This window comes from Enterobacter sp. MGH 37 (assembly GCF_000534515.1).
GTDB lineage: Bacteria > Pseudomonadota > Gammaproteobacteria > Enterobacterales > Enterobacteriaceae > Enterobacter > Enterobacter kobei.
In genome coordinates, this window is sequence record NZ_KI973205.1 from 1,881,316 (window position 1) to 1,990,939 (window position 109,624).

Sequence of the window (109,624 nt, forward strand, 5' to 3'; positions counted from 1 at the left end):
CAGTAAGACTCCTTACAGTCGTGCTCAGTAAATTTGTATCACCCCAGACTCTAAATACTGCATGCTTTGTGTTGCCGTAGATCCCCGTTATACGGAATTTATCGAAAACACCAATATCATTACCGGTTATTTTAACTGCGCACAATGCTGAGTCGCAGTACAATCCCGATACATCAACATTTGAGAAGTCGCCAGGTTCGGAAATATCATAATTTGCATAATCTCCGATAGTAAAAGCTAGCATATCATCGCCAGTTTTACCTTTAAGATTTCGTATATAGGCATTTTTGATTGGTGGCTGACAGTGCAGACCGTCAGAAAAGGTATCAAACTTAAGTCCATCAACGGTAAGATTACCTATTTTAGCGACCAGCCATGCGTATTTATTCGCATTTAAGACTTTTAACCCCCCACCAATATATAGGTTCTCTATATTTTTTAAAATATTGCACATGTGTGTAAGGTTAGATGTTTTTTGGTTTTTACCATTGAAATCAATTTCACCAGAACCAGCAATTTCGATTGTTTGGTCTGGCTTTTCTGAATTCTCATGGTATGCGTAATTCTGAAAAATATTGCAATTTGAGTTATCTGCAAGTTTTAATGTGACTCCATTCCCAATCCAAATTCTAGTAGAGGATGGTATTACCAATGTTCTGTCAGTCAGATAAACTCCAGGCTTGATAAAGCGAATATCTCCACCTGAAGAGATCAGCTTTGCCATTTGTTCGCCATAAACCTTTTCACCAGGCTCAATGCCGTATAACTGCGGGGTTAGGAATCCTTCCTCTTTTAACGATGATGAATCTTTCTTTACCTTCTTGTTGCTAGCGACCGCCGATCCACCAAGCAGTAGTGTAGCGGGCAATAGACCAAGAAGTTTACGGCGTGAAGTTTTCATTAACATTCCTTAACTGTCAAATATCCAGATGATACCTCAAATTTGAATCAGTCTCATCTGATATGTCACGCTTACTAGCTTGGCCTTCCATGGCCCTTTAGATTAGATTGTGCTCGTATATGTAGCCCCAGAGAAAAGGTTTTTCCATACCTTGGTTTGCACCAATATCCTTCCAGCCCCACAGGAAAGAGAGGCGTTTAGATTATGTACGCTTGCACCATCCACAGACGTAAGAAGATCAACGTTACATGGGATATTGTGAACGCCTGGCGTGGTTTTAATTACACCGCCAGAGTTTGCTCCTATTGTGTTATAACCGGTTTCAATACTACCAGAAAGGGTTATAGTTCCGCCGCTTGCGAAGAACGCAGTCTGAGCGCCGCTATCATTAATGCGACGACAGTTAGACATCCTAATGGTAAGTGTTGATCCAGTTATCTGGGCGATACGTCCATCACCATCGCAGGTATAGTTAACTAGGTTAAGTTCTGTTCTGCCAGTCATTGCCGATGTAATGTGGTTCCACCCGCGCTGACCACGCAGTTGATATACATTGACCCAGTTAGACCGCGTCACAGTACAACCTGCTATCAATCTAGCGACCTGTCCATAGTTTGTGCTTACAAAATTGCACACTACATCTTCAATGTTCAAGTTCGTAATTGTTCCACGATTTACAACAACCGCCGCATTTGCATTATCAGGGAAAATAATATTTCCATTTTTTACGGTCAAATTGTCAACAGCAGTAGTTGTGTTATTAACACCAAACGCAATAATTGCACTCCTCGGCAACCCATCAAGAATCGCATTATGTATCACAGAACCGAAGCTACCAGCAAATCTGACAGTTTCAAGAGTTATATTTGTAGAATAAACATTCTTAATATGAATTTCGTCAATCTCAATACTGTAACCTGATGCACCAAAACCTCTGTCATCAATTTCTACAGTGCTGTACGCTGCCCCTGGGATTGCATATATGTCCTCTATAGTAAGATTTTTAACAATCGTTTTCGTCAGATTAGTATCACCCCATATGCGGAAAACAGAGTGCAGGGTGTCACCATAGATTCCTGAAACACGGAAGCGGACAAAGTTACCCGTGCCATCACCGGTCATTTTCACAGCGCATAACGAGCTTTCGCAGAATAACCCGGCAACATCAATATTTGAAAAATCTCCTGGTTCGCTAATGTTATAGTTAGCATAATCACCGATAGTAAATGCCAGCATATCATCGCCAGTTTTCCCCTTAAGATTACGAATGTAGGCATGGCGGATTGGTGGCTGGCAGTGCAGGCCGTCGCTGATAGTGTCAAAATTAAGACCATCTACCGTGAGATAGGTGATGTTACATATCAGCCAGGCATATTTGTTGGCATTAATAACTTTAATACCACCGCCAATTTTAAGGCTGCTTATTCCTTTAAGGATTGACGCCATAGATCCAAGACCGACAACAGTCTGGTTTGCGCCATTATAGTCGATTGTGCCTGGCCCCCAAATTTCTATGAAGGAGTCATTTGTTCCCGAGTTGGCATAGGCGTAATTCTTAAATACCGGTACGTTTGAAGCGTTAGCAAGCTTGATTGTTACTCCTTGACCAACCCACAAGCGGGTTCCGCTTCTAAGTACCCATGTTCTATCAGTGATGTATGTCCCTGGCTTCTCGAAACGAATATCCCCTCCGGCGGCAAACATAGCATCCAGACCGGAGCCAATGATGTTTGTGGTGCTTGGTTCAATACCATACATCTGAGGAGTGCGGTATTGAATGGCAGAACCGACTGTACCAGCAGGATAGACAGATCCTACCGACAATCCAACCAACCCAGCCCCGCCTGTAGCCGCCAGCGCAGCACGCAGAGAAGAATCCCCTACCCCAATCCACGCCCCAGGCGCAATACCACCAGTGCTGGCTGGGGTTGAGTTAGCTGGAACCACTTTCGGGCCGGAGGCAAAGGAACCAGTCCATTTGTAATACTCACCGTCGGCGGTGTTCAGCAGCACCTCATTCGGGTTGTTGATTGTCGCGCCGGTGGTGAAGGTCTTCCCGGTAAGGATAACGTAACCGAAGGCGCTCATGGCCTGCTGCGCGAGGTAATTGATGCCCTCGATGGTGTAGTGCTTCTGATCAAAGCGATCAGTGTAGGTCCATCCCATCGAAGTGACGAACTCGTCAATTTTCCCTGCGTTAAATTTGAAATCGAACGGAGATTCGCTTGGTACTGGCAGATTGGTTGGTTGCGTGGCCATATTTATTCCATAAAAAAGCCCGGCGCGGTGGCCGGGTCTGGTTGGTCGGGACGGTTCTTATTGATAGATGGCGTCGCTGTATTCCGCGACTGTAAGAGATACCGTGTTATCGGTGTTCGGCTTGATGCTGTTGACTGTCCATAGCTGACTGTCCAGTTCCTCCACTGTCGCAATGAGATAGCGTGACGGGAGCTGCACAGTTTCTCCGTTCCATATGTTGAGCTGAATGTTGGGTATTGCCGCGGTGAATCCGTATTTCGTGTCGCTGCGGGCTGTCGCCGGATAGCGCAACGTGGGATTACCCAGACTGTCGGTCACCAGCACATACATCGAACCAGTAAACGTGATCGGCTCGCTGGTATCGAAGTTATTCCCGGCACGACCGGTGATGTATCCCTGTTGCTGGTTACTGTCGTAGATGTCAGGCATCTGAATGACGCTTCCAACCTGAATGATTCCATCCTCAAACACTTTGGCGTTCATCTTCACCCTGGAGTAGATCAGGCGTTTAGTTTCGCGCAGCGCGCGCTCCCGTGCCTGGTACTCGTTACGAAAACCGACGATCTCCAGTTTGTTCGGGTTCTCAGCTTCCTGCTCGACGATAGAGCCGTTCAGGACCTGGTAGTTAATGTACGTCTTGTTGTTCGTGGTTGGGTGAACGTAGGACACCTGCACGCCGTCGTAGCCGCCAGGAAGAGTAGCCTCGTACGTCATTTTGTACTCGTCCGTCTTCATGTTGGCCCGGTTGAATACGGCCGCCGGGTAATCAACTTTCTGATCCCTGGTGAACGTCAGCACGCCGTCATCCCAGTACGCTACCACTGAAGCCGCATTGCAGATCGCCTGGACACGGTCACCGAGAGAGTCATTCTCATCGTCAAACGTGTAGTCGAAGTAACCCAGCCGTTCATCAGGCAGGCTTTCGGCGATTGAGTACAGCCCGTACAGGTCAATGCTGCTAACGGGCTGCTCACCCATAATCAGCCATGTGTGAGCTACCGCATCAGCAAACGATCGCGACGGCCGCAGCGTGTAATCCACCGCCTGTGTGTCAAGGTCGTACGTGATGGTGTGGCGCGTCACCAGCGCGTTATATTTGCGCTCGCGGCTGCCAAGAGCGTTCTCGGTCGCCCTCACCTTCACCCGTACCAGCGTGTCGGTCGGGTGAACGACATTCGTACGGATGTTGATGCTGTGGATCTCTTCGACCTTCAGCAGTGATGCGTCGCCGGAGTTGTCCGTGCGCTGGAAGCTGACCGCGTACTTCCCGAAGCCACCGGTCGGCGTGATTTTGTCGGTGCGGTAGAACACTTCGCTGGTCGACTGGTGCGGCGTCGTCTGCCTGTACGTGAAGGTCTGCTGCGTGCCCGGAACCTGGTTGTAGTCGTCGTCGATTTTCCAGATGACAACTTTCCAGTTCGTCTCTTTCTTCCCGCCCAGGCTGGATTGCGTATGCAACCACAGCTGCGTCGACTCGACCGGGGAGAAGAACGGGCCGACCACCAGTGCCTCATTGTCGTTGAGGATGAACTTCGTGGTGTTGATCGTGGCATTCGCCGGGATATCCTGCGGCCCCTCCAGCTGGTTCATCGTAAACGTGTACCAGCGCACCGGATTCACCACTGCACCGTCGTTAGTTTCAACGGCGGAGATCAGCGTGCCTGAGAATGTCGCGTCAGTGGTAACGCTGCCGGATGCAGTGCTGTATGTCACGTTGATGGTGAAAGTCACAGCGTGCGGCAGAATCAGGCCCATGAAGTAATCGAACTCGGCCTGCTTTTTGATTTTCATCGCAATCTGGCCGCCGGAATACGTGCCGCTGACTACAGTGGTTGCCGTTGCTGTTTCGACAGGGAAATCGCTGGCTTCGTTTTGCCCGGGAACCTCCTGACCGTCAACGTCATCGAACCCGTAGCCCTCTACGATCTGAGGGATTACCTCGCCAGGCTGGAAGAACTGGAATTCAGCACCGGCCAAAGAGCCAAGACTCGATTCTGAGTAGCGAACAGACTCGTAATCGTATTTGCCGATCCCGACGCACATCCACTCGGTGACGTACTTCAGGCCGCCATCCGTAGACGTCTGGTGAACGTATTCGAAAACCGATTCCTGGATCAGGTCCGGAAACGAACGAATCTGGCCGTAGATGTCCGGCTTTGCCTTGTAAACACGCGCAGTGTTTGTCTGACCGGTCAGGCTATTGTTCGGCGAGTCGACGGTATTACCGCCGTTGTTGGCGATGGCTGGCTTCGGCGCCAGGAACGAAAATACCTGCCCCACCACTTTAAAGATCGGGCTCAGGATGTCCCCGACGATACCCTTTGGCTGGTCGAAAATCTGGACGTTGTCCAGTTCGCTCAGTTCAAACGCCAGTTCGTCGTCATCACCCAACTTTACGCCGTTGCGGACGATCAGTAGATCGCGGTGAAAGGTAGCGTCATTGGCCGCAAGCCAGTCATAAAAAAGGGTGCCATTTGGCACCCTGTAGCGTTCTTTTGGCGTTCCCGGGAAACGCTGGAGTTCAATCAACGCCATACGAAAAATACTCCACCTTTGTAAATGCCCGCTGAATGACCAGCAACGAGTCCATGCGTACGCTTCCGTTCTCGCCACGCGAGTGCAGTGCCTGCCTGTTCAGCACCAGACCAACATGTGCCGGTTGCGCGCCGCGATACCCGACGAATATCCCGCCCTCGACCGGCTTATCGACCGGGCGCCAGAAAACAACATCACCCTGATAGCAGGTGAAGAAGTCCTCACCGGCTTCGTAGTCCGGCGTCTGGTGCAGCTCAATTCCGAGAACGTGCCGGTAATACAGCACGCACAAGCCCCAGCAATCCACCTTCTCGAACGAGCAGGCCCGGTTAGCCCACGGCACGCCGATAAACCGCCGGATAAATTCATCTTTAGTCATGCGCGTGCCTTATAGGTACTGGAGTCCAGTGTATTCGCGGGGATCGTATAATTTTCCAATATTATTATTGAGCGGGTTGGTCACAGACAGAGTGACCGATGCGGCGTCGGCGTCGATGTCGACCGTTTTGACGTAGAGCTGCCAGGACTTAATCGGTACCGACACGTCGCCGCTGTCGAAGATCTGCCTGGTGGCCGTGATGGCCGTCAGACGGGCCGTTCCCTTCCACTGCTTCATCAGCGCTTTGATATCCGACGACAGCCGCCCAAGCTTCACCGTCGCGTCTATCACCGGCGTTCCGCTCTGCTGACTCTCTTCGATTTCAAAGCGCGCTGGCGTGTACGTCTGGCCGCCAAGGGTCTTCGGGAAGAACTGCTTATCGACCAGGCGCACATAGCCAAAGGATGGATGGTAGAACGTGATGGTGTCGTACAGACCGCGCGTCGGGCGCTGCTGTTTATACTCCCTGAAGCTCGGCATTACGGCATCCTCGGTAGTGATTCCGGATCGCGCCCATCCGGATAACCAGTGACAACGATATCCAGCCACGAATCCCACGGCGGCGGCAGCTCAACAATGATGTCGTCGAATTCGTCGTCGGCGTTGTAGAGGTGGTTCGCAATAACGGTCCCCGTCCAGGTCACCACCCCGCCGTCGATACTGGTTTGCACCGGCATCTGCGTAAAATGAAGCTCCTGCAATTGCAGGCCACTACCACCCAGGTTGATATTCATCCGGAACCAGTTCAGGCCACGGTTGAGATAGTTCGGGCTGCGCAACCATTGCTGGAATGCGCGCTCCTGCGCCAGCGTGAATATCCACGTAAGTGACCAGGTCACCTTCAGGTCGTCGGTTTGATTCTCGAAGATAGCCGGGCCGACCGCTGGCTGATCGGTCTGGAACCCGGTATCGAGCGTCATGTTTTTGCTGGCCTTCTGCGCCAGCGGCAGCCAGTCGGGATAGTCGATAATTGGCATCAGCCCTGCCCCCTTGGCGTGCGTTTGACGTTGAAGTTGGTGGTTATCCCCTGGCTCATTGGCCCACCATTATTCAGATCGGCTATGACCATATCGATGGTAAGACCTCCACTGCCATCAGAGCTTGCCTGCGCATCCACTGATGAACCGTTATAGTTCTGAACGTTTAAAACAACGTTTATTCCTCCGCTGCCTTGCATATCCTTATTGCTGATCACCTTGCCGTTGTCGCCCGGAATCATGTACTGCTTTCCGGTGCTGGCCTGGTAAATCTCAGGCATGCCGCCTTCGCCGACCTGATACATCCCGCCAGCCGATACAGGGCCGCCATTCTTACGCTTGCCGAGCAAGTTAGCGCCAATAACGCCCGCTACCGCGCCGAGACCGATCGCCGCCGCCGTACCCATTGAGGCTATTGAGGAAAGGATCGCCGCCGGGGTCCATGCCGCCGCCACTGTCCCAGCTGCAGCAACACTCGTCGCCGTCTGAACACCAGTCGCTGCAGTCTGAACTGCCGTTACGGTTCCAATGGCCGATGTCTGTGCCGCCGATCCCATAATTGCTGACTTGACCCACTCCACGCCCATTTGCACGAAGGTATTAACCAGGCTGTTGAGAACCGTGCTACCAAGAGAGCGCATTGCATCACTGGCCGTCATGCTACCGGTGATAATTCCCGTTAACGCGTTGGAAGCATTTCCTGCCAGCGCGTCGATTGAAGCAGCCAGCGCTTCCGTCCCGGCATTTTGGTTTCTGAATATCTCCCATTGAGCTGCAATCCTCTCCTGCTCATACTTCCTGTTGGCCGCATTCGTCAGTTCAAGGCCTCGCTGGGTTAGCTGCCCCTTCTGGCTTTCAAACTGCTGGATTAACGCCAACTCTTGAGCGTGCTGGTTAGCAAGCCTCTGAACCGGATCTACCTCACCCTTAGCGGACTGCTGCGGGGTTACAACCTGTTGAGCTCGTATCTTCGCCAAATTCGCCTGATGATTGGCCTCAAGCCGCTCAGCAGTTTTGTCGTACTGCTCCTGGCTAATCTTCTTGGCCGCCAAAGCGGTTTTCAGGTCATCAACATCCTGCTTATAGCTGGCGTTTTCGCGCGCTTCTGGTAGAAGCTTCTGCGCGGCTGCCTCGGCCTTGATGGCATTGGCCGTATCCCATTTCTCTGCAGCATACTGACGGGGTTGTGCGATCTGGGCCTGAGTTGCGCCTTTCCCAAGAGATTGTTCGGCATTAAGCATGGCCTGCTCTCTGCTGAGTTCTTGAGTTGACCCCGCCGCCAGTTCGGCTTGCTGCTTCAGGTTCGCCAGCTTCTGAGCAACAGATTCAGCAGAAGACGCTGATTTTTTCCCCTGTTGCTCACTCTCTTGTTGAGCTTTTTTTCTGGCTTCTTCGGCCTTTTGCAGGTCGTAGTTTTCTCCAGCAAGCTTTCCAGCTGATGATATCTGATTCTTGTTATCAGTTACCTTGGCGGCTTGCATTTGAGCTTTAACAACGGCTCTTTGTCGCTCATCCTGAATTTTAAGAAGTTCGTTTTGCTCCTCAAGATTGAGGATGAGCTTATCGCCCTCTTTCGTGGCCGGAGAAATTTGCAGTGCTTTCGGATCAAAATTCTTCCCTGCCTGATTGGCCCGGTTTATTTCATCAGCTGTATCACCAAAGGCTTTCGCTACCGCACCCTGAACTTGCTCGAGAGACCAGGATTTTTCGATGAGTTGATCATGAACGCCCATCGCCGTAAGCATGTTGTTCGTGAGTGTGCGTGTCGCCTCTGACGCAGTTTCTTCTGTCCGGGATAATTTATCCTTTGCGGCCTCAAGATCTCGCGTCTTACGCGCCAGTTCATCAGACACCTCCGCCTGTTGACGGGCGAAATCAGCACCTTGCCCCATAGATTCAGCAACTTCCTGCGCTGCCGGGGTAAAGTTCTGATATCTGTCTCTCAGCGAGTCAACTTCACTCTGCAGATCTGCTACATCCTCTTTCTGAGCTCGAATAGAATTATTGGCATCTGCAATAGCCCCACGCAGCTGCGTGTTCGACATTGCATTCATGGCGGCGTTGAGCTTATCCAGACCATCGGCGAAGGCGATAGCCTCCTCTTTTGCCTGTTGAGCTTTCTGCCAGAAATAGAAGATAGCTCCGGCAGCAAGCATAGCCGCCCCCGCTGGACCACCTATGAGGGCAAGAGCATTACGAGCAAGACCAATACCAACAGATGCTGCACGTGCCGCTGCCGCCGCTCTTGCTGATGCGGCAGCCTGGACTGTTTCAGCCTCAGCAAGAGCGAGAGATACGGTGGTCGCCCGAGTTTTTGCAGCTATTAGGGCATCAAGCGCTAACATTTCAGCAGCGCTACCTTTTGCCACGTTATACTCAGCCTGGGCCAGCGCGAGAGACGAAAGAGCGGCCTCTTTATCAGCCAGAGCCTTACGCTGAGCAGAATTAGCGGCTACCAGAGCAGCCTGTGCCGTCTGATTGTCTGCTGCAACCTGCTGACGGGATGCTGCGATATCAGCGATTTTCGCTGAGGTAGCCATAGTCAGCGCACCGACATACCGCGAACCCATTACGCCGGCAACAATCGTGAGTGTAGTGCTTAGAACGCCCAGGTTTTCACTTAGAGAAATGACTGAGTCACTGAATATTTTGACGCCAGTTTTTACAGTGGCATTCTCGCCAAAGAATTTCGTGATATTGTTGTTGGCAATTTCAAGAGACTGGCTGATCGTGGCGGTAGTTTTAGCGAACTCCTGCCCAATTTTATCGCCCTGAGAGAGCAATCCATTCACGATCACATCAGTGGTTAACTTGCCCTCGGCAGCCATGTTTCTGAGTGCCCCAATGCTGACATTCATGGAGTCAGCAAGAGCAATCATGAGCCGGTTACCCTGCTCGTTCACAGAGTTAAATTCATCACCTCTTAAAGCGCCGGACGCCAGACCCTGAGCAAGCTGAATGATTGCGTTACTTGCCTCCTCGGCTGTTGCCCCTGAGACCACGAAACCCTGGTTAATAATGGTTGTCAGCCTGGTAATGTCATCAACACTGACACCATAACTCCGTGTTGATCGCTCGAGACGTGCATAGAGAGTGGCCGTGGCATCGAGACCTGAGCGAGTTTTTTGAGAGATGTCAAAAACTCGCTCTGTAACATCAGCCAGTGTTTCAAACGGCGGTACGGAATCCCTGACGGCGTTCGCAAGCTTATTGCTGAGGTCCTGCCATGCCTGGGCATATGCGCCAACTTGTTGGACAGAAAGAGCAGCAATAAGCGCTTTCGCGACGCCGGTTAAGCTGGACATAGTGCCTTCAATCGAAGACAGGGATCGCTCAGTGCGGTTCAATCCCGCTTCAAGTCGGCCCATGCTACCGTTGAGCCCATTCAACGCGGCATCAATATCCCGGCGTCCCTGAAGGATCCCAGCGGTGTCCATGTCAACTTCATAAACAATCGTTCCAGCGCTGACAGTACCAGCCATAATCTAATCTCCGGGCAATAAAAAACCCCGCCTGAGCGAGGTTACTGTAATGAACAGCTCATGCCGCCTGCTGAGCCATCGACACTCTTCTTGCTTTTTTGGCTAAATAATCCTCTGCTATTGAGTCATATTCTTCCCTGGTAAACCCTTTCTGGTCCGGGTATTTGGCAGCAATTAAATACTGAAACTCAGTCATAGTAAGCTGCTCCGCCTCATCCCGACTCACACCAAAATGATTTCTGGCTGCGCTGATATACTCGAATGCATTAAATTCAGATGTCGTGCTGGTATTCTCATGGCGCTGTAGCTTTCTTATCCTGGCTTTCCCAATAACGCCGTGCGTTATTAGTGCTTGCGCAATCACAACCATATCAAACTCATCCATTGCCCCATGCCGGAGTTTGAATGGCTTTCCTTTGGTTTTGGCTATGCGTAGCTCACCAATCAATGGGGTAACGTCTGTGTCGCAACAGGATGAAAGCACCGTCATTGCAGCCATAATTGCTTTTTTCCCATAACTGGTTGTTCTTATATGCTGAATGAGCCACTCAGGCACCAATCCATAGGCATTGATGGCCGACCTTATAAGATCTGATACTTCATCATGATGAAGATCATAGAAAGCAGTAACGATATCTTTTGGCTCGCCTATTCGAGTCATATTGATAAACGATGGACGGAAAAAGTATTCCTTTTCGCCAGCAGCAATAAGGAATTCGCCAATTTCTTTTAATGGGATCATGGGTCAATTCCGTTTAGCGGTCATTATCAAGGGCAGCACGCCGCCCTTTGGAATGTCCGTTACGTAACGGTAACCGTATGCACGGCCACAAAGTTGCCGTCTTCGGTGTTGATGATGATCTGCGCGCTACCGGTGGCGACACGCGTCACGGTAACGGTGTTGCCGGATGCGGTGGCCGTTGCTTTGGTCGCGTCGGTAGTCGCTACAGTGAAGTCTTTGTTGGTTGCACCGGTTGGTGCGATGTTCACCGTGAAGGTGCTGGTACCGCCCGCCGTGCCGGTGCTGGTTGTCGGGGTTACCGTCACGCCAGTCACAGCAACTGCAGTGATTTCGTTCACTTCAATAGTGCTCGCGTCACCGACTTTGAACTCGGTTGAGAACGTGACGATGTCGTTACTACCCCCGTCTGAGCTGAGTGCGCTGATATTCATATAACCAACGAACTCAACCGGGCCATAATCCATCCTTACCCACAGACCTGGTTGGCGTTTCGCTTTCAACTCGGTAGCGAAGTAGGTAATGAATTTACCAATGCCATACTGATCGAGCTTATCCTTCTTACGAACCTCTCCCTCGAAGCTGATCGTGAAGTCACTGTTGGTGATGATGGTCTCGACATAGCCGCCGCCGTCATCCGCATCAGAGGTAACCGAGTTCGGGTTGAAGTCGAAGCCTTTCGACGTACCAGCAGCCAGCGCCTTCCACTCAGATTCAAGTGGCTTGACGTCCGGGCAGCCATCGGCGACTTCCAGCACGACCGCACCGCCGAACAGGCGCTCGTTCGAGTTCTGGCAATTAGCCATGTGAAACTCCTCTTTGACGTATAAAAGAAAACCCGCCGGAGCGGGTTATTTGGTTGGGAATGGCTAGTCGCCAAACGTGCATGCAAATTGCAATCGGAAGACTATTCGCCCTTCTTCTGTGAGCACCGGCGCGGGAATTGCGCCCATGTTCTGGATGTAGCCGACACACTCGTCAGCCATGGGGTTGGCCTGGACGTAATCGACGATGCGCTGTACGGCATTGAGTGCGTCTTTGCGCTTATCTTTTGCGCCTACTACGTCGACCAGGACGTGATACTCAGAGCCGAGGTCTGTACGGATATTCGAGCCGCCGTTTGGCCTGAACACCATGATCGCCTTCGACATGTCACCTGGGTCATCAAACATCAGCTGTTGCACCGTGAAACCGGTCGTTAGACCGGCGTCGCCGAACATATTTCGCACCCGTTCGTGCATCATGGGTGTCATAGTGAAAGCTCCTTACGCACAACATCATCGATGGCAGATCGCTCCTCTTCAAACCCAAGAGTGAGGAATTCCTTTTTAGCAGTTGAGCGACGGAACCTCTGCGGGTTGGCCGGGTCATGAACATAAACGGCATAGTTGGTCGAGTAACCCACCCTGCCTGTGATTACTGCTCCGTCAGTTACGATTTCGCGAAACTGGCTATTTAAAAGTGCTGAGGTGTCGATCGGTGTGTAGAGCGCCGCTCTTGCCGCCCCCAGAATCATCGCCGACTGGAGCGCTCGAATGATTTTTCGACCCTGAATATCATTCAGAATTCGGTCAATATTGCGCTCAACACGTGCCGCGCCGCGAACTTTGATCCCCATTGCTACACTCCCGTAATTATCGCCCAGTCATCTTCCAGGCCGTCTAGAGTATCGTTCCAGCGCGTCACGTGACGAACCTCATCGGCACCGGCCACGACAGGGTCTGGTTCAGTGCTCACACCAATGAGGATGTAATCACCCTCATCGGCCAGAGCGTAAGCCGTGAAGAAGGTGTTTTTTACGACAACCTCTTTACCGATGGAGCCGAGCTTTGCAGACAGGCCGCCGATGTAGTCGCACATGATGGTTTCAGGCGGTTCGTATGGGTCGACAGGATCGCCCCACTCGTCATTACCGCCAGCACCCTTACGCCATATCGTGCATGGCTTGTTGTATGACCATGAAGCAGTAGACGACATCAGCCCTCCTTCCAGCTCAGCACCTTGGCGCCGGTCGCCCGGATGCGCTCACAGTTGATATGCCACTCGCCGTCCGACTTAACGTAGCCGGTAGTCTCCCGCCCGGTGTCGGTCATCACCCAGACGCGGGTGAAAGAACGCGGCAGGCCGTGCTTAACTGATTTGTACGTCATCACTTACCCCCGCACATACAGCCGCCCTTCCCGATCCAGATACCAGCAAATGCCGGGGCGGCGGTAGGGTCAGCAGGAATAAGGGCAGTGGCGCAGCCGTACTTATCCAGCCCGCGCAGCAGGTTCACTGATGCTTTCCAGCGATCGGTAAACGATTGATACCGGAACGAGCGAGACGCCCCGCTTGGAGCTGTCTGGCTGGAGATGTACTTATCCCCCTGCCCGAGCCCCATAAGCGCCAGTAGATAGAGCTGAATCAGCAGCGCGGTCGATGCAGGATAATGCGCATCGAGACACTCCTGAATGCTGTTGGCCTGGTCGACGAGAGCCTGAAGAACAAAATCGGGAATGGTAATTCCCTGGCTCTCCAGATATTCCTTCGCCTGTTCGAGAGTTACCATTATCGACTCCGTGAAATACCCCGCCGGAGCGGGGCATAAAAAAACCGCCTTAGCGGCGGCTGTTATTCAGCAGGGAAAAGCTTTTCGAGTTCGCCATCCGGCAACAGCTCACTGAGCCTTTCAGCGCCCAGGTTGCCTTTGAACTCAATGCCCAGTTCAGTAAGGCGGCCCTGAATAATCTCTTTGCGAGATTTCTCACCGGTACCGGCATCAGGCGTCGACGGGGTAAGTTCTCCGCCTGCCTCACCATTCATGGGCCGGACGTTAGACTTCAGCGCCGGGTGAAGCTCTTTCAACTCCACCACCTGCCCTACCTTCACGCCGAACCATGGGCGCACAACTTCGTATTTAGCCATGCTGTTTCCTTACGCCAGGTTAGCGCCGTAGACAACGCCAGACAGGCCCTGATCGTCTGCGGTGATTTGCAGACCTTCAGCAGACATAATCTGGAAGTTGTAGTTAACGTTAGGCAGTGGGCGCGGCAGTGGCACAACACCGACGGCCATACCCACCAGTGGAGAGATCACGTCACGGCGACGAACGTACGCGATAAACTCGTTACCACTCAGTGCGAAGCTCATGCGGATTTCTTTTACCGGCGCGAACGGCAGCACCGCCTGCAGTACAGTTCCGCTTACAACGCCGTTAACCACGTACGGCTGCGCCAGGTTTGCCCAGATTTCCGGGGAAACCCACATCACATCGTATGCAGCGACTTTGTTAGTGCGTGCAGTGGTGCCGAATGCGCCTTTACCGAAGAACGCGAAGATCGCTGTCATGTCAGCGGTAGTCAGGTCGATATTCGCACCACCAGCACCAGATCCAAGGTTAATCTTCTTGGTGTGACGGTGGTTCTTGATGCCCTGCGCCGGATATGACTGAACATGAATTTTTGAATCGCCGTTCAGGTAGTAGTTGACGCGCTTCTGGTTGAACTTACGCATCTTAGCCATCTGCGAGTCCAGCACAAGATCAATGCCTACAGAGTTCAGGCCAGCAGCATGACGCCAGTTAACACCGTAACCAGCAGTGAACACCGGAATCGGATCGCCGTCGCTCGCGTAGTCAGTGTGGTCGAAGGAGAACGGCGCCTGACCATCGATGCTTACTGACACGTCGTCAGCGATGTCGCCAACCACGTTATAAAGCTTGGCGGTTTTACCGACCGGCAGCACGGTCTGAACGCCGATCAGGTCGTTCACGATTTCCATGCCAACTTCCTGATCGCGCAGTTGCAGCACCTGGTTGTCAATCTCAGCCCAGAAGTCACGGGAGAAACCGCCAACAGCGTTACAAGCCAGCATGTCAGGCGTCATGATTGCGCGGTTAGCCGCAATGATGGAATCGTTCTGCAGGTTCCACATGTTGCGGTTTGCCCACAGTTCGCTCCAGTGCCCTCCGAGGCGGGAGTTAGTCGCCAGCGTCTCTTTAGAGAAATACATATGTGTTTGTCCTTTTGTTACGCGCCAGCTGCGGCGACAGTGCCAACGCGCATGCGCACGCGAATGAAGTCGGTGGTGCTGGCCGCGATGGTGTATTCATCCTGGCTGTAGCCGATCACTGAATCAGTGTCGGAGGTGGCAAGGGTGAACTGACCGGCAGTTCCCAGCTTGATCGGGCTGTCTTTCTTATAGGCACCGGGCAGGCAACGCAGCGCCAGCTCGCGGCCTTCTTCGACGTAGTTGCCGACAGCCGAATCACCGGCAGGGATTGATTCAGTGATAGTCAGGCCCTGGTGATAACCGACATCGATGATGTACAGGCGACCGGTTAGCGCGGTGGCCTGAGCGAATTTATCGGATGAGTTGATAGTTGCCGCAGTACCGGGAAGCAGCGCGGCGGCCGTAGTGCGGGTTTCGGTCTTGTACAGAGACTGACCGTCGATATTAACGCGACGATAACGTGGCATTATTCCGGCTCCTTACTTGAAGTGTTCGTCTGCGGCTGGTGCGCCGGTTTCTTTGTGTTGCTGTGCGTTGTTGGTGCCCAGCGGAGCAGCTTCACCCAGCGACTTGAACATCGCGTCCAGCGCATCGCCAGACAGCGCGTTAGCCACGATATCGCCATGTACTTTCGCAACCGCTTCGCGCTTTGTTTTCTCTTCGGCACGGGAGTTGGCGGTCAGGGTTTCCGCGAGTTGCTTCTGATTGGCCTGCAGCGCATCAACCTTTTCCGCGAGAGGCTTAATTGCCGCTTCTGTATTGGTCGCAACAGCCTGGCCAATCATGCTGCCGATTTGTTCCAGTTCTTCTTTGGTTAAAGGCATGTCGCCCTCCGTTTTGTGGTTTGGTGCAGGCTGTTCCTGCGGTGTGAATAGAGCTTTGAATTTGTTAGCGACGACCGCCACCCACGACTCCTGGCGCGCTACTGCGGTTCCGGTATCGTCGATTGTGATCTTCCCGCCATCAGCGGAATAACCGTAAACCTGCGCATCTCCGCCATTTCGCACGATAACCACCTGCGAGTCGGTAAAGTCAGCAACCCAGGCGTATTCATCCGCTCCCGCCGCAAACTTCGCTTTCGCTGCGCGATCGAGACGCTGTTCGCGCTCCCGGTAGGATTCACCCACCAGCGCGCCGGAGTTCGCCTTAAGCGGCTGAGCCAGATCGGCGTTAACCATCAGGCCAACGCCCTGCTCTGGTGTCGCTGCGCCTACTTCGTGCAGCAGGATTGCGTCGTGGTCCATGCCGTGGATATCAGCTACCCACTCAGCACCGGTGGCGCGTTGCTGTTCGTTCGGTTCAAGCTGGTCGAGGAAAGCGGCCACGCTGGTATGAATCGGCGGAACGTCTTCGCCGCGCTCAATGGCAGCGACACGCTCAAGAAGCTCCCTTCCACCTTCCGACTCATTAGCGCGAGCCACATCAACCCACTTTTCGAGGTAGATGCGATTACCGGACTTCTTGACGTTGCGGTTCCAAGCGCCGATATGGCCTGCGTTAATCCCCTCTGGGGAGAAAGCAGACACGAACTGACCGTTAACCTGAGGGTGGCCCAGCGGCGCCAGGGTGCCTTCCAGCCCCTTATAGTGGGCGTCGATTTGCTCTTGCGTGTACAGCCCGCCATTCATGACGACGTTCGCCGGGAGTGTGTAACTCGGCAGCACCAGATGCTCGCGACCGTTGTATGTTTCGCGCCGGATAGACTGGCTGTTCACCTTCGTGGTGATGTTGACCTGCATAGGCATAGTTATTTCTCCGCCCAGGCGTAACCGCGCGCCTGCATCGATTTATATTCCTGTTTGAGTTTCGTGATGGTGTCCGGGTATTCCGGCTTACCGTCCGCATCCACCAGCACCGACTGCTGGCTGCATTTGCAGTTGATGGAGTTGCCATCCTTGCTGTACCAGTCACGGACCTCTTCATTGGTGTAGAGGTGAGCATGGCGCACTGCGTGTGTATGTCGCGTTGTCGGTGACAGAGCCGAGATGTGAACCAGTAGAGTTTTCATGCCGAAGAGGTCATTCGCCTCCTGGTCTTCATCCCACTTGGCCCGGCGCAGCGCGGTCGTCACTTCAGTGCGTGCTATCCGGTTCGCCCGGCGCTTCTCGATACCGGTCTGGTCCGTCAGGTTGCGGGCAATATCCAGCGGATTGAGACCACGCCCCACGCCATCAGTCAGCACACGCGCCATATCGCGCTTAACGTCAGCCGTCAGCCCCTTCATTTCCTCAAACACACGGGCATGCACCAGCGCCATTCGTTGCTGGTAAGGGTCGCTTGCGAGGATGGACGCTAACGACTCACGACCAGCGGCGTACACCGTCGACTGCTGGCTGAGGTTGTAGAACGACTGCCCGGTCCCTTTCTCCGAAGCAAGGTCGATGTACTCGTAAAACCACAGGTCGTAATCGCCACCTTCAAGCAGCACCTGATCCACCAGGTAACTGGCATCGTTCAGGATGATGGAAAGTAGCGTTGGGTTTAGCTGGTATTCGTATCTGGCGTTTACTGCGAGGGAGGAAGGTATTTTGTTGAGTGCTGATTTGTACGCTTTGCCAATCTTATTCATCCGCCTGGCGAAGTCTTTCATTGCCCGGCGTTCCAGCGCATCGGCCCCAGTCGGATCCTGATAGTTACGCGGCAGAATCGGTGGCTTCGTCTTCTTCGTCGCCATCCTCTTCTCCTAACGGCTCCTCGTCATCATTGTCATAGCCCGCAGCCGTGCGAATCTCTTTACGACTGAATGCTGGCTCTTCGCCGCTGCCCTGCATGGTCTGGTTAATCTCGCCCATGGTCTTGGCGTTAGTGAGCTTCTCAGTACCGGTCTGTTCGTTAAGGTCATCCCAGATAACAGCCTTCTGGCTGACTGAGTCTACGATTTGCAGATCGATAAGTTTGTCGCAGAAGTCCTCTATTTCGAAAGAGAGGTCTACGCGGCGCGACTGACAACGAGCATTAAAGTATTTCTGGTCTTCGGTGCTGGAGCGCTCGGCCTGCTGATTACCAACCAGAATGCGCGTCGGGATATCAACTCCTGCGGCGGCTGTTTGCAGGTTTACGTTATAGGTTGGAGACGGATCAGAAACCGGAGAAACAAGGGAGGTTACGCTGGCCCCCTGGAGAGAAAGCAGCACATCATTGCCGCGATTCATCTCGCGTGCAGCGTCGTTAAATTTATCCTGCAACTCATCTACTTTAACGCCGTACATAGATGCAATGCTGCCAAAGTCGATTTCCTTGTCGAAACTAAGTGCTAACTGGCGAGCGGCGTTCTTCAGGAATGACTCACCAGACCCGCCCTCTACCTTCTCCAGGCTCACAAAGGCGTTATAAGCTGGCTCAAGGAAGCCAATAGCATCGTCTGAGTAATCACCAAGGATGAAAACACGATCGGGGTGGATATTGACGCGGCGACTTGAACCATTCGGCAAGCGTTCGGCGTACTGCCACATTTTCGGCTGACCGTAAGTCTTCGAGTTCAGCCCAGTGTCCCACTCGCTCACCGTTAGCGATCCGGCCCACGCCACGGAAACCTTCTGCAACCCTCGCCCTTTGGTAACCGGAAGGTTCCAGTCTTTTTCATCGCGGACGTGCAGAAGGATGCCTGCATAACGACCGACAAGGCGACGACGATCCGCCTCGGCAAATGATCGCCAGAACCTGTTGTTGAATACCTGCTTTGACTTGTTTTCCCAGGCAGTTTCGTTTTCGCTCTCGTCGGCATCGTCACCCTCGATGATTTCCGGGTTCGTCTGCCAGCACTTGCCCACCAGCTTCTCAACTGCACCGTGAGCGATACCACCGCGGCGGTAAAGGGCATAGAGGTTTTCGTAGGTTACCTGCTCAGGGAAGCCATACTCGCACCATGCTGAATGGCGCTTGTTGTCCAAACCCATCGTTGGTGCCAACAGCCCCATACGGGCGCGCACCATCCGCGCATCGTTCAACGCATGGTTGACGGCGAGAGTTAATTTGTCAGTCATGGTTTTTCCGTTTGGTTAGCGAAGGCGTTTCGGAATCATCATCCCGGCCATCTGGCCCTTACGCTTAATGTGACCGTCGAGGCTGTAGCGGATACCGTCCCAGCAGTGCTCATAGCCATCGGCGAGCTTCGGCAACACCTCACCGGTGATGCGGTCCGTTTTGTACGACCACATGCGAGCCTCACGCGCCACGTTCTTGCAACGCGGGTGAATAATGATTTCGTCGAAACCGCGAAGATGGGCGATACCGTCCTCAACGCTCCCCTGCCATTTCTCGGCAGCTGAGATGTTGAATCCCTGCCGCTTGAGATAGCTAATCGTCTCGGGTCGAGCGGAGTCGGCCTTGATGGGCCAGTCACGCGATCCGGGAATTGTGTCGTATAGCTCTGGCATGTGGTCGAGCTCTGTCTGCTGCCCGTACGCCTCGTATTCGATGTACAGCCGGTTGTGCAAGATGAACGAACGAACCAGCGTGTTAGGGTCTTTGGCGAAACCGAAGTCGGCACCGAAGAACAGGCGATCAGCTTCTTTCCAGAGATTTTCCGAGAACTCAGCGATCCGGTATTTACCGGCCAGAACCTGCTTATCGGAGTTTTCGAGATAGGCCCCTTCCCATACCCAGGCGTATGTTGCCGGGTCGAGGCGGCGCTGATCGTTCTGTCGCTCACCTTCCAGCACGTCGGGGAACCACGGGTTATCCGTGTAGTTCATTTCAACGGTGATGCAGTCGTCACCAGCCTCTTTTCGGAAACGTTTATCCGTTGCGCTTCCGTCGCGCTCCGGGTTCCACGTCACCCAAATCTCCGAACCTTCCTCACGAACTGTCGGGCTAAGCTTCTGCCAGGCTATTTCGCTGACTGATTCAGCCTCGTCCACCCAGCAGAGTAGGATGCGCGCTTTCGACTTGATGCTGTCGAGGTTATGCCGCAGACCGCAAAAGACATAGTTAACGCTCTTGTCGATGGTGCGAATGTACTTCTCGCCGATATCAAAGTTGGCGGCCAGCCAGGGAACAGACAGGATCGCCTGTTTCACCTCCTGCATGCTCGACTCTTCCAGCGAGTTCATGAACTCACGCGCGCAGAGCACCACTCCGCTCTCACCGTTCATCATCGACTGATACGCCTTCACGGCTGTCATCAGTGCGAAGGTTCGCGTCTTAGCGCTGCCACGCCCACCATGCGAGCACCGGTAACGCTTATTCACGGCAGTGAACAGTGGCGCAAGCTTGGCGGGGATCGGCAGTTGAACAGCTTCACTCATGCTTTCGGCTCAACGGGGAGTAGCTGGATGATGGTCGGCTGCGGAGTCATGGTTCCGTCCGGGCTGGTGTGCTCGACCTTCTGTTTGTTGCTGTACGCATCCCCGCACTCTTTGGCGGCCTGCTCCATCAGCGAGGCAGCCAGCGCCATGTTTTTCATTCCCTCGGCGCGAGTCATCATCCGGTCAAGCGCGCGGAGACGATAGGCTTTGTTGGCGATCGGAATATCTGAAATCTCGGTCTGGAACCGCTCGCGGGTAGCATTGAAAAGGTTTACCCATTTCTTAGCCAATCCCTTACCGCTAACCTTCGTCGGGTCGTGTGATTCAACCTGCTGAGGAGTTACTTTTATCCCAAAATTTTTTTGGATGGCCTCGACCACAATCGACAGGGTGTCATAGCACGCAAGCATTTGAACGATGGCGGCTTTCACTTCTGGTTTTAGTGCAGCCATACATCACCATCCTTCCAAAGCATTCCAAATTTACGCCAGCTTCAGCATGCACGTCCCGCACGCCCTGGCAACATCGATATGAGCAACCTCCGCCGGCCTGTTCGCCGCATCAACCATTTCCTGCACGTCTTTGCTGGCGCCGTAACGCCGGACCACTCCAACGAACTCTTCGACGTCATGGCCGCGAAGCTTCAGAACCGGCATCCCGGTCTCTTTGTTGAACTTCGGCGCGCCGTAATCATCGGTAGCCTGGGCAATGTGGTAAAGCTCATGCTCCACCAGTGCGCAGAACTCCAGATCGTTGCATTGCTCGCAGTAGTCGGCAGCCAGGGTGATGATGAACTTCGGTATGCGTCCGAACCATTCATGCATCTGCTGTTCCATGCGGGACTTCTGCCAGCCGCCGGCGCGCATCATTACCTGCTCACACTGACCAAGCACAATGCGCCCGCTTTTGGCGAATGAGCCAGAGGCCCACATGAACGCGACATCAGCGTCGAGCAAGTGCGTATGGTCGTGATTATGGATTCGCCCGTCTTCAGAGAGGATGTTCTGATTTACCCATTCGCCGATTTCGGCAGCAGGGATTAGCCGGGTATATGGCAGCCAGTTTTCGCCAGTGAAGTTGACGGGAGGGTATGGTCTGCGATTGTCATTTTCAGTCATGCAGAACAATCCTCTGGGCACCGAAGATACTTGCTCGGTAATTTCGACACCAATGCATCAACAAACTTATATAAAACTCTGTCAATGGCGTATTTCAGACGCAATTTGCAGAACTTTATAATCACGTCTTCTTTCCAATTCCAGGGCTAATCCGGATACACTTCTTAGTGAGCCAGCCCCAGCGCAAAAGCACTGAAAGGATGAGCAGCGGCTTCATATGTGGGCGAAGCGTAATTTCCGCCATTAGGATCCCAGTAGTGCGCATATGGATTACCTCGTTGTGACATTATCGAGCCACCTCTTGAAGTGGCTCTGTAATGCCTAACAGTCGTCATCAGGTTGAGCAACAGCGCGACATCCGAACATACAAGCTTTCTGCATTTCAGTTTTTGCCATGGCGATCCAGCGTGGGTCAGCATCACCACCTTTAAGGAACTCCAGCTGCGCGATGAATTGGCGGCTAATTTCTTTCAGCCGGTTCATATTGGCTATATCTTTCTCATCAAGTTTGCGATAGCCCTTTACGGTGCTGCCGTCCTGCGGTTTAGCTTCACTCATTTCGTAGCCTTTTCGGTTGGTTGCTGATTGATTACTTCTTAACGCTGTCCGGCATAACCGCGCCAACAACGCCAGCCAGCGCTACGCCGCCAGCGATGACGGTTTCCTGAATGTCCGGCGGCATCTGGTAGCCAAATACGCCAGCAATGACCAAAATGATGCCGCGCCAGGTTGACGGCTCTTTCAGCCGGTTAATGAGATAGTTCATAGTTCCACTCTTTCCTTTACCCAACCATAGAGAAAATCTTCATTTGCCGCCCGAGCTTCAGCAAGCTCAAGATAGCGAGCCCCCTGGCTGCAATTCAGCGCCTTTAGCAGCGTGGCTTCGCCATCTTTGCCACGAACGGCGAGATAACTTTTCAGGGCGGCGATGGTGAGATCGCCGATCGCGCCGTCCGTCTTCAGATCCGGATATAGCTTGCCCTGCATATTCAGCGCCGATAACCAACGCTGCAGGAATGTACTGGCGACACGCGGTCCCATGTTCACGCCGGTATCACACAATTCCTGTGCAATTACTGGCGACAACTCGGCAATGCGGTCGAACTTCGGTTCAGTCCAGTATTGCGACAGATAAATTGCTTTGGCTGTATCCCGTGGTAACGCCTTCATATCGCCGCTATAGCCATATGCGCGGGCGGTAGTCTGCGTGATACCCCAGCGCGTTGGGCCGCCTTTATCATTCGGGTTATTTACGTAACCCCCTTCTTTACCGAGGATGCCCTCAATAATCTGATCTGCTGTCATGGCGCCTTAACTCCGGTAATGCGCTCCCAGAAATAGGTCAAAGCAACAGAACCCATTGCCCCGCTAATTCCGGAAGTGGCCAGTATCATGTAAATGCTGAGTCCGCTTTCAATGCTCACCAGACCAGCAATAACGCCGGTAAACCCTGAAACCACCATTTGGGCAAGAGCATTGATCAAGCTCCATGCTGCCTTGCTCTGCTTCACATCTATCAGGTAGCGGACAAGTCCACCCCAGCAAGCAATGATCAGCAGAACCAGCCAGGACATCCCGGCAATGCTTTCTTTATCTTGCATACGTTTAGCCATATCACCTCCGAAAGAACGGGGTGCTGTTTGTGTAGAGTGGAAGGATGCTAGGAAACAACGACCGGACATCGCAAATAAAAAACCCGGCGACAGGCCGGGAAGATGAGGGTGTGGCAATGTCGGCTCTTCGGCCTAAGGGTCCCAGGTAGTGGGTTCTGTGTGCGGCGTACCGCAAATAAAAAAGCCCAAGGCGTTAACCTCGGGCTTGAATTTTTTTGGCTTCGGAACGACTGAACGGATTCCCAGCGTTAGAGATGAATCTATCCAGTTTTTCCGCGAAATGCAATACCTATTTCCTATATATTTTCAATATCAGAGAAAATTATTTTCATCTCGTTACTTTTGAGAGAATGGCATCAGCCATAGACTCCTGCTTATGGCATTCGGCGACAAGTTCCTCAAAGAGCGGCTGAAGTTGGTCATAAGCCGCCGTTTTCTTTATCTCCGCAACAGTATTAATTCCCTCTATCACCGTTGAGAACTTCAGTCTGGCGTAACCTCTTCCACCGCAGCGGTCACAGGCTTTCATCACCGGAACGCCCTGGCGATCGCTTTCTGCCTTGTCCAGCACCTTACCTTTGCCATGGCAGCGACACGAATTGCTGATAACGCCTTTTCCGTTACACGGCTTGCATTTAACTCGCACCACCTCACGCGCCTGTGTCCAGCTCTCCCAGTCGCTTGGGCGAACGGCACGCGACATTTTCGACCAGTAAGGCGGTTTCCCCCATGGGTATGAGACCTTGTTGGTAAACACTTGCGCCTCTGTAAATCCGCCACCATCACAGCAATCACATTTTCGAGTGCTGGCAGCACTTCTTGAATAATCCTGGTATGCAAAAGCGCAGAGAACCTTAAGCACGCCTGACCGAGCTGATTCATCGAGTTCAGACAGTGCTCTGAATTTACCTGATAACTTACGTGCCTGCTCATAGAGTCTCTCCAGTGCTATATCTGGGCTGCTAATGCCGATTTTCGAGAGGTAAAGATCGAAACCAAACCCGCACTTGTGGCCAGCAAGGCCAAGCGCCGCCATAACGTCAGTGCCGGTGAGACTGTCTGATGCGGTTGCGCGAGGAGAGTCACTGAACATCGGTGATTTAGGCGCAAAGTATTTAGCGATTGATTCGAGGTTCATTATGCGGCTTCCTTCTGTGGCTGGTTGGTTTTGGTCTGGCTGTGCTTTGCTACTGGCGGTAGGTTGGCGCGCTTAACGCTTTCTGCCTGATACTTTTCGAAATCAGCTCTGGTCATGATTCCACCACTCCCGTGCTGACTTTCTGTATTCAGGGTTTTCTGTCTGACAGATAATTTCCGCTCGATCGCCGCTTATCAGTTCGCGAGCTTTCGCATACAGCCTTTCTCTTTTCGAAAGCTGTGTCGTTTCATACCAGGTGCTGGCAACGAACTTTCTCGCTTCAACTGGAGTGAATGTCTTCACGCTGCCTCCCGCTGTTTCAGTGCTTTGAGCTTGACGCGGTACTTATCGCGGATCCGGATGAAGTCTTCCCGGCGGTAGTTGGTCATCTCATGGGGGCCATTGAGCCAGTCGACGTATTCCTGGCCGTAACGAGCGACCAGGCCAGCTTCGTATTGCTGCGCGACCGTCGCCTCTTTGGCGGTGTATTTGCCCGCTCCCGCATTACACGATTTGCACTGCTTATGGGCGTTGCGTTCTTCAAAGCGCAATTCAGGGTTGGCGCCGACCGTTTTGAAGTGGCCGCAGTCCCATTGCCCGCCGTGCAGATCAGGCGGGTTGGCCTCGCCGCAGCTAATGCATGGCAAATCAGCATCACGCGCTCGGATGTAGGCGTTGAAAGCCTGCTGAGCCTGCGCTTTGTAGTAACCAGCAGGCCGTAGCTCTGCCAGGCGTTCCTTGCGGCGTTTGCGCCCGGCCTTCTCTGCCTCTTTCTGCTCCTTGATTCGCTTAGCGGCGGCTTTCACCTTCTCCTTCTCGCGTTCTTCCATTGCGAGGATTGCGCCGTGTTCCGGGCAGCACCAGCGGATCCGGATGTCGTGGAATTTCGGCACGAAGTATTCACCGCATACTTTGCACTTGCGGCGGGATGGTTTACACATGGGAACCACCTTGAACCTGTACCAGTGTGAGGTTTCCGCAGAACACGGCACCGGTATCGATGTACATCTGGTTGGCATACTTCAGGGGCTGGCGCGCTGGGGTGTGGCCGAAGATAAACAGATCAGCACCGGCTATCGGCGATACAATGCCGTCCAGAGCGTCGCTAACCCGCTCACGATTCCAGATCACCATTTCTTCGGGTATTGGCTTATCGAACGCATATTCGTTATGCGGGTAGTCAGCGTGGCAGATAACGATTTTACGCTCAGCGGTAAACAGCTCGATGATCAGCGGCAACTCAGTGACTTTGTGAGCCAGCGCTTTAGCCAGAATCTCTTTGTCGTAGTCCAGATAGAAGAACCACCCACCGCCGTTTGCCACCCAGTGATTAACATTTCCATGCTCTGACAGGCCATCAATCATCATCTGCTCATGGTTTCCGCGCACAGCCCGGAACCACGGCATAGTAATCAGCTCCAGGCACTCGACGTTTTCCGCGCCGCGGTCAACAAGGTCTCCAACCGAAATCAGCAAATCACACGCAGGGTCGAACGAAACTTTTTCGAGCTCATTCATCAGCAGCGTGTAGCACCCGTGCAGATCGCCGACGACGAAAATATTGCGCCATTCAGCGCCATTAATGCGTTGATACATGCTCATGCAGATTTTCTCCTCGCCGCGAGACGCAGCCATTTCTGATCCACCAGGCTGGCGGTGTAGCCTTTCAGTGTCGGGATGTCGGACGGCTTAACCACGGTCTTGCGCTGGCGGCGCGCCGTAACGCGGAAGATTTCGTTTGTGATGACGCGGGAAAGTGGGCTACTCATTGCGCTCACCCCAGCGTTTAGCCCATTCAATTTCAAGGCGAGATTTTTCGCTGAACTTGACGTTCTGCTGAGTGCCAAACCAGTAGATAGCCTCAATGACTTCGACCATCTGGCGGACAGTCATCTTACTGGTGCGCTGACCGAACATCACAACGCCACCATCAAGGCCGGGTGCCATGCGCTGCTCTTGCTTTTTGGACTTGGCGACCATAGCGGTGATCAGGTCTTTCCAGTCATCAGAATCGTACTTATTGCCAAACCACGTAACCTGGTCGGAGAGATCTTTAAGCAGCGGCCACATTTTTTTGTTCTGATCGAGTGTGCGGGTCATCTCCTTGATATCGAGAACTAACGGGCGCTTGGCATCCACCGGTAGCTCCCGGATGAAGTTGATAGCGTTTTGCTTGATGGCGTCGTTGACGAGGTGGAATTGCTGCTTCATACGCCACCTCCGAGAGGTAACGCAGAATGCAGAAAATCGCAGGTGCATTTCTGCATCTGTAACAAGGTGAGGATTTCATATTGTGGTCGCATTTAAGTCCCCTTAAATGCGCAGAAGTCACCGGAGTTGTTCAGGCTCCGATGACATGATTATGGACGGTTGATTCAACAAAATCAACGTAAGAGAAAGGCCTCCGGAGAGGCCAATGAGTTAGTCGTCCACGCGTTTAAAGCACAGCGGGCAAACATCATTTCCACCGTGCTCTTCGTATGCGCCTTTAACGGCATCAGTCATCTCTTTAAAATTTTCAAATGGATGACCACCATTGCTTTTTTTATAAGCTCCAGCTGCGTATTTATAGATGTTAGCCTCATCTACGCCTTCATCAACATAAGCGCCCTCATGATGGGGGCACTGCGTTAAAGCGCCAACCCTACCAAGCATCTCCAATGCCCAACACTCTTGTTTCATGCAAAGTTGATCGATACTCATAACGCCTCCTGTTGGTTTTACATCGCCAAATGAATGTACCACCAAGAAAGAGGAAATGAAGCCGTTAAATTGTAAAACATGTGTATATATCAATGAGTTAAAATAGTTTGCTATTTTTTCTTACAGCCTTTCTGCATCGAATGGGTTAGGCATCATGAGACACCACTGTTGGCGAACTTAATGGGCAGGCGATACCGATCGGGTGCTTACCATTGCAGATAAAGCACCGCATCTCGCTAAGCACCTGAGGATATGTATTGATCGTCTTCGGAGGATTGTCCTCGCTCAATGCATCCCGGAACGCGACCGCTACAACCTTCCCGCCCAAAGCTTCCATATGGGCATGTACTGGCGGCTCCTTTCCGTCTTCGAACTCAATGACGAAAGTAAACTTGCCCATCACTTCACCTCCTGTTGCGGTGCTGCTGGCAGCGAGCAAGCTTCAACTGCGGCCTCATGTATTCGCTTGATGGTGTCCCAACTCACAGGTATTTCAGCATCCCACCCACCTTCATCGTTACAGTCCTCGCATCCTTCTCCACCGCATGACTGGCAAACGATACGATTAGTGACGTGAAACTCACCAGACAATGCGCCTTTTCCACCGTTCTCTGCTGTCAGCTTCTTCGGCATGATGCAGAAACCATCCGGAATCACCGGAGAGTTGCCGCTCACGGCCTCCTGAAAGCGTTCAAGCTCCACGTACTCCTGACATGACCACCCGCCATCAATAAAATCGCGAGCTTCAACAGCGTCGAAAGTGAACGATGTTTCACCGCCAGTTGGTGAGGTTAAGCCGTACAGGTCTGCTACCGGCTTAAATTGCGTGACTGGTATGGTACCCTCATTGGTGAGGGTGCCATTGGCACCCTGAAGCATGGCTGCTCGATAGGCGTTCCAGCCGACAGCTTTTCCGTGTTCAAACGCGCTGTCAAAGTCATCATCCATTTCCATCGCAGCGGGCACAGATACCGACGCTGGGTGGCGGCCATATTCTATTACCCTTCCCCACAACTGAAGTTGCTCGTTATCCGCATAGTCGCCAGATGGAACACCGCACATATCAAGGCAGTGAATTACTGCTCTTGCTTGTTCTGCCAACACCTTATCTTCATCGGACACTGGCGCTGGCGCTGGCGGTGCGGAGTAAAAATACTCATCCTCAATCCCATCAACGGGCTTTGAGAAGCCGATAAAATCACCATAATGCCAAGGATAGGGGCCGTATGGTTCAGAGGTCACACGACGCCACCGGTGAATGGCAGGCCCCGCTTCGAGCGATGCCAGCGCGATACGAGCCAGCTCCAGTTCTTCTTCAAGCTCCGCGCGAGAATCAGCGAAAGCGGCCTGAGTAACAGCAAACTCCAGGCTCTTAACCTTTTCGCGCGCACGTTCGCGTAACTGTTCTTTGGTAATAGTGCTCATGGGTTAGTCCTCGATGGTCGGCATGAATGACAGGTCAGCAAAGAACTCGCCAAATCCAAAGCACACTGAGTAAGCAAGGCGACCGTGATGCTTGTACCCAGGATTGGTGATATCGGTAGTGGCATAAGTAGCTGTGATTTCTGCAACCACTTCCTCAGGTTTCGATGGCGTCTCGACCCAGGGTATGCAAATCAGATCAAAGTCACGCGCCATTGTCCCGTGAATAGCCATCGCATAACCATGCTTACGGGCTATCTCTGCCAGCGCTGGGTATAGAGCGCAGTAAACTGGTGCCAGGTTAGCTGGTTTCACGTTCACTCCCCTTTACCGGCTGCGGAGGCGCGTTCCGCGTCCCACTTCTGCATGTATTCTTCGATATCACTCCATGCTTCACCCGAAGCAGCCAGCGCATCAATGACTGACTGGCGTTCACTGTGCTGTTCTTTACGCTCCAGCTCAGCAATCCGCTTCTCTGCGGCTTCCAGCTTTGCCTCAGCCTCTTTCAGATTCTTTTGCAACCGATCGTTGCCATCCACGATTTTGCATACTTCACGCTGTAGAGTTTCCTCAGACCTTTCCAGCGCCTCGCGGAATACGCGCATGCTGACCACTTTCTGAGGCAGCTCGCTGACGCAATGCAGTGGCGTGAAGAGCTCACGACGAGCCATACGAGCGGCTACGATGAGCAGGATGTTTCCTGATTCGCGCGCTGATTCAGCAGTCAAAGCATGTTTGTCGATGTTGCTCATTGGGCTGCCTCGCTGGTTAACTTTTCGAAGATTGCGTCAAGGGCTTTTCGTTTTCCTACATGCCCGCCACCAACCCACTCTCCACGAAGCAAAGCGTAATATTTGCCGTCGTCTTCGTGGTATGGGCCACGGATCGACCAGTCGGTTGTAATAGCGTCGATCGCCTTTTTAGTTTCTGCGAAATCCATCATGCTCATGACTGCACTCCTTTACGAAGCTGGGCGGCGAACTCGCGGGCATCATCACCGCTGATATCTGCATGCATCTCTTTGGCAAACATCTCCACGCCTTGAGCCCGTAATTCAGCCAGGAAAGCGTCGGTAGATGTGGTTGGCGGAATGCACTGAATGGCTTGCTGTAAACGTCGCTGGTAGATATCAATCAGCTGATCACTCCCTGACTCCATAACGGCGTCATGGAATCCCTCAGCTAAAGTAGCGCCAAAACTTCCAGCCTGCTCATTCATGATTGCGAGTAATACCCCATTCTCCGCAGCCAACGCCGCGCATCTGGCTTCAAGTGAGGCGTAGTCTTCGTAATCCACAAGACTTCCGTTTTCGTCTTCAAATACTGAAGATGGACCATTGACTTCGTAACGTTTTACGCTCATACCCCTACCCTCCCCCAAACCATCAATACTCGCTTCATAGCCGCGCTGTTGCGGCACTCCTGAAATATTCCGTTGGTGCAACTGCGCGCCGTACCAGCCTGCTCTTCCGGCGTAGCCAGGCGATAAGTCACCGTTCGCCAGACCTTGCTCACGCGCACAATCTTCCGGGCCCGCTCCAGATCGATAGCGTTCTTCGTGATGCAGTTGATGGTCATGCCGCACTCTGTGGCAACATCCTTCGCAGTGAAGGTCCGGTGCGTTTCGAGATAACGCAGAATTGCCTGTTTGCCTTTCATCTCACACCATCCCGTTCGACTTGTTGCGGTTGTACTTGGCCTGAAGCAGCTGGATCGGCGTCGGTCCGTGCTCAGCAGCTGGTGCTGCAATTGCCCGGCGTACCGGCGGAACTGGCTTACCCTCTGTGACGCGCTTCTCCCACATGTCCAGTAGATCGCCAGCCTCGCGTGCCAGCTCACCATGCGTTAACTGGCGCTCTGTGCTGCGGTGGCGTAACTCGACGCAGATGTGGTACATGACCGGCTGCGACCAGGGGAATTGTTCGCTGGAGGTGAATTCGAACGAGCGGTTACGCCAGTCCCAGTATTCGGCGATCACCTGGTCAACGGTGATACCCAGCACCCCGCCGCTCTGTTTGCACCAGGCGACGAACTGGCCCGGCGACGGAAGGAATGGGCGTACCTGGCTGCGAGCCACTCGCATACCGGCATCAACCTGCGCCATTGAGTGGATCCCGTTCTCCTGAAACGCCAGTAGCCACTGACGGCGGAATTCGTTCAGGTCGTCCTGGGTGCGGAAGTTCGACATGCTGGCCGGGAACGCGGCGCGCAACTCGTTGAACAGCTTGTTGAATACCTGCGCTACCTGCTCGACCGGCGCGCGCTCCTGGTACTGCTCTGGCAGGTTGTGGGCCATGCGGCTCATCTGCTCGCGGTCATGGTTACGCATCTGCTCTGCAAGAGATTTCATCGCATCACCTCATAGGCCCAGTCAGTGTTGTTGAAGTCCAGATCCGGCTTGCCAGGTTCTTCGCCTGTCTGCTGCTTGTTGCGTTTGATATCGAGTTGAGTCCACTTGTCGCGCAGCGTTGCCGGGCATAGAACATTCCCCTTCCAGAACTTGTCGTTACAGGCCCATTTGAACAGGGCAGCGATTTCGTAATGGGTGCGATCGTCACGCTCGCGCATCAGGCGGATGTCGTTAGCCCACGCTGCGTAGTTTGGTTTTTTGGCAGATGGTGAAATGCTTTGCACCATGGTGAACAGCCATTCAGCGCAGCGTAGGTCTTCTGAGTTACCCCACTTCGTGCCGCTCTGAATTGCCGCTTCAGGTTTCATGACAGGCGGTTTCTTTCCGGGCTTGTCAGAGGATTCGTCAGAATTCTCGGACGTAGAGTTATTTATATTCTTGTTATTACCTTCTTGTTCATGATGTGCGGGGAATTGTGCGGCCTTATGTGCGGCATACCCGTCTGAACCAGCGCCGTTACTGGCTTCATAATGTGCGCCTGTATGTGCGGCTTTATGTGCGGGTAAGTCGTCCATTTTTTGAACATATTCGACGTAATTTGTGATGGTGATCACCCTGCCTTTTCGCTTCTCTCCCTCGATGGAAATCATCCCTTCGCGGACGAAAACTGACAGCATTCTCTCCACAGCGTCGCGGCTTGTCGGGTTTCCCTGACGGTCACACAACTGAAGGCCAAGATCTGCAGCAGTGACGACCAGTTGACCGGGTTGCAGAGGCCATTGCTTGCCCTTGAAGAATGCCGTGTATGGCTGTCTGGCTGCGTCAATGAGCAGGTTCTCCCACAGCGCGCGCAGGAACACATCCTTAGCCCAGGACTTCTTCTTGATGCTCCGGTACAACGGGACGTAACCAGACTTCTGGTTCTCCATCCTGTTGCTCCTTGCGGCTGAGTGCGCCGCGAAATTTGCGTAAGCGACGTTCGACACAGTTAAACCTCCTGCGCCTGGCGTTTTGGATTAGCATTTGTCATAATGACCTCGCACTTGTTATCTGCATTTGCACCTGAAAGTCGGTTCTGTTCGCGCAGACCGGCTTTCGCCATTTTTGTAGTTCTCACATAACCCCCAGCATCGACGTAACCATCGTCATCAGCGGTCCTACCTGCTCCGGCATGAGGCGGAACAGCGACGCTATACCCTCGCTTACCTCTTTCAGCTTCTGATGCTCTGGAGCGTCCAGCAGCACGGCCTGTTTAGCTTCTGCGAGTTCTTTCTCGGCCTCAGCCAAGCGAGACATTTTGCAATCTGCACCGATCAGACGAGTGCGATACTCAACCGGCAGCACGGCCATAATTGCCGGTGTCAGCTGGCGCACGTTCTCGCGGTATTGTTCTGAGTCGAAACGGTTATCCAGGAAGCGGAAAAGCTTCTGGCGCGCCCGGCTGATGTCTTCCGGAAAGCTGATGGCGGTCCCGCCCTGCTCCCGGTATTCGTTGATGATCAGCGCCGAAACGACGTCCTGATTGTCCAGCGCCGACGACCATGCCCGGACCGCATCGCGGATCTTTTCGTGGTCTGGCGCCGCCTTAGGTTGAGCGCGGTTTATCACCGCTGCCGGGTGTATTACGGTATTGTGTTGATACGCAAGTGAATGCATTGCTTTCCCTTTCGTTGTTAAGGCCGCCGTTAAGCGGCTGTTGTTTTATTCGGCTCATCGCCAAAAAGAAGCCATTCAGGTTCACATTTGAGAGCCCGAGCCAGCTCAACCAAATAACGTGGACGCTTAGTAGTCCCGGCCTCGATGGCCTGAAGTGATTGCTGTTTCATACCAGCCAGTTTTGCTAACTGGTCCTGAGACAGATTCATCTCTTCACGTTTTTGCTTGAGGCGTTGAGAAATTGTTTCCATATCACCTCCACAGTTTTATCTGTATTCTGTGACAGTTATTTCTGTTTGTCAATTACAGTTTTAACTGTGACTATCAAGGCATACAGAGAGAGGGATTTATGAGCCTTGCGGATCGCGTTAAACAGAAAAGAATCGAGCTGGGATTAACCCAGACAGAAGCTGCTGAGAAGGCCGGTATCCGGCAGCAGTCATGGCAGAGCATTGAAGATGGGAAAACTCTCAAGCCACGTAATATAATTGGAATAGCCAAGGCGCTTAAATGCGATGCTGATTGGCTAATGAACGGCGGCGCGTTTATGCCGATGGCAGAGGTCAACAGCAGGAGAGTTCCGTTGATAAGCTACGTACAGGCAGGAGCACTGGCCGAGAAAAACCCTATCGAGGCTTTCGATGGCAGCCTTGAATACATCCTCACTGATCTGGATGTGTCACAGCACACTTTTGCGTTGCGCATTGAAGGCGACTCAATGGAGCCTGACTTCAAAGCTGGTGACGTTATTATTGTCGATCCTGAGGTTGAGCCAACCCCTGGCGAATTTGTTGTAGCGAAGAACGGCGGAACACAGGCTACTTTTAAGAAATACCGCCCGACATGGATAGACCCTCTCGGCTGCCAGCACTTTGAACTGGTCCCACTCAATGACGACTACCCTGTCATTAACAGCGATCACCAGCCTTTAACCATTATCGGTGTAATGATTGAGCACCGTATTTACCGCCGCAAACGCTAAAACCCCCTCTCAAACGTCTAATCAAACCGGCTAAGGCCGGTTTTTTTTCGTCCTTACAAAATAAATTACTCACAAATACAGAAACATATGTTTCGCACGCCATAAAATACAGTTTTGTCTGTTGACGATAATACAGTTTTATCTGTATCTTTAATCCATCGAAACGAAACATCGACAGCTGAGCGAAGTTAGCCAGCGGCGGACAGCAAGTCGCCTGCTCATTAAGAATTCAGTCAAGCAGCAAATCACCCGGAGCGCTCCTGGCAAATTGAAATGGCGCCCAATGGGATTGAGGCAGGTGTGTAACGCGTGGCGGGTATAGCACACGAAGAGGACTCCGCACCGGAATGGTTTGCTGCTCAGTTCCCGAACATCGGGGAATCTTTACCAGCAGCTCTTTGCGAGGGGCTGACGGTAAACAAACAGAGAGGTATGTATGACGGAGAAAATAGATCCGGTCGTCAAAATTTTGCTCGACCGGACCAATCAAGAATATGCTGCTATCGAAGCTCGCCAACAACGCTTTCAATCTCTTTTAGACGACTGGATACAGAGTCGGGAGTCTGACCAGAGTTTAGCCTTTTCCATTCAGAGAGATACGCCCTTAGTTGTTGCGATTGTTCTGGAGTGCTTGAAGCAAACATCGCAGCTAAAAGAAGCTTAAGTGCAGCGTTTTTATCTTCCAGCTCATCAACGCGAGCAGATAGCTCCTTCACTAACAATTCAGTTTTAACTTCAGACATAACTAATTCCTTTTTTTGACTGTGGATTCATCAGTCTACGGCATTCCTTTGACTGTGGAAAGCAAGGGAGCGCGCGCCGGGCGCGGATAAATACCCCGGCACTAACTGGAATGTTTTGGGATTGGATGAATGCGCAGGCTGATGCGCAGGGGGACGTGACTGACTCCCGAGGATAGCTAAGCAAATAAGTCAGCTCCAGCCGCCTAAAAAGCGCCTTATGCCGGAGATCAGCACCGGCCATCCAATCGCCAAAGCATTTCTCCCGCATCAGCGGGTAACGACAGAGGGTAAGGCGATGGCAATAGATGCGACGTTAAAAGTTAAACAAATTAACTCTATTAACCCATACGGCGACGGATGGAATAGGCATATGGAAATCGATATCGACAGTATCGAATTAGTTGAATGTGTTAAGCCTGAAGAAATTATTTCTGAGTACACGGCGGCATCACTTCTTGATGCAATGGATGAATCGGATGTGGTTCGCTGGCTTGAAAACGAAGGTTACACAGTAACAAATGATTAACCCGCTCCGGCGGGTTTTTTATCAGTCATACATAGGCAGATTTTCGAGTCTGCCCATTTATGACAACCGGCGGCCATCCACCGCCCATTGAAACACTGAATAAATGCGTTGAAGTCTTGTATTAACCGTTCCGTTCGCCGCGATAAGGCCAAGAGGATTTATGAGCAATAAAGAATACGAACAGGCGTTTCCGACCCGAGATGATAATTACGACTCCAAATACTCTGGCCCTGGCATGACGCTGCGTGACTACTTCGCGGCGAAGGCTATGCAGGGAATCATCAGCAGCGAATGCAACTATGGAGCGTTTAGTGATTTAGCAAGCGATGCATACAGCATTGCCGACGCAATGCTCCGCGCCCGGGAGGCATCATGAGCAATCCAATTACAGTAGGTTTTTCTGGGCTGACTAAGCGAATTTTTGCTGGCCGCTCCAAGCCAAGCAAGCTGGCACCTGGCGTTCGTGAGTTCACTGGGGAGAAGTTCGATGTTACTGACGAAGCACTTTTTGCAGTAGCGCACTTACTCTCGGTTCGTGATGACATCCTGATTTTCCCGGCCGCCGATGGGAAAGAAATTCACCTACGCGCCGACCTCAAAGAAAAGCGGGAGGCATCATGACAGTCACCCACAACGGCAAGCAGTACACCGCCAAAAAGCTCAACGATAACGAGTGGCAGCTAACGTCGGTATCGGCACCACGCGAGAAGCTGATACTTAACCGCTGGCAGATGCATATCGCTGGCCTCCTGGAACAGGTTGAGGTGAAGGTATGATCAATCATCACCTGCTGCGCGCCGCGCAGAGTAAAGCAGCCATTGCCCTGTTTATCGGTGATGGTGCCATGTGGATGGCAGCCTACGACGAAATGAAGGTTGCCATCGGTTATCCGTGGCATAGAAAAACAGCCTAATCCCCCTATTCAACCGATCGGCCTGGCATTACGCGGGCGGCCTTCGCACGCACTTTTAAGGAGTCTTTATGCAACCTTACGAGCGATTAACCTCTGAACGTCTGGCAAGTTTGCCAGAAGGATCCCGACTGAAACTCGGCGGCCAAATTATCAAACTTACCGGGCGGGGGTCATTCACCAACAGCGCCGGGCGCACCGAGAACATGATCGAGTATGTCGATTCACGTGGTGTGCCAGGCAGTTTTGCGGAAAGCATCATTCTCGACTCGGCTACCGAGCACATCAGCTCTGTAATGTGTGCTTACTGCGGCGCGCGGCGTCATAAGAGCGATTGCACTGTTCAGACAGTATCAACCTACATGTCGACGGCACAAAAGCATTTCTGCACCGACAAAGGCTGCGCTGAGAAGTTCTTCCGCCAGAACCCATCCCGCGCCAAGACATCACGGAGAACGCGATGGTGACTCAGCAAACCGGATTGCTGATGGTTGCCATGCTCTGCCTGCTGTATGACCTGCAGCCGGCAGACCTCGAATCACTGGCCCACCAGCTCGCAGAATTTGACGCAGTTAACGACCACCTTACGGAGATTAAGCATGTTGCGAGTTATTGATACCGAAACTACCAGCCTGGAAGGTAGTGTGCTGGAGATTGCCAGCGTTGATATTGTCGACGGTGTTATCTGCAATCCCATGAGCGACTTTGTGAAGCCCACTGAAGCGATCAGCTTCGAGGCTATGGCTATCCACCATATCACTGAAGATATGGTCGCTGACGCCCCGCTGATTGGCGAGGTTATCGGGCGTTACCTTGGCGCGCAGGCTTACGTCGCACACAACGCGAAATTCGATAAATCTAAGCTGCCGCAAATCGACGGACCATGGATCTGCACAGCTAAGCTGGCCCGCGCACTTCTTCCTGATCACCCTAGCCACAGTAACCAGTACCTGCGTTACAGCCTGGGCCTGAAACCTGAACTGCCTGAAGGCCTGTATGCGCACCGCGCGCTGTATGACTGCTACGTAACTGCTGAATTGCTTCTGTACATGGGTCGCCTGGCGAAATGGACGTTTGGCGAAATGCGCGCCATTTCAAACAGCCCTTCACTGATTAAGGCTATCCGGTTCGGCAAACACAAGGGCCTGACGTTCGAAGAGATTGCGAAGGTCGACCCTGGCTATCTCCGCTGGTTGTCCAGCAACAGCGATGACGAAGACATTCTCTTCACCATTAAACACTGGCTTAAGGGGTAATTCATGGCGGTGATGACTCTCATCCTTGCCGACTCCGGGTATGGCAAGACGTACAGCATCCGCAACGTTAACCCGGAAAACGCTATTCTCGCTCGCTGTATTCGTAAGGCCCTTCCGTTCCGTAATAACGGCTGGAAGCTCCACGGAAAACGCCTGCCGGATAACTCAATCCAGCGCGGGAACGTGGTTGATATCCGCAATGGACGGCATCTTCTTGACGTGATCCGTAACGCTGCGATGAGTGGCCGAAAAATACTGATTATCGATGATTTTCAGGCCGTCATGCAGCACGAGAACATGGACCGGGCCTACGAGACTGGCTACACCAAGTTCACCGAAATGGCGGAGCACGCCTGGCGCATCATTGAAGCCGCCACACAGCTTCCGGACGACTACCGCGTCTATTTCCTCGCTCACACTGAAGAGAGCGAAGGAAAAATCAGGATGAAGACCGTCGGCAAGATGCTTAACGAAAAGCTCACTCCTGAAGGCTACTTCCCTATCGTTCTGCGCATTATCAAGCGCGACGGAAAACACCTTTTCCTGTTGAAGGGCGACGACAACGACACCGTGAAATGTCCTCCAGACCTGTTCGGTCCGGAAGTGACTGACATGGATAACGACCTGGCGGCGTTCGACAACGCAATTTCTGAATTCACTGACTTATAAGAGAGATAACGATGAACCAACCAATCAGCTTTACCTGGAACCAGCAGTCGGCAGAAGCAGCACTCAAAGCAGGATCCTCCGCTGGCATTTCTGAAACCGGCGCATACGAAGGCGTGATCACCTCCGCTGTGTATGAGTTCGGCAAGGATGGATCACAGTCGCAGGCACTTGTTCTTTCGCTTGACGCTGACGGCCAGAAAGCAAACTTCCTGCGCATCAACTTCCTCGGCCGCGACGGCACACAGACTTTTGGTATGGGCTTGATCGCCGCCATCATGTGGGCTGCCCAGGTTAAAGACGCTCAGGCGCAACAGCGCCAGGGGCAAAGCGGCCCTGAATGGTGTCTGCCGGCACTGGAAGGTAAGCGAGTCGGCTTGTTCCTGCAAAAAATCCTCACCACCAAAACTGATGGCAGTGACAGCTATAAGTTTGAAGTGCGCCATGTTTTCCAGCCGGGAAGTCGTCTGACCTATAAAGAGTTCACCGACAAAACGCCAGCAGAAGCGATCGCCACACTCGAGCGCACCATGAAAGACAAAGACGACCGTAAACCTCACGATTCTTCTCGCGGGGGCTGGGGTGCACCATCACATAGCGGCGGCGGATGGGGGGGCAATCCGCAGGATCCAAATGCGGTCCCTGAGTCTCGCCTGCAGCAGGCCAACCGTCAGGTATCACAGAGCAATCAACATCCTCAGTTCGACGATGACATCCCCTTCTAAAAGGCATCGCTATGACTCACGCTCACGACGACATCAGGGTTGGCACACTGTGCCTTCCCTTCATTGGTAACGGCTGGCTAATGCCATGGGGTGAAGTGGTCAGCAATCCATTAAAGGCGCAGCGGCTCGCTGAGGAATATCGGGAAAGGCAGGAGGCGGCATGAAATACGGAAGCGTGTGCAGCGGCATCGAAGCTGCCAGTAAAGCGTGGGAACCTCTCGGCTGGAAACCTTCCTGGTTCTCTGAAATAGAGCCATTCCCATCCGCAGTCCTCGCCAATCACTGGCCGGAAGTAACAAACCTCGGCGACATGACCAAAATCGCCGATGCGGTGCGCGCTGGTGAAGTTGAAGCGCCTGATGTTCTGGTCGGCGGTACGCCCTGCCAGGCATTCAGCATCGCCGGCTTACGTGAAGGCCTGTCTGATGACCGCGGGCAGTTAACCCTATCTTACGTGGAATTAGCCAATGCAATCGACGCAAAGCGCCGCGAACGCGGTGAGCCAGAATCAATCATCGTCTGGGAAAACGTCCCCGGCGTACTCAGCAGCAAAGACAATGCCTTCGGGTGCTTTCTGGCAGGACTTGCCGGAGAAAGCTGTGAGTTGCAGCCAGCAGGGGGGAAATGGACGCACGCAGGTTGTGTGTCTGGACCAAAAAGGGTTATCGCCTGGCGCGTCCTTGATGCTCAATTTTTCGGAGTGGCCCAACGACGCCGCCGTGTGTTCGTTGTCGCAAGTGCTCGAAAAGGATTCGATCCCGCAGCGGTACTTTTTGAGCTCGACAGCGTGCGCCGGGATTCTGCGCCGCGCCGAGAAACGCAAAAGGCTGTTGCCGCCCTTACTGCACGAGGCGTTGGAACGTGTGGCGCAGACGACAATCAGGCACAAGCTGGACACCTGATTGCTTTTGGCGGTGGCAATACTGCCGGTCATATTGATGTGGCGACCGCCTGCACCGCGCATGGAATCAGGTTGGATTTTGATACTGAGACTTTCGCAGTGCACGGTACGCAGGATCCCGATACCAATTGCGAACTGGCGCACACACTTGGCCGCAACAACGGACAAGAAAACGCGATAGTTACTGAACCATTCACATTGGCAATCCGAGGGCGATCAGAAGGAAGTACGGTCGAAGTGAGAAATGACGGCACAGCCAACGCGCTGTTGACGCCGAATGGCGGCCGCGCTGGCATGGGTGTAGGAGCTATCGGGTGGGGTATGCAGGTTCGCCGCCTAACACCGATTGAGTGTGAGCGCCTTCAGGGCTTCCCTGATAATCACACCCTGATCGGCTGGCGCGGGAAGAATGCTGATGAATGCCCGGACGGGCCACGCTACAAAGCGATCGGAAATAGCATGGCAGTACCGGTTATGCGTTGGATTGGTGAGCGCATCGCCGCAGCGCTTCCAGCCGAGAAGACGAATGGTGATTATGGCGGAAGTAAAACCCCGCTCGACCAGCGCGACCTCTGGCGCACTCCACCAGCACTATTCACTTCCCTTGATGCTGAGTTCTGCTTCCAACTGGATGCCGCCGCGGCTCCTCATAACGCACTGTGCCGGAAGTTCATCACAGCCGAGCAGAACACGCTGGAAACGCCCTGGGCTGATTACCTGAGCATTCCCGGATACGTCTGGTTGAACCCGCCATACAGCGAAATCATGCCGTTTGTTAAGAAGGCCGCCGCAGAGAGCGCCAATCAGATCGGCACGGTCATGCTGGTTCCGGCAGACACATCGGTTGGCTGGTTCAAGGAGGCTATCCAGACCGCCAGCGAGGTTCGCTTCATCACTGCCGGGAGGCTGGCGTTTATCAACCCGGTCACCGGTAAGCCGGTAAGCGGCAACAACAAAGGGTCGATGCTCATAATCTGGCGACCGTACCCGCGTACACACTGCCACTTCGCAACTGTGGACCGGGACGAGCTGATGGCTTTCGGGGCGAAACTTCTCGCCAGCAGGGAGGCCGCATGACGCCAGAAACAGATAACGCCATCCGCGCCGCCTGCCGCCGCTGCACCGAGGAAATCCAGCAGGCCATGCGCAAGAAGCCAAAACCTAACTGGAACGAAACGGTGCCTCCCATTATCAACAAGCATCACAAGAAAATAGAAGCTCTGGGAGTTAGCCTCCTGGAGTTCGTCGTATACACAGGGCGCCTGAATAAAAGGTTTGGAGTTGAACAATGACCCTTACGCAAAACAGGTTAAAAGAAGTGCTTAGATATGACCCCTCAACAGGGGTTTTTTATTGGCTAAACCCTACTGCTTACTGCATGCATCCAGGTGATGTCGCTGGGTTTGTAGATTACACAGGCTATGCCTACATAAAAGTAGACAAGGTCAAATATTCAGCACATCGCCTCGCATGGATTTACGTCTATGGACACTCACCAATTGAGCAGATCGACCACATTAACAATGTCAGATCGGATAACAGAATTGTTAATTTAAGACTGGCCACACGCTCTCAAAACATGATGAATCAACCAGCCAGAAAGGGCAGCATTTCAGGGGTTAAAGGAGTTAGCTGGGACAAAAAAATGCAAAGCTGGCGAGCAAGATGCCAAGCCAATGGTGAAAGGATAAACATTGGGTGGTTCGACTCAATAGAAGAAGCCGCAGAAAGTCTCAGAGTTTATAGGCAGCAATACCACGGCGAATTTGCTAACCATGGAGATCATCATGACAACAGAATTTAAAGCTCTGCCCGTCGAGCGCGATCAATACGGTTACTGGACTCACCCGCTTTACGATGAGTTTTGCGATGGCCGCGAATCCATATCGCCCATTGAGTTCAACGCATGGCTGGAGAAGAACGGCCTCGAGTGGAAAGTGATTTATCGTGATGAGGACGACGCTGATCCAGATGTTGACGGCTATGACATTTCGGCGTGGCAGCCCGAAACACCAGCCGGCGATGGTTGGTTTGTCGGTTCAATTCACGACACGGAAGATGGCGCGGTTTGCATCTGGCTGCGGCACGCTGGCGGTGCGGCATGAACAGAGCCTCACCAGTTGATTTGAGAAAAAGCCTCGAAATTGCCAATAACCTCGCGCACATCGGGATTCGCTTTGTGCCGATCCCGGTGGCGACCGAGAAAGAATTCCAGACGCTGGCCGCCGAGCTATCTCGACGGCTTGAAAATATGGCTGTCGAAGCCGAGAAGAATGAAGGCGGTGCAGCATGAAAGCACTAATTACCCGGGAGCTTAAGGCTCCCTTTTTATTGCTGGCGTTCACCTTCAACCGAATTAACCGACAGTTCCGGGAGCATTGATTATGTCTCGCCAAAAGTTCACAAACCGTAAGGCTCGCATTGAAAAAAAATTCAGCACTGAAGCGATGCGTCTGCTGATTGCTCTCATGCCGAAACAATACCCTCCAGTGGCGTTCACTCTTGATGAAGGCTATCTCGGTGGTCTCTGGTTCCAGGAGTGGCAGGTTTGCACTGTTGACTACTGGGGTGAAGCCGACAGTTATGATGCATTCTTCCTTTTGCATAACGCTCTCATTCAGCAGACGACCGACTGGGAAGGGATTAATCGCGCAGATGATGCCGAGTTCTCTGGTAATGAGCCAATCGACATAACCCCGTTTTACTCTCCGTGGCGTATTGGTGATGTAACCCGCGCTCAAATCATCAGGCATTGCCGACAGCTTGCGTCGGCTGGCATCAACTGGGACGCATAATATGGCCGACATCATAGATACCGCAGCGGAGATTGAAGAGCTTCAGCGTAACGCTGCCCTTTCCGCTCACCGCATCGACCGTAATGCAGTGTCAGCTGAGCGTTGTGAAGAATGCGACGAACCAATTCCCGAGCCGCGGCGCGCTGCCGTTCCCGGCTGCCAGACGTGCGCGGAGTGCCAGGGTGTTATCGAACTAAGGAATAAGCAGAGGGGACTGTCATGAACAACCGACAAGCCCGTAGGCTGCTTGGTGCTCACATCAATAACACATATCGAATCAGCAATAGACGCTGGTTGGTATGGGGTAGCAATTGGCCTTTTGTTTGGGAGCACGCAAAGCCATCACCGCGGCAGAAAAGGAAAGCCAAAGAGGTTGCAGCATACCGAAAGGAATTAAAGCGCAATCAGGAGTCAGCCAATGTTCAGGATAATCCAGCCTAATACCTGGTACGCCGATCCCCACGGCGCGCCCTGCAAAATCCTCCGCGCTACCCACGAAGTAATCCACTACATCCGCAACGGTCGCACCTGCATCGCCAGCATGGGCCGCTTTAATCAGGATTTCGAGCCGCTGACCAAAGCACAGGCTGAGCGGATCGCCGAAGAAATCGAAACAGCAGAACACCTGAAGAAGTTGCGTGCCCAGCACGCGGCGTAAGGAGAACTATGAGCACCATTCAGGACATCAGAAACCAGCTATCAACTCTGGTCACAGAGGCGCACAAAGTGGCGTGCTCCCTCGATATTGGTGATGAGCGAACCGAGGCTTTCGAGCTATTCGAAGCGCTTCGTCGACTTCAGCGACAGGGTGCAGCCGGAGAGATTCTCTCAGCAACTAACCCACTTCTCGCCTCGCCATATTACGACGGGGACTGGGACGAAGATGAAGACGACTGACGCAACTGATAGCCAGTTATGAGCTGGCTATCGGGTGCGAAAGCACTGCAACGTTATCCCTTTTACCCTCCACTGTGAGGGCATTCTTTTTGGGAGTTCACCATGCAATAAAATCCCATGACCTGGCTCATCGCCGCACTTATGGCGCTGGGCGCTCTCATCTCATTTCTTCACGAACCGGAAGGTGTGCAATGGCTGCTTTTAATGTGGGCGCATTGATTTACCATCCTGATTTCGATTAATCAACACGTCAATGCGGCCTCGCATATAATGCCAGGTGGCTAAGGAGTTCTCATGGCTAAGCTTCTCAATTTGCAGGAATGGGCTGCTGAGGTCTACACGACTCCACCCTCCCTTTCTACTCTGCGTCGATGGACGCGAGAGGGGCGAATTTATCCCGCGCCGGAGCTGCACGGAAAGGAATATAAGGTTCAGCCTGACGCTATCTACGTGGATCCGCGCAAGAAGAATCTGCGCGCTAAACCGAAAAACACCAAACTGCCGTCCGGCGGCACCTTACTGGAGAGACTGACTCATGGCGAAAAGGCCAGTACGTTACGACGCTAACCTGCCCCGTAACCTGACCTATCGTAAAAGAGACAGACTTTACAGCTGGCGCAATCCGGTGACCGGGCAGGAGATATCTCTTGGCCGGATTGATCGCAAGGACGCCGTTGCGCAGGCCATTGAGGCCAACAACTACATCGACCAGAATTACCTTCCCTCTTCTCTACTGGATCGCATAAAAGACGTGCCCACTTTCACGGTGGCTGCATGGCTGGAGCGTTACGAGGTGATTCTCGAGCGGCGCGAGCTGAAACCAAACACGATGAAGGTCAGGCGAAACCAGATCGCCACCATTAAGGAAGAGTTCGGCAAAATTCCCCTCGCTTCTGTCACGACAAAGGACATCGCCTCATTCCTTGAAGCGTACATTCTCTGCGATAAAAAGAGCATGGCTTCCGGGCTCAGGTCTGTGCTGATGGACATCTTCAGGGAGGCGATTGTGGAAGGACATGTCGACAGGAACCCGGCAGAACCGACGCGAACGCCGACACCGAAAGTTAAGCGAGAACGCTTACTGCTCGAACAATTCACGGTCATCCGCCAGGCAGCGTTAACTCATTCTGAATGGGCGCCAAACGCATGCGATCTGGCACTGGTCACCGGCCAGCGGCGGGAGGATATCTCACTGTTCAGGTTCAGTGACATTAAAGACGGGAGGCTTTTCGTTACTCAGGAGAAAACAGGTCACAAACTGGCGCTTCCCCTTGATTTGAGGCTGGACGTCGCCGGGCTTGTGTTGCAGGATGTCATTGATCGATGCCGGGTGAATAACCCTTCCGACTTCATGCTTTACTCTCCGGTCCGCCGCGGGGGAAGAAAGCCGGGGCCGCTAACGCCTGACGGTCTTACCCAAGCCTTTGCAGAGATAAGGGATTCGACCGGGTTAAAATTCGGACCTAATCCACCTCCTTTCCATGAGATCAGAAGTCTGGCGAGCAGGCTCTATGAAAAGGAGCGCGGGGAGGAATTTGCTCAGCGCTTACTCGGCCACAAAAGTTTAACAATGACCAAAAAATACCTGGACGCACGCGGTGCAGAGTATGTTATGGTTTAGACAGGATATGGAATATTCGAGTAATTTTCGGGGGATTTCGTGTTAATACCGAAAAAACCTTTGAAAAACAAATAGATAAAAAGAGACCGAATACGATTCCTGTATTCGGTCCAGGGAAATGGCTCTTGGGAGAGAGCCGTGCGCTAAAAGTTGGCATTAATGCAGGCTAAGTCGCCTTGCCTTTTAAGAATAGATGACGACGCCAGGTTTTCCAGTCCACAGTTAAAGCGGCCAGAAAAAAAGCGTTAAATCATCATTAAAAACAAAAAACCGCAGTGCTTTCGCGAGCATCTGCGGTTTTTTATTGGAAACCTGAACGCTAGCAGAGCTTGTCAGCGCGTTCGATAAACGGTGTCAGACTCATCTTCTGCCCCGGGTGAGCCGGGTCATCAATCTGGATCACGCTGATGGGCTGGCCGCTGCTCTTGCCGCTGGCCACCTGCTGCTCTGCAACCTCATTCAACGGGTATTGCACCAGCGTACTCGGGTTGATCGCGTATAACGCATGGCCCGGACGACAGGTCAGCATCACCTCTTCGCGATTAAACGCCCACTTGTCTTTACCCACTTCAAAACGGCTGACGGTGATCACCTGCGGCGCGGCCAGAGCGCTCCCCGTGCAGGCCAGCAATAAGAGCGAAAGTACTGTTTTTTTCATATGTTAGTTAACCTTGTCAGAAGGGTTCCCAGGTGGCGAACAGGCTGACCGCTGCCAGAACCAGCGCTCCCAGCACCACTTCTGCCTGTGTCATCCTGATAAAAAGCTGTTGTGCCCACCCGGAATCCGGACGAAACCGTGGCACCAGAAAATACCGATTTGCCAGCGCAATTGCCACCATCAACGCCACCAGCGCACATTTGAACAATAAAAGCTGCACGTAGCCAGCCTGCCAGGGAATATGGACGCCCAGAATCAAGAGCGAATTGATCGTCCCTGTGAGCAGCACGCCCGCGACGGCATAGTGGCCTACGCGCGAGAAACGCATCATGGTGTAGATGGCCGCGTTCTGCCAGCGCCCTTTTGCCAGATGCATGCAGAACAGCAGCGGCAGTAATCCGCCGAGCCAGGTTGCGGCACATAACAGATGAACGGCATGATTGAGACGCTGCACAGCCCCCAACGGACCTTCGTTCATCGTCGCGTGGCCTACCCCTGCCAGCAGGACAAACTGCCCCATTGCGAGCAGTAGCAGCCGGGAGCCTTTCAGCGGCGCAAGCCACGCGGCAGCGACCGTAATGGAAGCCAGGATAATTTGCCACAGCCAGACGCTGCCAAACTGCGTCCCCAGTACGCCGTGCCAGACTTGCGGGTTAAACACATCTCCCCAGCCGTCGCCCATTAATCCGCCCTGAAGCATGAACATCAGAAGCGCAGCGGCCAGGCTGATTAAAGATGCCACCCGCTGCTGCAGCGCGAAACGCAGAGCCATCAGACGATGGAGAGAGGAAGGCGCCAACCAGACGCTGTATAGCGCATTACCAAAAACGAGCATCAGCGCCGCGAAATGGATAAAGCGCAACCCAACATAGACCAGTGCCAGCATGCTATTTCACGCTAAAGTGATAGCTGCCTTTGGTTTTGTGGCCGTCGACGGAAACCACATGCCAGTCCACCCGGTAGGTTCCGGTCGCCAGCGTTTGCGCCAGCGGAACGATCAGTTGAGCCTTGTTCTTTTCGTCTCGCGTTACGGCTGCCGTTTTGACGACCTGCTTGTGCGCATCCGTCACCACCACACCGCTAAATCCCGGTTCGATACCTTCCGAAAAATTCAGCGTCAGTGACTGCGGAGCGCTCACCACGCTGTCTGCTGCGGGGCTCTGCTGTTTAAGATGCGCATGCGCCAGCACAGCGGGCGAGATAATGACTGATGCCAGAAAAACCAGCGCGCATACCGTGCGTGAAGTGGATAACCCCATCGCGATCATTCCTTTTTGTTATGTCTGTATGATAAAGAATAACGCTGTATAATAGACGAGTCGAGGATCATCCCACCTCCGCTTGTCATCGTCGCGCAATCGCGGTAACGTTGCCGCCGCATAAACAGGAGAAGGAAATGAAAATCAATCTGGCCGCCCTTCCTCAGGACGAGATGGATAAAGTGAATGTCGATCTCGCAGCCGCTGGCGTTGCGTTCAAAGAGCGTTACAACATGCCCATCGTGGCTGAAGTTGTGGAACGGGAACAACCCGCCCATTTGCGCGACTGGTTCCGGGAAAGATTAATTGCTCACCGTCTCGCTTCGGTCAACCTCTCTCGTCTGCCGTACGAGCCTAAAGTTAAATAAGCTTAACGAGTCGTTACACTTCCTTACGCGAAATCTGGCAGGATAAGAAAACCCTGATTAAATTAGGTGTATTCTTAAATCCCTGCGACTCAGTGTATAAGGAAGTCACGATGTCACAATGGAATATAGCGGCAGCCCAGTATGGCGGGCAGTATCACAGTGTTGATGAGCACGTTACCCATCACCTACGCTTCATTGCCGAAGCGGCACAGCAGCAGTGCGATCTGCTGGTCTTCCCGGAACTCTCCTTAACCGGCTCAGGCACAACGACGTTACCTCCCCCACCGTGCGACGCGCAGCTGGAACCCTTGCTTGATGCGGCACATTTTTACCAGATTAGCGTTATTGCCGGGCTTCCCCTTGAGCGGAATGGCCAGCGTCAGAAAGGTCTCGTGCTCTTTACGCCCTCTCGGCCGAGCATCGTGCGCTATCCGCAAGGCGGCGGTGCGAGCCTGGTTCCGGGGGATAAACAGCTCACCATCATTGATGCGCAGGGCGATTCCCCCAATCTCGATCCGCAGGCAACGCTGTTCACCAGCAGCCAGTCGGTAAGGGACAACCGCTGGCGGCAGTCCATCAGCACCCTGCAACGCTTTGCACACAAATATGCCATTGCGGTATTAATGGCGAACGCCAGCACCGGCAGCGCATTATGGGATGAAAAAGGCCAGTTGATCGTGCGGGCGGATAAAGGCGAGCTGCTGTTGACCGGCACGCTTAACCGACAGGGTTGGCAAGGCGATATCATTCCTTTAGGCTAAGCGTTTTAAGCTCAGGAGATTTTCATGCTGCGCGTCATTGATACCGAAACTTGCGATCTTCAGGGCGGAATTGTGGAGGTGGCCTCGGTCGACGTCGTTGACGGAAAAATAGTCAACCCGATGAGCCATCTGGTGCGGCCCGATCGCCCTATTAGCCCGCAGGCCATGGCTATCCATCGCATCACTGAATCAATGGTGGCGGATAAACCCTGGATAGAAGACATTATCCCGCACTACTATGGCAGCCCGTGGTATGTCGCCCACAACGCCAGCTTCGACCGTCGGGTTCTCCCCGACATGCCCGGGGAGTGGATTTGCACCATGAAGCTGGCGCGTCGCCTGTGGCCGGGGATCAAATACAGCAATATGGCGCTGTATAAATCCCGCAAGCTCAGCGTCAGAACGCCTGAAGGGCTTCACCATCACCGCGCCCTGTATGACTGCTATATCACCGCTGCGCTGCTGATCGATATTATGAATACTTCCGGCTGGACACCGGATGATATGGCGACGATTACCGGTCGTCCTGCACTGCTGACGACGTTCACCTTCGGAAAATACCGCGGGAGAGCAGTATCGGATATTGCGGATAAAGATCCGGGCTATCTGCGCTGGCTGTATAACAACCTCGACAAGATGAGCCCGGAGCTACGCTTAACCCTGAAGCATTATCTGGGTGAAGCTTAACGTTCAGCCTGGCCTGGAAGCGTATCCTGCGCCAGGCCGATCAAAAAGGCGTATTCCAGCGCCACCCCTTCATAAGATTTAAACCGCCCCGACTTCCCTCCGTGCCCGGAGTCCATATCGGTACAGAGCAGCAGCAGGTTGTCGTCGGTTTTCAGTTCCCGCAGCTTCGCCACCCATTTCGCCGGTTCCCAGTACTGCACCTGTGAATCGTGCAAACCGGTGGTCACCAGCATGTGCGGGTAGGCTTTCGCTTCCACGTTATCGTACGGGCTGTACGCTTTCATATAGCGATAATAGGTTTCATCCTGTGGATTCCCCCACTCTTCAAACTCCCCGGTCGTGAGCGGGATAGATTCGTCGAGCATGGTGGTGACCACATCGACAAACGGTACCTGCGCAACGATGCCCTTAAAACGCTCGGGACGCTGATTGATCACAGCGCCCATCAGCATGCCGCCCGCGCTGCCGCCCATGCCAAAGCAGAGCTGCGGTGAGCCATAGCCTTGTTCAATTAAGGCGTCGCAAACGTCGAGGTAATCATTGAACGTGTTTTGCTTTTTCAGGAATTTCCCGTCTTCATACCAGTGCTGGCCCAGCTCACCGCCGCCGCGAATATGAGCGATGGCAAAAACAAAGCCGCGGTCGAGCAGACTTAATCTGCTGCTGCTGAAGTCGGCATCCATGCTGGAACCATAGGAGCCGTAGCCGTAAACCAGGATAGGGTTTTTACCTTTCTGAAAATGCGCCTTGTGATACACGAGCGAAACCGGCACCTCGACACCATCGCGCGCGGTAACCCACAGGTGTTCGCTACGATAATTGTCGGATTCAAATCCCTTCACTTCTGTTTGCTTCAACACCTGGCGCTGGCCGGTATCCATATCCAGTTCGAACAGCGTATCCGGCGTGGTCATCGACGAGTAGCCATAGCGCAGCCGGGACGATTCAGGCTCAGGATTAAAACCAATCCAGGTGACGTAGGCCGGGTCGTCAAACGCGATCCCTATCACCTCGCGCGTTTTGCGGTTGATTTGCCGGATACTGGTCAACCCCCGCTGACGCTCTTCCACCACCAGCCAGTCGGTAAACAGCGTGAACCCTTCGAGCATCACCTGTTCCCGCGCGGGAATAAGCACCTCCCACTTGCGCTCGTCGCGCACCTTGGTCTTATACAGGCCAAAGTTTTTTCCCTCGCGGTTTGAGCGCAGATAAAAGCTGTGCTGGAAGTGATCCAGACTGTACTCATGGTCTTTTCGGCGCGGCAGAAAGCAGAGCGGCTGGGCATCAGGCAGTTCGGCATCCAGCAGTAGCACTTCTGAGGTGGTAGCGCTGGCAAGGAAAATAATCACATAGTGGCGTGAGGACGTTTTATGCAGGCTGACATAAAACGTTTCGTCTTTCTCTTCATAGACCAGTTCGTCATCGGCGGAGTCCGTGCCTACAATGTGGCGCCACACCTGATAAGGCAGCAGCGTGGCGGCGTGCTTTTTAACGTAATAGACCGTCTCGGAATCGTTCGCCCAGACAAAATCCGGGGAGACGTTTTCCAGCATTTCCGGATACCAGTTACCGGTTTCCAGATTGCGGAATCGCAGGCCATACTGACGACGGGAGAGATAATCCTCCGCCAGCGCCATAATGGTGTTATCCGGGGAGATGGACATACCGCCCAGCGTATAAAACTCGCTGTGGGCGGCACGCTGGTTGGCATCCAGCAGAATATCCCATTCATCCCACTCGGCGCTTAATACCGACTGTCGCTGATAGATGGGATATTCACTGCCGGGCTCGTAGATATGCCGATAACGATAGCCGTTTTTGGTCCAGGGCGCGGAGATATCGCGCTGAGGAATGCGCTGCACCATTTCGTTCAGCAGCTGGTCCTGAAGCGCCTGCTGGCTGGACATGACCTTGCGACCGTAATCGTTTTCTTCATGCAGGTAGTCGAGTACCTCTGGGCGGGAACGTGAATCGTCCCGTAGCCAGTAATAGTTATCTATACGCGTATCGCCATGGGTGGTAATCGCATACGGAGTACGTCGGGCTTTCGGTGGCATGACATCATTCTTTTAAGTTTTACACCCTATAAGGTTGGCAAAACCCGCGCATGATGCAAGCGAAACATGGCTACATCAGCGATAGCTAGCCCTGTAGCGTCTGTTTTTGCTCCCGGATATCCTGCTCGATCCCCTCGCGAACATCCTGAGGAATTTTCAACGCATCGCCCAGGGCGTTGAGATAGCTGCGTTCCATAAAGTGGTCAATATCAATGGCGGCACAGCTCAGGAAATAGAGTTCCAGCGCCTCTTCCTCATTCTGCACGCTTTGCGCCAGACGCTGCGGATCGAGCGGCTGCTCAATGGCCTGCGCCACCAGCGTTCTGCCCTGCTCTTCCACGCCGGCTTCTCGCATCTGCTGCTCGATAGCCGCTCGTTCTTTATCATCAATATGCCCGTCGCTTTTTGCGGCAAACACCAGCGCAAGAATGAGCCGCTCCGTACGCAGATCCAGCGGCGAAGTCTCCTCCCCAAAGTGGGATTCATCCTGGTGCGCCGCGCGTACCCTGTCCTTGTACTTATTCCACAGCACGGTACCGGCGATAGCGCCGCCACCGGCCAGCAACGCGCCGGTACCGTACTTTGCCAGCAGCTTACGTGAGGATTTATTGGCGACCAGCAGCCCTGCCAGCCCTCCGAGCGCCCCCGGTACCAGCAGTTTGCTTAGCCCCTGGTCGCCGGAACCTGATGTTTTCTGCCCTAACATGGATTGCAGTTGATTTAACCAGCCTGACATGGTTTCCCTCACTTAACGGTTAACATTTCCACAGCGTAAGCGAGCAGGCGTCAGGAAATGTCCGTCGAGGCTAAAGAAGCGCAAATTTCTCGTCGGCCTTTTTGCCCTGCGCAAGACAGACGCAAACGTTTTCGTTTATACTGCGCGCATCTTTTTCAGGGGGAATGTTATGACTCGTTTAGGAACCGCGCTGCGACCTGCGGCGACGCGTGTGATGCTGTTAGGATCGGGCGAGCTGGGGAAAGAAGTCGCCATTGAGTGCCAGCGTTTAGGGGTAGAAGTGATTGCCGTAGACCGCTACGCCGACGCGCCCGCCATGCATGTTGCCCATCGTTCTTATGTGATTAACATGCTGGACGGAGAGGCTCTGCGGACACTCATCACGCAGGAGAAACCGGATTTTGTGGTGCCGGAGATTGAAGCTATCGCGACCGATACGCTGATCGCGCTTGAGCAGGAAGGTCAGCGCGTGGTGCCTTGCGCCAACGCAGCGAAACTGACCATGAACCGCGAAGGCATTCGCCGCCTGGCGGCAGAGGAGCTGGGGCTGCCCACTTCAAGCTACCGTTTTGCGGGCGATAAAACCGCATTCCTGCAGGCCGTCGATGAGATGGGTTACCCGTGCATCATTAAGCCGGTGATGAGCTCATCCGGAAAAGGACAGAGTTTTATCCGCGACAGCAGCACGCTGGACAAAGCCTGGGATTATGCGCAACAGGGTGGCCGTGCCGGAGCTGGCCGCGTGATTGTCGAGGGGGTGGTGAAGTTTGATTTCGAAATCACCCTGCTTACCGTCAGCGCCGTGGATGGCGTCCATTTCTGCGATCCGATCGGTCACCGCCAGGAGGATGGCGATTACCGCGAATCCTGGCAGCCACAGCAGATGAGCGCCCTGGCGCTGGAACGTGCCCAGGATATCGCCCGTAAAACCGTTCTGGCGTTAGGTGGTTACGGTCTGTTCGGCGTGGAGCTGTTTGTCTGCGGCGACGAGGTGATTTTCAGCGAAGTCTCCCCTCGCCCGCATGACACCGGGATGGTGACGTTGATATCGCAGGATCTCTCCGAGTTCGCCCTGCATGTTCGCGCCTTCCTTGGCCTGCCGGTTGGCGGTATTCGTCAGTACGGCCCGGCGGCCTCGGCGGTGATCCTGCCGCAGCTGACCAGTCAGAACGTGACGTTTGATAACGTCGAGGGCGCAACGGGCGCCGGGTTACAGGTACGTTTGTTCGGTAAGCCGGAGATCGACGGCACCCGTCGTCTGGGCGTGGCGTTAGCAACCGGGAATAACGTCGACGAGGCCATCGCACGCGCTAAAGCGGCGGCAGCGAACGTTAAGGTAGCAGGATAAAAAAAACGGGCCGAAAGGCCCGTTTTTCATACGATAAAAAACTTATTGCTTCGCGCCTTCAACCGCTTCGCGAGCCAGTTTCGTGATGCGATCCCAGTCGCCCGCTTCCAGCGCATCCGCTGGCACCAGCCATGAACCCCCGATGCACAGCACGCTTTTCAGCGCCAGGTAGTCACGGTAGTTCGCCGGAGAGATACCGCCCGTCGGGCAGAAACGCACCTGAGAGAATGGACCTGCAATCGCCTGTAGCGCTTTGGTGCCGCCGTTGGCTTCTGCCGGGAAGAATTTGAACTCTTTCAGGCCGTAGTCCATGCCCAGCATCAGTTCAGACACGGTGCTGATACCCGGGATCAAAGGAATAGTGCCTTCGGTCGCTGCTTTCAGCAGCGGCTCGGTCAGGCCAGGGCTGATAGCGAACTGAGCTCCGGCCTCCGTGACTTCTGCCAGCTGTTGCGCGTTGAGAACAGTGCCCGCACCGATGATGGCGTCCGGCACTTCTTTGGCGATAGCGCGAATCGCATCCATCGCGCAGGCGGTACGCAGGGTCACTTCCAGAACACGAACGCCACCCGCAACCAGCGCTTTCGCCATTGGCACAGCGTGCTCCAGCTTGTTTACCACGATAACCGGCACGACAGGGCCAGTGGTCAGGATTGCTTCTGCACTTGTTTTCCAGTTTTTCATCAGAGTTTTCTCTCGCCAGATCGTTAAAATCAAGTCGTCTTAAAACGTAATACAGGTCGCGCCCTGCTCTGCACCGGAGAGTTTCTCACGCAGCGCGCTGAACATTTCGCGTCCGGTCCCCACGCGCGATGCGCTCAGGTCAGGAATATGTGGCTGACGTGCCGCCAGCTCTGCCTCATCCACCAGCAGGGTTAACTCACCTGTCTGACCGTTCACGCGGATCATGTCACCGTCGCGCACTTTCGCCAGCAAACCGCCGTCATAAGCTTCCGGCGTGACGTGGATAGCTGAAGGCACTTTGCCGGATGCACCGGAGAGGCGTCCATCGGTCACTAACGCAATTTTGAAACGGCGGTCCAATAATACACCAAGTGGTGGCATAAGTTTATGTAATTCTGGCATGCCGTTCGCTTTTGGCCCCTGATGACGCACTACCACCACACAGTCTTTATCAAGCAGACCCGCGTCAAAAGCGGGTAATACGTCGTGCTGGCTTTCGAACACCACAGCCGGCGCTTCAATAACCTGGTTCTCTTCCGGTACAGCAGACGTTTTCATCACCGCACGACCGAGGTTGCCGCTCAGCACTTTGGTGCCACCATGAGGAGAGAACGGTTTGTCGATGGTGGCAATCACCTGCGCATCGAGAGATGCGGTCGCCCCGTCGCGCCAGGCCAGCTCGCCATTGTTCAGCCACGGCTCCTGGGTATAGCGCTGCAGGCCAAAGCCTGCCACGGTGTTGACGTCTTCATGCAGCAAACCGCCTTTCAGCAGCTCGCGCATCAGCAGCGGTACGCCACCCGCAGCCTGGAAGTGGTTGATGTCCGCCGGACCGTTCGGGTAAAGACGTGCCATCAGCGGCACCACGGAAGAGATCTCAGAGAAATCATCCCAGTTGATCAGAATGCCCGCCGCGCGCGCCATGGCCACCAGGTGCATGGTGTGGTTGGTCGAACCGCCGGTGGCCAGCAGAGCCACAATACCGTTGACGATCACTTTTTCGTCGACCATTTTGCCCATCGGCATCCATTCATTGCCGTTTCCGGTCAGACGCGTCACCTGACGGGCAGCGGCCTCAGTCAAGGCCTGACGCAGTGGTGCATCCGGCTGGATAAAGGACGAGCCCGGCAGCTGCATGCCCATAAATTCCACCACCATCTGGTTGGTGTTGGCCGTGCCGTAGAATGTACAGGTACCCGGCGCATGGTAGGACGCGGCTTCCGCCTCCAGCAGCGCCTGACGGTCTGCTTTTCCTTCCGCATACAGCTGGCGAATACGCACTTTTTCTTTATTCGGCAGGCCGCTTGCCATCGGGCCAGACGGCACAAAGATCGCGGGCAGATGGCCAAACGACAGCGCAGCCATCACCAGTCCCGGAACGATCTTGTCGCACACGCCCAGGTACAGTGCGCCATCAAACATGTTGTGTGACAGGCCTACTGCAGCAGACATCGCAATCACTTCGCGGCTGAGCAGCGACAGCTCCATACCATCCTGCCCCTGGGTCACACCGTCGCACATTGCCGGCACGCCACCCGCGACCTGACCTACCGCATTCACGCTGTGCAGCGCGTTACGAATGATATTGGGATAGACCTCATACGGCTGGTGGGCGGAGAGCATGTCGTTATAGGAGGTAATAATGGCGATATTGTTACGCAACATGCTTTTCAGGGAGGCTTTATCATCGGGCTGGCAGGCCGCGAAGCCGTGCGCCAGGTTACCACAGGCCAGCTGAGAGCGATGGACGGTATTGCTCTTTGCCTGTTCAATCCGGGCGAGGTAGGCCGAACGGGTCTCCTTCGAGCGCTCAATAATGCGTTGTGTTACGCGTAACAATGTCGGATTCATAAAAGCTCCTCTAATATATCTGTCCGGGCTCAGGAGTTTACAACGTCGCTGGCAGTTGTTAACACCGCTGAAACGCTTGCCGTCCGGAGCTCTGGGGCAAAATCACTTCCGGCAGTGTAATAAAAAAAGCGCCGCGGGGAAATCCACGCGGCGCTTAAAAGAATAAAAATTGTGCCACTAGCTGTGTTAGATCATGTTACCGGTAAAATAACACTTTCGGGCTAGTGGATTATCCTACTCAAACTCGTTCCAGGAGCGGCCATCACGGGTGATCATGGCCACCGATGCAACCGGCCCCCAGGTGCCCGCCTGATACGGTTTTGGCGCATCCTGATCGGCTGCCCAGGCTTCGGTAATGGAATCGACCCATTTCCACGCCTCTTCCACTTCATCGCGACGCACGAACAGCGCCTGGATACCACGCATGGTTTCCAGCAGCAGACGCTCATAAGCATCCGCGAGGTGCGTCTGGTTGAAGGTTTCGGAGTAGCTCAGATCCAGTTTGGTGGTCTGCAGGTTATGCTTGTGATCCAGGCCCGGCACTTTGTTGAGGATCTGGATATCAACCCCTTCGTCCGGCTGCAAACGAATGGTCAGTTTGTTCTGCGGCAGCTCCTGCCAGGACTCTTTGAACAGGTTCAGTTCCGGGTTTTTGAAGTAGACGACGACTTCGGAACATTTGGTTGGCAGACGTTTACCGGTACGCAGGTAGAACGGCACGCCCGCCCAGCGCCAGTCATCGATATCCACGCGGATCGCCACAAAAGTCTCGGTGTTGCTGGATTTGTTCGCGCCCTCTTCTTCCAGGTAGCCCGGCACTTTTTTGCCTTGCGCAAACCCGGCAGTGTACTGGCCGCGAACGGTCTTCTCGCGCACGTTGGAGCGGTCGATGCGGCGCAGCGACTTGAGCACTTTGACTTTGGCGTCGCGAATGCTGTCTGCCGTCAGGTCAGACGGCGGTGACATGGCGATCATGCACAGAATTTGCAGGAGGTGGTTCTGGATCATGTCGCGCATCTGGCCTGCCTGGTCAAAGTAACCCCAGCGGCCTTCGATACCTACCTCTTCCGCCACGGTGATTTCCACGTGGTCGATAGTGCGGTTGTCCCAGTTATTCACAAACAGGGAGTTAGCAAAACGCAGCGCCAGCAGGTTCAGTACCGTCTCTTTACCGAGATAGTGGTCGATACGGTAAACCTGGCACTCTTCGAAGAACTCGCCCACCTGGTCGTTGATTTCACGCGAGGTTGCCAGAGAGGTACCCAGCGGCTTCTCCATCACCACGCGCGCCGGTTTGGCGTTCAGTTTGGCTTCGCCGAGACCTTTGCAGATGGCGCCGAACGTGCTTGGCGGCATGGCGAAATAGTTAATGGTGACACGGTTTTTCTGATCCAGCATGGCGCCCAGGCGGTTAAACGCGCTGACGTCATTGACGTCCAGGTTGCAGAAATCAAGACGACCGCTCAGGGTATCCCACAAACTTTCATCAATTTTTTCCTTCATGAAAGTTTCGAGCGCCTCGCGGACGACTTTGGTATAAGCGTCCTTATCCCAGTCGGCGCGCCCTACCCCCAGGATACGGGTATCCGGATGAATTTGGCCCGCTTTCTCCAGTTGATACAGGGAAGGCAGCAATTTTCGGCGTGCAAGATCGCCTTTCGCGCCGAAAATGACCAGGTCACATGCCTGGGCTGTTTGCGTTACCGCCATGTCATTCTCCTCAGTTGGATCACCTGGTACTTCTGCCAGGTATCGTTGTAATTTTATTACAATGCACTGTACTGCTTTTACGTCATTCCCGAAACCATTAGCACTTATCGTCTCGTGCGATACGGCAATTTTTCGCCTTGCAGCCGATTACGGGGGCATTATGACGCAACAAGCGTCGATAATTTGCGCAACAGGGTCATAGCAAAACCCGACATCGATCAAGTAATGAAAAAAAACAACAACATTATCTTGTCGACTGTTACCCTTTATGGAAGCCACAGGGGTAATATCGGCTAATCGAATGAAGATTTCATCCATTTATGAAATCGTTTCCACCCCCACGAGCGCCCTGTTAACAATGAATATGCTTGAAAAAATCCAGTATCAACTGGAACACCTTAGCAAATCCGAGCGAAAAGTGGCTGAAGTCATTCTTGCCTCTCCCGCTCAGGCGATTCATTCAAGCATCGCCGCGCTGGCTCAGGAAGCAGGCGTCAGCGAACCGACGGTTAACCGCTTCTGCCGTAGCCTGGAAACGCGCGGCTTTCCTGATTTTAAACTGCATCTGGCACAAAGTCTGGCAAACGGCACCCCTTATGTTAATCGTAATGTGGATGAAGACGACAGCGTAGATGCCTACACGGCGAAAATTTTTGAGTCAGCTATGGCCACGCTTGACCACGTTCGTCAGTCTCTGGATATGAGTTCGGTGAACCGTGCGGTGGATTTACTTACCCAGGCCAAGCGGATCGCGTTCTTCGGACTTGGGTCGTCGGCCGCCGTGGCGCACGATGCCATGAATAAATTCTTCCGCTTCAACGTGCCGGTGATTTATTCCGATGACATTGTGCTGCAACGCATGAGCTGTATGAATTGCAGTGAAGATGACGTCGTGGTACTCATTTCGCATACTGGCCGCACCAAAAGTCAGGTGGAACTGGCGCAGCTGGCCCGTGAAAACGATGCCATGGTGATCGCCCTCACCACCGCCGGTACGCCGCTGGCACGAGAGGCGACGCTCGCCATTACGCTGGACGTCCCGGAGGATACCGATATGTATATGCCTATGGTTTCCCGTCTGGCACAGCTCACGGTTATAGACGTGCTGGCGACCGGTTTTACCTTGCGCCGGGGCGCAAAATTCAGAGATAACTTGAAGCGAGTCAAGGAAGCGCTGAAGGAATCGCGTTTTGATAAAGAATTGCTCATAAAGAGCGATGTTTCCTTAAAGTAGATAACGAAGACGTAACCAATAATTACGATGTAATGATTTACGGCATTCGGTCCTCTCTTTGCTGCCTTGCGGCAGATGAAGGCCGATTCAATGTTCACGCAACACCAAAGTTGTTTCAGTCAACGGAGTATTACATGTCCAGAAGGCTTCGCAGAACCAAGATCGTTACCACCTTAGGCCCGGCCACCGACCGCGATAATAACCTTGAAAAGATTATCGCCGCGGGTGCCAACGTGGTGCGCATGAACTTCTCTCACGGTACGCCAGAAGACCATAAATTACGTGCCGACAAAGTGCGTGAGATCGCCGCTAAACTGGGCCGCCATGTCGCTATCCTCGGCGATCTGCAGGGTCCTAAAATTCGTGTCTCCACCTTCAAAGAAGGTAAAGTTTTCCTCAATATCGGCGATAAATTCCTGCTGGATGCCAACCTGGGCAAAGGCGAAGGCGATAAAGAAAAAGTCGGGATTGACTATAAAGGCCTGCCAGCTGACGTGGTGCCTGGCGATATCCTGCTGCTCGACGACGGACGCGTACAGCTGAAGGTGCTCGAAGTTCAGGGAATGAAAGTGTTCACCGAAGTCACCGTCGGCGGCCCGCTCTCCAACAATAAAGGTATCAACAAACTGGGCGGCGGCCTCTCTGCGGAAGCGCTGACCGATAAAGACAAAGCGGACATCGTTACTGCGGCTCTGATCGGCGTTGACTACCTGGCAGTCTCCTTCCCACGCTGTGGCGAAGATCTGAACTATGCACGCCGTCTGGCCCGTGATGCAGGCTGTGATGCCAAAATTGTTGCCAAGGTTGAACGCGCGGAAGCCGTTTGCGATCAGGACGCCATGGACGATGTGATCCTGGCTTCTGACGTGGTGATGGTGGCCCGCGGCGATCTGGGTGTGGAAATTGGCGATCCTGAGCTGGTCGGTATCCAGAAAGCGCTGATTCGTCGCGCACGTCAGCTGAACCGCGCGGTGATCACCGCGACCCAGATGATGGAATCCATGATCACCAACCCAATGCCAACCCGTGCAGAAGTGATGGACGTCGCTAACGCCGTGCTGGATGGTACCGATGCGGTAATGCTGTCTGCGGAAACCGCTGCGGGCCAATATCCTGCTGAAACCGTGGCCGCGATGGCGCGTGTCTGCCTGGGCGCAGAGAAGATCCCAAGCATCAACGTCTCTAAACACCGTCTGGACGTGCAGTTCGACAACGTGGAAGAAGCGATTGCGATGTCTGCCATGTACGCGGCAAACCATCTGAAAGGGGTTACCGCGATCATCACCATGACCGAATCAGGCCGTACCGCGCTGATGACTTCCCGTATCAGCTCCGGTCTGCCGATCTTCGCCATGTCCCGTCATGAACGTACGCTGAACCTGACGGCGCTGTACCGCGGTGTGACGCCGGTGCACTTCGACAGCACCAATGACGGCGTGGCAGCCGCGCACGATGCCGTCAATCTGCTGCGCGACAAAGGTTACCTGGTGTCCGGTGATATCGTTATCGTGACGCAGGGTGATGTGATGAGCACCATTGGCTCAACCAACACCACCCGCGTTATGACCGTCGAGTAACAACGTCTGTGTTAAAAAGCCCTCTCCAGATGGAGAGGGCTTTTTTTATTTCCTCGGATAAAGCTCTTTACGCTTATAGGGCTCCGTTTCACCCGGCTTTCGCGTTTTAAGCAGCTTCAATATCCACGTGTACTGTTCGGTATGCGGCCCCACCAGGATTTCCACCTCTTCGTTCATGCGACGCGCAATGGTGCGATCGTCAGCGGTCAGCAAGTCATCCATCGGCGGGCGGACTTCAATGCTCAGACGGTGCGTTTTACCATCATAAACCGGGAAGAGTGGGATCACGCGGGCGCGACACACCTTCATCAGGCGGCCAATCGCGGGAAGTGTGGCTTTGTAGGTCGCAAAGAAGTCGACAAACTCACTGTGCTCCGGTCCGTGGTCCTGATCCGGCAGATAGTAGCCCCAGTATCCCTGACGTACGGACTGAATAAACGGCTTGATACCATCGTTACGCGCATGCAAACGACCGCCAAAACGACGACGTACGGTATTCCAGACAAAGTCGTAGATTTTGTTGCCCTGGTTATGGAACATGGCCGCCATCTTCTGACCCTGAGAAGCCATCAGCATCGCCGGAATGTCGACACCCCAACCGTGAGGAACGAGGAAAATCACCTTCTCGTCATTGCGACGCATTTCGTCAATGATTTCCAGCCCTTTCCAGTCAACACGGTCAACGATTTTTTCCGGCCCTTTCAGCGCCAGCTCTGCCATCATTGCCATTGCCTGCGGCGCGGTGGTATACATCGCATCGATGATAGCCTCGCGCTCGGCATCGCTTTTTTCGGGAAAACAGTAATAGAGGTTGATCTGCGCACGGCGACGCGCGCTTTTGCCTAAACGCCCGGCCAGACGGCCAATTTTCCCCAGCAGGGGATCGCGCAGCGCAGCAGGCAGCATAGCGATGCCTGCAAAGGTGTAGACCCCGAGCCAGGCGCCCCAGTTGCGCGGATGGCGAAAGGATTTTTCAAACTCAGGAATGTATTCAATATTGTTTTTTTTTGTTTCCATGCTGGTTCCAGGGTCTGGTGACGCAAAATTTTATTGATAGTGTAGCGAGGCAGTCGTCCACGCACAAAAGAAAAAGCCGGCGCATACTGACACCGGCTTTTTTCACAAAAACAGAAGGCTTAGTTTAAGCTCAGCTGCGGTATCACCTCTTTCACCTGCGCCAGGTAATCAGAACGATCTTTACCCGTCAGGCCTTCGGTGCGTGGCAGTTTCGCCGTCAGCGGGTTTACGGCCTGTTGGTTAATCCACACTTCATAGTGCAGGTGCGGGCCGGTCGAGCGTCCGGTGTTGCCGGAGAGCGCGATACGGTCGCCACGTTTCACTTTCTGTCCAGGTTTAACCAGCAGTTTACGCAGGTGCATATAGCGGGTGGTGTAGGTACGACCGTGACGCACCGCGACATAGTAGCCTGCGGCACCGCTACGTTTAGCCACGACCACTTCACCATCACCCACAGCCAGCACCGGCGTGCCCTGCGGCATGGCAAAGTCAACGCCACGGTGTGGTGCGACGCGCCCGGTAACCGGGTTCAGACGACGCGGGTTAAAGTTAGAGGAAACGCGGAACTGTTTAGCCGTCGGGAAGCGCATAAAGCCTTTCGCCAGTCCCGTACCGCTGCGGTCGTAGAACTTACCGTCTTCGGCACGGATGGCATAGTAATCTTTGCCATCAGAGCGCAGACGTACGCCCACCAGTTGGCTCTGCTCACGCTTGCCGTCGAGCATTTCGCGAGACATCAGCACGGAAAACTCATCGCCCTTCTTCAGCTTGCGGAAATCCATCTGCCACTGCATGGCTTTGATCACCGCACTGATTTCAGAGCTGGTGAGACCGGCATCACGGGCGCTGGAAACGAAGCTTCCGCCTACTGTGCCTTTCATCACGCTGTTCACCCAGTCGCCCTTCTGCATTTCACTGGTCATTTTGAAACCGTTTGCAGTGCGATCGTAGGTGCGGGTTTCACGGCGGGACATCTCCCAGGTTAACCGCTGGAGATCGCCATCCGCCGTTAAGGTCCAGGAGAGCTGTTGCCCTATTTTCAGGTTACGCAGGTCTTTATCTGCAGCAGCGAGCTGACTGATATTCCCCATGTCGATACCGTACTGGTTGAGCACGCTGCTCAGCGTGTCACCGGTAGAGACAACATACTCGTGGATCCCGGCCTCGTTCTCGATTTTATCGTCCAGTTCATCCTGGGGAATCGCTTCATCTTCCTGAGCAGCCTGGTCGATAGGCTCACTGGCTTCAGGCAGTAAAGAACGGATCTCGCTCTTTTCAAGCTCGATGGTTTTGATGATAGGGGCAGAACTCGGGTGGTAAACATAGGGCCGCCAGACGGCGACCGCTAAGGTGAGTACTGTAAGCGACCCCAGCATAACGCGGTGGGGTCGAGGCAGATTGTTAAATGCCAGGGCGACAGAGCGGGCTATCTGTTGCACGTATTCACTTCCTCGTTAATCTCCTTTCAGGCAGCTCGCATACTGGTTCGCCAGTTGGCTGAGGAACTGCGAATAGCTCGCTTTGCTCAACTGGATATTCGTTCCTAGCGGGTCAAGGGTCCCCATGCGCACGGATGTCCCCCTGGCCACGGCTTCTACGACCGCTGGCCTGAACTGTGGCTCAGCAAAAACGCATGTCGCTTTTTGCTCAACCAACTGTGTTCTGATTTCATGTAAACGCTGCGCACCAGGTTGAATTTCAGGGTTGACGGTGAAGTGCCCAAGCGGGGTCAAACCATAGTGTTTTTCATAGTAGCCATAGGCGTCATGAAAAACGAAATACCCTTTTCCTTTCAACGGTGCGAGCTCATTACCTACCTGCTTATCGGTTGCGGCTAATTGTGCCTCAAAATCCTTCAGGTTGGCGTCTAGTTTGGCTCGACTTTGCGGCATAAGTTCCACTAATTTGTCGTGGATTGCAACCGCTGAAAGCCGCGCTATCTCTGGGGAAAGCCAGAGATGCATGTTGTACTCACCATGATGGTGATCTCCATCACCTTTTTCACCCTCTGCCGCGTGATGGTCATGTTCATCACCGTCGTCATCCGTGCCTTTCATGAGCAACGGTTTCACGCCGGAAAGCCCGGCAATCGCAACCTGTTTATCGCCGGGAATCTGTTTGGCCGACTTCTGCATAAACGCTTCCATCTCTGGTCCAATCCAGACGACTAAGTCCGCGTTTTGTAAGCGTTTTACATCTGAAGGGCGAAGAGAATAGTCATGCTCAGAGGCCCCGTCAGGCAGCAAAACCTGGGTTTCCGTCACCCCATCGGCAATGGCCGACGCGATGAATCCAAGCGGTTTAAGCGAAGCGACAACCGCCGCGTTAACATCTTGTGCGGTTGTACCCCAAAGGGCAGCGGATAATGCTGCGAAAAGAAGCGTATTTTTATGTAACATAATGCGACTAATCATCGTAGTAAATGCGTGGAATGTGATATTATAACATTCGTTGACTTCTTCAAGCTTAAATTGACATGACGACACTGGTTTCTCTCGATAATATTTCGGTCTCTTTCGGCCAGCGCCGCGTCCTCTCTGACGTGTCGCTGGATCTGAAGCCCGGCAAAATTCTGACGCTGCTTGGTCCTAATGGCGCAGGCAAATCCACGCTGGTACGGGTTGTACTGGGTCTGGTGACGCCCGATGAAGGTGTTATCACCCGCGAGGAAAAATTGCGTATCGGCTATGTGCCTCAGAAATTACACCTGGATGCCACGCTGCCTTTAACGGTGAGTCGCTTTCTGCGCCTGCGCCCCGGCACGCGGAAAGCCGATATTCTCCCGGCGCTGAAACGCGTACAGGCGGGCCACCTTATTGACGCGCCGCTGCAAAAACTTTCCGGGGGTGAGACGCAGCGCGTTTTGCTGGCGCGCGCGCTGTTGAGCAGCCCGCAATTGCTGGTGCTTGATGAGCCTACCCAGGGGGTGGACGTTAACGGTCAGGTCGCGCTTTATGATTTGATCGATCAGCTTCGCCGTGAACTGAATTGCGCCGTGCTGATGGTCTCCCACGATCTCCATCTTGTCATGGCGAAAACGGACGAAGTGCTGTGCCTTAACCATCATATTTGCTGTTCCGGCACGCCTGAAGTGGTCTCGATGCACCCGGAGTTTATCTCCATGTTTGGCCCTCGTGGCGCTGAACAGCTGGGTATTTACCGTCATCATCATAATCACCGCCATGATTTACAGGGACGAATTGTCCTGCGCCGGGGAAATGGACACTCATGATTGAACTGTTACTGCCCGGCTGGCTGGCCGGGATTATGCTTGCCTGCGCCGCGGGTCCACTCGGCTCGTTTGTGGTCTGGCGCAGAATGTCCTATTTCGGTGATACCCTCGCGCACGCCTCTTTGCTGGGCGTGGCTTTTGGTTTACTGCTGGATGTAAATCCCTTCTACGCGGTGATTGTCGTCACCCTGCTGCTGGCAGCCGGGCTGGTCTGGCTGGAGAAACGTCCGCACCTCGCCATTGATACGCTGCTTGGCATTATGGCCCACAGCGCGCTCTCGCTGGGTCTGGTGGTGGTGAGTCTGATGTCGAATATCCGCGTCGACCTGATGGCCTATCTGTTTGGCGATCTGCTTGCCGTGACGCCGGAAGATTTAATTTCCATCGCCTTCGGTGTGGTGGTGGTACTCGGTATTCTGCTCTGGCAGTGGCGTAACCTGCTGGCGATGACCGTCAGCCCGGACCTGGCCTTCGTCGACGGCGTGAAGCTGCAACGGGTTAAGCTACTGCTGATGCTGGTGACGGCATTAACCATCGGCGTGGCGATGAAGTTCGTCGGGGCGCTGATTATTACCTCGCTGCTGATCATCCCTGCCGCCACGGCGCGCCGTTTTGCCCGCACGCCGGAGCAGATGGCCGGTGTGGCCGTGATTATCGGAATGATTGCGGTAACGGGTGGGTTAACCTTCTCGGCGTTCTATGACACGCCTGCTGGGCCGTCAGTAGTGCTGAGTGCGGCGGTGCTGTTTATTTTCAGCATGATGAAAAAACAACCTAATGCCTGAATGAACGATTAGCGCTTCCACAGAGGGTGGCGCTTCGCTTCATGTGCTGTGATCAACGCATGGCGGGACTTAAACCGCTGGAGTGCGCCCATGTTGGGTGCACACGTAAATAAGCCCCGATGAAATTATCGGGGCTTATTTTATTACCTGGTACACGTTGCTAAATGCAATTTGGCACCTGGGACGTTTATACCGCCTTCCATATCAAGACACTTGACAATACCATCGGTATCAACTTTTTTCAGCTGTCCGTTAATATAGTCCCAATGACTCGCAATAGGTTCATATTCGCGTATATAAACTTTGCCGCTTGCTGGTGCGAAGGCATATTCTGGATATGTTTCCAGCATCAGCATCCCATTAATAGCGAAATTGACCTCACGAATATTCTGCAATTCTGGATTAGAACCACATGGCTCCATCACCGCCTGCTGGTAAGCAATGCCAGTCATACATAATTTTCGTCCGTTACTGGTATTTTCAAGTTTATTATCCACCATTTTCCATGTTTGGGTTCCGGAAATAGCGGCATTCGCGGCGCCAGACAAAGCCGCCATAGTCAGAGCGGCAATAGTCAGAGCCGTCATTGTTTTCATTTTGTTATTCCTGATGTGATGATGAAATTTATTCATAGCATGGATATCGCTATAAATTCATCATAGAGGGAATAAGCGAATTATCTAAAATGATAGGTAGGATAAATTTATCCAAAATAATATGGATGATAAATCAGATGAGGTAACTAATCGGTCAGCGTCGCAGGCGAAATTTAACATCCCGCCTGCTCATCATTACGGCATTGACGGTGGCGTAATGCCGAAATGATTCCACGCCCGCACCGTCGCCATACGACCACGCGGCGTACGCTGTAAGAATCCCTGCTGGATCAAATACGGCTCCAGAACATCCTCGATAGTTTCACGCTCTTCACCGATCGCCGCCGCCAGGTTATCCAGCCCGACCGGTCCGCCAAAGAATTTATCCAGCACCGCCAGCAGCAGTTTGCGGTCCATATAGTCAAAGCCTTCGGCATCGACGTTAAGCATATCCAGCGCCTGGGCGGCAATCTCTGCCGAAATGGTGCCATCGTGCTTCACTTCGGCAAAGTCGCGCACGCGACGCAGCAGGCGGTTGGCAATACGCGGCGTACCGCGCGAACGCTTCGCCACTTCAAAAGCGCCCTCTTCGCTCATCTCCAGCCCCATATAGCGCGCGCTACGACCGACAATATGCTGCAGGTCCGGCACCTGATAAAACTCCAGACGCTGCACGATACCGAAGCGGTCGCGCAGTGGAGAGGTCAACGATCCGGCACGGGTCGTTGCGCCAATCAGGGTAAACGGCGGCAGATCGATCTTGATGGAGCGCGCAGCCGGGCCTTCACCAATCATGATATCCAGCTGGTAATCTTCCATTGCCGGATAGAGCACTTCCTCTACCACCGGAGACAGACGGTGGATTTCATCGATAAACAGTACGTCATGCGGTTCAAGGTTGGTCAGCATTGCCGCCAGATCGCCGGCTTTCTCCAGCACCGGGCCGGAGGTCGTGCGCAGGTTGACGCCCATTTCATTGGCAACGATATTCGCCAGCGTGGTTTTCCCCAACCCTGGCGGGCCAAAAATCAGCAGGTGATCGAGCGCATCGCCGCGCAGCTTTGCCGCCTGGATGAAAATCTCCATCTGGGAACGTACCTGCGGCTGGCCGATATACTCATCAAGCAGTTTCGGGCGGATCGCACGATCCACCACGTCTTCTGCCTGAAGGGTGCCTGCCGATACCAGGCGGTCTGCTTCAATCATCCTTTACCTCACAATGCAGCGCGCAGCGCTTCACGAATCAGGGTTTCACTGCTGGCATCCGGTTTGGCAATTTTGCTTACCATCCGACTGGCCTCCTGAGGTTTATAGCCCAGCGCCACCAGCGCGGCAACCGCTTCCTGCTCAGCGTCATCATCTGTTGACGGCGCCCCAGGTGACGTCAGAACCAGATCGGTGGCCGGGGTGAACAGATCGCCATGCAGACCTTTAAAGCGGTCTTTCATCTCAACAATCAGACGCTCGGCGGTTTTCTTACCAATCCCCGGGAGTTTAATCAGCGCCGCAGGATCTTCGCGCTCAACGGCATTCACGAACTGCGGAGCAGACATACCGGACAAAATCGCCAGCGCCAGCTTCGGCCCCACGCCGTTGGTTTTAATCAGCTCGCGGAACAGGGTACGTTCCTGCTTGTTGTTGAAGCCGTAAAGCAACTGAGCATCTTCACGCACCACGAACTGAGTAAAGACAATCGCCTCTTTACCCGCGTCCGGCAGCTCATAGAAGCAGGTCATTGGCATGTGGACTTCATAGCCCACGCCACCCACTTCCAGCAGCACTAACGGGGGTTGTTTTTCAATGATGATGCCTCTGAGTCTGCCTATCACGTGACGCTCCTGCGTTCTGGAAAATGTTTGACTGGCGATATAATAAAAAAAGGCTGGATGTTTATCCAGCCTGATTTCTCTTTATCGTAACCTGCCTCGCGCCAGATTGAGCCGCGATTCACTCATTTGCATCGCGTTCTGGCTGACGTGACAGTGGGTAATCGCAATGGCCAGTGCATCGGCGGCATCGGCCTGCGGGTTCGCGGGAAGCTTCAGCAAGGTACGCACCATATGCTGCACCTGGCTTTTCTCCGCGCTACCTATCCCCACCACCGTCTGCTTTACCTGACGTGCGGCATATTCGAACACCGGAAGATCCTGGTTCACGGCGGCAACAATCGCCACGCCGCGCGCCTGCCCCAGCTTTAGCGCCGAATCGGCGTTTTTTGCCATAAAGACCTGCTCAATGGCAAAAAAATCAGGCTGAAACTGGGTGATGATTTCCGACACGCCCGCATAAATCAGCTTCAGGCGCGACGGCAGATCGTCCACTTTGGTGCGAATACAGCCGCTGCCGAGGTAGGTTAGCTGGCGTCCCACCTGGCGGATAACGCCATAACCGGTGACGCGCGAGCCGGGGTCAATCCCAAGGATAATCGACATCACGCGTCTCCCGTAAACGGCTTATACGCTCTCATCAGAGAGTCGCTGCAACCTCATCAGAGATTTCACCGTTGTGATACACTTCCTGCACGTCGTCGCAGTCTTCGAGCATGTCGATCAGACGCAGCAGTTTTGGCGCAGTTTCCGCATCCATGTCCGCTTTGGTGGATGGGATCATGGAAACTTCAGCGTTGTCCGCTTTCAGACCCGCGGCTTCGAGTGCATCGCGCACGGCGCCCATCTCTTCCCACGCGGTGTAAACGTCAATTGCGCCATCATCGTAGGTCACCACGTCTTCCGCACCGGCTTCCAGGGCGGCTTCCATGATCACATCTTCGTCGCCTTTCTCGAAGGAGATGACGCCTTTTTTGCTGAACAGGTAAGAAACGGAACCGTCGGTACCCAGGTTGCCGCCGGTTTTAGTGAATGCATGGCGCACTTCCGCAACGGTACGGTTACGGTTGTCGGACAGACACTCAACCATTACGGCAGTACCGCCAGGGCCGTAACCTTCATAAATGATGGTTTCCATGTTCGCGTCTTCATCACCGCCTACACCACGTGCGATGGCACGGTTCAGGGTGTCACGCGTCATGTTGTTAGACAGCGCTTTATCCACCGCCGCGCGCAGACGCGGGTTAGAGGCCGGATCGCCGCCGCCCAGACGTGCCGCTGTCACCAGCTCACGAATGATTTTGGTAAAGATCTTACCGCGTTTGGCATCCTGTGCCGCTTTACGGTGTTTGGTGTTGGCCCACTTACTATGACCTGCCATAAAAAGTTCTCCAAAAATCGCGCCTTCTCAGGCAGCGTTAATTACAAATTCTTCAATCGCCTGCCGGTTGCTCCACGACTTGGTCAGTGCGGCGGCATCCGTCGCATCCACCCAGCGGTAGTTCAGGTGTTCGGTAAACACGATCTCCCGCTCATGGGGGAGCGCGAGACAGAACCACGATTCCGTATTGCGCTCAATGCCCGGCGCGTAGCGATGACGTAAATGGCTAAAAATTTCAAACTCCACCGTGCGCTGACAGTCCTTCAGGGTCAGTTGCTCGCGAGCAACATCAATGGTGACCTCTTCCTTTACTTCACGCGCGGCGGCCTGCGGCGCGGTTTCCCCCGCTTCCAGGCTGCCGGTAACCGACTGCCAGAAATCAGGATCGTCGCGCCGCTGCAACATTAGCACCCGCTTCGTGTCCTGGGCATAAATGACAACTAAGACAGAAACGGGAAGCTTGTATGTCATATCAGTTTTTCTCTTCCTTCTTCACCACCTCAATGCCCAGCTCAGCCAGTGCAGTCGGGTTAGCAAAGCTTGGCGCTTCGGTCATCAGACACGCTGCGGCAGTGGTTTTCGGGAAGGCAATAACATCACGAATGTTATCGGTGCCGGTCAGCAGCATGGTCAGACGGTCAAGACCGAAAGCCAGACCTGCGTGTGGCGGTGTACCGTATTTCAGGGCGTCCAGCAGGAAGCCAAATTTCTCACGCTGCTCCTGTTCGTTAATGCCCAGGATGCCGAACACGGTCTGCTGCATTTCGCCGCTGTGAATACGCACGGAACCCCCACCCACTTCGTAGCCGTTGATCACCATGTCGTAGGCGTTTGCCACTGCATCTTCCGGAGACGCTTTCAGCTCTGCCGCCGTCATGTCTTTTGGCGAGGTGAACGGGTGGTGCATCGCGGTCAAGCCGCCTTCACCGTCGTCTTCAAACATCGGGAAGTCGATAACCCACAGCGGTGCCCATTTGGTTTCGTCGGTCAGGCTGAGGTCTTTGCCCAGCTTCAGACGCAACGCGCCCATCGCATCGGCAACCACTTTCTTGTTGTCTGCGCCGAAGAAGATCATGTCGCCATCCTGCGCGCCGGTGCGCTCAAGAATCGCTTCCACGATGTCCGCATTCAGGAACTTCGCAACCGGGCTGGTGATCCCTTCCAGACCTTTCGCACGCTCGGTTACTTTAATATAGGCCAGACCTTTCGCGCCGTAGATCTTAATGAAGTTGCCGTAGTCGTCGATCTGCTTACGGCTCAGTGCCGCACCGCCCGGTACGCGCAGGGCTGCAACACGGCCTTTCGGATCGTTAGCCGGGCCGGCGAATACCGCGAACTCAACGGATTTCACCAGGTCTGCAACATCCACCAGCTCCATCGGGTTACGCAGGTCTGGTTTGTCGGAACCGTAACGACGCTCGGCTTCGGCGAAGGTCATGATCGGGAAATCGCCCAGCTCGACGCCTTTCACGTCATTCCACAGGCTACGCACCAGCGCTTCCATCACTTCACGCACCTGCTCGGCGGTCATGAAGGAGGTTTCCACATCGATCTGGGTGAATTCTGGCTGACGGTCAGCACGCAGGTCTTCGTCGCGGAAACATTTGACGATCTGATAGTAGCGATCGAAACCGGACATCATCAGCAGCTGTTTGAACAGCTGTGGAGACTGTGGCAGCGCGTAGAATTTGCCTTTATGTACGCGGGATGGGACCAGATAATCGCGCGCACCTTCCGGTGTGGCTTTGGTCAGCATCGGGGTTTCGATATCGAGGAAACCGTGGTCATCCATGAAACGGCGCACGAGGCTGGTGATTTTCGCACGGGTTTTCAGGCGCTGGGCCATCTCCGGACGACGCAGATCCAGGTAGCGGTATTTCAGACGCGCTTCTTCCGTGTTGACGTGGTTGGAGTCCAGCGGCAGCGCTTCAGCACGGTTAATGATAACCAGATCGGACGCCAGCACTTCAATGGCACCCGTCGCCATGTCTGCGTTGACGTTTTTCTCGTCACGCGCACGCACGGTACCGGTGACCTGAATGCAGAACTCATTACGCAGCTCAGAAGCCAGCTTCAACGCATCCGCACGATCCGGGTCGAAGAACACCTGAACGATACCTTCACGGTCGCGCATATCGATGAAAATAAGGCTACCAAGATCACGACGACGGTTGACCCAACCACACAGGGTGACCTGCTGTCCGACGTGGGACTGACGCAGCTGCCCGCAATATTCTGTACGCATGAGATATCCCTTAATTAGCCGCAGGCTAAATGTCGCCTGGAATGCAGGCTACTATGTCGCAGCTTTCTGTATGTCACAACTGGATGAAAAAAGGCGGCTATTATACTGGAAATTCCGCCGGACGATAAGAGCGAACCACGGCCTGACGGTCGTTTGCTGCACTCTTATTGCGCATTCTCACAAAAATTAACAAAATTATCCGACCCATTACAGGTCATCACGTCGTATGGTGTTACGGAAGTGATTCATTTAACGGGAGTAACGATGTTAACACTGGATGCCAGCAAAACCGCGCTTGTGGTGATTGATTTACAGGAAGGGATCCTGCCCTTTGCCGGTGGCCCGCACGCTGCGGATGATGTGGTTAGCCGCGCCGCTCGTCTGGCGGAAAAATGCCGTGCCAGCGGTGCCCCTGTAGTCATGGTGCGCGTCGGCTGGTCCGCTGATTTCGCCGAGGCGTTAAAACAGCCCGTTGATGCACAGGCGCCCTCCCATGCCCTGCCGGAAAACTGGTGGACGTATCCGGTGTCGCTGGGCAAACGCGACAGCGATATCGAAGTGACCAAACGTCAATGGGGCGCATTCTACGGAACCGATCTGGAACTGCAGCTCCGCCGTCGAGGTATCGACACCCTTATTCTGTGCGGCATTTCCACCAACATCGGCGTGGAGTCTACCGCCCGTAACGCCTGGGAGCTGGGCTTTAACCTGGTCATTGCGGAAGATGCCTGCAGCGCGGCTTCCGCGGAACAGCATCAGGGTAGCATGACCCATATCTTCCCGCGTATCGGACGCGTGCGCAGCACGGACGAGATCCTCAGCGCACTATGATGTATGTGGGGTTACCCCAGTGGTCGCACCCGAAATGGGTGCGCCTGGGCATCACCGGCCTGGAAGAATATGCCCGACACTTCAACTGTGTCGAGGGCAACACGACCCTCTACGCGCTGCCTAAAGCGGAGATTGTTGAACGCTGGCGGGAGCAAACGACCGACGATTTCCGGTTCTGTTTTAAGTTTCCGGCGACCATCTCCCACAACGCCGCGCTGCGCAACTGCGGGGATTTAACCGAAGAGTTCTTTACGCGCATGTCGCCACTGGCGAACCGGATTGGGCAATACTGGCTCCAGCTTCCCGCTACGTTCGGCCCGCGCGATCTGCCTGCCCTGTGGCAGTTTCTGGATAGCCTGCCCCGCGAGTTTACCTACGGCGTGGAGGTCAGGCATGCTGAATTTTTTGCCAAAGGTGAAGCAGAAATAGCGCTCAACCGCGGCCTGCTGGAACGTGCGGTCAACCGCGTCATTCTTGATAGTCGCCCCGTCCACAGTGCAATCCCGCACAGTGAAGCGATTGTGGATGCGCAACGCAAAAAACCGAAAGTGCCGGTCCACGCCATCGTCACCGCGCAAAACCCGATGGTCAGGTTCATCGGTAGCGATAACATGCAGCAAAATCAGGCGATGTTCGCCGTCTGGCTGCAAAAATTAGCGAAGTGGGAGCAAACCACTACGCCCTATCTCTTTTTACACACACCGGATATTGCGCAGGCACCCGAACTGGTCGATGCTCTCTGGCAGGCCTTGCAGGCCGCGGTTCCCGCCGTGGGTGACGCCCCCTCTATTCCACAACAATCTTCTCTTTTCTGATATCACCCCCTATCATAGTGAAGTGCCATCTGCCAAAAACAGGGAGTTTGTATGGTCAGCGCGCTGTATGCGGTTTTAGGTGCATTACTGCTGATTAAGTTTTCATTTGATGTTGTGCGTCTGAGAATGCAGTACCGCGTTTCTTATGGTGACGGCGGTTTTTCGGAACTGCAAAGCGCTATCCGCATTCACGGTAATGCGGTCGAATACATCCCCGTCGCCTTGATTTTACTGCTGTTTATGGAGATGAATGGCGCAGAAACCTGGATGGTTCACGTCTGTGGCCTGCTTCTGATTGCTGGCCGGCTAATGCATTATTATGGCTTTCACCACCGCTTATTCCGCTGGCGTCGTTCCGGCATGAGCGCGACCTGGTGTTCGCTTTTGCTGATGGTGCTGGCTAACCTTTGGTATATGCCGTGGGAGTTGGTTTTCTCCCTCCATTAGCGCACAATACGCCACTTTATTTTTCCCGGATTTTTACGTTATGTCAGATCGCGACACGCTTTTTTCCGCGCCTATCGCCAGCCTGGGCGACTGGACCTTCGATGAACGGGTAGCCGAAGTCTTCCCGGATATGATCCAGCGCTCTGTTCCCGGTTATTCCAATATTATCTCTATGATCGGTATGCTGGCTGAGCGCTTCGTTCAACCCGGCACGCAGGTCTATGACCTGGGCTGCTCGCTCGGCGCGGCAACGCTGTCGGTACGTCGTAACGTTCATCATGAAGATTGCCGAATCATTGCCGTCGACAACTCCCCGGCGATGGTAGAACGCTGCCGTCGCCATATTGATGCGTATAAAGCCCCTGTACCGGTGGACGTCGTCGAAGGCGATATTCGTGAGATTGAAATTCACAACGCGTCGATGGTCATCCTGAATTTTACCCTGCAGTTCCTGGTGCCTGAAGACCGTCAGCTGCTGCTGGACAAAATTTACCAGGGGCTAAATCCCGGCGGCGCGCTGGTGCTTTCCGAGAAATTCAGCTTTGAGGATGCCGACGTTGGCGAACTGCTGTTCAATATGCACCACGATTTTAAACGTGCGAACGGTTACAGCGAGCTGGAGATCAGCCAGAAGCGCAGCATGCTGGAAAACGTGATGCTGACAGACTCCGTAGAAACCCACAAAGCACGCCTGCGCAAAGCCGGATTTGAGCATAGCGAACTGTGGTTCCAGTGCTTTAACTTTGGCTCACTGGTGGCGCTAAAAGCCGGAGATGCAGCATGATTGAGTTCAGTAATTTCTATCAGCTGATAGCTAAAAACCATCTGTCTCACTGGCTGGAAACTCTGCCCGCGCAGATTGCCGCCTGGCAGCGCGATCAGCAGCACGGCCTGTTAAAGCAGTGGTCAAATGCGGTGGAGTATCTGCCAGAGCTGACCCCGCATCGTCTGGACCTGCTTCACAGCGTCACCGCAGAAAGCGAAGCACCGCTCCCGGCCGGGCAGATCAACCGCATCGAAACGCTGATGCGTAACCTGATGCCCTGGCGCAAAGGGCCTTTCTCGCTCTACGGGGTGAACATCAACACCGAATGGCGCTCCGACTGGAAATGGGATCGCGTTCTGCCTCATCTGTCTGACCTGACCGGGCGCACTATTCTGGACGTGGGCTGCGGCAGCGGTTACCACATGTGGCGCATGATTGGCGCAGGCGCGCATCTGGCAGTCGGTATCGACCCAATGCAACTGTTCCTGTGCCAGTTTGAAGCAGTGCGTAAACTGCTGGGCAACGACCAGCGCGCCCACCTGCTGCCGCTGGGAATTGAGCAACTTCCTGCCCTGAAAGCGTTTGATACCGTGTTCTCCATGGGCGTGCTCTATCATCGTCGCTCCCCGCTTGAACATCTGTGGCAGCTGAAAGATCAGCTGGTCAGCGGCGGCGAACTGGTACTGGAAACGCTGGTGATCGAAGGTGACGAACATGCTGTTCTGGTGCCGGGCGATCGCTACGCCCAGATGCGTAACGTCTACTTTATCCCGTCCGCGCTGGCATTGAAGAACTGGCTGGAGAAGTGCGGTTTTGGGGATGTGCGGATTGCCGATGTCAGCGTGACGTCACTCGAGGAGCAGCGCCGCACCGACTGGATGATCACCGAGTCGCTGGAGCAGTTCCTTGACCCGGCCGACCACAGCAAAACCATCGAAGGCTATCCGGCACCGATGCGTGCGGTATTGATCGCGACGAAGCCGTAACCCTTTAGCCGGGTGACGGCTACGCCTTACCCGGCATACGCGTCGCACGTTTTCTCCAAAATAGTTCAAGTTGCAGCAAGGCGGCAAGGCAGCGAATCCCCGGGAGCTTACATCAGTAAGTGACCGGGGTGAGCGAGGCGGCCAACGCGGCTGCGGCTTGAAATATGAAGGAGAAAAAAAGGCCCCTGTGTAATTTGCAGGGGCCTGGTACAAGCAAGCATCATATTGGGCGACATGATGCGCGGTAAAAATCGGTACGTTGCTACACGTGATAGCGCTCAATCAGCGACTTCATTTCCGCAACCGACTCTCCATCTACACCGTAGCGTGAATACTCATCCGCTTCAGCATCCGTCGACATTGACAGCCCTGTATTGCGATAACGCATGGGTGAAGGTATCCATTTCCCCGCAGAGCTGTGAAGCTCTTCCACCCCGGCGTTTAAAAACCGTTCCAGATTGCCGGCACGGACTCCCGCACCCGCCATTATTATTGGAACACCGGAATGGGCTTTTAGTTCCGTAATTAATTGCAGACCTTTTTCAGCAGAAGACTGTTGCCCTGATGTCAGAACGCGCGCCACACCCAGTTCGGCAAGGGTATCAAACGCTTGCAGTGGTTTTTTGCACATATCAAACGCACGATGAAACGTCACGGCCATTCCTTTTGCGGCGTCCATCACCTGACGCATACGCGGCAGATCGACCTCACCGTCTTCATCCAGCAGGCCGGTCACCAGCCCGGGGAACCCGAGGTCACGAACAAGGGCGATATCTTCAAGCATGGCACTGAACTCACCCGACGTATAACAAAAATCACCGCCGCGAGGACGAATAATGGGGTGTACCGGAAGGGTGACGGCCTTACGGGCCGACGTCAGCACGCCGTATGAGGGCGTTAACCCTCCTTCTTTCGGGGCGGCGCACAGTTCAATGCGATCGGCCCCTTTCCGTTGCGCGGTGACGGCACACTCCACGCTATAACAACAAATCTCCAGCAGCGCCATCGACTCCTCCTTAAAATCGGCTTAACGCGCCATCATGGCACGCCTCTTGTTTTGGGTCTCAGCGACGAGTCACAACTCTCAGGCTTCGCTGGCAACGATCTGCTCAATGGTCCACGGATGAAATTTCACCGTCACCTGCCCGTCAGTCACGGCCAGCGTCGGATTAGGCAGACGCTCACGCTCGCCTTTGGGCGAACTTGTCTTCACAAAAATGCCCGGCTGGCTTAATCCCTCGTCTGAGAGCAGGGCCAGCGCGCGCGCGTTCAACGTTTCCGGCTCACCCGGCAGGACGATTTCGATATGCTCCCAGCCTTCGTGCGGGTAACGTTTTTCACCCGGCCATGGCAGTTCTACAACGGTGAATTGCCAGTGCGCCACGCAGACCGGTTCATGCAGTTTGAACAGACAAATGGGACGACCATTAATCATGTTCTCAGAAAGCAACTCACCACACTGTTCAAACCCGCGACGCCAGCGCTCGGCAGTCGCGTTTTGATGGCAGCGCAAAGAGATGTGATCGGCCTCAAGCGGCGCGATATCCAGACCAAGACGGGTGGCAAGTTCTGTGAACGCCTGGGTGAAGCGCGGTAAATCTGCGGAAATATCATGCAGTTCGTCAATGGATTGCCAGTTCGCCATACGTCAGTCTCTTTTCATGTCGCAAAGCCGCTAATTTACTCTGTTGCCCTGTTTCGACCAACCTCTGAATCGCGGTTTTTACGACTGCATGTTTATGCACCTCTTCTCTGGCTGGATTCTGAGCAATCTTCGGGCCCCGCAATGCTGACGGCAGAAGGCATTTGCAGTATACTCCCGCCCTAAATTCTTTAACTGGCGCGGGCGGTTGTAGGCCCGCATCAAAAACGTAAGGTATCCAGGTGAATATTCAGGCTCTTCTCTCCGAAAAAGTCAGTCAGGCACTGATTGCCGCAGGTGCGCCTGCGGATTGCGAACCACAGGTTCGTCAGTCAGCAAAAGTACAGTTTGGCGACTATCAGGCTAATGGCGTGATGGCAGTGGCTAAAAAACTGGGCATGCCGCCGCGACAGCTCGCTGAGCAGGTATTGACGCATCTGGATCTCACCGGTATCGCCAGCAAAACCGAAATCGCTGGCCCGGGCTTTATCAACATTTTCCTGGAGCCTGCATTCCTGGCAAGCCACGTTGACGCGGCGCTGAAATCAGACCGTCTGGGTGTCTCCCGACCACAAGCGCAGACGGTGGTGATCGACTACTCTGCCCCGAACGTGGCGAAAGAGATGCACGTTGGCCACCTGCGTTCCACCATCATTGGTGATGCCGCGGTGCGCACGCTTGAGTTTCTCGGTCACAAGGTAATCCGCGCAAACCACGTTGGCGACTGGGGTACCCAGTTCGGCATGCTGATTGCTTACCTGGAAAAACAGCAGCAGGAAAACGCGGGCGAAATGGCGCTGGCGGACCTGGAAGGGTTCTACCGCGAAGCGAAAAAGCATTACGACGAAGACGAAACCTTTGCCGAGCGCGCGCGCAGCTACGTCGTCAAGCTGCAGGGCGGGGATCAATACTTCCTCGAGATGTGGCGCAAGCTGGTGGACATCACCATGTCCCAGAACCAGCTTACCTATAACCGTCTGAACGTGACCCTGACCCGTGATGATGTCATGGGTGAAAGCCTGTACAACCCAATGCTGCCGGGCATTGTGGCGGACCTGAAAGCGAAAAACCTGGCGGTTGAGAGCGAAGGTGCAACGGTCGTGTTCCTTGATGAGTACAAAAACAAGGAAGGTGAACCGATGGGCGTGATCATCCAGAAAAAGGATGGCGGCTATCTCTACACCACCACCGATATCGCCTGCGCGAAGTACCGTTACGAAACCCTGCATGCTGACCGTGTGCTGTACTACATCGACTCCCGTCAGCACCAGCACCTGATGCAGGCCTGGACTATCGTGCGTAAAGCCGGTTACGTACCGGATTGCGTTCCGCTGGAACACCACATGTTCGGCATGATGCTCGGTAAAGACGGCAAGCCGTTCAAAACCCGTGCGGGTGGTACCGTGAAGCTGTCTGACCTGCTGGATGAAGCGCTGGAGCGCGCCCGTCGTCTGGTGGCAGAGAAGAACCCGGACATGCCTGCCGACGAGCTGGAAAAACTGGCTAACGCCGTCGGTATCGGCGCGGTGAAATACGCGGATCTCTCTAAAAACCGTACCACCGACTATATCTTCGACTGGGATAACATGCTGGCGTTTGAAGGCAACACGGCGCCTTACATGCAATATGCTTACACCCGCGTGCTCTCGGTGTTCCGTAAGGCGAACATTGATGAAAACGTACTGGCGAATGCGACCGTGACCATCACGGAAGATCGTGAAGCCCAGCTGGCGGCGCGTCTGCTGCAGTTTGAAGAGACGCTGACGGTTGTCGCCCGTGACGGTACGCCGCACGTTATGTGCGCTTACCTGTACGATCTGGCGGGTCTGTTCTCCGGCTTCTACGAGCACTGCCCTATTCTGTCTGCGGAAAATGAATCGGTCCGCAACAGCCGCCTGAAGCTGGCGCAACTGACGGCGAAGACCCTGAAGCTGGGTCTGGATACCCTGGGTATCGAAACCGTAGAGCGTATGTAATACAAAAAACCCGGCAGCCGCCGGGTTTTTTATTATCAGAAATACTTCCGCAAATACTCCGTCAGACACAGAATCGCCATGGCCTGTCCATAGGGCATCGACGTCAGCGGGATTTGGCGATAAAACGCCAGGTCGCTGCCCATCCCCGTGCCGAACGACGTTTGCAATAACTCCCCTTCCGGCGAGATATTTTTCACGATGCCGCGAATCGCTTTTTCAGCAACGTCAGCATACGCAGGCGCAACATAGCGCTTACGCACCGCTTTCAGGATCCCGTAGGCAAACCCGGCCGTCGCGGACGCCTCCAGGTACGAGCCCGGATCGTCCAGCAGGGTATGCCACAAGCCGCTCTCGTCCTGACACTTTGCCAGCGCGGCAATTTGCGCATTCAATACCTGCACCAGATAACGGCGCACGGCGTTGTTTTCCGGCAAATCAACCAGTTCAAGGAAATCCGGAATCACGATGGTGAGCCAGCTGTTGCCCCTCGCCCAGCGGGCATGAGCAAAGTTATGGTTGCCGTCGTAACTCCAGCCGTGGAACCACAGGCCCGTCTCCCGGTCCATCAGGTTCTGCACGTGCAGCAGGAACTGATACACCGCCTCTTCAACGTACTCCGGTTTGTTGAGCAGTTTGCCGATTTTCGCCAGCGGCAACACCGTCATCATCAGCGTGTCATCCCACACCTGCTGATGATTCTCTTCCGCCAGGGTGATGTGCTGCATGCCACCGTGATCGGTGCGCGGCATCTCGGTCATCGCCCATTCCGCCCAGCTTTCCAGCCACGGCAGCCAGGCCGGGTTTTTGGTCTCTTCATAACGACAGGCCAGCGTCAGGAACGGCGACATCGTATTGACGTTTTTGGTAGTGGCACCTTCAGCAAAACGGTCAGCAAACCAGCTGTCGATAATGTCGCGCATGCCTGTGTCACCGGTCTGGCAGTAATACTGCCAGATACCGTACAAACCGACGCCGTGCGTCCATTCCCATCCGGCCCAGCCTTTGGTGTCGATCACGCGCCCGTCGTCCAGCCGCAGCAAAAACTCACCCGTCTTGTCGTGGATATTGACCAGGTTATGCGTCACCTTTTGAATCAGTGCTTTCAGCTCATCTCTGGCAATAAAGCGTTCAGGTTGACGCAATAACGGGCTATGTTTGACAGGCCAAACTTTCATCATCTTAACCTCTGTTGTATGTCGAATTCAGTACTGCACCATCCTTCAGCGAAGGTGCGGCTGGCTTATTGCGATTCAGATAACCGATGTTGTTATTACCCCACAGTGACGCATACGGCATACCGGCCAGCATCTCGACAGTGGCGCGGGCATGCGGCGTCGCTGATTCCGGTATCGCATGACCCCACGCACGCATTTTCGCGGTCTCCTCGCGCAGCGTGCTGTGGGTCTGTAAATTCAGTCTGAAGCGCAGGGAAACGAGGAATCCGCAGAACAGCACCAGGAGGGTGCCCACACTCAGGATCATCAAAATGGTATGGCTCACTTCCGCAGGCTGCACTTTCTGACCGCTGACAAAGCCGGACATCTGCATCACGATGCCCACCAGCATCACCGCACCGGCCTGAGAGGCTTTACGGGTGAGGGTCATGATGCCGGCGAAGATCCCTTCGCGGCGCTGACCGGTGATCACTTCGTCCACATCAGCGATGTAGGTATAGGTATTCCAAGGCACGTAGTTGATACCGCCGCGGCCAAGGCCGGCAATGGCAGAAACCAGCAGCAGCAGAGAATAGATGTCGCTCAGCCCGGCATAATAGAGGACGGCGTAAGAAAGAGAGGCCAGGCCAAACAGTACCACCACCATGCGGTAGGACGGCGCAGGACCAAAGCGAATGCACAGCGGGATCATCCCGAGCACGGCGAGAAACTGGAAGATGGCCATCGTACCGAGCAGGTTAGAGGCCATTGAGGCTTCCTGCATCAGCACAAACACCACGTAGTAGGTGAAGACCGCGTTAAATACATCCTGCGCAATGTAGCCGCCGAGATACATGCCCAGATGCTGGCGGAAAATTTTAATTCGCAGCGTAGAACTCAATTCCACGAACAGACGATTGAGGCTCTGGCCGAGTGTCAGCTTCTTCTTCTCTTCTTCAGCCCGCAGCGCCGCTTCGGACCATTCCTCACGCGGACGTTCCCAGGTAAAGCACCAGACGAAAATGAGCATCAGGGCGCACAGAACGGAGAAAACCAGGCTTGCATAGAAGAAGGAGACCGCATTGTCTTTACCGAAATGCGTGAGCAATATCCCGGGCAGAAAGGAGGCCAGAATGGCGGACATCTGCGCCATGGAAATACGCGCCCCGGAGAACTTGGTTTTCTGTTTGAAGTCATCGGTCATTTCCGGCACCAGCGTCTCGTACGGCACCAGAATCATGGTGTAGACAATATCAAACACCAGATAAGTCAGCAGGTAATACCAGAAATTCATGTCCCCCACCCACATCAGCGAGTAGCTGAATACGCACGGGATCCCCAGCAGAATAAAGAATTTACGGCGACCAAAGCGCTTTCCGAGCCAGGTCGTACCGAAGTTGTCCGTCAAGAACCCCATTAACGGACTGACAACGGCATCCAGCACCCGTGCCGCGGCAAAAATGAACGTTGCTTCAATCGGTGTGAGTCCACAGAAGGTGGTGTAAAAATACAAAAGCCAGGCCGCCGTCAGGGCGGTGGTACCCGCCCCGAGGAAATCACCTGACCCGTATGCAAGATAATTTGCGAGTCCAATTTTACGTGTTTTCATTGCCGTCAACCCTAATCAATGTTGGGAGACTCCCTGTAAGCAAACCTCGTCCGGGAGCTTTTACACGGCTACAGTAAAGGCATCGACTTCCTGATACCTTTCTGTTTCTGCCATCACGCAGGGGGTGAATGGCAAAAATGCAAAGAGTATCGTCACGCGTGTCACTGATTTATAAAACAGCGTTTCTTTTTCATCAAAAGGTGAGGTCAGTTTTGCGAGCCAGCCATCAGTATTACCTGATGGCTGGTGAAAAAGCGGGCAGTTAGCGGTAGTTTACAATGACAGAATTGCTCTGCACTTTCAGCGCCGGGATCAAACGTCCCCCGCCCGGCACTTCCCAGATAAAACGCAAAGGTTCAATGGCGGGCACGCCGTTGAACGCCTGCGTCGTGCCATTCTCTCCGTCGATTTCCGTACAGCGACTCTGGGAGCAGAGCCGCACCCGCAGTCCGGCTGGCGTTGGGCCAATCAGTCTGTAATTCCAGACCACCATCCCCATCAGACCGGAAACCGCTTCAGAGGGCGACAGCGGAGTAGAAGACATGGCGACACCCCGGTTGCTCAGGGTCACGCCCATGCTGCTTGCCTGCCAGGCGCCTTCCCCGGCCGCCTGTGCCGCCAGCGGGAAGAGCATAATCCAAAGCCATTTAGCCATTATTTTCCTCCAATCGTCGCCGTCATGCGGATATGACGGTTATCCGACAACTCCATATTCGACAGCACCACCAGCTGGTTCAGGCTGCGACGCAGGAAGCGCGACAGCAGCGGACGCAGCGCATGGTTGACCAGCAGCACCGGTGGCGCCCCCAGCATCTCCTGACGTGCCAGCGCCTCCTGGGTCTGCTCCAGCAGGCGATCCGCCAGACCTGGCTCCAGGCCGCCCCCGCCCTGCAGAGCCTGCAGCAGCAGACGTTCAAGCGGCGTGTCGAGGCCAATCACCTGCACTTCTCCGGTTCCCGGGAACCACTGCTGCGTGATTGCGCGCCCCAGCGCCACGCGCACCACCGCCGTCAGCTCGTGCGGATCGCTTTGCAGCGGCGCATGCTCGGCAAGGGTTTCCAGAATGGTTCGCATATCGCGAATCGGCACTTTTTCCTCGAGCAGGTTTTGCAGCACCTTGTGCAGCGTGGTTAACGTCAGCACGCCCGGGACCAGATCTTCCGTCAGCTTCGGCATCTCCTGCGTCACGCGGTCGAGAAGCTGCTGCGCTTCCTGACGACCAAACAGCTCTGCCGAGAATTGCCCAATCAGATGATTAAGATGGGTTGCCACCACGGTACTGGCTTCGACTACCGTATACCCCTGGATTTGCGCCTGCTCTTTCAGCGCACTTTCAATCCAGATGGCCGCCAGACCAAAGGCCGGATCGACGGTTTGCTCGCCCGGCAGCGTGCCTGCCGCGGTGCCAGGGTTAATGGCCAGCCAGCGACCCGGGTAGGCATCGCCGCTGCCAATTTCGACCCCTTTCATCAGAATACGGTAGCGTGCAGGCGGCAGATCCATATTGTCACGGATGTGAACCACCGGCGGCAGGAAGCCCATATCCTGAGCGAATTTTTTACGGATACTGCGGATACGGCCAAGCAGCTCGCCATCCTGCTGAAAATCCACCATCGGGATCAGGCGATACCCCACTTCCATTCCCAGGGAATCTTCCAGCTGCACGTCGTTCCACGTCGCCTCGACGGCCTGAGTATTCTCCGGCATTTTCACCGGAACCGGATCCGCCGCCGGTTGGGTTTCACGGCCACGCATCCACCAGGCAAGGCCCAGCAGACCCGCCGTAAACAGCAGGAAGACGAGGTTTGGCATGCCCGGTACCAGACCAAGCAAACCCAGTACGGCAGCGGCCAGCAGCATTACGCGCGGGTTACTGAAGAGCTGGCCAACCATCTGCTCGCCAACGTCCTGATCGGTACTCACGCGGGTGACAATCACGCCCGCCGCCGTGGAGATGACCAGCGCCGGGATCTGCGCGACCAGACCATCACCAATAGTCAGCAGCGTGTAGCTTTCCGCCGCGTGGCCCATGTCCATGCCGTGCTGCAATACCCCCACCAGCAGGCCGCCCACCACGTTAATCACCATGATCAGAATGCCCGCGATGGCGTCACCGCGCACAAACTTACTCGCACCGTCCATGGATCCGTAGAAGTCCGCTTCCTGAGTGACTTCCGCACGGCGTTTTTTGGCTTCATCTTCCGCGATTAACCCGGCATTCAGATCGGCGTCGATCGCCATCTGCTTGCCCGGCATCCCGTCCAGCACAAAACGGGCGCCCACTTCCGCAATACGTCCGGCACCTTTGGTGATAACCATAAAGTTGATGATCACGAGGATAACGAACACCACGATACCGATAGCGAAATTACCGCCTACCAGGAAGTGGCCGAAGGCCTCCACCACTTTACCTGCTGCTGCCGCGCCGGTGTGTCCTTCCATCAGGATGATACGCGTGGACGCCACGTTCAGTGCCAGTCGCAGCAGAGTGGTAAACAGCAGAATGGTCGGGAACGCGGCAAACTCCAGGGTCCGCTGAGTGAACATCGCCACCAGCAGCACCATAATGGAGAGCGCAATATTAAACGTGAACAGCAGATCGAGGATGAATGCCGGGAGCGGCAGAACCATCATCGACAAAATTAACAGGATGAGAATCGGCCCGGCGAGGATCTGCCATTGGGTCGATTTCAGGTTGCCGGGCAGGCGCAACATTGCCACCAGATTAGCCATCAGTGTCCTTCTCGTTCATAAAATCCAGCGCGGCAGGCACCGGAAGGTTCTCAGGTTTCACAGGCCGTTGACCCCCGGCCAGACGCCAGCGTTTCAACTGCCATACCCAGGCCAGCACTTCCGCCACCGCGGCGTAGAGTTGTCCCGGGATCTGTTGTCCGATTTCCGCATGGCGGTATAAGGCACGCGCCAGCGGTGGAGCTTCCAGGATCGGCACGCGGTTTTCGGTGCCAATTTCCCGGATACGAAGTGCGATCAGCCCCGCCCCTTTCGCCACCACTTTCGGCGCGCTCATCTTGTTTTCGTCGTAGCGCAAGGCAACGGAATAGTGTGTCGGGTTGGTGACGATGACATCCGCCTTCGGCACATCCTCCATCATGCGCCGACGAGCGGCAGCACGCTGCATTTGACGGATACGCCCTTTAACGTGCGGGTCACCTTCCATCTGCTTATATTCGTCACGGATATCCTGACGTGACATCCGCAGTTTCTTGAAATGGCTATAAAGCTGGAAGATAACGTCAAAACCGACCATCGGGATAATGCTGAGCACCACCAGCAGCGCGCAGAGTCCAACCAGATTCAGGGCGTTACTCATGGCAGTAAGGGGCGACTCGCTGATGAGGCGCATCATTTCGGGCCAGTGATACCAGAGGAAGAACCCGGCAGAACTGCCCATCAGCACCGATTTGAGAATAGCCTTGAGCAGCTCGGCCCCGGTCTGCGCCGAAAACATTTTCGCAATGCCCGGCAGTGGGTTCAGCTTCGAAAATTTGGGCTGCAGTGATTTTCCGCTAAACACCAGACCGCCCAGCATGACTGGAGAGACCAGCGCCACCAGCACCACGCCGGTAATTAAGGGCAGCAGCGCAACCATGGCCCCTTTTATTAACTGAATAATCTGGCTGAGGATCAGATTCGGGTCATTGACCATACTGTGGTCAAAACGTAAGCCAGTTGAGAGCATTCCCGCCAGCTTGCGGGCGAGCGACTCCCCACCCCACCAGATAATGCACACCCCTACGACAAGGATCAGCAGGGAGGTCAATTCTCGGGATCGGGGGATCTGCCCTTCCTCACGCGCTTTTTCAAGTCGGTGGGGTGTGGGGGCTTCCGTTTTGTCGTCGTTCTCTTCTGCCACAGTGCATGCTCAGCCCATTACGTCACGGTTATCTTGCCACGGGAGGTTATCGCCAATGGGTAGATAAACCCCTATAATCATGCCCTGTTAACCACTTTAACGATTAAACGCTGTAGCGAGGCCGTTTGCCGTTCAAAAAACGTACAACTCAGGTTTGGCATTCACTTTTTAATACTGATTATTTTTTAAAAGTGTTTTTAATAAAAATAAATATAAAATTTTTAAAAACTGAGTTGGCCGGTTTCATCATCAAAATACGTCTATTTTTTGATCAAAATATACTTATGGATAATATTAAATCGAAAAAATTATAATTGATTTATATCAATGATGGTTTTTCTCCAGTATTAAAATATTTTTCATGACGGTTATAATAATTAATATTAATCTTGACCCGCAATTACTTGAAGGAAATTACCCGCTATACTTCTGCACGGTGTCAATTGAGCCAAAATATTAAATTGAATACCTAACGTGTTTTTAAACTCAGGAGTTTTTGCAGATGGATTTCAAAAATAACTTTATGGCTGGCGCAGTACTTGCGGCCATTTCGATGGGCAGTTTTGCTGCCGAAATGAATGCGGGGACGGTCCACTTTACGGGAGAAATTATTGAACCGAGCTGCACCATTCAGGGTGATAGCGGCACGGACAGTACGGTCCCTCTGGGGACGTACCCTAAATCTCTTTTTAAGGCGGTCGGAACTGAATCTTCCCTGACCCCGTTCTCGATTACGCTCGCAAACTGCCCGGTAAAGAGCGATGGGCTGCCGGCAGTACAGCTCACCTTTAACGGCACGACGACCCTGACCAATACCTCTACGCTGCTGGATGTCAGCAAAATCACCACCACCGGTGAGACCGCCGCCACCGGTATCGGCGTCGCCGTTAGCCCGGCGGGCAAAGACACTCAACTTATCACCATGGATGGGGCAGAAGGACAGGTTTATATTCAACTGGCCACCCGTACTACCGATACCATTAAAGCCGACTTTAACGCCCGCTATAAGTCATTTGCCGCAACGGTGACCGCTGGCCCTGCCGATGCGGATATGACGGTGAATATTTTATACCGTTAATACCTGTTTATCTAATATTCAGCATGCCACTGATTAGATAATGACACGTAATGCGTCATGCTCCGATAATAGTCCGAAAGCGGACTATTATCATTATTTCAACCTGCTCCAATAAGGGTTTCCCGTGCGCACATCCCTGCTTTTTTTATTATGCCTTCCCGTCATAACAAGTTCGTTTTGTCACGCCGCGGGAATACAAATCGGCCGCACCCGCATAATTTACGATGCTGCAAAAAAGGAAGTTGCCCTGCCGCTTACGAACAGTGAAAAAGAATTGCCCTGGCTGATCCAGACCTGGACAGACACTGGCGATGGCAAAACGCGTGGGCCCTTTATTGTCACGCCCCCCCTCTTTCGACTCGATCCTCAAAAAGAGCAAAGCCTGCGAATCACCTGGAACGGCAGCCCGTTACCGAAAGACAAAGAGACGCTGTTTTATTTGAATGTCCGCACGGTGCCCGCAACCGCCGCAGAGGATGCCGATAAAAACGTGCTACGACTCATCTACAAAACGCGACTGAAGCTGTTCTGGCGTCCCGTGGGGCTCAACGGGACGCCAGGCGAGTCCTGCAAGAATCTGCGCTTCGTTCGCCAGGGCCAGCAGCTGACGGTGATAAACGACAGTGCGTTTTACACCGTTTTTGACTCTCTCTCGCTAGGCTCGCAGAAGCTCGAAAGCGCCGATATGGTGGGGCCAGCATCACGCGTTGATATCCCTCTTCCCGACGCTGCACCGGCGAATGACGTCAGTTGGCGGTGCATTACCGATTACGGCAATGCCTCCGAAAAATACACGTTCCATCTGACCAGGGGATAAACGACAGAATGATTGCAGGACGTAATTTCTTGCCTGTTGGGGGAACCTTTCGGCTGAATTCGGTTACCCGCTGTCTGGCGAGTACCCTGATGTTAATGATTTTTTCCGCAGATGCCCGGGAGTATCTCTTTTCCCCTTCCTCACTCGAAGGGGACATGCTGACGCAGCAGGATATCGACCTCTCGCTTTTTACAAAATCGAATGCCCAGTTGCCCGGCACCTACTCTTCCGTCATCACAATCAACGATCGCAGGCTGAAGGATGCCAACATTCGCTACGTCAGCAGATCTGACGGGCGCCTGATCCCCCAATTGAGCCCCGCGATGCTGCGCGCCTGGGGCATTAATATCGACCGTTATCCTCCGTTGCTGAAGCGTCCGGCGGAGGAAACGCTCCCAGAGTCGCTGGATAACTATATTCCACAGGCGTCTGCAGAGCTTGATTTCTCAACAATGACGCTTAGGTTGAGCATCCCCCAGGCCGCGCTGGCTGATAACGGTCGCGATTTTATCGATCCCTCGCGCTGGGACGATGGTGTTCCCGTCCTGTTCAGCGATTATTCGCTGTCGGGCTCGCAAAGCAAAGAAGATCGCGAGGACAGCACAGAAAGCCGCTATCTGAATTTGCGTACCGGGGCGAACCTGGGCGGCTGGCGTCTTCGAAACTACTCAACGTGGAGCAAATCGGACGGCGATTCACAGTGGGATAACATCAACACTTTCCTGCAGCACGACATCGACGCGCTGAGAGCGCAGTTCACCGCGGGCGAGAGCAGCACGCGCGGCGAAGTGTTCGACAGCCTGCAGTATTGGGGCGTCAATCTCGCCACGGACGAAGAAATGTTGCCCTATAGCCAACGCGGCTATGCACCGGTCATTCGCGGCGTCGCCAGCTCGAATGCGGTCGTCTCGGTGCGCCAGAACGGATATCTCATCTACCAGCAGAACGTAGCCCCCGGAGCGTTTGAGCTCAACGACCTTTACTCCACCACCAACAGCGGCGACCTGGAAGTGACGGTGAAAGAGGCCGACGGCACCGAACATCACTTTACTCAACCCTACTCAAGCATCGCCATTATGCAGCGCCCGGGACACATGAAGTATGAATTGACGGCGGGCCGTTATCGCGCAGACAGCGGGAGTGACCAAAAGGAGCCCGACTTCCTTCAGGGGAGCGTCATCTACGGCGTCAACAATCTGCTGACCTGGTTTGGCGGGCTAACCCTTTCGCAAGACTATAGTGCCCTCAATACGGGCGCTGGCATCGCGCTGGGGCCGCTGGGTTCGCTCTCTACAGACGTCACCGCCGCCGATACCACGCTTGACGACGGCAGCAAGCATGTCGGCCAGTCCTGGCGCGTACTCTATTCGGGGAAAATTGACGCCACCGATACCAATTTCACGCTTGGCAGTTATCGCTACTCGAGTCGCGGGTATTACAGCTTTGCTGACGCTAATCAGAAGCAGGACGGACACGATAGCGATTTGCTCTTCCGCTATAACAAACGCAACCGCGTTCAGGCCAGTATCAGCCAGAACCTTGCTGGCGTCAGTCTCTATCTTAACGGCTACCAGCAGGACTACTGGGGGACGTCGAAAAAAGAACGCAGCCTGTCGTTAGGTTTTAACACCGTTCTGTCTGGGGTGAGTTATCACCTGGCATATACCTACAGTAAAACGAACGACGAGGAGGCCGACCGGATGGTCTCCTTCGGCTTTAGCGTGCCGCTAACTCGCTGGCTCCCCCGCGCGTGGAGTAGCTATAACATCAGCAACACCAAAAATGGCTACACCCGACACAATATCGGCGTCAACGGAACGCTGCTGGACGACGAACGTTTAAGCTATTCGCTGCAGCAAAGCCATTCTAATCACGATGGGGAGGATACCAGCAGCGTATATGGTACCTATCGTTCTCAATACGCCAACCTGAATGCCGGTTATTACGCCTCTTCCGGCAGCGCGGAGCAGATGAACTACGGGATCAGCGGGGCCATTGTTGCACACCCCCGCGGCGTTACGCTGGCGCAGCCGTTAGGGAGCCAGTTTGCCATTGTCAATGCCAACGGCGCCTCCGGTGTACGCTTTCAGAACCAGCAGGGTATTCAGACAGACTGGCTGGGTAACGCCGTTATCCCGTCCCTGACGCCGTATCAGGAAAATGCGATTCGTATCGACACCGCAAGCCTGCCCGAAAACGTGGAGAGCAGCGATACGTCAATCCGGGTGATCCCTTCACGTAATGCCGCCGTTGAAAGCCGGTTCGATGCGCACGTTGGTTATCGAATGCTGATCGCGTTAACCCGCCCCGGCAATCAACGCGTCCCCTTTGGCGCAATCGTCACCAGCGCGAACGCGGACCTGAGCGGCATCGTGGACGATACCAGCACGGTATACCTGGCCGGCGTCGGCGAGCCCACACAGCTCACGGTGAAATGGGGAAAAGCGCCAGACCAACAGTGCGTCGCCCATATTTTACAGCAGGCAGAGGGATACACGGAGAGCCCTAACGGTATCCGTTCAACCCGCGCGCTTTGTCAGCAGGAAACAGCTTATGCTCACTAAAATGAAAAGACGGACCCTTACGGTTTCTCTGACCAGCACGCTGATGCTGGTATCAACGGGGGCTTTCGGCGCCGTCACGGTACTCAAAAATTGTTTCGGAGCCCCACAGACGTATTCCATTGATTACCATCATGAATTTACGTCGACGGAAAACGTTGCAAACAACGATTATGATATTCCGGGTCACCTGGTCGGCGCAGGTGCCGACCTGGAAGCAAACTGCACGTGCCCGGGAAACATGTTTTCGTCAAGCACCGTCTACGAAAAAACCCTGGCTGGCAGTCCCCTTAACCCCGGCACCAGCGGTACTGGCTATCTTACGGATAAAATTGATGCCCACATTACTGGCTATGCGGATGCGATTAACTCCCCGGACGGCAGCTCGCTCACCCCAATCCCGATCAATGAGTACCCGACCCCGCGGGGAAATATGCTTACCGTGCTCGAATCGAGCCTGTCTAAAACAGAAGAAGAAAGCGACGTATGCAGCAATGACTCCCGGCCTGACGGTGGTGCCGCATCGAAACGCAAGTTTCGCTGGAACGTCGTGGCCGTGCTGCTGCACATAAAAAAACCGATCCTGGGTGAAGAGGTGATCCCGGCGACGCTCATCGCCCAAAACTACGCCTGCCTTTATATTGGCACCGGTGGAAGCTGCGACGCTACTCAGGCAGAACACGTCTCTGATATCTGGTTTGGCGGCACCCTTTCTGCACCGCTGAGCTGCACCATCAACGCAGGCAGCACGATTGAAGTCCAGTTTGGCAGCATCGTCAGTAAACAGTTTACCCGCAAAGGGCAACCGCCTCAGGGCTATGCCCTAAAAAGCGTCGATATTAACTACCACTGTGACGATAACGCCGTTGGTAATAATGACCGGATAAAGCTCACCCTGACGGCCGACCAGGGCATAGTGGATAGCAGTACGCCCTACATTGCTAAGCTGCTTGAAAGGGACGATCTGGGCGTGCGGGTGTACGACGAAAATAGCCAGAACGTGGCGCTGGATGGGACTTATGCATTTCCAGTAAACCTGGACGAGCAGGGAAACGGCAGCGTTAAAATACAGGCGGTTCCCGTCAGCACCACGGATGCCACGCCCGCACCGGGGAGCTTCGAAGGAAACGTCACGGTGAAGATGGATCTGCGCTAGAACAGACCCTCAGGTTACGCAGGCAACCTGAGGGTAACGGCACCAATCAGAAGCCGAGGCTGTCCAGCAGATCGTCAACCTGATCCTGGCTTGCCACCACGCCCGCTTTGCTGGCGTCGAGCTGTGGGCCATTGAGCAGGCTTTCGTTCTCGCGTTTTGGACGGGCTGCCGGTTCCGGGATGTTCTCCAGCAGAACCATCAGCAGCTGGCGTTCAATCTCCTGAATCACATCCATCATGCGCTTGATCACCTGACCCGTCAGGTCCTGGAAATCTTGCGCCATCATGATATCCAGCAGTTGGGCGTTGGTGAAGCTGGTGTGGCCCGGCACATCCCCCAGGAACTGACGGGTATCGGTCACCAGCTCGCGGGCATTCGCCAGCTCAATCGGGTTCTCGAACCACTCGTCCCAGCGTTGGGTCAGCGCTTTCGCGCCCTTTTCCATCGCATCCTGATGGGGCTGCGACGCTTCAACGCTGTTCAGCGCACGTTCTGCCGCCTGGGCGGTCATCTGCACAACGTAGTCCAGACGATCTCGCGCGTCAGGAATCGCTTCCGCCGCTTCCGCAATCGCCTGATCCAGACCCAGCTCACGCAGGCTGTCACGCAGCATGCGCGTCAGACTGCCAATACGGACGATGATATCGCTCGGCGAGTGTTCTTCAACGGGTTTCATAGCAGGTTGCAACATTTCCATCACCTCACATGCCGAGTTTCTCGAAGATCTTACCGAGCTTCTCTTCCAGGGTTGCCGCGGTGAATGGCTTCACCACATAGCCGCTTGCGCCCGCCTGTGCAGCAGCAATGATGTTCTCTTTTTTCGCTTCTGCGGTGACCATCAGAACCGGCAAGGACGCCATTCCCGCATCGGCACGAATGGTTTTCAGCAGCTCCAGACCGTCCATGTTTGGCATGTTCCAGTCGGAGATAACAAAACCAAACCCACCCGCCTGCAGTTTGTTCAGCGCATCAACGCCGTCTTCTGCTTCTTCAACGTTGTTGAAGCCCAGCTCTTTCAGCAGGTTGCGCACAATGCGACGCATGGTGGAAAAGTCATCCACAACCAAAAACTTAAGCTCTTTATCCGCCATAAAATAATACTCCTGAGTCAAATACGTATTGCCTGTCCGGCACTGATTTTCGCCAGCATCTGCTGGCTTATCTGGCTAAGATCGACCACTTCGCTCACGCCACCCATATTGATGGCCTCGCGCGGCATGCCGAACACCACACAACTTGCTTCATTCTGCGCAATCGTCCAGGCGCCAGCCTGGTGCATTGCAAGCATTCCGGCGGCACCATCGTTGCCCATCCCCGTCAGGATCACCCCAACGGCGTTGCGCCCCGCATGTTTCGCCACCGAATGAAACAGCACATCCACCGACGGACGGTGCCGGTTGACCGGCGGTCCGTCATGAATTTTGATTTGATAGTTTGCACCGCTGCGCGCCAGCTCCATATGCTTATCACCCGGGGCGATATAGGCATGTCCCGGGAGCACGCGCTCGCCATCTTCCGCCTCTTTCACGCTGATCTGACACAGCTTATTCAGGCGTTCGGCGAACGAGCGGGTAAAGCCTGGCGGCATATGCTGGGTAATCAGAATACCCGGACTTGAAAGCGGCAATGGCTGGAGTACATGACGAATTGCCTCTGTTCCTCCGGTTGACGCCCCAATCACCAGCAGTTTTTCCGAGCTGAGTAACGGGCCGGCCTTCAGGGTTGCCGGGGCGGCCATTGGCTTATGGGCCGCCAGTTTTGCCCGCGATGCGGTACGAATTTTCTCCGCGATCATCTCGCTATACGCCAGCATCCCCTCGCGAATACCGAGCTGCGGTTTGGTGACAAAATCTACCGCCCCCAGCTCCAGCGCGCGCAGGGTGATTTCCGATCCTTTCCCGGTCAGGGAGGAGACCATCACCACCGGCATCGGCCGCAGCCGCATCAATTTCTCCAGGAAATCGATGCCATCCATGCGCGGCATCTCGACATCCAGCGTGAGCACGTCGGGGTTATATTTTTTAATTAAATCCCGCGCGACCAGCGGATCGGGCGCCGTTGCTACCATCTCCATGTCGCTGTGGCTATTGATGATTTCAGTCATGATCTGACGCATCAGCGCTGAATCGTCGACAGACAATACCCTGATTTTACTCATGCTTTTTCCTTACTCAGCGCATATACCGTTTGCCCACGCAGGCTAAACTCTCGCGCGAGGTTGCTGAAGTTTTCCGAGTGCCCGGCAAACAGTAAACCGTCAGGCTTGAGCAACGGAACAAACCGACGCAGAATGTCCTGTTGCGTCGTTTTATCAAAATAAATCATGACGTTACGGCAAAAAATGGCGTCAAATGGCCCCGGCACGTTGTACTGCTTGTCCAGCAGGTTAACGGGCGCGAATTCGACGCAATTCGCCAGCTCCTGGCGTACGCGTACCAGGCCTTCATGCGGGCCTGTCCCACGCATGAAATATCGCTGCAACTGCTGCGGCGACAGCGTTTTCAGTTCGTCCTGGCGATACACGCCGTTGCGCGCCTTCTCCAGCACCTCGGTGTCGATATCGCTGGCGTACACCTTCCAGCGCCCGGGTGCCATCCCAAGCGTGTCGGCAAGTGTGATTGCCAGCGAGTACGGCTCTTCACCGGTCGAGGCGGCCGCACTCCAGACGCGATACTCCCCGGTACGACGCCGCGCGTGCTCGGCCAGTACCGGGAAGTGGTGGGCTTCGCGGAAAAAGGCCGTCAGGTTAGTGGTTAACGAGTTGATAAAAGCCTGCCACTCTGCGCTGTTCTGGTTGGCTTCGAGCATGCTCAGATAGCGACCAAAATCATCCAGCCCCAGCGTACGCAAGCGCCGCACCAGACGGTTGTAGACCATGTCCCGCTTATGATCCGCAAGCACGATCCCTGCACGCTGGTAGATTAACTGACATATCCGACGAAAATGCGCGTCGGACAGCGCGAGGCGCTGTGTCATCTGCAACAATAATGACGTTTGCCCAGGGGGCATTGGTGATGTCATAGCGCCTTCTTAATTACATTCAGGATACAACTGGCACGGCCTGCGACCGCCCGACTTCTTTTACTGCTTCAACGTGCTCTTTCACATTAAATACCGCGACCAGCCCGGTGAGACGATCCGCCTGGCTGGCCAGCTGATCGGTTGCCGCTGCCGCTTCCTCAACTAACGAGGCATTCTGTTGCGTCACCTGATCCATCTGGCTGACGGCCTGAGCAACCTGCTCAATGCCGCGACGCTGTTCGTCCGACGCAGACGCAATCTCGCCCATGATGTCGTTAACCCGCGTGACGGAGGTGACGATCTCATGCATGGTATGCGCCGCCGTATCCACCAGGGCTGAGCCTTGCTGGACGCGTGATACCGACTCTTCAATCAGGACCTTAATCTCTTTCGCCGCGTTGGCGCTGCGGCTGGCCAGGTTACGCACTTCCCCCGCCACGACCGCAAACCCACGCCCCTGTTCACCGGCGCGCGCCGCTTCAACCGCGGCATTCAGCGCCAGAATGTTGGTCTGGAACGCGATACCGTCGATCACGCTGATGATGTCACCAATCTTTTGCGAGCTGGTGGCAATCTCCTGCATGGTGCTGGCAACGTGAGAGGCCTGATCGCCCCCTTTTTTCGCCGTCATTGCCGCCTGTTTTGACAGGTCAGACGCCTGACGCGCGTTATCGGCGTTCTGGCTGACCGTTGCGGTCAGCTGCTCCATGCTGGCCGCCGTCTGCGCCAGCGAGGCCGCCTGCTGCTCGGTGCGGGAAGAGAGATCGTTGTTGCCTGCCGCAATCTCTGAGATCCCGGTGTGCATGGCATAACTGCCCTGACGCACATCGGAGACGGTTTCCCGCAGGGCACCCTGCATCGCCTTCAGGCTGGCAAAGATCGCCGAAATTTCGTTCTTACCGAACACCGCCACCGGACGCGCCAGATCGCCCTTCGCAATACTGTCGAAGTGGCTGCTGATAATCGCCAGCGGCTGCACAATCATTTTGCGTGACCAGAGCAGTGCCCCACCGGTCAGTAGCCCCGCCAGAATCACGACGACGCCAAAGATCACACCCGACATGTGATAGCTGATACGGCTGTCTTCCTCTGCACGTTGAACAGACTGGTTAATATCCTGCTGCCACGCGTTAAAGCTGCCGTCGAACGCATCCTGTGAGGCCTGCACCGGCGCGGTCATAAAGTCCGAGAGCTGGTTGTTCTCAAGCCAGGTCGCCTGGTGGTCCAGATCGCTGTACCACTGTTCAAAGTTCTTCTTCATGGCGGCTTTCAGCGCGTGCTCTTTCTCGCTGCCCGCCGCCTGCGCCGTGAAAGCGTTAAACTGTGCGCCAGCCTGTTTCAGGCTGCTTCGCGCGGTGGCCATCAGCGCTTTAATGTCATCCGGCGGATAGCTCAGCGCGGTTAAGGTGCCCGCCTTGTTCAGCGCAGTGCTTGCCTGCAACAGCACGGCACGCGTTTGTGCCAGTGCGGAGCGCTGCTGATTACTCGCCTCAACATCCTGCAAATTCTGATAGCCATCGCGAAACGCCCAAAAAGACAACCCGTTACTGCCAACCTGCAACACACCGCAAAGGATCAGAATCAAAAACAGTGTGGTCGAGATACGAATACGATTTAACATCCACGCTCCCATCAAGCGGCAAGCAGCCGCGGTTTAATTGTCAGTCAAAATGTTTCCCAGTTTTCATCTTGTCCGGCCGTTGCAGCACGCAGGCGAGTTGCCGTCGATTCGGCGGCAGGCGCTTTATACGTGGCTTGCGCAGTGACCGTATTTCCAGCGAGTGAAGCGAGACGAAACGCCGAGACGGCCATCTTCAGACGGCTCGCCTGGTCTTCAAGGGCAGCGGCCGCGGCCGCGGACTCCTGCACCAGCGCGGCGTTTTGTTGTGTCACGCGATCCATTTCCGATACCGCCAGGGCAACCTGGTCGATACCACGACTCTGCTCATCAGATGCAGAGGCGATTTCACCCATGATGTCCGTTACGCGGGTAACAGCATTCACGATGTCATTCATGGTCTCCCCGGCGCTTTCCACCAGTACCGAGCCGGTATCCACGCGGGAGACGGAGTCTTCAATCAGGGCCTTAATCTCTTTCGCCGCGTTGGCGCTGCGGCTGGCCAGGTTGCGCACTTCCCCGGCAACCACCGCAAACCCGCGCCCCTGCTCACCCGCCCTCGCCGCTTCCACGGCGGCGTTCAGCGCCAGAATATTGGTCTGGAAGGCGATGCCGTCGATGACGCTGATGATGTCGGCGATTTTCTTCGAGCTGTCGGCAATTTCGTGCATGGTTTTCACCACGCCATCCACCACGCGGCCGCCGCGCTGCGCCGTCTCGGAGGCGCTTTCAGCCAGCTGAGAGGCCTGACGGGCGTTATCGGCGTTCTGCTTCACGGTTGCGGTGAGCTGCTCCATGCTGGCAGCGGTCTCTTCCAGCGCGGACGCCTGCTGCTCGGTACGGGATGAGAGATCGTTATTCCCCATCGCAATTTCGCTGGTGCCGGTATAGATGGCATCCGTGCCGCTACGCACGTTGGCGACGGTATCGATGAGCGAACGCTGCATATGGTCAACGCTGTTAGCCAGTTCGGTAATCTCATTGCGCCCGGAAACGGCCAGCGTTTTGGTTAGATCGCCACCGGCAATTTCACGAATGTGGGCAATGACGCGACCGAGAGGATTCAGCAGAATGTGGCGAATGCCGTACCACACCGCGACCAGGACAATAACCAGCGCCAGCGCCATCGCCGCCATCTGCCATTTCGCAAAGCGGTAGTCATTCTGGCTTTCCGTAAAGGCCGAGTGATACAGACCGCCACTGGCCTTCGCGTATTCCCCGAGCGCGGCGCCGAGTGCGTTTTGCATCCCCTGCGTGGGCTGTGCGAAATAGGCGTCCATGTTGCCGCTCTCCAGGAACTGGATCAGCTCCGTCAGGCCAGCAAAGTAGGCAGTGTATTTTTCATCGATATTCTGGCTAACCTGCGCCATAGCAGGCTGCGGCGCGATCTGTTTGAAGGCGGCGTAGTGTTTTGCGGCGTCAGCCAGGGTGGCGCGGGCATTTTTCAACAGATCGGTCTTCGCGCTGCTCTGCTGATTGTTAGGGTCCATCATCATGCGCGCGGACGAGCGGCTCAGGTTGATACGCGTTTGCAGCATCAGATCCCACGTCGAGGTGAGTTCACTCTGCTGCAGGCGAAGATCGTTCGAGGCGGCGAAACTGTCCTGGTTCTGTTTTAATGACGAGAAAAAAAGCCCGCCGGAGATAAGCTGAAGTAGTGCGAAAATGACCAGCACCATCATAAGCATTGTGACAACGCGGATACGGTTCAACATACAACACCTTCTCATAGATTTATTAACGGTGTTATCGGCACAGGCCACAGGAACTTTACATTTGCGAAAGGGAAAAGCGTGGACTAAAACGCGACGTCAACAATCAGCGTATCGGTGTAGGTGCCAGCGGGAGGCGTAGTCTGACTGGTCAGGACCTTCGCGGTGTAGTTGTAGGTGCGCAGTAAACCGTCGGTGCTGACCTGGGACGCGGTCGCGCTGGTCCAGCGTTCGGCACCGCTGCCGCCCCAGCGGTTGGTGGTGGCTTCTTTATAAATGTCATAACTGAGGAAGTTGCTGCCGCTCACCATACGCCGTACGTTGTTCAGGGCGTTGGCACCATTATTAATGCCAATGGTGTAGGTGCTGCCTTTAGTACAGGTCACGGCAATGGCCTGCGAGACGGTGGGGAAACTTTGCACCAGCGGCGCGCTGTTAAAGTTCACGTCCGGCGTGGTCATGGCGCTGCAGTCATTGGTGACGGTCATGTTCAGCAGAATACTGGTTGTTGCGGTTCCCGACTGGGGAGACGTACAAAGGCTTCCAAGACCGACGGCACAGACGTTGTAATTGATGCTGAAGGTCAACAGCACCTGGTAAGGCCCGGCCGTCACGTTTTGCCCGGCGACGGTGCGAAAATAGAGCGGTATGTTGTACCGCTTTGAGCCAAGCAACCCCAGCAGGGTGTTACCGCTCCAGGTATACGATTTACTTATCTGCACTTCGCTACTGCTCGCACAACCCGATAATCCACACAGCCGGGTGGGGATCACATCCGTAATACTCGTGTCGTCGGTGCGTTTCAGGTTGGCGCGGCTGTTGCCCGAAACCGACGCCGCGGTGTAATTCAACGTCACCGAATCGTTGGTCAGAATATTCAGTACCGCATCGCATGCCACTACCAGCGTACCGGTGGTTTCCACCTCCCCGGTTCCGCTAAGCGCAAACGACGTGACGCTACCAAACGAGGCATTGACCGTACTGATGGTACACGCCGCCCAGCCCCCGCCGGAGAACAGCAGCAGCATCAACAGCAGCCAGCGTTTCACGGGCCCTCCCGACACACCAGCGGACCGTAGGTTTGCAGCTTATGCTGCGGATTAGGCCCCACGTTCAGGGTCGCCGTGCAGCGCTTCCCGGCAGGCGTGATCACCTCAAGCGGATTGACGTCGCTGAGATTCTCCAGCCAGGCGATCCCGTCATAGCCCACCACCGCATTACTGCGCGAGGCTCGCCGCACCTGGCTTCCAACCGGAATCGCTTGCCCTCGCGCATCATGCAGAATGACGCTTGCCACTCTCTCCTGCTCCATCGGGAAATCCACCAGATAACCGCTGTGACGACGGATGGCAATCCGCCGCTCTGTCTCTTTCAGCCGGGTATCCGCAGGCAGATTCAGCGTATCAATCCGGTAGCTTGCCGGGTAATACGCCGACACCCCGCTGACCAGCAGGTAACCGTTGTTATTCGTTTTACCCACGGGTTGGTTCTCATAGCTGACGGGCACGTCCGGATGACCGTCGGTGCTGATCACCACAAACGCATCGTTGATTTTGTTCGCCGCAAACAGCTCTCCGTCCATCAGGACAATCGCGCCCATTGCCTCGCCCCACCAGGTCATGGTGTCTCTTTCGCCGTAGCCACCGCCCTGCAGTTCGATGTTGTTATTGCGCCAGCCCAGCGTACCCTGCTGATAATCACTGGATTTTGACTGATTTGCCCAGGCCATGTTCCAGCTAAAACCACCGTCAGAAGGCATGGAGTGGTTATAGTTAATCCGCTGCGTGCTGCCCGCATCCGGGGTGTTCTCAACGGTGACGGCAGCGCTGTCGCGTGCGCCCAGCGGCACCTGCAGCGAGAGCGCAACCGTCCAGTCCCCCCGCTGCTGGTCCCGGCTGCCGGCCAGGTAAATACTGCTTGCGCCCCACAGATTTCGGCTCCATGAGAGATTCAGCAGCTCCGTTTTTTGGCCGTCAAAGCTCTCTACGCCGATCCAGGCCGCGCCAATATTGCCGTACTGCCCCATATTAAACGTCAGGGAATACTGGTCCGTATTGCGGCTAAAGCTGGCGATGGGTTTGTCGTTTTCGTCATACACCGTCGGCTGGTCATAAAGGGCAAGATTGCCAAAACCGCGATCGCGACGCGTGTGCTGGGTGGCCACGCTGAACTCGCTGGTATTGTACTGGTAACCCCAGTTGATTTGCCCGCCGTTGTCTCCGCGCATGCGGCTTTGTGAGTAAGAGGTGTTCACTACGCCAAACTGGCCGAGTTTGATCACCGTCCCCGCCCCGCCCAGCGCCAGCTCCTGCGCCCCTTCCGCATGGCCCTCCAGCGTCAGCCAGTCGGTCACCCCGTAGCGATACGAGCCGCTACCGGCAGCAGGACCGTAGTCAAAGTTCCTGATGCCATAGTTACGGCGGAGGCTGCCGAGCGTCACGGCGCCGTCACTCAGCCCTTGTTTGAGCAAATCGCTGGTGACATAAAACGGTAGCGTGGTACTCACCTGACGGCCCAGCGCATCGGTGGTGACCAGCACCGCATCCCCGGCACCGTTGATATAGGGCAGATTGGTCAGGGTGAAGGGGCCAGGCTGAAGCTGGGTTGAGCCAGAGCGATAGCCGTTGATAAACAGATCCACCGAGGTAGGCACCGCGGCTTCTCCCGAAAACTCCGGCAGCGGCCATGTCACCAGGTCCGGGCGCAGGGAGAAATCACGTCCGTAGCTAATACCGCCCATCCGCACGCTGGAGGTCCAGCTCAGGGCATCGCTGATCACGTCCCCCGCGCTCAAGGTGGTCGCGTCATCCTCACGGGTTATCAGCAGCGTCGTGTCATAGCGAACATACCCTTCCTGTTGACCGTCGTTTCCGGTGAAATTTTTCCGGGCGTAGCCGGTGGAGGAGAACGAGCCGTTCTCGTTGAAGTAGCGGAATTCATGCCAGAGCGACGCCTGACCGCCGATATGTTCCGTGTGGTTGGTATACAGATCGTAATTCAGCAGCGCCCCGCGCCCATAGTGCGGTTTGGTCTGCGCCGTTTGGGCACTGAAAGGCGTCACCCGGGCACTGATCCAGTCGCGGGGAACGGTCAGCAACAGGCGCTGTGCGGCACTGTCATACGCCACACGAACCTGACTTAGTGAGGCGAGATTCACCTCGCCGGCGGGCACATGCTCCGGGGGGAGCCCCGCGCGCAGCAAATCGGCGCTGGAGATAAAGAAAGCGCCGTTACGTTGCGTCACGGGTACCACCAGACCGGTGTCGTAGTGGTTGAGCACGAGGGCAAGCTGGAAAACCGCCTCATCATTTACCGCCTGCGCCTGAGGAGGCGGCGGTAAACTGTCGTCACCGGGATCGGCCCAGATTGTGGTGCTGACGCAAAGCAGTAGCATCATTGCCGGCTTCAGTTGACGGGCGTCGACTGCCATTGTTCATCCCTGGCATTAATCTGCGCGCTCATCCGGTCCGGCTGACGAACGCCAGCGGGTATTGGCCAGCTGCGGGTGCTGCCCGGGAGGACGTAACCCAGTAATCCCTCCGCTACGGTGCGTTTCTGTCCGCCCTGCTCCAGTGACACCTGGCTTAATCTGACATGCACATCCCCCTGATTACGTACCTGTAATGCAGGCTGTCCTCCCTCGTGGGTCACGCGCCAGCTCAGGTTTCGGGTCTCGGCCAGGGCATGATGCGCCCCCTCTTTAAGGGTCGGGATACCCTGTCCGTAGACAAACAGCGGAATGGAATAGCGCATCTGTAATTTAAGGCCGATGGAGGGTTCGGCTTTCGCGTCGGGCTGGGGAATTTCATCAACAATAATGCGGTAAGCTTGTTCGACCCCGACAGGGACTGCGCTCTGTTTGATAAGGCGAATCAGCTGTTTATTGCCTTTCTGAATGGTGACAATGGGCGGGCTGGCGACCACGTCCTGCTGCGCGCTGTAGCGTTCGTATCCCCCCTCCTGCTTCCAGCGCACAATACGCACCTGCATCGTCGTTGCGCTGTTTCCCTGGTTCTGGATCCACAGCTCCGTGGCGTTGGCATCTGCGGCAAGCCAGGGATCGATGGGCCAGAGCAGAATGGTGGCCGCCGCCTGCGCCTCGCCTGTGGCCGCGACGCCTGATAAAACACCCGCCAGACACAACTGCCGGAACAATGGCTTCATCGACTCTCTCCCTTTATTACCATGACAAGGTCACGGTGAGCTGATCGGAATAGGTTCCTGCCGGGCTAAAGCCGGTCAGTAGCGCCACGCCAAACAGCGGCAGCGCGATGTTATTGCTGTTGGTATAGGTCACCGGTATTGCCTGGTTAACGCCAATTTCGCTGTTGGCGGCCAGCGAGCTGCTGCTGTAGAGCCGGTACGGCACCAGTTCTGTTCCTCCGGACCGCTTCATCCGACGGACGGATGAATAATTTTGACCGCCATTAATGCTCATGCTCAGCGCCACGCCCGGCGTACAGGCGATAGACAACGCCCCGTTTGGCACAAAGCTGGTACTGACTGGCGCGCTTTCCACCCCGTTATGGGTGCCAAAATCCAGCGTACCGAGAAGCCCCCCGCTACCGGTGGCCACCGCGCACCCCGGTACAATGGTCGCGCTGACCTTAAAGGACTGCGATGTCACCGCCCCCGCAGCAGGTATCAGCAACAGCCCGACGATCAGCGCGAAAAAAGGCTGCACGCTTCCCTCTGCGCGTTTGCGCAGACCTGTAAAAGGGGCCTTCATGGCAGTGCAGATCTAATAGGTCACGCTGACGTTAATCGTGTCGGTATAGGTCCCGGGTACCACCGTTACGCTGTTCCCGCCTCCGGTAATGCGGCCGTACAGGGTATAACTGTCGACCCCACCTGCCGTAGACGCGATCGGCAACGCGGTGTTATTGGCAATCACAGAGTTGAACCCGCTGTCGCTGTACAGGCTATAAGCCACGCCCTGTGCCGCGTTGGCCGTATTGACCAGGTAGCGCTCAGGCGTCCCTGGCGACCCCACCACGGATCCAGGGGCGGTGGAATGGGTATTGCCGGTTATCGCGACCGTATAGCTGGCGGTCGTACACTGGACGGTAAAGGTGTTTCCGCCGCTGGCGCCGCTCAACTGCGTCGTAAGGGTGGAAAACGTTGCGGGATGGGTACCAAAATCGAGCGTCCCGAAGTTAATACCACTTTGCGTGGGCGATCCGTTTATCAGGCAGCCGTTTGTCAGCGTCAGCGTCGCCCCGATGGTGCCGCTGCTGGTAACGGCCAGTGCCTGATGGACTACGGTCGTAGTCAGTAATGTGCCTGCACAGATCAAAAGGAGTTTTCTTTTCATTTACCACCCTCCAGAAGACGTCTCCGTTCCCTTGCAACATTTTATTTTTAACGTTCAAGATGTTAGCCCCGCTTAACGTTCCTCTGAGGGGGTTATTGAGAATTTAGTTTACGGATATCGCTTCGACCACCCGACGCAGGGTAGTCACAACCTATGTCTTATTGACAGCATTTATATTTTAAAAACAGAAAGTTAAACCGAATTAAAAGAATATTCGGGCGCGCAGGCTGAGGATATATCCGCAAAAATGTGATAAGCGTCACAATATATCGTCTGCACATTAACAACAAAATTAATAAAACTTAAAAACTTGTTGTATCCCCCTACACTTTGCGTCAATTTATGTGCCGAATAATTTCCCGCGCAGTAATAAAAAATCTATATGTATCGGCGCGGGCGACATCTAAAGCGCATAGAGGGTCTTTTTTCGTGGCAAGTGCAAACAAACTCACACTCTTCATCGTGATATTCATGCTGGCGGGTATTCTTTCAGGGGCAGCAATTCATGAATACGCATCTGCGGATGCCATTAAAGCCTGGTCGGATAATATTACCCTGCTGACCGACATTTTCCTTCGTCTGATCAAAATGGTGATTGCGCCCTTGGTCTTCAGTACGCTGACCGTCGGCATTATGAAACTGGGCGAAACCTCCACCATTGGCCGCGTTGGCGGTAAAGCGATGGTGTGGTTTATCAGCTCATCGGTGCTCTCCATTCTGGTCGGACTGTTTATCGTCACGCTGGAGCATCCGGGAAGTGGTCTGAACCTGACGATCCCAACCGAGGCGGTAGATACCGGTCTGGCCGTTGGAGGCATGACGCTGAAAGCGTTTCTGTCTCACACTATTCCAACCAGTATCGCAGGCGCGATGTCGAACAATGAGATCCTGCAGATTGTGGTGTTCTCAATGTTCTTCGGTATCGGCGGTGCGTCGCTGGGGCAGAAATTCAACGCGCCGCTGGTTGCCGCGCTGGATGTGGTTTCCCATATCATGCTGAAGGTAACCGGTTACGTGATGTACGTTGCGCCGCTGGCCATCTTTGCGGCGATCTCCTCCGTCATTGCCACTCAGGGCTTAGGCATTCTGTTGAACTATGCCTCCTTTATTGGCGGTTACTATGTTGCCATCCTTCTCACCTGCCTGGTATTGCTCGCCGTGGGCTATATGGTTTTGAAAAAAGAGGTGTTTCGCCTGGTCAGCATGTTGAAAGACCCGGTACTGGTGGCGTTCACCACCAGCAGTTCTGAAGCCGCCTACCCTAAAACGCTGGAGCAACTGGAGCGTTTTGGCTGCTCACGCAATATCGCCTCTTTTGTTCTGCCAATTGGCTACTCCTTCAACCTGGTGGGGTCGATGGTGTACTGTTCGTTCGCGTCGATGTTTATCGCCCAGGCGTATAACATTCACCTGAGTTTCTCAGAGGTAACGGTACTGATGTTAACCCTGATGCTGGCGTCAAAGGGGATTGCGGGCGTACCGCGTTCGTCCCTGGTGGTGCTGGCTGCGACCATTCCAAGTTTTAATATCCCGGTAGCGGGCATTCTGCTGCTGATGGGGATCGACCACTTCCTGGATATGGGGCGTTCAGCCATTAACGTGCTGGGGAACGGGATTGCGACCGCGATGCTGTCGCAGAATGAAGGGGCGCGGGAAGTGGAAGCTGAGCTGGTAAAGCAGGAAGCGTAAGGATATGAAAGGGGTGAGGCCTGATGCCCTCACCCCGACCCTCTCCCACAGGGAGAGGGAGCAAACATAAAAAACGGCAACCGGGTTGCCGTTTTGCATTTACCTACGCTACGTGATTCGCCGCGATATCCAGCAGCGCCATCTCTTCGCTGTTCAGCAGCTTCTCAATGTTCACCAGAATCAGCATACGCTCGCCGAGCGCACCCAGACCGGTCAGGTATTCGGTCGACAGGGTGACCGCAAACTCCGGCGCAGGGCGAATCTGGTCAGAGGTCAGAGAGAGCACGTCAGATACGCCATCCACCACGATACCCACCACGCGCTGCCCCAGGTTCAGGACGATCACCACGGTGTTGTCATTGTAGTCAACGTCGCCCTGGCTGAACTTCACGCGCAGATCGACGATGGGCACAATGACGCCGCGCAGGTTGGTGACACCTTTAATAAAAGCAGGTGTGTTAGCGATGCGGGTAACCTGATCGTAACCACGAATTTCCTGCACTTTAAGGATATCGATGCCGTACTCCTCATCGCCTAAAGTGAATACCAGGAATTCCTGCCCTGATGGCTCGCCCGCCAGTTTCGTTACATTACTCATACCGGTCATGTTTTTACCTTCTACTTAATCAGGCGGCTGTGTACGCCACACGTTGTTCACGATTTAATCCCTGAAGCGCCGACACATCGACGATCAGCGCCACGCTACCATCACCCAGAATGGTCGCGGCAGAAATACCAGGCACTTTGCGGTAGTTGCTTTCGAGGTTCTTCACCACCACCTGATGCTGACCAATCAGCTGATCAACCAGCAGCGCATAGCGACGGCCCGCACTTTGCAGGATCACAACGATGCCCTGCGTGGCCTCTGTCTTCGCGCCGTCCACTTCGAACACTTTCCACAGTTCCACCAGCGGCAGATATTCCCCGCGCACTTCGAGCACGCGCTCACCGCCCGCCAGCGGATGCAGATCTTCTTCACGTGGCTGCAGGGATTCCATCACCGCGTTCAGCGGAAGAATGAACACTTCGTCTGCCACTTTCACGGACATCCCGTCGAGGATCGCCAGCGTCAGCGGAAGCAGGATGCGAATGGTGGTGCCGGAACCCTGCTTAGACTGGATCTCAACGTGGCCGCCCATCTCCTGGATGTTACGTTTCACCACGTCCATGCCGACGCCGCGCCCGGAAACGTCAGTCACCTGCTCTGCGGTAGAGAAGCCGGGCGCGAAGATCAGCATCCCCACTTCTTCATCGGTCATGTTTTCGTTGACCGCCATGCCCTGCGAAATCGCCTTCGCCAGAATACGCTCGCGGTTAAGACCCGCGCCGTCATCGGTCACTTCGATGCAAATATTCCCGCCCTGATGTTCCGCAGAGAGAATCAAATTGCCCACCGGCGATTTTCCGGCAGCAATGCGGTTTTCCGGCAGTTCAATACCGTGGTCGAGGCTGTTACGCACGAGGTGCGTTAACGGGTCGATGATGCGCTCGATCAGGCTCTTATCCAGCTCGGTGGAGCTACCCATCAGCGTCAGTTCAATCTGTTTATTCAGTTTGCTCGCGAGATCGCGTACCAGGCGCGGGAAGCGGCTGAAGACATATTCCATCGGCATCATACGGATGGACATGACCGATTCCTGCAGATCGCGGGCGTTACGTTGTAACTGACCCATGCTGGTGATCAGATCGCCATGGGTAACCGGGTCCAGTTCATTAGAACGTTGTGCCAGCATCGACTGGGTGATCACCAGTTCGCCCACCAGGTTGATCAGCTGGTCAACCTTCTCAACGGCAACGCGAATGCTGGTGGATTCGCTGGAGCGCGCGGCCGGTTTTTCACCACGTGCAGGTGCAGCAGCGTCTTTTGGCACCGCTTTCAGCGCCGGGGCCGCAGGCGCGACAGCCGGGGTCGGAGCCTGAGCGATGACGGCCACCTCTTCCTGCGCTACTGGAGCTCCCGCTTCGGCGGTTTCGGTTTCGGTTTCGAAGGCAATCTGGTCGGCTTCAATCACAAAGCACAGCACCGCCACGATATCGTCCTGACCAATCCCGTCATCAAGCGTAGCGGCGAGGCTGTCTTTGCCTTTCACGACATTGCTTAACGTCGCCAGGTTACCCAGCTCTTCTTCCAGCAGGTTAACCTCATTCTCTTTCAGGCGTGAAAGCACAACACGCAATTTGCCCGCTTGCGCAGCGGCTGGCGCGGTTTCACCGGCACCAACCGCATCGACAACGCTCAGTTTTGCAGCAGGGACAACGGCTGCTGCGACCTCACCTTTTGCTTCCAGAGCGAGCTGGCGAAGCGCATTGCAGATATATTCAAAGCTGGCGGCATCAGGCTCTGCCGAACTTTTATAGGCGTCGAGCTGTTCCTGCATAATATCTTTGGTTTCCAAAAACAGGTTGATAATGTCGGTATTGAGCTGCATCTCACCGCGTCGTGCTTCATCCAGCAGGTTTTCCATTAAATGGGTTGTTTCCTGCAGGATGGTAAATCCAAACGTTCCGGCTCCGCCCTTAATGGAATGCGCCGCACGGAAGATGGCATTGAGCTGCTCGGAGTCCGGTGCTTCGGGCACCAGGTCGAGCAAATGTTGCTCCATATCGGCCAACAATTCGTCGGCTTCATCAAAGAATGTCTGGTAAAAATCGCTAATATCCATGCTCACGCTATCACCTCGGATTGGCTGGTGGCGATGTTGGAACGGCAGCCGAAGGAACGGCCCCAGGCTGTTTTAAATCGTCCAGTGACTCATTCTGACTTTCGGCGTTTTCATGCAGGATGGCCTGCTCCGCCTGCTGGTTCAGCACTAAAAGACTGATACGACGGTTGATGGCGTCATCCGGCCCGCGGTCGGAGACGCGCATGGTTGCTGCCATGCCGACCACGCGCAGTACCTTGCCATCATCAAGCCCACCGGCCACCAGCTCGCGACGCGAGGCGTTGGCACGATCGGCAGAAAGCTCCCAGTTGCTGTATCCCTTCTCCCCACTGGCGTACGGGAAATCATCCGTGTGGCCTGACAGGCTGATTCGGTTAGGAATTCCGTTCAGCACCGGTGCAATAGCGCGCAGAATATCGCGCATGTACGGCTCAACCTCAGCGCTGCCGGTTTTAAACATCGGACGGTTCTGGCTATCAATGATCTGAATACGCAACCCTTCCTGCACCAGATCGATTTTCAGGTGCGGTCGCAACGCACGCAGTTTGGGGTCAGCCTCAATCAGCTGATCGAGATCGCCACGCAGTTTTTTCAGACGCGCCTGTTCCATCTTCCTCTTCAGCTCGTCGATGTTCGGCTCTTTTTTCACCTCACCCTTCTGCTGGGTGTAATCATCACCGCCGCCAGGAATGGGGCTGTCGCTGTTAGAGATACGCGGCCCACCGGTCACTGCCGTCGCCAGCGGCGTACGGAAATATTCGGCAATCTGGATCAGTTCTTTCGGGCTGGAGATGGAGATCAGCCACATCACCAGAAAGAACGCCATCATTGCAGTCATAAAGTCGGCGTACGCGATTTTCCACGAGCCGTGCGCGCCATGCCCACCGCCCTTGTGCTTGCGTTTTTTTACGATGACGATCGGATGGGACTGGTTTTTCATGCGTCCTCAGTTGTCGTCTGTTGGTTTGGGTTTTTCACCGCGCGCACGTGTTCTTCAAGTTCGATAAACGACGGACGCTCGCTGGAGTAAAGCGTTTTACGGCCAAATTCAACCGCGATCGGCGGCGCATAACCGTTGAGGTTTGAGAGCAGCGTGATCTTCACGCACTGCATCATTTTTGTGGTTTCCGCGCTCTTCTGGCGCAGGACGCTGGCCAGCGGAGAGATAAAACCATAAGCCAGCAAAATACCGAGGAAGGTCCCTACCATCGCATGGGCAATCAGCGCGCCCAGTTCGGCCGCCGGACGATCCGCCGACGCCAGGGCATGTACCACCCCCATCACCGCCGCAACGATACCGAAAGCCGGAAGCGAGTCACCCACCAGCGCCAGGCTGTTGGCCGGCACTTCAGATTCGCTTTCGTGGGTTTCGATCTCTTCATCCATCAGCGCTTCGATTTCGAAGGTATTCATATTGCCGCTAATGATGAGTCGCAGATAATCGACGATGAAATCCAGCATCATGGCATCAGCCAGAATGCGCGGATAGCTGGCAAAAATTTCGCTCTCTTTCGGGTTTTCAATATCCCGCTCAAGAGAGAACATCCCCTGCTGACGTGACTTCGCCATCAGGCGATAGAGCAGCGCCAGCAGATCCATATACATGCTTTTGGTATATTTCGAGCGACGGAACAGCAATGGAATGGCTTTCAACGTGCCCTTGATGGATTTGCCGTTGTTACCAACGATAAAAGCCCCTACCCCTGCGCCGCCGATGATAATAAGTTCAGCCGGTTGATAGAGTGCTCCAAGGTGCCCGCCGGTCATCATGTAACCGCCGAAAACTGTACCGAGAACTACCAGGTAACCTAATAAGATAAGCACGACATCATCCTTCCGCTAGTGACTATGGCAAGGACGTTCAGTTCGTAGCGTTTACCGTTTGAGGGGTAAAAAAAAGCAGCGGTAATGACTTACCGCTGCTGGAATCTTGCCCACACGTTCGGGTTAAACAGCTTGTTCGATCTGTTCATCCAGCAGTTGTGGAATAATATCGGCAGCATCCCGGGAAAGTTTACGTCTTTTTACTGCGCGGGATGGAGGCTGGCATAAACTACAGGCGAAGCTGCCAACAGGCTGATGAGCATGGGTAATAAAATTGCCATCGCAGCAATTGCAGCGCGACAATTCAAGCATTCCGCTCTCAACAAAACGTACCAGCGTCCATGCGCGGGTCAGTGCCAGCAGGGGGCCTTCGTCCTGCTGCGGGCATTGTTCAAGGTAAAGTTTATACGCTTTGATCACGGCGTCGACGCCGCTACACAAACCGGTTTTCAGAAGGTATTGCCAGGCGTTACAGAACATCGATGCGTGGATATTTTGCTCCCACGTCATAAACCAGTCTGTCGAAAACGGCAACATGCCTTTCGGCGGGGGACTACCACGTAACTCTTTATACAGTTTAATGAGGCGACCACGGCTCAGCTGAGTCTCGCTTTCCAGCATTTGTAAACGAGCACCCAGCGTAATCAGCTCCATGGCAAGCTGTATGTCACGCGCTTCCTGAACAATGCTTTTCTCGCTCATTGCTAGGCCCTTTTCTTACGGGCTGCGTCATCAGGCTGGCTGATTTCGTTAAGCAAGCGAGTGGAGAGAAGAATACCGGTATGGATCTGTTGCAGATCGTCAACACGGGATTCCTGCGTCAGACGCGTGATCGTCTGCGGATTGTCAAAACGGAACTGGCAAACCAGTTGATTCGTTTCGGCCAGTTTTACCATCTGCGGGAGGGTTAAACCACCCAGCATGGTTGCCATTTCTTCGTTAATACCCAGACGAAACATCGCGGACGCTTTGTCCTGACTAATTAAACGCTGCGCGAGCAGTAAATATGACAAATTGATGTCATAGATATGTTTTAGCAACTCGGATGTATGCATTGTTCCCATCCCGAATAACCAACTATTATTTTTATGCGGAAAGACCGCACCCCGTGATGTCGCCGGGAAATCACCCGGTATAAAAAGAAAAGGCTAAATGCATAGTTGAATCTAGGTTTGTATTCATCGAAACGCGCAAGAGTCGAAACGCAGTAACGTCTCTTACGTGGTTTATCATTTCTTACAAATAACTAAGATTTTTCCTAATTCGACGCAAACTCTACTCGTCAGATTTGCCACATACAATGCAGCCACCCTCAAATTTAAAAAAATGTGATCCACGTCACACAATTTAAGTGAATATCCTCCATAAATCCATCAGTATGACTTGTAGTTTGTTCATTTTTTGCCCATTTGGCACAGTTTTGTATTCTTAATCGACGAATAGTCATGCAGAAGGGTGAAGCGAACTGGCATGTATCGTGCTTTTCCTGCCGTGAGCGCGCCCCGGAATCCTTCACAAGATGCTCAT

Annotated in this window: 130 protein-coding genes (1 of these 130 cut by a window edge); 42 read left to right on the top strand and 88 right to left on the bottom strand. The window is 54.5% G+C overall.

Translation table 11 applies throughout. From position 1 onward, the window contains the following. The 45 genes from L383_RS14850 to L383_RS14645 all read right to left on the bottom strand — a co-directional run. Positions 1-901: the 5' portion of a hypothetical protein gene (locus L383_RS14850; protein ID WP_023330648.1), read on the bottom strand. It extends 890 nt beyond the left edge of the window; only the first 901 of its 1,791 coding nucleotides appear in the window; its start codon is at positions 899-901; its stop codon lies beyond the left edge, outside the window. Between the two features lie 102 nt (positions 902-1,003). Further along, positions 1,004-3,160, bottom strand: a complete 2,157-nt coding sequence (locus L383_RS14845; protein WP_023330649.1) for a tail fiber/spike domain-containing protein — start codon at positions 3,158-3,160, stop codon at positions 1,004-1,006. A gap of 57 nt (positions 3,161-3,217) precedes the next feature. After that, a complete protein-coding gene (locus L383_RS14840; protein ID WP_023330650.1) occupies positions 3,218-5,695 on the bottom strand; it encodes a host specificity factor TipJ family phage tail protein in 2,478 nt (825 codons plus the stop codon). Beyond that, complete coding sequence (locus L383_RS14835; RefSeq protein WP_023330651.1) at positions 5,682-6,074, bottom strand: NlpC/P60 family protein; 393 nt, start codon at positions 6,072-6,074, stop codon at positions 5,682-5,684. The genes L383_RS14840 and L383_RS14835 overlap by 14 nt, the downstream gene beginning before the upstream one ends. 9 nt (positions 6,075-6,083) lie before the next feature. Further along, positions 6,084-6,554: a hypothetical protein gene (locus L383_RS14830; RefSeq protein ID WP_023330652.1), complete on the bottom strand. Its 471-nt coding sequence runs from the start codon at positions 6,552-6,554 to the stop codon at positions 6,084-6,086. Next, a complete protein-coding gene (locus L383_RS14825) occupies positions 6,554-7,051 on the bottom strand; it encodes a hypothetical protein (RefSeq protein ID WP_023330653.1) in 498 nt (165 codons plus the stop codon). Before L383_RS14825 ends, L383_RS14830 begins: the two co-directional genes overlap by 1 nt. Further along, positions 7,051-10,533 (bottom strand): tape measure protein, encoded by a 3,483-nt coding sequence (locus L383_RS14820; protein WP_023330654.1) that lies wholly within the window; start codon positions 10,531-10,533, stop codon positions 7,051-7,053. Before L383_RS14820 ends, L383_RS14825 begins: the two co-directional genes overlap by 1 nt. Before the next feature lie 58 nt (positions 10,534-10,591). After that, a complete protein-coding gene (locus L383_RS14815) occupies positions 10,592-11,275 on the bottom strand; it encodes a DUF6246 family protein (protein ID WP_023330655.1) in 684 nt (227 codons plus the stop codon). 59 nt (positions 11,276-11,334) lie between these two features. After that, positions 11,335-12,078 carry an Ig-like domain-containing protein gene (locus L383_RS14810; RefSeq protein ID WP_023330656.1) on the bottom strand — a complete coding sequence of 248 codons (744 nt, stop codon included), beginning with the start codon at positions 12,076-12,078 and terminating at the stop codon, positions 11,335-11,337. Between the two features lie 63 nt (positions 12,079-12,141). Further along, entirely contained in the window at positions 12,142-12,525 is a 384-nt protein-coding gene (locus tag L383_RS14805) for a phage tail termination protein (protein ID WP_023330657.1), read from the bottom strand. Beyond that, the gene (locus L383_RS14800) at positions 12,522-12,890 is read right to left on the bottom strand and encodes a hypothetical protein (protein WP_023330658.1); all 369 of its coding nucleotides are present in this window, start codon (positions 12,888-12,890) and stop codon (positions 12,522-12,524) included. The genes L383_RS14805 and L383_RS14800 overlap by 4 nt, the downstream gene beginning before the upstream one ends. Before the next feature lie 2 nt (positions 12,891-12,892). Next, positions 12,893-13,249: a hypothetical protein gene (locus tag L383_RS14795; protein ID WP_023330659.1), complete on the bottom strand. Its 357-nt coding sequence runs from the start codon at positions 13,247-13,249 to the stop codon at positions 12,893-12,895. Then, positions 13,249-13,422, bottom strand: a complete 174-nt coding sequence (locus L383_RS14790) for a hypothetical protein (RefSeq protein ID WP_023330660.1) — start codon at positions 13,420-13,422, stop codon at positions 13,249-13,251. The genes L383_RS14795 and L383_RS14790 overlap by 1 nt, the downstream gene beginning before the upstream one ends. Continuing rightward, complete coding sequence (locus L383_RS14785; protein WP_023330661.1) at positions 13,422-13,823, bottom strand: DUF7370 family protein; 402 nt, start codon at positions 13,821-13,823, stop codon at positions 13,422-13,424. The genes L383_RS14790 and L383_RS14785 overlap by 1 nt, the downstream gene beginning before the upstream one ends. Before the next feature lie 62 nt (positions 13,824-13,885). Beyond that, complete coding sequence (locus L383_RS14780; protein WP_023330662.1) at positions 13,886-14,179, bottom strand: hypothetical protein; 294 nt, start codon at positions 14,177-14,179, stop codon at positions 13,886-13,888. 9 nt (positions 14,180-14,188) lie between these two features. Further along, a complete protein-coding gene (locus L383_RS14775; protein ID WP_023330663.1) occupies positions 14,189-15,265 on the bottom strand; it encodes a major capsid protein in 1,077 nt (358 codons plus the stop codon). A 17-nt stretch (positions 15,266-15,282) separates the two neighbouring features. Next, complete coding sequence (locus tag L383_RS14770; protein WP_023330664.1) at positions 15,283-15,732, bottom strand: gp53 minor capsid family protein; 450 nt, start codon at positions 15,730-15,732, stop codon at positions 15,283-15,285. Between the two features lie 12 nt (positions 15,733-15,744). Next, positions 15,745-17,010: a hypothetical protein gene (locus tag L383_RS14765; protein ID WP_023330665.1), complete on the bottom strand. Its 1,266-nt coding sequence runs from the start codon at positions 17,008-17,010 to the stop codon at positions 15,745-15,747. A gap of 2 nt (positions 17,011-17,012) precedes the next feature. Next, positions 17,013-17,939 (bottom strand): phage minor head protein, encoded by a 927-nt coding sequence (locus L383_RS14760; protein ID WP_023330666.1) that lies wholly within the window; start codon positions 17,937-17,939, stop codon positions 17,013-17,015. Continuing rightward, positions 17,899-19,248: an anti-CBASS protein Acb1 family protein gene (locus tag L383_RS14755; protein WP_023330667.1), complete on the bottom strand. Its 1,350-nt coding sequence runs from the start codon at positions 19,246-19,248 to the stop codon at positions 17,899-17,901. Before L383_RS14755 ends, L383_RS14760 begins: the two co-directional genes overlap by 41 nt. Positions 19,249-19,263: 15 nt before the next feature. Further along, the gene (locus L383_RS14750) at positions 19,264-20,511 is read right to left on the bottom strand and encodes a PBSX family phage terminase large subunit (RefSeq protein ID WP_023330668.1); all 1,248 of its coding nucleotides are present in this window, start codon (positions 20,509-20,511) and stop codon (positions 19,264-19,266) included. Next, the gene (locus tag L383_RS14745; RefSeq protein WP_023330669.1) at positions 20,508-20,963 is read right to left on the bottom strand and encodes a DUF2280 domain-containing protein; all 456 of its coding nucleotides are present in this window, start codon (positions 20,961-20,963) and stop codon (positions 20,508-20,510) included. The genes L383_RS14750 and L383_RS14745 overlap by 4 nt, the downstream gene beginning before the upstream one ends. A gap of 30 nt (positions 20,964-20,993) precedes the next feature. Continuing rightward, entirely contained in the window at positions 20,994-21,629 is a 636-nt protein-coding gene (locus L383_RS14740; RefSeq protein WP_023330670.1) for a putative metallopeptidase, read from the bottom strand. Positions 21,630-21,950: 321 nt separating this feature from the next. Then, the gene (locus tag L383_RS14735; protein ID WP_023330672.1) at positions 21,951-22,187 is read right to left on the bottom strand and encodes an Acb2/Tad1 domain-containing protein; all 237 of its coding nucleotides are present in this window, start codon (positions 22,185-22,187) and stop codon (positions 21,951-21,953) included. A gap of 31 nt (positions 22,188-22,218) precedes the next feature. Then, positions 22,219-22,395, bottom strand: coding sequence for a hypothetical protein (locus tag L383_RS26095; RefSeq protein ID WP_023330673.1), 177 nt, complete (start codon positions 22,393-22,395; stop codon positions 22,219-22,221). Then, a complete protein-coding gene (locus tag L383_RS14730; RefSeq protein ID WP_023330674.1) occupies positions 22,392-22,934 on the bottom strand; it encodes a glycoside hydrolase family 108 protein in 543 nt (180 codons plus the stop codon). Before L383_RS14730 ends, L383_RS26095 begins: the two co-directional genes overlap by 4 nt. Then, a complete protein-coding gene (locus tag L383_RS14725; protein WP_155857904.1) occupies positions 22,931-23,230 on the bottom strand; it encodes a phage holin family protein in 300 nt (99 codons plus the stop codon). The genes L383_RS14730 and L383_RS14725 overlap by 4 nt, the downstream gene beginning before the upstream one ends. 340 nt (positions 23,231-23,570) lie before the next feature. Beyond that, the gene (locus tag L383_RS14720; RefSeq protein ID WP_023330222.1) at positions 23,571-24,380 is read right to left on the bottom strand and encodes an antitermination protein Q; all 810 of its coding nucleotides are present in this window, start codon (positions 24,378-24,380) and stop codon (positions 23,571-23,573) included. After that, positions 24,380-24,496, bottom strand: a complete 117-nt coding sequence (locus tag L383_RS26355) for a hypothetical protein (RefSeq protein ID WP_023330677.1) — start codon at positions 24,494-24,496, stop codon at positions 24,380-24,382. Before L383_RS26355 ends, L383_RS14720 begins: the two co-directional genes overlap by 1 nt. A gap of 183 nt (positions 24,497-24,679) precedes the next feature. Beyond that, complete coding sequence (locus tag L383_RS14715; protein ID WP_023330678.1) at positions 24,680-25,321, bottom strand: recombination protein NinG; 642 nt, start codon at positions 25,319-25,321, stop codon at positions 24,680-24,682. Then, positions 25,314-25,982, bottom strand: a complete 669-nt coding sequence (locus L383_RS14710) for a serine/threonine protein phosphatase (protein WP_023330679.1) — start codon at positions 25,980-25,982, stop codon at positions 25,314-25,316. The genes L383_RS14715 and L383_RS14710 overlap by 8 nt, the downstream gene beginning before the upstream one ends. Then, positions 25,979-26,149 carry a NinE family protein gene (locus L383_RS14705; protein WP_023330680.1) on the bottom strand — a complete coding sequence of 57 codons (171 nt, stop codon included), beginning with the start codon at positions 26,147-26,149 and terminating at the stop codon, positions 25,979-25,981. Before L383_RS14705 ends, L383_RS14710 begins: the two co-directional genes overlap by 4 nt. Further along, positions 26,142-26,591: a recombination protein NinB gene (locus L383_RS14700; protein WP_023330681.1), complete on the bottom strand. Its 450-nt coding sequence runs from the start codon at positions 26,589-26,591 to the stop codon at positions 26,142-26,144. The genes L383_RS14705 and L383_RS14700 overlap by 8 nt, the downstream gene beginning before the upstream one ends. Positions 26,592-26,801: 210 nt before the next feature. After that, a complete protein-coding gene (locus tag L383_RS14695) occupies positions 26,802-27,083 on the bottom strand; it encodes a hypothetical protein (protein WP_023330682.1) in 282 nt (93 codons plus the stop codon). Between the two features lie 145 nt (positions 27,084-27,228). Next, positions 27,229-27,483, bottom strand: a complete 255-nt coding sequence (locus L383_RS14690) for a hypothetical protein (RefSeq protein WP_023330683.1) — start codon at positions 27,481-27,483, stop codon at positions 27,229-27,231. Then, positions 27,483-28,508, bottom strand: coding sequence for a hypothetical protein (locus tag L383_RS26360; protein WP_023330684.1), 1,026 nt, complete (start codon positions 28,506-28,508; stop codon positions 27,483-27,485). Before L383_RS26360 ends, L383_RS14690 begins: the two co-directional genes overlap by 1 nt. 3 nt (positions 28,509-28,511) lie before the next feature. Continuing rightward, complete coding sequence (locus L383_RS14685; protein ID WP_023330685.1) at positions 28,512-28,820, bottom strand: hypothetical protein; 309 nt, start codon at positions 28,818-28,820, stop codon at positions 28,512-28,514. Between the two features lie 2 nt (positions 28,821-28,822). Next, positions 28,823-29,257 (bottom strand): hypothetical protein, encoded by a 435-nt coding sequence (locus L383_RS14680; RefSeq protein ID WP_023330686.1) that lies wholly within the window; start codon positions 29,255-29,257, stop codon positions 28,823-28,825. Beyond that, positions 29,254-29,454 carry a hypothetical protein gene (locus L383_RS14675; RefSeq protein WP_023330687.1) on the bottom strand — a complete coding sequence of 67 codons (201 nt, stop codon included), beginning with the start codon at positions 29,452-29,454 and terminating at the stop codon, positions 29,254-29,256. The genes L383_RS14680 and L383_RS14675 overlap by 4 nt, the downstream gene beginning before the upstream one ends. Continuing rightward, the gene (locus L383_RS14670) at positions 29,451-29,867 is read right to left on the bottom strand and encodes a hypothetical protein (protein WP_023330688.1); all 417 of its coding nucleotides are present in this window, start codon (positions 29,865-29,867) and stop codon (positions 29,451-29,453) included. The genes L383_RS14675 and L383_RS14670 overlap by 4 nt, the downstream gene beginning before the upstream one ends. Beyond that, entirely contained in the window at positions 29,864-30,163 is a 300-nt protein-coding gene (locus tag L383_RS14665; RefSeq protein WP_023330689.1) for a hypothetical protein, read from the bottom strand. Before L383_RS14665 ends, L383_RS14670 begins: the two co-directional genes overlap by 4 nt. A gap of 1 nt (position 30,164) precedes the next feature. Further along, a complete protein-coding gene (locus tag L383_RS14660) occupies positions 30,165-30,854 on the bottom strand; it encodes a replication protein P (protein ID WP_023330690.1) in 690 nt (229 codons plus the stop codon). Next, positions 30,851-31,783, bottom strand: a complete 933-nt coding sequence (locus L383_RS14655) for a replication protein (protein WP_023330691.1) — start codon at positions 31,781-31,783, stop codon at positions 30,851-30,853. The genes L383_RS14660 and L383_RS14655 overlap by 4 nt, the downstream gene beginning before the upstream one ends. Before the next feature lie 184 nt (positions 31,784-31,967). Beyond that, complete coding sequence (locus L383_RS14650; protein WP_023330693.1) at positions 31,968-32,510, bottom strand: toxin YdaT family protein; 543 nt, start codon at positions 32,508-32,510, stop codon at positions 31,968-31,970. A 29-nt stretch (positions 32,511-32,539) separates the two neighbouring features. Beyond that, entirely contained in the window at positions 32,540-32,761 is a 222-nt protein-coding gene (locus tag L383_RS14645) for a helix-turn-helix domain-containing protein (RefSeq protein WP_017693164.1), read from the bottom strand. 98 nt (positions 32,762-32,859) lie between these two features. Here L383_RS14645 and L383_RS14640 point away from each other — a divergent pair, with 98 nt between their 5' ends. Continuing rightward, positions 32,860-33,492 (top strand): LexA family protein, encoded by a 633-nt coding sequence (locus L383_RS14640; RefSeq protein WP_023330694.1) that lies wholly within the window; start codon positions 32,860-32,862, stop codon positions 33,490-33,492. 500 nt (positions 33,493-33,992) lie between these two features. Here the strand turns inward: L383_RS14640 and L383_RS25900 are convergent, their stop codons facing one another. Beyond that, on the bottom strand, positions 33,993-34,235 hold the full coding sequence (locus tag L383_RS25900) for a hypothetical protein (protein ID WP_155857901.1): 243 nt from the start codon (positions 34,233-34,235) through the stop codon (positions 33,993-33,995). 217 nt (positions 34,236-34,452) lie between these two features. On the opposite strand from L383_RS25900, the gene L383_RS25905 reads away from it, so the two are divergent. From L383_RS25905 to L383_RS14540, 22 genes are all read left to right on the top strand, one after another. Beyond that, positions 34,453-34,761, top strand: coding sequence for a hypothetical protein (locus L383_RS25905; protein ID WP_155857902.1), 309 nt, complete (start codon positions 34,453-34,455; stop codon positions 34,759-34,761). A gap of 160 nt (positions 34,762-34,921) precedes the next feature. Next, complete coding sequence (locus L383_RS14630; protein ID WP_023330697.1) at positions 34,922-35,137, top strand: hypothetical protein; 216 nt, start codon at positions 34,922-34,924, stop codon at positions 35,135-35,137. Beyond that, the gene (locus L383_RS14625) at positions 35,134-35,382 is read left to right on the top strand and encodes a DUF7446 family protein (RefSeq protein WP_023330698.1); all 249 of its coding nucleotides are present in this window, start codon (positions 35,134-35,136) and stop codon (positions 35,380-35,382) included. The genes L383_RS14630 and L383_RS14625 overlap by 4 nt, the downstream gene beginning before the upstream one ends. Continuing rightward, positions 35,379-35,537 carry a hypothetical protein gene (locus L383_RS26100; RefSeq protein ID WP_023330699.1) on the top strand — a complete coding sequence of 53 codons (159 nt, stop codon included), beginning with the start codon at positions 35,379-35,381 and terminating at the stop codon, positions 35,535-35,537. Before L383_RS14625 ends, L383_RS26100 begins: the two co-directional genes overlap by 4 nt. Continuing rightward, the gene (locus L383_RS14615) at positions 35,534-35,674 is read left to right on the top strand and encodes a host cell division inhibitory peptide Kil (RefSeq protein ID WP_023327239.1); all 141 of its coding nucleotides are present in this window, start codon (positions 35,534-35,536) and stop codon (positions 35,672-35,674) included. The genes L383_RS26100 and L383_RS14615 overlap by 4 nt, the downstream gene beginning before the upstream one ends. A 68-nt stretch (positions 35,675-35,742) precedes the next feature. Beyond that, entirely contained in the window at positions 35,743-36,138 is a 396-nt protein-coding gene (locus L383_RS14610) for a hypothetical protein (RefSeq protein ID WP_032629044.1), read from the top strand. After that, positions 36,132-36,287 carry a hypothetical protein gene (locus L383_RS26105; RefSeq protein WP_162876078.1) on the top strand — a complete coding sequence of 52 codons (156 nt, stop codon included), beginning with the start codon at positions 36,132-36,134 and terminating at the stop codon, positions 36,285-36,287. Before L383_RS14610 ends, L383_RS26105 begins: the two co-directional genes overlap by 7 nt. Continuing rightward, positions 36,271-36,927 (top strand): exodeoxyribonuclease X, encoded by a 657-nt coding sequence (gene exoX / locus L383_RS14605; protein WP_032629046.1) that lies wholly within the window; start codon positions 36,271-36,273, stop codon positions 36,925-36,927. The genes L383_RS26105 and exoX (L383_RS14605) overlap by 17 nt, the downstream gene beginning before the upstream one ends. A gap of 3 nt (positions 36,928-36,930) precedes the next feature. Further along, positions 36,931-37,596: a hypothetical protein gene (locus L383_RS14600; protein ID WP_032628890.1), complete on the top strand. Its 666-nt coding sequence runs from the start codon at positions 36,931-36,933 to the stop codon at positions 37,594-37,596. Between the two features lie 11 nt (positions 37,597-37,607). Continuing rightward, entirely contained in the window at positions 37,608-38,318 is a 711-nt protein-coding gene (locus L383_RS14595; protein WP_032629048.1) for a single stranded DNA-binding domain-containing protein, read from the top strand. Between the two features lie 11 nt (positions 38,319-38,329). Further along, positions 38,330-38,482, top strand: a complete 153-nt coding sequence (locus L383_RS14590) for a DUF1317 family protein (protein ID WP_006809793.1) — start codon at positions 38,330-38,332, stop codon at positions 38,480-38,482. Next, positions 38,479-40,296, top strand: coding sequence for a phage N-6-adenine-methyltransferase (locus tag L383_RS0123935; protein WP_082197296.1), 1,818 nt, complete (start codon positions 38,479-38,481; stop codon positions 40,294-40,296). Before L383_RS14590 ends, L383_RS0123935 begins: the two co-directional genes overlap by 4 nt. Continuing rightward, entirely contained in the window at positions 40,293-40,511 is a 219-nt protein-coding gene (locus tag L383_RS14585) for a hypothetical protein (RefSeq protein WP_006809796.1), read from the top strand. Before L383_RS0123935 ends, L383_RS14585 begins: the two co-directional genes overlap by 4 nt. After that, the gene (locus L383_RS24930) at positions 40,508-41,023 is read left to right on the top strand and encodes an HNH endonuclease (protein ID WP_023330702.1); all 516 of its coding nucleotides are present in this window, start codon (positions 40,508-40,510) and stop codon (positions 41,021-41,023) included. The genes L383_RS14585 and L383_RS24930 overlap by 4 nt, the downstream gene beginning before the upstream one ends. Further along, positions 41,007-41,324 (top strand): hypothetical protein, encoded by a 318-nt coding sequence (locus tag L383_RS14575; protein ID WP_023330703.1) that lies wholly within the window; start codon positions 41,007-41,009, stop codon positions 41,322-41,324. Before L383_RS24930 ends, L383_RS14575 begins: the two co-directional genes overlap by 17 nt. Next, entirely contained in the window at positions 41,321-41,512 is a 192-nt protein-coding gene (locus L383_RS14570) for a DUF1382 family protein (protein ID WP_023330704.1), read from the top strand. The genes L383_RS14575 and L383_RS14570 overlap by 4 nt, the downstream gene beginning before the upstream one ends. A 91-nt stretch (positions 41,513-41,603) precedes the next feature. Next, a complete protein-coding gene (locus tag L383_RS14565; protein WP_023330706.1) occupies positions 41,604-42,014 on the top strand; it encodes a hypothetical protein in 411 nt (136 codons plus the stop codon). Position 42,015: 1 nt separating this feature from the next. Continuing rightward, positions 42,016-42,237 carry a TraR/DksA family transcriptional regulator gene (locus L383_RS14560; RefSeq protein ID WP_023330707.1) on the top strand — a complete coding sequence of 74 codons (222 nt, stop codon included), beginning with the start codon at positions 42,016-42,018 and terminating at the stop codon, positions 42,235-42,237. A 195-nt stretch (positions 42,238-42,432) separates the two neighbouring features. Then, positions 42,433-42,672 carry a DUF4222 domain-containing protein gene (locus L383_RS14555; RefSeq protein ID WP_023330708.1) on the top strand — a complete coding sequence of 80 codons (240 nt, stop codon included), beginning with the start codon at positions 42,433-42,435 and terminating at the stop codon, positions 42,670-42,672. A gap of 8 nt (positions 42,673-42,680) precedes the next feature. Continuing rightward, positions 42,681-42,911 carry a hypothetical protein gene (locus L383_RS14550; RefSeq protein ID WP_023330709.1) on the top strand — a complete coding sequence of 77 codons (231 nt, stop codon included), beginning with the start codon at positions 42,681-42,683 and terminating at the stop codon, positions 42,909-42,911. 294 nt (positions 42,912-43,205) lie between these two features. Continuing rightward, a complete protein-coding gene (locus tag L383_RS14545; RefSeq protein ID WP_023330710.1) occupies positions 43,206-43,478 on the top strand; it encodes an excisionase in 273 nt (90 codons plus the stop codon). Then, complete coding sequence (locus L383_RS14540) at positions 43,447-44,532, top strand: tyrosine-type recombinase/integrase (RefSeq protein WP_023330711.1); 1,086 nt, start codon at positions 43,447-43,449, stop codon at positions 44,530-44,532. Before L383_RS14545 ends, L383_RS14540 begins: the two co-directional genes overlap by 32 nt. A gap of 319 nt (positions 44,533-44,851) precedes the next feature. Here L383_RS14540 and L383_RS14535 read toward each other — a convergent pair whose 3' ends face one another. From L383_RS14535 to yobA, 3 genes are read right to left on the bottom strand one after another with little or no spacing between them, the layout of a single operon-like run. Continuing rightward, entirely contained in the window at positions 44,852-45,190 is a 339-nt protein-coding gene (locus L383_RS14535; protein WP_014884299.1) for a YebY family protein, read from the bottom strand. A gap of 16 nt (positions 45,191-45,206) precedes the next feature. Next, entirely contained in the window at positions 45,207-46,076 is an 870-nt protein-coding gene (copD, locus tag L383_RS14530; RefSeq protein ID WP_023330712.1) for a copper homeostasis membrane protein CopD, read from the bottom strand. A gap of 1 nt (position 46,077) precedes the next feature. Further along, on the bottom strand, positions 46,078-46,449 hold the full coding sequence (gene yobA / locus L383_RS14525; RefSeq protein WP_023330713.1) for a CopC domain-containing protein YobA: 372 nt from the start codon (positions 46,447-46,449) through the stop codon (positions 46,078-46,080). A 137-nt stretch (positions 46,450-46,586) separates the two neighbouring features. Here yobA and L383_RS14520 point away from each other — a divergent pair, with 137 nt between their 5' ends. The 3 genes from L383_RS14520 to exoX (L383_RS14510) all read left to right on the top strand — a co-directional run bounded on the left by L383_RS14520 (position 46,587) and on the right by exoX (L383_RS14510) (position 48,265). Next, positions 46,587-46,817 (top strand): DNA polymerase III subunit theta, encoded by a 231-nt coding sequence (locus L383_RS14520; protein ID WP_013096102.1) that lies wholly within the window; start codon positions 46,587-46,589, stop codon positions 46,815-46,817. Positions 46,818-46,927: 110 nt separating this feature from the next. Next, positions 46,928-47,578 (top strand): carbon-nitrogen hydrolase family protein, encoded by a 651-nt coding sequence (locus L383_RS14515; RefSeq protein WP_014884302.1) that lies wholly within the window; start codon positions 46,928-46,930, stop codon positions 47,576-47,578. 24 nt (positions 47,579-47,602) lie between these two features. Further along, a complete protein-coding gene (exoX, locus tag L383_RS14510) occupies positions 47,603-48,265 on the top strand; it encodes an exodeoxyribonuclease X (protein WP_014884303.1) in 663 nt (220 codons plus the stop codon). On the opposite strand, the gene ptrB is transcribed toward exoX (L383_RS14510), so the two are convergent. Together ptrB and L383_RS14500 are read right to left on the bottom strand one after the other, a co-directional pair. Beyond that, entirely contained in the window at positions 48,262-50,322 is a 2,061-nt protein-coding gene (gene ptrB / locus L383_RS14505; RefSeq protein WP_023330714.1) for an oligopeptidase B, read from the bottom strand. The genes exoX (L383_RS14510) and ptrB overlap by 4 nt on opposite strands. 85 nt (positions 50,323-50,407) lie before the next feature. Beyond that, complete coding sequence (locus L383_RS14500) at positions 50,408-51,058, bottom strand: tellurite resistance TerB family protein (RefSeq protein ID WP_023330715.1); 651 nt, start codon at positions 51,056-51,058, stop codon at positions 50,408-50,410. 169 nt (positions 51,059-51,227) lie between these two features. On the opposite strand from L383_RS14500, the gene purT reads away from it, so the two are divergent. Next, entirely contained in the window at positions 51,228-52,406 is a 1,179-nt protein-coding gene (gene purT / locus L383_RS14495) for a formate-dependent phosphoribosylglycinamide formyltransferase (protein ID WP_023330716.1), read from the top strand. 42 nt (positions 52,407-52,448) lie between these two features. On the opposite strand, the gene kdgA is transcribed toward purT, so the two are convergent. The 3 genes from kdgA to zwf all read right to left on the bottom strand — a co-directional run bounded on the left by kdgA (position 52,449) and on the right by zwf (position 56,651). After that, the gene (gene kdgA / locus L383_RS14490) at positions 52,449-53,090 is read right to left on the bottom strand and encodes a bifunctional 4-hydroxy-2-oxoglutarate aldolase/2-dehydro-3-deoxy-phosphogluconate aldolase (RefSeq protein ID WP_014884307.1); all 642 of its coding nucleotides are present in this window, start codon (positions 53,088-53,090) and stop codon (positions 52,449-52,451) included. A gap of 39 nt (positions 53,091-53,129) precedes the next feature. Next, the gene (gene edd / locus L383_RS14485) at positions 53,130-54,941 is read right to left on the bottom strand and encodes a phosphogluconate dehydratase (protein WP_023330717.1); all 1,812 of its coding nucleotides are present in this window, start codon (positions 54,939-54,941) and stop codon (positions 53,130-53,132) included. A 234-nt stretch (positions 54,942-55,175) separates the two neighbouring features. Continuing rightward, the gene (zwf, locus tag L383_RS14480) at positions 55,176-56,651 is read right to left on the bottom strand and encodes a glucose-6-phosphate dehydrogenase (protein ID WP_014884309.1); all 1,476 of its coding nucleotides are present in this window, start codon (positions 56,649-56,651) and stop codon (positions 55,176-55,178) included. A gap of 358 nt (positions 56,652-57,009) precedes the next feature. Between zwf and L383_RS14475 the strand changes: the two genes are divergently transcribed. Further along, positions 57,010-57,885, top strand: a complete 876-nt coding sequence (locus L383_RS14475; RefSeq protein ID WP_032629265.1) for a MurR/RpiR family transcriptional regulator — start codon at positions 57,010-57,012, stop codon at positions 57,883-57,885. Between the two features lie 134 nt (positions 57,886-58,019). Further along, the gene (gene pyk / locus L383_RS14470; RefSeq protein WP_008500455.1) at positions 58,020-59,462 is read left to right on the top strand and encodes a pyruvate kinase; all 1,443 of its coding nucleotides are present in this window, start codon (positions 58,020-58,022) and stop codon (positions 59,460-59,462) included. 45 nt (positions 59,463-59,507) lie between these two features. On the opposite strand, the gene lpxM is transcribed toward pyk, so the two are convergent. From lpxM to znuA, 3 genes are all read right to left on the bottom strand, one after another. Beyond that, on the bottom strand, positions 59,508-60,479 hold the full coding sequence (gene lpxM, locus L383_RS14465) for a lauroyl-Kdo(2)-lipid IV(A) myristoyltransferase (RefSeq protein ID WP_023330719.1): 972 nt from the start codon (positions 60,477-60,479) through the stop codon (positions 59,508-59,510). 119 nt (positions 60,480-60,598) lie between these two features. Next, the gene (gene mepM / locus L383_RS14460) at positions 60,599-61,918 is read right to left on the bottom strand and encodes a murein DD-endopeptidase MepM (RefSeq protein WP_014884312.1); all 1,320 of its coding nucleotides are present in this window, start codon (positions 61,916-61,918) and stop codon (positions 60,599-60,601) included. A 15-nt stretch (positions 61,919-61,933) separates the two neighbouring features. Next, positions 61,934-62,878 (bottom strand): zinc ABC transporter substrate-binding protein ZnuA, encoded by a 945-nt coding sequence (gene znuA, locus L383_RS14455; protein ID WP_032629268.1) that lies wholly within the window; start codon positions 62,876-62,878, stop codon positions 61,934-61,936. Between the two features lie 77 nt (positions 62,879-62,955). Between znuA and znuC the strand changes: the two genes are divergently transcribed. After that, the gene (znuC, locus tag L383_RS14450; RefSeq protein WP_014884314.1) at positions 62,956-63,711 is read left to right on the top strand and encodes a zinc ABC transporter ATP-binding protein ZnuC; all 756 of its coding nucleotides are present in this window, start codon (positions 62,956-62,958) and stop codon (positions 63,709-63,711) included. Beyond that, positions 63,708-64,496, top strand: a complete 789-nt coding sequence (gene znuB, locus L383_RS14445; protein ID WP_023330721.1) for a zinc ABC transporter permease subunit ZnuB — start codon at positions 63,708-63,710, stop codon at positions 64,494-64,496. The genes znuC and znuB overlap by 4 nt, the downstream gene beginning before the upstream one ends. A 143-nt stretch (positions 64,497-64,639) precedes the next feature. Here the strand turns inward: znuB and L383_RS14440 are convergent, their stop codons facing one another. The 7 genes from L383_RS14440 to aspS form a co-directional block, all read right to left on the bottom strand. Then, positions 64,640-65,092: a hypothetical protein gene (locus L383_RS14440; RefSeq protein WP_023330722.1), complete on the bottom strand. Its 453-nt coding sequence runs from the start codon at positions 65,090-65,092 to the stop codon at positions 64,640-64,642. A 195-nt stretch (positions 65,093-65,287) separates the two neighbouring features. Then, entirely contained in the window at positions 65,288-66,298 is a 1,011-nt protein-coding gene (gene ruvB / locus L383_RS14435) for a Holliday junction branch migration DNA helicase RuvB (protein ID WP_014884317.1), read from the bottom strand. Between the two features lie 8 nt (positions 66,299-66,306). Then, complete coding sequence (ruvA, locus tag L383_RS14430) at positions 66,307-66,921, bottom strand: Holliday junction branch migration protein RuvA (protein ID WP_023330723.1); 615 nt, start codon at positions 66,919-66,921, stop codon at positions 66,307-66,309. Positions 66,922-67,002: 81 nt separating this feature from the next. Continuing rightward, positions 67,003-67,524, bottom strand: a complete 522-nt coding sequence (ruvC, locus tag L383_RS14425) for a crossover junction endodeoxyribonuclease RuvC (RefSeq protein ID WP_014884319.1) — start codon at positions 67,522-67,524, stop codon at positions 67,003-67,005. 34 nt (positions 67,525-67,558) lie between these two features. Beyond that, positions 67,559-68,299, bottom strand: coding sequence for a YebC/PmpR family DNA-binding transcriptional regulator (locus L383_RS14420; protein WP_014884320.1), 741 nt, complete (start codon positions 68,297-68,299; stop codon positions 67,559-67,561). A gap of 27 nt (positions 68,300-68,326) precedes the next feature. Continuing rightward, entirely contained in the window at positions 68,327-68,770 is a 444-nt protein-coding gene (gene nudB, locus L383_RS14415; protein WP_023330724.1) for a dihydroneopterin triphosphate diphosphatase, read from the bottom strand. A 1-nt stretch (position 68,771) separates the two neighbouring features. Then, positions 68,772-70,544, bottom strand: coding sequence for an aspartate--tRNA ligase (aspS, locus tag L383_RS14410; RefSeq protein ID WP_014884322.1), 1,773 nt, complete (start codon positions 70,542-70,544; stop codon positions 68,772-68,774). A gap of 264 nt (positions 70,545-70,808) precedes the next feature. Here aspS and L383_RS14405 point away from each other — a divergent pair, with 264 nt between their 5' ends. The 5 genes from L383_RS14405 to cmoB are packed head-to-tail and all read left to right on the top strand — an operon-like array spanning position 70,809 to position 74,389. Then, positions 70,809-71,375, top strand: coding sequence for a hydrolase (locus L383_RS14405; protein WP_023330725.1), 567 nt, complete (start codon positions 70,809-70,811; stop codon positions 71,373-71,375). After that, entirely contained in the window at positions 71,372-72,190 is an 819-nt protein-coding gene (locus L383_RS14400) for a DUF72 domain-containing protein (protein ID WP_023330726.1), read from the top strand. Before L383_RS14405 ends, L383_RS14400 begins: the two co-directional genes overlap by 4 nt. A 51-nt stretch (positions 72,191-72,241) precedes the next feature. Then, a complete protein-coding gene (locus L383_RS14395) occupies positions 72,242-72,637 on the top strand; it encodes an MAPEG family protein (protein WP_014884325.1) in 396 nt (131 codons plus the stop codon). 40 nt (positions 72,638-72,677) lie between these two features. Then, positions 72,678-73,421 carry a carboxy-S-adenosyl-L-methionine synthase CmoA gene (gene cmoA / locus L383_RS14390; RefSeq protein WP_014884326.1) on the top strand — a complete coding sequence of 248 codons (744 nt, stop codon included), beginning with the start codon at positions 72,678-72,680 and terminating at the stop codon, positions 73,419-73,421. Next, entirely contained in the window at positions 73,418-74,389 is a 972-nt protein-coding gene (gene cmoB / locus L383_RS14385) for a tRNA 5-methoxyuridine(34)/uridine 5-oxyacetic acid(34) synthase CmoB (RefSeq protein WP_023330727.1), read from the top strand. The genes cmoA and cmoB overlap by 4 nt, the downstream gene beginning before the upstream one ends. Before the next feature lie 262 nt (positions 74,390-74,651). Here cmoB and cutC read toward each other — a convergent pair whose 3' ends face one another. Continuing rightward, positions 74,652-75,395 carry a copper homeostasis protein CutC gene (gene cutC / locus L383_RS14380; protein WP_023330728.1) on the bottom strand — a complete coding sequence of 248 codons (744 nt, stop codon included), beginning with the start codon at positions 75,393-75,395 and terminating at the stop codon, positions 74,652-74,654. Between the two features lie 78 nt (positions 75,396-75,473). Next, positions 75,474-76,034 (bottom strand): VOC family protein, encoded by a 561-nt coding sequence (locus L383_RS14375; protein WP_014884329.1) that lies wholly within the window; start codon positions 76,032-76,034, stop codon positions 75,474-75,476. Between the two features lie 239 nt (positions 76,035-76,273). Between L383_RS14375 and argS the strand changes: the two genes are divergently transcribed. After that, entirely contained in the window at positions 76,274-78,007 is a 1,734-nt protein-coding gene (gene argS / locus L383_RS14370) for an arginine--tRNA ligase (RefSeq protein WP_023330729.1), read from the top strand. 35 nt (positions 78,008-78,042) lie between these two features. Here the strand turns inward: argS and L383_RS14365 are convergent, their stop codons facing one another. The 5 genes from L383_RS14365 to flhB all read right to left on the bottom strand — a co-directional run bounded on the left by L383_RS14365 (position 78,043) and on the right by flhB (position 84,644). Next, positions 78,043-79,182, bottom strand: coding sequence for a beta-galactosidase BglB (locus L383_RS14365; protein ID WP_032629271.1), 1,140 nt, complete (start codon positions 79,180-79,182; stop codon positions 78,043-78,045). Positions 79,183-79,186: 4 nt separating this feature from the next. Beyond that, entirely contained in the window at positions 79,187-80,770 is a 1,584-nt protein-coding gene (locus L383_RS14360) for an MFS transporter (RefSeq protein ID WP_023330731.1), read from the bottom strand. 262 nt (positions 80,771-81,032) lie between these two features. Continuing rightward, the gene (locus L383_RS14355; RefSeq protein ID WP_014884333.1) at positions 81,033-81,425 is read right to left on the bottom strand and encodes a flagellar protein FlhE; all 393 of its coding nucleotides are present in this window, start codon (positions 81,423-81,425) and stop codon (positions 81,033-81,035) included. Beyond that, the gene (flhA, locus tag L383_RS14350; protein ID WP_014884334.1) at positions 81,425-83,503 is read right to left on the bottom strand and encodes a flagellar biosynthesis protein FlhA; all 2,079 of its coding nucleotides are present in this window, start codon (positions 83,501-83,503) and stop codon (positions 81,425-81,427) included. The genes L383_RS14355 and flhA overlap by 1 nt, the downstream gene beginning before the upstream one ends. Then, complete coding sequence (gene flhB, locus L383_RS14345) at positions 83,496-84,644, bottom strand: flagellar biosynthesis protein FlhB (protein WP_023330732.1); 1,149 nt, start codon at positions 84,642-84,644, stop codon at positions 83,496-83,498. The genes flhA and flhB overlap by 8 nt, the downstream gene beginning before the upstream one ends. A 502-nt stretch (positions 84,645-85,146) precedes the next feature. On the opposite strand from flhB, the gene L383_RS14340 reads away from it, so the two are divergent. The 4 genes from L383_RS14340 (at position 85,147) to L383_RS14325 (ending at position 90,256) form a co-directional block, all read left to right on the top strand. Further along, positions 85,147-85,722: a fimbrial protein gene (locus tag L383_RS14340; protein WP_014884336.1), complete on the top strand. Its 576-nt coding sequence runs from the start codon at positions 85,147-85,149 to the stop codon at positions 85,720-85,722. 124 nt (positions 85,723-85,846) lie between these two features. Then, a complete protein-coding gene (locus tag L383_RS14335) occupies positions 85,847-86,539 on the top strand; it encodes a fimbrial biogenesis chaperone (RefSeq protein ID WP_023330733.1) in 693 nt (230 codons plus the stop codon). An 89-nt stretch (positions 86,540-86,628) separates the two neighbouring features. Beyond that, entirely contained in the window at positions 86,629-89,103 is a 2,475-nt protein-coding gene (locus L383_RS14330; protein WP_149278193.1) for a fimbria/pilus outer membrane usher protein, read from the top strand. Further along, entirely contained in the window at positions 89,093-90,256 is a 1,164-nt protein-coding gene (locus tag L383_RS14325) for a fimbrial protein (protein WP_023330735.1), read from the top strand. The genes L383_RS14330 and L383_RS14325 overlap by 11 nt, the downstream gene beginning before the upstream one ends. A gap of 46 nt (positions 90,257-90,302) precedes the next feature. Here L383_RS14325 and cheZ read toward each other — a convergent pair whose 3' ends face one another. The 11 genes from cheZ to L383_RS14270 form a co-directional block, all read right to left on the bottom strand. Beyond that, positions 90,303-90,947: a protein phosphatase CheZ gene (gene cheZ, locus L383_RS14320; RefSeq protein ID WP_014884340.1), complete on the bottom strand. Its 645-nt coding sequence runs from the start codon at positions 90,945-90,947 to the stop codon at positions 90,303-90,305. Positions 90,948-90,957: 10 nt separating this feature from the next. Then, positions 90,958-91,347, bottom strand: a complete 390-nt coding sequence (gene cheY, locus L383_RS14315) for a chemotaxis response regulator CheY (protein ID WP_000763862.1) — start codon at positions 91,345-91,347, stop codon at positions 90,958-90,960. A gap of 17 nt (positions 91,348-91,364) precedes the next feature. After that, the gene (locus tag L383_RS14310; protein WP_023330736.1) at positions 91,365-92,414 is read right to left on the bottom strand and encodes a protein-glutamate methylesterase/protein-glutamine glutaminase; all 1,050 of its coding nucleotides are present in this window, start codon (positions 92,412-92,414) and stop codon (positions 91,365-91,367) included. Beyond that, on the bottom strand, positions 92,411-93,277 hold the full coding sequence (gene cheR, locus L383_RS14305) for a protein-glutamate O-methyltransferase CheR (protein ID WP_014884342.1): 867 nt from the start codon (positions 93,275-93,277) through the stop codon (positions 92,411-92,413). The genes L383_RS14310 and cheR overlap by 4 nt, the downstream gene beginning before the upstream one ends. Before the next feature lie 19 nt (positions 93,278-93,296). Further along, complete coding sequence (tap, locus tag L383_RS14300) at positions 93,297-94,898, bottom strand: methyl-accepting chemotaxis protein IV (RefSeq protein ID WP_023330737.1); 1,602 nt, start codon at positions 94,896-94,898, stop codon at positions 93,297-93,299. A 44-nt stretch (positions 94,899-94,942) separates the two neighbouring features. Next, complete coding sequence (gene tar, locus L383_RS14295; protein ID WP_023330738.1) at positions 94,943-96,610, bottom strand: methyl-accepting chemotaxis protein II; 1,668 nt, start codon at positions 96,608-96,610, stop codon at positions 94,943-94,945. 83 nt (positions 96,611-96,693) lie between these two features. Continuing rightward, complete coding sequence (locus L383_RS14290; RefSeq protein WP_023330739.1) at positions 96,694-97,656, bottom strand: Csu type fimbrial protein; 963 nt, start codon at positions 97,654-97,656, stop codon at positions 96,694-96,696. Beyond that, positions 97,653-100,037 (bottom strand): fimbria/pilus outer membrane usher protein, encoded by a 2,385-nt coding sequence (locus tag L383_RS14285; protein ID WP_023330740.1) that lies wholly within the window; start codon positions 100,035-100,037, stop codon positions 97,653-97,655. The genes L383_RS14290 and L383_RS14285 overlap by 4 nt, the downstream gene beginning before the upstream one ends. Then, positions 100,013-100,771 carry a fimbrial biogenesis chaperone gene (locus L383_RS14280; RefSeq protein ID WP_014884347.1) on the bottom strand — a complete coding sequence of 253 codons (759 nt, stop codon included), beginning with the start codon at positions 100,769-100,771 and terminating at the stop codon, positions 100,013-100,015. The genes L383_RS14285 and L383_RS14280 overlap by 25 nt, the downstream gene beginning before the upstream one ends. 16 nt (positions 100,772-100,787) lie before the next feature. After that, entirely contained in the window at positions 100,788-101,336 is a 549-nt protein-coding gene (locus L383_RS14275; protein WP_032629056.1) for a Csu type fimbrial protein, read from the bottom strand. A gap of 12 nt (positions 101,337-101,348) precedes the next feature. After that, positions 101,349-101,921, bottom strand: coding sequence for a Csu type fimbrial protein (locus L383_RS14270; RefSeq protein WP_014884349.1), 573 nt, complete (start codon positions 101,919-101,921; stop codon positions 101,349-101,351). A 429-nt stretch (positions 101,922-102,350) separates the two neighbouring features. Here L383_RS14270 and L383_RS14265 point away from each other — a divergent pair, with 429 nt between their 5' ends. Continuing rightward, complete coding sequence (locus L383_RS14265) at positions 102,351-103,610, top strand: dicarboxylate/amino acid:cation symporter (protein WP_023330742.1); 1,260 nt, start codon at positions 102,351-102,353, stop codon at positions 103,608-103,610. A 103-nt stretch (positions 103,611-103,713) separates the two neighbouring features. Here L383_RS14265 and cheW read toward each other — a convergent pair whose 3' ends face one another. From cheW to flhD, 6 genes are all read right to left on the bottom strand, one after another. Next, positions 103,714-104,217, bottom strand: coding sequence for a chemotaxis protein CheW (gene cheW, locus L383_RS14260; protein ID WP_014884351.1), 504 nt, complete (start codon positions 104,215-104,217; stop codon positions 103,714-103,716). Between the two features lie 19 nt (positions 104,218-104,236). Next, complete coding sequence (gene cheA / locus L383_RS14255; protein ID WP_023330743.1) at positions 104,237-106,279, bottom strand: chemotaxis protein CheA; 2,043 nt, start codon at positions 106,277-106,279, stop codon at positions 104,237-104,239. 4 nt (positions 106,280-106,283) lie between these two features. Continuing rightward, positions 106,284-107,213, bottom strand: coding sequence for a flagellar motor protein MotB (motB, locus tag L383_RS14250; protein ID WP_014884353.1), 930 nt, complete (start codon positions 107,211-107,213; stop codon positions 106,284-106,286). Then, positions 107,210-108,097 (bottom strand): flagellar motor stator protein MotA, encoded by an 888-nt coding sequence (motA, locus tag L383_RS14245; protein WP_008500417.1) that lies wholly within the window; start codon positions 108,095-108,097, stop codon positions 107,210-107,212. Before motA ends, motB begins: the two co-directional genes overlap by 4 nt. Positions 108,098-108,220: 123 nt before the next feature. Continuing rightward, entirely contained in the window at positions 108,221-108,799 is a 579-nt protein-coding gene (gene flhC / locus L383_RS14240) for a flagellar transcriptional regulator FlhC (RefSeq protein ID WP_014884354.1), read from the bottom strand. Positions 108,800-108,801: 2 nt separating this feature from the next. After that, on the bottom strand, positions 108,802-109,152 hold the full coding sequence (flhD, locus tag L383_RS14235) for a flagellar transcriptional regulator FlhD (RefSeq protein WP_013096050.1): 351 nt from the start codon (positions 109,150-109,152) through the stop codon (positions 108,802-108,804). Positions 109,153-109,624: the final 472 nt, after the last annotated feature.

What these genes read in the sequence shown, in the direction of transcription:
- L383_RS14725 (WP_155857904.1), bottom strand. Translation starts at nt 23,230, where the DNA reads ATGCAAGATAAAGAAAGCATTGCCGGGATGTCCTGGCTGGTTCTGCTG.
- L383_RS14810 (WP_023330656.1), bottom strand. Translation starts at nt 12,078, where the DNA reads ATGGCTAATTGCCAGAACTCGAACGAGCGCCTGTTCGGCGGTGCGGTC.
- L383_RS14500 (WP_023330715.1), bottom strand. Translation starts at nt 51,058, where the DNA reads ATGTCAGGCTGGTTAAATCAACTGCAATCCATGTTAGGGCAGAAAACA.
- cheW (WP_014884351.1), bottom strand. Translation starts at nt 104,217, where the DNA reads ATGACCGGTATGAGTAATGTAACGAAACTGGCGGGCGAGCCATCAGGG.
- L383_RS14665 (WP_023330689.1), bottom strand. Translation starts at nt 30,163, where the DNA reads ATGAAAGGCAAACAGGCAATTCTGCGTTATCTCGAAACGCACCGGACC.
- L383_RS14270 (WP_014884349.1), bottom strand. Translation starts at nt 101,921, where the DNA reads ATGAAAAGAAAACTCCTTTTGATCTGTGCAGGCACATTACTGACTACG.
- L383_RS14600 (WP_032628890.1), top strand. Translation starts at nt 36,931, where the DNA reads ATGGCGGTGATGACTCTCATCCTTGCCGACTCCGGGTATGGCAAGACG.
- L383_RS14710 (WP_023330679.1), bottom strand. Translation starts at nt 25,982, where the DNA reads ATGAGCATGTATCAACGCATTAATGGCGCTGAATGGCGCAATATTTTC.
- tap (WP_023330737.1), bottom strand. Translation starts at nt 94,898, where the DNA reads ATGTTAAATCGTATTCGTATCTCGACCACACTGTTTTTGATTCTGATC.
- aspS (WP_014884322.1), bottom strand. Translation starts at nt 70,544, where the DNA reads ATGCGTACAGAATATTGCGGGCAGCTGCGTCAGTCCCACGTCGGACAG.
- kdgA (WP_014884307.1), bottom strand. Translation starts at nt 53,090, where the DNA reads ATGAAAAACTGGAAAACAAGTGCAGAAGCAATCCTGACCACTGGCCCT.
- L383_RS14765 (WP_023330665.1), bottom strand. Translation starts at nt 17,010, where the DNA reads ATGCCTATGCAGGTCAACATCACCACGAAGGTGAACAGCCAGTCTATC.
- L383_RS14820 (WP_023330654.1), bottom strand. Translation starts at nt 10,533, where the DNA reads ATGGCTGGTACTGTCAGCGCTGGAACGATTGTTTATGAAGTTGACATG.
- L383_RS14830 (WP_023330652.1), bottom strand. Translation starts at nt 6,554, where the DNA reads ATGCCGAGCTTCAGGGAGTATAAACAGCAGCGCCCGACGCGCGGTCTG.
- L383_RS14750 (WP_023330668.1), bottom strand. Translation starts at nt 20,511, where the DNA reads ATGAGTGAAGCTGTTCAACTGCCGATCCCCGCCAAGCTTGCGCCACTG.
- flhA (WP_014884334.1), bottom strand. Translation starts at nt 83,503, where the DNA reads ATGGCTAATCTGGTGGCAATGTTGCGCCTGCCCGGCAACCTGAAATCG.
- yobA (WP_023330713.1), bottom strand. Translation starts at nt 46,449, where the DNA reads ATGGGGTTATCCACTTCACGCACGGTATGCGCGCTGGTTTTTCTGGCA.
- L383_RS14595 (WP_032629048.1), top strand. Translation starts at nt 37,608, where the DNA reads ATGAACCAACCAATCAGCTTTACCTGGAACCAGCAGTCGGCAGAAGCA.
- L383_RS14800 (WP_023330658.1), bottom strand. Translation starts at nt 12,890, where the DNA reads ATGGGGATCAAAGTTCGCGGCGCGGCACGTGTTGAGCGCAATATTGAC.
- L383_RS26360 (WP_023330684.1), bottom strand. Translation starts at nt 28,508, where the DNA reads ATGAGCACTATTACCAAAGAACAGTTACGCGAACGTGCGCGCGAAAAG.
- L383_RS14535 (WP_014884299.1), bottom strand. Translation starts at nt 45,190, where the DNA reads ATGAAAAAAACAGTACTTTCGCTCTTATTGCTGGCCTGCACGGGGAGC.
- tar (WP_023330738.1), bottom strand. Translation starts at nt 96,610, where the DNA reads ATGTTGAACCGTATCCGCGTTGTCACAATGCTTATGATGGTGCTGGTC.
- L383_RS14655 (WP_023330691.1), bottom strand. Translation starts at nt 31,783, where the DNA reads ATGGAGAACCAGAAGTCTGGTTACGTCCCGTTGTACCGGAGCATCAAG.
- L383_RS14400 (WP_023330726.1), top strand. Translation starts at nt 71,372, where the DNA reads ATGATGTATGTGGGGTTACCCCAGTGGTCGCACCCGAAATGGGTGCGC.
- L383_RS14660 (WP_023330690.1), bottom strand. Translation starts at nt 30,854, where the DNA reads ATGAAATCTCTTGCAGAGCAGATGCGTAACCATGACCGCGAGCAGATG.
- L383_RS14330 (WP_149278193.1), top strand. Translation starts at nt 86,629, where the DNA reads ATGTTAATGATTTTTTCCGCAGATGCCCGGGAGTATCTCTTTTCCCCT.
- L383_RS14690 (WP_023330683.1), bottom strand. Translation starts at nt 27,483, where the DNA reads ATGGGCAAGTTTACTTTCGTCATTGAGTTCGAAGACGGAAAGGAGCCG.
- cheZ (WP_014884340.1), bottom strand. Translation starts at nt 90,947, where the DNA reads ATGTTGCAACCTGCTATGAAACCCGTTGAAGAACACTCGCCGAGCGAT.
- L383_RS14845 (WP_023330649.1), bottom strand. Translation starts at nt 3,160, where the DNA reads ATGGCCACGCAACCAACCAATCTGCCAGTACCAAGCGAATCTCCGTTC.
- L383_RS14475 (WP_032629265.1), top strand. Translation starts at nt 57,010, where the DNA reads ATGAATATGCTTGAAAAAATCCAGTATCAACTGGAACACCTTAGCAAA.
- L383_RS14575 (WP_023330703.1), top strand. Translation starts at nt 41,007, where the DNA reads ATGACAACAGAATTTAAAGCTCTGCCCGTCGAGCGCGATCAATACGGT.
- L383_RS14325 (WP_023330735.1), top strand. Translation starts at nt 89,093, where the DNA reads ATGCTCACTAAAATGAAAAGACGGACCCTTACGGTTTCTCTGACCAGC.
- L383_RS14365 (WP_032629271.1), bottom strand. Translation starts at nt 79,182, where the DNA reads ATGAAAGTTTGGCCTGTCAAACATAGCCCGTTATTGCGTCAACCTGAA.
- L383_RS14755 (WP_023330667.1), bottom strand. Translation starts at nt 19,248, where the DNA reads ATGACTGACAAATTAACTCTCGCCGTCAACCATGCGTTGAACGATGCG.
- L383_RS14735 (WP_023330672.1), bottom strand. Translation starts at nt 22,187, where the DNA reads ATGAGTGAAGCTAAACCGCAGGACGGCAGCACCGTAAAGGGCTATCGC.
- L383_RS14285 (WP_023330740.1), bottom strand. Translation starts at nt 100,037, where the DNA reads ATGGCAGTCGACGCCCGTCAACTGAAGCCGGCAATGATGCTACTGCTT.
- L383_RS14825 (WP_023330653.1), bottom strand. Translation starts at nt 7,051, where the DNA reads ATGCCAATTATCGACTATCCCGACTGGCTGCCGCTGGCGCAGAAGGCC.
- flhC (WP_014884354.1), bottom strand. Translation starts at nt 108,799, where the DNA reads ATGAGCGAGAAAAGCATTGTTCAGGAAGCGCGTGACATACAGCTTGCC.
- exoX (WP_032629046.1), top strand. Translation starts at nt 36,271, where the DNA reads ATGTTGCGAGTTATTGATACCGAAACTACCAGCCTGGAAGGTAGTGTG.
- L383_RS14680 (WP_023330686.1), bottom strand. Translation starts at nt 29,257, where the DNA reads ATGAGCAACATCGACAAACATGCTTTGACTGCTGAATCAGCGCGCGAA.
- L383_RS14560 (WP_023330707.1), top strand. Translation starts at nt 42,016, where the DNA reads ATGGCCGACATCATAGATACCGCAGCGGAGATTGAAGAGCTTCAGCGT.
- cheY (WP_000763862.1), bottom strand. Translation starts at nt 91,347, where the DNA reads ATGGCGGATAAAGAGCTTAAGTTTTTGGTTGTGGATGACTTTTCCACC.
- L383_RS14615 (WP_023327239.1), top strand. Translation starts at nt 35,534, where the DNA reads ATGATCAATCATCACCTGCTGCGCGCCGCGCAGAGTAAAGCAGCCATT.
- L383_RS14815 (WP_023330655.1), bottom strand. Translation starts at nt 11,275, where the DNA reads ATGATCCCATTAAAAGAAATTGGCGAATTCCTTATTGCTGCTGGCGAA.
- L383_RS14360 (WP_023330731.1), bottom strand. Translation starts at nt 80,770, where the DNA reads ATGAAAACACGTAAAATTGGACTCGCAAATTATCTTGCATACGGGTCA.
- L383_RS14395 (WP_014884325.1), top strand. Translation starts at nt 72,242, where the DNA reads ATGGTCAGCGCGCTGTATGCGGTTTTAGGTGCATTACTGCTGATTAAG.
- cheR (WP_014884342.1), bottom strand. Translation starts at nt 93,277, where the DNA reads ATGACATCACCAATGCCCCCTGGGCAAACGTCATTATTGTTGCAGATG.
- L383_RS14645 (WP_017693164.1), bottom strand. Translation starts at nt 32,761, where the DNA reads ATGGAAACAATTTCTCAACGCCTCAAGCAAAAACGTGAAGAGATGAAT.
- L383_RS14640 (WP_023330694.1), top strand. Translation starts at nt 32,860, where the DNA reads ATGAGCCTTGCGGATCGCGTTAAACAGAAAAGAATCGAGCTGGGATTA.
- L383_RS14700 (WP_023330681.1), bottom strand. Translation starts at nt 26,591, where the DNA reads ATGAAGCAGCAATTCCACCTCGTCAACGACGCCATCAAGCAAAACGCT.
- L383_RS14805 (WP_023330657.1), bottom strand. Translation starts at nt 12,525, where the DNA reads ATGACACCCATGATGCACGAACGGGTGCGAAATATGTTCGGCGACGCC.
- cutC (WP_023330728.1), bottom strand. Translation starts at nt 75,395, where the DNA reads ATGGCGCTGCTGGAGATTTGTTGTTATAGCGTGGAGTGTGCCGTCACC.
- L383_RS14310 (WP_023330736.1), bottom strand. Translation starts at nt 92,414, where the DNA reads ATGAGTAAAATCAGGGTATTGTCTGTCGACGATTCAGCGCTGATGCGT.
- L383_RS14650 (WP_023330693.1), bottom strand. Translation starts at nt 32,510, where the DNA reads ATGCATTCACTTGCGTATCAACACAATACCGTAATACACCCGGCAGCG.
- L383_RS14780 (WP_023330662.1), bottom strand. Translation starts at nt 14,179, where the DNA reads ATGGCTAAATACGAAGTTGTGCGCCCATGGTTCGGCGTGAAGGTAGGG.
- exoX (WP_014884303.1), top strand. Translation starts at nt 47,603, where the DNA reads ATGCTGCGCGTCATTGATACCGAAACTTGCGATCTTCAGGGCGGAATT.
- L383_RS14730 (WP_023330674.1), bottom strand. Translation starts at nt 22,934, where the DNA reads ATGACAGCAGATCAGATTATTGAGGGCATCCTCGGTAAAGAAGGGGGT.
- L383_RS14625 (WP_023330698.1), top strand. Translation starts at nt 35,134, where the DNA reads ATGAGCAATCCAATTACAGTAGGTTTTTCTGGGCTGACTAAGCGAATT.
- L383_RS14520 (WP_013096102.1), top strand. Translation starts at nt 46,587, where the DNA reads ATGAAAATCAATCTGGCCGCCCTTCCTCAGGACGAGATGGATAAAGTG.
- L383_RS14760 (WP_023330666.1), bottom strand. Translation starts at nt 17,939, where the DNA reads ATGGCGACGAAGAAGACGAAGCCACCGATTCTGCCGCGTAACTATCAG.
- L383_RS14630 (WP_023330697.1), top strand. Translation starts at nt 34,922, where the DNA reads ATGAGCAATAAAGAATACGAACAGGCGTTTCCGACCCGAGATGATAAT.
- L383_RS14570 (WP_023330704.1), top strand. Translation starts at nt 41,321, where the DNA reads ATGAACAGAGCCTCACCAGTTGATTTGAGAAAAAGCCTCGAAATTGCC.
- L383_RS24930 (WP_023330702.1), top strand. Translation starts at nt 40,508, where the DNA reads ATGACCCTTACGCAAAACAGGTTAAAAGAAGTGCTTAGATATGACCCC.
- L383_RS14715 (WP_023330678.1), bottom strand. Translation starts at nt 25,321, where the DNA reads ATGTGTAAACCATCCCGCCGCAAGTGCAAAGTATGCGGTGAATACTTC.
- L383_RS0123935 (WP_082197296.1), top strand. Translation starts at nt 38,479, where the DNA reads ATGAAATACGGAAGCGTGTGCAGCGGCATCGAAGCTGCCAGTAAAGCG.
- L383_RS14745 (WP_023330669.1), bottom strand. Translation starts at nt 20,963, where the DNA reads ATGGCTGCACTAAAACCAGAAGTGAAAGCCGCCATCGTTCAAATGCTT.
- L383_RS14740 (WP_023330670.1), bottom strand. Translation starts at nt 21,629, where the DNA reads ATGACTGAAAATGACAATCGCAGACCATACCCTCCCGTCAACTTCACT.
- pyk (WP_008500455.1), top strand. Translation starts at nt 58,020, where the DNA reads ATGTCCAGAAGGCTTCGCAGAACCAAGATCGTTACCACCTTAGGCCCG.
- znuB (WP_023330721.1), top strand. Translation starts at nt 63,708, where the DNA reads ATGATTGAACTGTTACTGCCCGGCTGGCTGGCCGGGATTATGCTTGCC.
- znuA (WP_032629268.1), bottom strand. Translation starts at nt 62,878, where the DNA reads ATGTTACATAAAAATACGCTTCTTTTCGCAGCATTATCCGCTGCCCTT.
- L383_RS14405 (WP_023330725.1), top strand. Translation starts at nt 70,809, where the DNA reads ATGTTAACACTGGATGCCAGCAAAACCGCGCTTGTGGTGATTGATTTA.
- znuC (WP_014884314.1), top strand. Translation starts at nt 62,956, where the DNA reads ATGACGACACTGGTTTCTCTCGATAATATTTCGGTCTCTTTCGGCCAG.
- L383_RS14420 (WP_014884320.1), bottom strand. Translation starts at nt 68,299, where the DNA reads ATGGCAGGTCATAGTAAGTGGGCCAACACCAAACACCGTAAAGCGGCA.
- L383_RS26355 (WP_023330677.1), bottom strand. Translation starts at nt 24,496, where the DNA reads ATGACCAGAGCTGATTTCGAAAAGTATCAGGCAGAAAGCGTTAAGCGC.
- cmoA (WP_014884326.1), top strand. Translation starts at nt 72,678, where the DNA reads ATGTCAGATCGCGACACGCTTTTTTCCGCGCCTATCGCCAGCCTGGGC.
- L383_RS25905 (WP_155857902.1), top strand. Translation starts at nt 34,453, where the DNA reads ATGCCGGAGATCAGCACCGGCCATCCAATCGCCAAAGCATTTCTCCCG.
- ptrB (WP_023330714.1), bottom strand. Translation starts at nt 50,322, where the DNA reads ATGCCACCGAAAGCCCGACGTACTCCGTATGCGATTACCACCCATGGC.
- L383_RS14610 (WP_032629044.1), top strand. Translation starts at nt 35,743, where the DNA reads ATGCAACCTTACGAGCGATTAACCTCTGAACGTCTGGCAAGTTTGCCA.
- L383_RS26100 (WP_023330699.1), top strand. Translation starts at nt 35,379, where the DNA reads ATGACAGTCACCCACAACGGCAAGCAGTACACCGCCAAAAAGCTCAAC.
- L383_RS14275 (WP_032629056.1), bottom strand. Translation starts at nt 101,336, where the DNA reads ATGAAGGCCCCTTTTACAGGTCTGCGCAAACGCGCAGAGGGAAGCGTG.
- L383_RS14565 (WP_023330706.1), top strand. Translation starts at nt 41,604, where the DNA reads ATGTCTCGCCAAAAGTTCACAAACCGTAAGGCTCGCATTGAAAAAAAA.
- L383_RS14440 (WP_023330722.1), bottom strand. Translation starts at nt 65,092, where the DNA reads ATGAAAACAATGACGGCTCTGACTATTGCCGCTCTGACTATGGCGGCT.
- lpxM (WP_023330719.1), bottom strand. Translation starts at nt 60,479, where the DNA reads ATGGAAACAAAAAAAAACAATATTGAATACATTCCTGAGTTTGAAAAA.
- zwf (WP_014884309.1), bottom strand. Translation starts at nt 56,651, where the DNA reads ATGGCGGTAACGCAAACAGCCCAGGCATGTGACCTGGTCATTTTCGGC.
- L383_RS14705 (WP_023330680.1), bottom strand. Translation starts at nt 26,149, where the DNA reads ATGAGTAGCCCACTTTCCCGCGTCATCACAAACGAAATCTTCCGCGTT.
- L383_RS14590 (WP_006809793.1), top strand. Translation starts at nt 38,330, where the DNA reads ATGACTCACGCTCACGACGACATCAGGGTTGGCACACTGTGCCTTCCC.
- L383_RS14670 (WP_023330688.1), bottom strand. Translation starts at nt 29,867, where the DNA reads ATGAGCGTAAAACGTTACGAAGTCAATGGTCCATCTTCAGTATTTGAA.
- L383_RS14840 (WP_023330650.1), bottom strand. Translation starts at nt 5,695, where the DNA reads ATGGCGTTGATTGAACTCCAGCGTTTCCCGGGAACGCCAAAAGAACGC.
- L383_RS14695 (WP_023330682.1), bottom strand. Translation starts at nt 27,083, where the DNA reads ATGAGTATCGATCAACTTTGCATGAAACAAGAGTGTTGGGCATTGGAG.
- L383_RS14375 (WP_014884329.1), bottom strand. Translation starts at nt 76,034, where the DNA reads ATGGCGAACTGGCAATCCATTGACGAACTGCATGATATTTCCGCAGAT.
- purT (WP_023330716.1), top strand. Translation starts at nt 51,228, where the DNA reads ATGACTCGTTTAGGAACCGCGCTGCGACCTGCGGCGACGCGTGTGATG.
- L383_RS14775 (WP_023330663.1), bottom strand. Translation starts at nt 15,265, where the DNA reads ATGTATTTCTCTAAAGAGACGCTGGCGACTAACTCCCGCCTCGGAGGG.
- L383_RS14790 (WP_023330660.1), bottom strand. Translation starts at nt 13,422, where the DNA reads ATGACGTACAAATCAGTTAAGCACGGCCTGCCGCGTTCTTTCACCCGC.
- L383_RS26095 (WP_023330673.1), bottom strand. Translation starts at nt 22,395, where the DNA reads ATGAACTATCTCATTAACCGGCTGAAAGAGCCGTCAACCTGGCGCGGC.
- L383_RS14675 (WP_023330687.1), bottom strand. Translation starts at nt 29,454, where the DNA reads ATGAGCATGATGGATTTCGCAGAAACTAAAAAGGCGATCGACGCTATT.
- L383_RS14355 (WP_014884333.1), bottom strand. Translation starts at nt 81,425, where the DNA reads ATGGCTAAATGGCTTTGGATTATGCTCTTCCCGCTGGCGGCACAGGCG.
- motB (WP_014884353.1), bottom strand. Translation starts at nt 107,213, where the DNA reads ATGAAAAACCAGTCCCATCCGATCGTCATCGTAAAAAAACGCAAGCAC.
- edd (WP_023330717.1), bottom strand. Translation starts at nt 54,941, where the DNA reads ATGAATCCGACATTGTTACGCGTAACACAACGCATTATTGAGCGCTCG.
- ruvC (WP_014884319.1), bottom strand. Translation starts at nt 67,524, where the DNA reads ATGTCGATTATCCTTGGGATTGACCCCGGCTCGCGCGTCACCGGTTAT.
- L383_RS14585 (WP_006809796.1), top strand. Translation starts at nt 40,293, where the DNA reads ATGACGCCAGAAACAGATAACGCCATCCGCGCCGCCTGCCGCCGCTGC.
- L383_RS14540 (WP_023330711.1), top strand. Translation starts at nt 43,447, where the DNA reads ATGGCGAAAAGGCCAGTACGTTACGACGCTAACCTGCCCCGTAACCTG.
- nudB (WP_023330724.1), bottom strand. Translation starts at nt 68,770, where the DNA reads ATGACATACAAGCTTCCCGTTTCTGTCTTAGTTGTCATTTATGCCCAG.
- L383_RS14770 (WP_023330664.1), bottom strand. Translation starts at nt 15,732, where the DNA reads ATGCCACGTTATCGTCGCGTTAATATCGACGGTCAGTCTCTGTACAAG.
- L383_RS26105 (WP_162876078.1), top strand. Translation starts at nt 36,132, where the DNA reads ATGGTGACTCAGCAAACCGGATTGCTGATGGTTGCCATGCTCTGCCTG.
- L383_RS14835 (WP_023330651.1), bottom strand. Translation starts at nt 6,074, where the DNA reads ATGACTAAAGATGAATTTATCCGGCGGTTTATCGGCGTGCCGTGGGCT.
- flhD (WP_013096050.1), bottom strand. Translation starts at nt 109,152, where the DNA reads ATGCATACATCCGAGTTGCTAAAACATATCTATGACATCAATTTGTCA.
- L383_RS14555 (WP_023330708.1), top strand. Translation starts at nt 42,433, where the DNA reads ATGTTCAGGATAATCCAGCCTAATACCTGGTACGCCGATCCCCACGGC.
- L383_RS14280 (WP_014884347.1), bottom strand. Translation starts at nt 100,771, where the DNA reads ATGAAGCCATTGTTCCGGCAGTTGTGTCTGGCGGGTGTTTTATCAGGC.
- copD (WP_023330712.1), bottom strand. Translation starts at nt 46,076, where the DNA reads ATGCTGGCACTGGTCTATGTTGGGTTGCGCTTTATCCATTTCGCGGCG.
- L383_RS14550 (WP_023330709.1), top strand. Translation starts at nt 42,681, where the DNA reads ATGAGCACCATTCAGGACATCAGAAACCAGCTATCAACTCTGGTCACA.
- L383_RS14545 (WP_023330710.1), top strand. Translation starts at nt 43,206, where the DNA reads ATGGCTAAGCTTCTCAATTTGCAGGAATGGGCTGCTGAGGTCTACACG.
- L383_RS25900 (WP_155857901.1), bottom strand. Translation starts at nt 34,235, where the DNA reads ATGTCTGAAGTTAAAACTGAATTGTTAGTGAAGGAGCTATCTGCTCGC.
- L383_RS14720 (WP_023330222.1), bottom strand. Translation starts at nt 24,380, where the DNA reads ATGAACCTCGAATCAATCGCTAAATACTTTGCGCCTAAATCACCGATG.
- L383_RS14795 (WP_023330659.1), bottom strand. Translation starts at nt 13,249, where the DNA reads ATGTCGTCTACTGCTTCATGGTCATACAACAAGCCATGCACGATATGG.
- L383_RS14340 (WP_014884336.1), top strand. Translation starts at nt 85,147, where the DNA reads ATGGATTTCAAAAATAACTTTATGGCTGGCGCAGTACTTGCGGCCATT.
- L383_RS14785 (WP_023330661.1), bottom strand. Translation starts at nt 13,823, where the DNA reads ATGGTAACTCTCGAACAGGCGAAGGAATATCTGGAGAGCCAGGGAATT.
- cmoB (WP_023330727.1), top strand. Translation starts at nt 73,418, where the DNA reads ATGATTGAGTTCAGTAATTTCTATCAGCTGATAGCTAAAAACCATCTG.
- L383_RS14515 (WP_014884302.1), top strand. Translation starts at nt 46,928, where the DNA reads ATGTCACAATGGAATATAGCGGCAGCCCAGTATGGCGGGCAGTATCAC.
- ruvB (WP_014884317.1), bottom strand. Translation starts at nt 66,298, where the DNA reads ATGATTGAAGCAGACCGCCTGGTATCGGCAGGCACCCTTCAGGCAGAA.